The organism is Mesorhizobium sp. B2-3-13 (genome assembly GCF_006442195.1).
GTDB lineage: Bacteria > Pseudomonadota > Alphaproteobacteria > Rhizobiales > Rhizobiaceae > Mesorhizobium > Mesorhizobium salmacidum.
This window is the reverse complement of sequence record NZ_VFVQ01000005.1, coordinates 57,672-173,014: the sequence shown is the minus strand read 5'-3', so window position 1 is coordinate 173,014 and position 115,343 is coordinate 57,672. Positions and strand designations below refer to the sequence as shown.

At 61.9% G+C, this 115,343-nt stretch carries 97 protein-coding genes and 4 pseudogenes (2 of these 101 cut by a window edge); 54 read left to right on the top strand and 47 right to left on the bottom strand.

Annotated elements, in window-relative coordinates; translation table 11 throughout:
* Positions 1-616, top strand: partial view of an FAD-binding oxidoreductase gene (locus FJ941_RS08240; RefSeq protein WP_140504777.1) — the final stretch only. 731 nt of this gene lie to the left of the window's left edge; the window shows 616 of its 1,347 coding nt (coding positions 732-1,347); the start codon falls outside the window, past its left edge; it ends in the stop codon at positions 614-616.
* 32 nt (positions 617-648) lie between these two features.
* Here FJ941_RS08240 and nanR read toward each other — a convergent pair whose 3' ends face one another.
* Positions 649-1,332, bottom strand: a complete 684-nt coding sequence (gene nanR / locus FJ941_RS08235; protein ID WP_140504624.1) for a transcriptional regulator NanR — start codon at positions 1,330-1,332, stop codon at positions 649-651.
* Positions 1,333-1,569: 237 nt separating this feature from the next.
* Here nanR and FJ941_RS08230 point away from each other — a divergent pair, with 237 nt between their 5' ends.
* The 5 genes from FJ941_RS08230 (at position 1,570) to FJ941_RS08210 (ending at position 8,101) form a co-directional block, all read left to right on the top strand.
* The gene (locus FJ941_RS08230) at positions 1,570-3,171 is read left to right on the top strand and encodes an ABC transporter substrate-binding protein (RefSeq protein WP_140504622.1); all 1,602 of its coding nucleotides are present in this window, start codon (positions 1,570-1,572) and stop codon (positions 3,169-3,171) included.
* A 78-nt stretch (positions 3,172-3,249) separates the two neighbouring features.
* Positions 3,250-4,206, top strand: coding sequence for an ABC transporter permease (locus FJ941_RS08225; RefSeq protein WP_140504620.1), 957 nt, complete (start codon positions 3,250-3,252; stop codon positions 4,204-4,206).
* Entirely contained in the window at positions 4,199-5,107 is a 909-nt protein-coding gene (gene opp4C, locus FJ941_RS08220) for an oligopeptide ABC transporter permease (protein ID WP_140504619.1), read from the top strand. Before FJ941_RS08225 ends, opp4C begins: the two co-directional genes overlap by 8 nt.
* Complete coding sequence (locus FJ941_RS08215) at positions 5,104-7,179, top strand: dipeptide ABC transporter ATP-binding protein (protein WP_181169745.1); 2,076 nt, start codon at positions 5,104-5,106, stop codon at positions 7,177-7,179. The genes opp4C and FJ941_RS08215 overlap by 4 nt, the downstream gene beginning before the upstream one ends.
* A 25-nt stretch (positions 7,180-7,204) precedes the next feature.
* Positions 7,205-8,101 carry a dihydrodipicolinate synthase family protein gene (locus FJ941_RS08210; protein WP_181169744.1) on the top strand — a complete coding sequence of 299 codons (897 nt, stop codon included), beginning with the start codon at positions 7,205-7,207 and terminating at the stop codon, positions 8,099-8,101.
* 106 nt (positions 8,102-8,207) lie between these two features.
* Here FJ941_RS08210 and FJ941_RS08205 read toward each other — a convergent pair whose 3' ends face one another.
* Genes FJ941_RS08205 through FJ941_RS08190 form a run of 5 tightly spaced genes read right to left on the bottom strand, consistent with a single transcriptional unit; the run spans position 8,208 to position 11,893 of the window.
* Complete coding sequence (locus FJ941_RS08205; RefSeq protein WP_140504615.1) at positions 8,208-8,993, bottom strand: N-formylglutamate amidohydrolase; 786 nt, start codon at positions 8,991-8,993, stop codon at positions 8,208-8,210.
* Positions 8,993-9,970 (bottom strand): glutamine synthetase family protein, encoded by a 978-nt coding sequence (locus tag FJ941_RS08200; RefSeq protein ID WP_246673744.1) that lies wholly within the window; start codon positions 9,968-9,970, stop codon positions 8,993-8,995. Before FJ941_RS08200 ends, FJ941_RS08205 begins: the two co-directional genes overlap by 1 nt.
* On the bottom strand, positions 9,967-10,314 hold the full coding sequence (locus tag FJ941_RS29390) for a hypothetical protein (protein ID WP_246673742.1): 348 nt from the start codon (positions 10,312-10,314) through the stop codon (positions 9,967-9,969). Before FJ941_RS29390 ends, FJ941_RS08200 begins: the two co-directional genes overlap by 4 nt.
* On the bottom strand, positions 10,311-10,958 hold the full coding sequence (locus tag FJ941_RS08195) for an isochorismatase family cysteine hydrolase (RefSeq protein WP_140504614.1): 648 nt from the start codon (positions 10,956-10,958) through the stop codon (positions 10,311-10,313). Before FJ941_RS08195 ends, FJ941_RS29390 begins: the two co-directional genes overlap by 4 nt.
* Positions 10,955-11,893, bottom strand: a complete 939-nt coding sequence (locus FJ941_RS08190) for a MurR/RpiR family transcriptional regulator (protein ID WP_140504612.1) — start codon at positions 11,891-11,893, stop codon at positions 10,955-10,957. The genes FJ941_RS08195 and FJ941_RS08190 overlap by 4 nt, the downstream gene beginning before the upstream one ends.
* Positions 11,894-12,270: 377 nt before the next feature.
* Here FJ941_RS08190 and FJ941_RS08185 point away from each other — a divergent pair, with 377 nt between their 5' ends.
* From FJ941_RS08185 to FJ941_RS08170, 4 genes are all read left to right on the top strand, one after another.
* Entirely contained in the window at positions 12,271-13,311 is a 1,041-nt protein-coding gene (locus FJ941_RS08185; RefSeq protein WP_140504610.1) for an ornithine cyclodeaminase, read from the top strand.
* Between the two features lie 255 nt (positions 13,312-13,566).
* Positions 13,567-14,586 carry an isopenicillin N synthase family oxygenase gene (locus FJ941_RS08180; RefSeq protein ID WP_140504608.1) on the top strand — a complete coding sequence of 340 codons (1,020 nt, stop codon included), beginning with the start codon at positions 13,567-13,569 and terminating at the stop codon, positions 14,584-14,586.
* 284 nt (positions 14,587-14,870) lie between these two features.
* Entirely contained in the window at positions 14,871-15,560 is a 690-nt protein-coding gene (locus FJ941_RS08175; protein WP_140504607.1) for an SDR family NAD(P)-dependent oxidoreductase, read from the top strand.
* 400 nt (positions 15,561-15,960) lie between these two features.
* Complete coding sequence (locus FJ941_RS08170) at positions 15,961-16,212, top strand: DUF768 domain-containing protein (RefSeq protein WP_027146174.1); 252 nt, start codon at positions 15,961-15,963, stop codon at positions 16,210-16,212.
* Positions 16,213-16,278: 66 nt separating this feature from the next.
* On the opposite strand, the gene FJ941_RS08165 is transcribed toward FJ941_RS08170, so the two are convergent.
* The 3 genes from FJ941_RS08165 to FJ941_RS08155 all read right to left on the bottom strand — a co-directional run bounded on the left by FJ941_RS08165 (position 16,279) and on the right by FJ941_RS08155 (position 20,061).
* On the bottom strand, positions 16,279-17,397 hold the full coding sequence (locus FJ941_RS08165) for a P1 family peptidase (protein WP_140504605.1): 1,119 nt from the start codon (positions 17,395-17,397) through the stop codon (positions 16,279-16,281).
* A gap of 4 nt (positions 17,398-17,401) precedes the next feature.
* Entirely contained in the window at positions 17,402-19,033 is a 1,632-nt protein-coding gene (gene xseA / locus FJ941_RS08160) for an exodeoxyribonuclease VII large subunit (protein WP_140504603.1), read from the bottom strand.
* 71 nt (positions 19,034-19,104) lie between these two features.
* Complete coding sequence (locus FJ941_RS08155) at positions 19,105-20,061, bottom strand: LysR substrate-binding domain-containing protein (protein ID WP_140504602.1); 957 nt, start codon at positions 20,059-20,061, stop codon at positions 19,105-19,107.
* Between the two features lie 177 nt (positions 20,062-20,238).
* On the opposite strand from FJ941_RS08155, the gene FJ941_RS08150 reads away from it, so the two are divergent.
* A complete protein-coding gene (locus tag FJ941_RS08150; RefSeq protein ID WP_140504600.1) occupies positions 20,239-20,529 on the top strand; it encodes a DUF1127 domain-containing protein in 291 nt (96 codons plus the stop codon).
* A gap of 161 nt (positions 20,530-20,690) precedes the next feature.
* Here the strand turns inward: FJ941_RS08150 and FJ941_RS08145 are convergent, their stop codons facing one another.
* The 4 genes from FJ941_RS08145 to FJ941_RS08130 all read right to left on the bottom strand — a co-directional run bounded on the left by FJ941_RS08145 (position 20,691) and on the right by FJ941_RS08130 (position 24,753).
* Positions 20,691-21,731 carry a DUF937 domain-containing protein gene (locus tag FJ941_RS08145; RefSeq protein WP_140504598.1) on the bottom strand — a complete coding sequence of 347 codons (1,041 nt, stop codon included), beginning with the start codon at positions 21,729-21,731 and terminating at the stop codon, positions 20,691-20,693.
* 90 nt (positions 21,732-21,821) lie between these two features.
* The gene (locus FJ941_RS08140) at positions 21,822-23,195 is read right to left on the bottom strand and encodes a glutamate--cysteine ligase (RefSeq protein ID WP_140504597.1); all 1,374 of its coding nucleotides are present in this window, start codon (positions 23,193-23,195) and stop codon (positions 21,822-21,824) included.
* A 144-nt stretch (positions 23,196-23,339) separates the two neighbouring features.
* The gene (locus FJ941_RS08135) at positions 23,340-24,074 is read right to left on the bottom strand and encodes a 16S rRNA (uracil(1498)-N(3))-methyltransferase (RefSeq protein WP_140504773.1); all 735 of its coding nucleotides are present in this window, start codon (positions 24,072-24,074) and stop codon (positions 23,340-23,342) included.
* 31 nt (positions 24,075-24,105) lie between these two features.
* Entirely contained in the window at positions 24,106-24,753 is a 648-nt protein-coding gene (locus FJ941_RS08130; protein WP_140504595.1) for a hypothetical protein, read from the bottom strand.
* An 86-nt stretch (positions 24,754-24,839) separates the two neighbouring features.
* Between FJ941_RS08130 and FJ941_RS08125 the strand changes: the two genes are divergently transcribed.
* Together FJ941_RS08125 and FJ941_RS08120 are read left to right on the top strand one after the other, a co-directional pair.
* The gene (locus FJ941_RS08125; protein ID WP_140504593.1) at positions 24,840-25,538 is read left to right on the top strand and encodes a type 1 glutamine amidotransferase; all 699 of its coding nucleotides are present in this window, start codon (positions 24,840-24,842) and stop codon (positions 25,536-25,538) included.
* Between the two features lie 313 nt (positions 25,539-25,851).
* Positions 25,852-25,992, top strand: coding sequence for a hypothetical protein (locus FJ941_RS08120; RefSeq protein WP_023782442.1), 141 nt, complete (start codon positions 25,852-25,854; stop codon positions 25,990-25,992).
* A 37-nt stretch (positions 25,993-26,029) separates the two neighbouring features.
* On the opposite strand, the gene FJ941_RS08115 is transcribed toward FJ941_RS08120, so the two are convergent.
* From FJ941_RS08115 to FJ941_RS08105, 3 genes are read right to left on the bottom strand one after another with little or no spacing between them, the layout of a single operon-like run.
* A complete protein-coding gene (locus tag FJ941_RS08115; protein WP_140504591.1) occupies positions 26,030-26,803 on the bottom strand; it encodes a metallophosphoesterase in 774 nt (257 codons plus the stop codon).
* Positions 26,804-26,835: 32 nt separating this feature from the next.
* Positions 26,836-27,972 carry an alpha-hydroxy acid oxidase gene (locus tag FJ941_RS08110; RefSeq protein WP_140504589.1) on the bottom strand — a complete coding sequence of 379 codons (1,137 nt, stop codon included), beginning with the start codon at positions 27,970-27,972 and terminating at the stop codon, positions 26,836-26,838.
* Positions 27,973-27,997: 25 nt separating this feature from the next.
* A complete protein-coding gene (locus FJ941_RS08105; protein WP_140504588.1) occupies positions 27,998-28,801 on the bottom strand; it encodes an FCD domain-containing protein in 804 nt (267 codons plus the stop codon).
* Between the two features lie 207 nt (positions 28,802-29,008).
* Between FJ941_RS08105 and FJ941_RS08100 the strand changes: the two genes are divergently transcribed.
* From FJ941_RS08100 to glcF, 4 genes are all read left to right on the top strand, one after another.
* Entirely contained in the window at positions 29,009-30,331 is a 1,323-nt protein-coding gene (locus FJ941_RS08100; RefSeq protein ID WP_140504586.1) for a DUF3422 family protein, read from the top strand.
* 155 nt (positions 30,332-30,486) lie between these two features.
* The gene (locus tag FJ941_RS08095; protein ID WP_140504584.1) at positions 30,487-31,983 is read left to right on the top strand and encodes an FAD-linked oxidase C-terminal domain-containing protein; all 1,497 of its coding nucleotides are present in this window, start codon (positions 30,487-30,489) and stop codon (positions 31,981-31,983) included.
* A gap of 66 nt (positions 31,984-32,049) precedes the next feature.
* A complete protein-coding gene (glcE, locus tag FJ941_RS08090) occupies positions 32,050-33,252 on the top strand; it encodes a glycolate oxidase subunit GlcE (RefSeq protein ID WP_140504583.1) in 1,203 nt (400 codons plus the stop codon).
* Between the two features lie 10 nt (positions 33,253-33,262).
* Positions 33,263-34,588, top strand: coding sequence for a glycolate oxidase subunit GlcF (gene glcF, locus FJ941_RS08085; RefSeq protein WP_140504581.1), 1,326 nt, complete (start codon positions 33,263-33,265; stop codon positions 34,586-34,588).
* A gap of 12 nt (positions 34,589-34,600) precedes the next feature.
* On the opposite strand, the gene FJ941_RS08080 is transcribed toward glcF, so the two are convergent.
* Positions 34,601-35,521 carry a bifunctional 5,10-methylenetetrahydrofolate dehydrogenase/5,10-methenyltetrahydrofolate cyclohydrolase gene (locus FJ941_RS08080; RefSeq protein WP_140504580.1) on the bottom strand — a complete coding sequence of 307 codons (921 nt, stop codon included), beginning with the start codon at positions 35,519-35,521 and terminating at the stop codon, positions 34,601-34,603.
* 289 nt (positions 35,522-35,810) lie between these two features.
* Entirely contained in the window at positions 35,811-36,542 is a 732-nt protein-coding gene (locus tag FJ941_RS08075) for a L,D-transpeptidase (protein WP_140504578.1), read from the bottom strand.
* 212 nt (positions 36,543-36,754) lie between these two features.
* On the opposite strand from FJ941_RS08075, the gene FJ941_RS08070 reads away from it, so the two are divergent.
* A complete protein-coding gene (locus FJ941_RS08070; RefSeq protein WP_140504576.1) occupies positions 36,755-37,393 on the top strand; it encodes a DNA-3-methyladenine glycosylase I in 639 nt (212 codons plus the stop codon).
* A gap of 11 nt (positions 37,394-37,404) precedes the next feature.
* On the opposite strand, the gene FJ941_RS08065 is transcribed toward FJ941_RS08070, so the two are convergent.
* Positions 37,405-37,656, bottom strand: a complete 252-nt coding sequence (locus FJ941_RS08065) for a hypothetical protein (RefSeq protein ID WP_140504574.1) — start codon at positions 37,654-37,656, stop codon at positions 37,405-37,407.
* Positions 37,657-37,907: 251 nt separating this feature from the next.
* Between FJ941_RS08065 and hisS the strand changes: the two genes are divergently transcribed.
* The 4 genes from hisS (at position 37,908) to FJ941_RS08045 (ending at position 43,109) form a co-directional block, all read left to right on the top strand.
* Positions 37,908-39,431, top strand: a complete 1,524-nt coding sequence (hisS, locus tag FJ941_RS08060; protein ID WP_140504573.1) for a histidine--tRNA ligase — start codon at positions 37,908-37,910, stop codon at positions 39,429-39,431.
* Positions 39,428-40,549: an ATP phosphoribosyltransferase regulatory subunit gene (locus FJ941_RS08055; protein ID WP_140504571.1), complete on the top strand. Its 1,122-nt coding sequence runs from the start codon at positions 39,428-39,430 to the stop codon at positions 40,547-40,549. Before hisS ends, FJ941_RS08055 begins: the two co-directional genes overlap by 4 nt.
* A complete protein-coding gene (gene hisG, locus FJ941_RS08050) occupies positions 40,546-41,244 on the top strand; it encodes an ATP phosphoribosyltransferase (protein ID WP_140504570.1) in 699 nt (232 codons plus the stop codon). The genes FJ941_RS08055 and hisG overlap by 4 nt, the downstream gene beginning before the upstream one ends.
* A gap of 92 nt (positions 41,245-41,336) precedes the next feature.
* Positions 41,337-43,109 (top strand): AMP-binding protein, encoded by a 1,773-nt coding sequence (locus FJ941_RS08045; protein ID WP_140504568.1) that lies wholly within the window; start codon positions 41,337-41,339, stop codon positions 43,107-43,109.
* A gap of 7 nt (positions 43,110-43,116) precedes the next feature.
* Here the strand turns inward: FJ941_RS08045 and FJ941_RS08040 are convergent, their stop codons facing one another.
* On the bottom strand, positions 43,117-44,616 hold the full coding sequence (locus tag FJ941_RS08040) for an alpha/beta hydrolase (protein ID WP_246673740.1): 1,500 nt from the start codon (positions 44,614-44,616) through the stop codon (positions 43,117-43,119).
* Positions 44,617-44,871: 255 nt separating this feature from the next.
* Here FJ941_RS08040 and FJ941_RS08035 point away from each other — a divergent pair, with 255 nt between their 5' ends.
* Positions 44,872-45,504 carry a class I SAM-dependent methyltransferase gene (locus tag FJ941_RS08035; protein WP_140504565.1) on the top strand — a complete coding sequence of 211 codons (633 nt, stop codon included), beginning with the start codon at positions 44,872-44,874 and terminating at the stop codon, positions 45,502-45,504.
* 92 nt (positions 45,505-45,596) lie between these two features.
* On the opposite strand, the gene FJ941_RS08030 is transcribed toward FJ941_RS08035, so the two are convergent.
* Complete coding sequence (locus FJ941_RS08030; RefSeq protein ID WP_140504564.1) at positions 45,597-46,505, bottom strand: hydrogen peroxide-inducible genes activator; 909 nt, start codon at positions 46,503-46,505, stop codon at positions 45,597-45,599.
* Positions 46,506-46,683: 178 nt separating this feature from the next.
* On the opposite strand from FJ941_RS08030, the gene katG reads away from it, so the two are divergent.
* On the top strand, positions 46,684-48,885 hold the full coding sequence (gene katG, locus FJ941_RS08025; RefSeq protein ID WP_140504562.1) for a catalase/peroxidase HPI: 2,202 nt from the start codon (positions 46,684-46,686) through the stop codon (positions 48,883-48,885).
* 69 nt (positions 48,886-48,954) lie between these two features.
* Here katG and FJ941_RS08020 read toward each other — a convergent pair whose 3' ends face one another.
* Positions 48,955-49,632, bottom strand: a complete 678-nt coding sequence (locus tag FJ941_RS08020; protein ID WP_027146615.1) for an MIP family channel protein — start codon at positions 49,630-49,632, stop codon at positions 48,955-48,957.
* A 317-nt stretch (positions 49,633-49,949) separates the two neighbouring features.
* Between FJ941_RS08020 and FJ941_RS08015 the strand changes: the two genes are divergently transcribed.
* The 3 genes from FJ941_RS08015 to FJ941_RS08005 all read left to right on the top strand — a co-directional run bounded on the left by FJ941_RS08015 (position 49,950) and on the right by FJ941_RS08005 (position 52,621).
* A complete protein-coding gene (locus FJ941_RS08015; RefSeq protein ID WP_140504560.1) occupies positions 49,950-51,239 on the top strand; it encodes an RsmB/NOP family class I SAM-dependent RNA methyltransferase in 1,290 nt (429 codons plus the stop codon).
* 139 nt (positions 51,240-51,378) lie between these two features.
* Positions 51,379-51,837, top strand: coding sequence for a PaaI family thioesterase (locus FJ941_RS08010; protein WP_140504558.1), 459 nt, complete (start codon positions 51,379-51,381; stop codon positions 51,835-51,837).
* A 145-nt stretch (positions 51,838-51,982) separates the two neighbouring features.
* Positions 51,983-52,621, top strand: coding sequence for a 5'-methylthioadenosine/S-adenosylhomocysteine nucleosidase (locus tag FJ941_RS08005; protein WP_140504556.1), 639 nt, complete (start codon positions 51,983-51,985; stop codon positions 52,619-52,621).
* A 12-nt stretch (positions 52,622-52,633) separates the two neighbouring features.
* Here FJ941_RS08005 and FJ941_RS08000 read toward each other — a convergent pair whose 3' ends face one another.
* Positions 52,634-52,951, bottom strand: coding sequence for a hypothetical protein (locus FJ941_RS08000; protein ID WP_140504554.1), 318 nt, complete (start codon positions 52,949-52,951; stop codon positions 52,634-52,636).
* An 86-nt stretch (positions 52,952-53,037) separates the two neighbouring features.
* Here FJ941_RS08000 and FJ941_RS07995 point away from each other — a divergent pair, with 86 nt between their 5' ends.
* The 4 genes and pseudogenes from FJ941_RS07995 to FJ941_RS07980 all read left to right on the top strand — a co-directional run bounded on the left by FJ941_RS07995 (position 53,038) and on the right by FJ941_RS07980 (position 56,890).
* A complete protein-coding gene (locus tag FJ941_RS07995) occupies positions 53,038-53,520 on the top strand; it encodes a MarR family winged helix-turn-helix transcriptional regulator (protein WP_140504552.1) in 483 nt (160 codons plus the stop codon).
* A 56-nt stretch (positions 53,521-53,576) separates the two neighbouring features.
* Positions 53,577-55,139, top strand: a complete 1,563-nt coding sequence (guaA, locus tag FJ941_RS07990) for a glutamine-hydrolyzing GMP synthase (protein ID WP_140504550.1) — start codon at positions 53,577-53,579, stop codon at positions 55,137-55,139.
* Between the two features lie 294 nt (positions 55,140-55,433).
* A pseudogene (locus tag FJ941_RS07985) lies at positions 55,434-55,656 on the top strand (Arm DNA-binding domain-containing protein); the annotation flags it as partial.
* An 85-nt stretch (positions 55,657-55,741) separates the two neighbouring features.
* Positions 55,742-56,890 carry an IS30 family transposase gene (locus FJ941_RS07980; protein WP_140504548.1) on the top strand — a complete coding sequence of 383 codons (1,149 nt, stop codon included), beginning with the start codon at positions 55,742-55,744 and terminating at the stop codon, positions 56,888-56,890.
* 112 nt (positions 56,891-57,002) lie between these two features.
* Here FJ941_RS07980 and FJ941_RS07975 read toward each other — a convergent pair whose 3' ends face one another.
* Positions 57,003-58,037: a LacI family DNA-binding transcriptional regulator gene (locus FJ941_RS07975; protein ID WP_140504546.1), complete on the bottom strand. Its 1,035-nt coding sequence runs from the start codon at positions 58,035-58,037 to the stop codon at positions 57,003-57,005.
* 193 nt (positions 58,038-58,230) lie between these two features.
* Here FJ941_RS07975 and FJ941_RS07970 point away from each other — a divergent pair, with 193 nt between their 5' ends.
* From FJ941_RS07970 to FJ941_RS07910, 12 genes are all read left to right on the top strand, one after another.
* Entirely contained in the window at positions 58,231-59,277 is a 1,047-nt protein-coding gene (locus FJ941_RS07970; RefSeq protein WP_140504544.1) for a sterol desaturase family protein, read from the top strand.
* 95 nt (positions 59,278-59,372) lie between these two features.
* A complete protein-coding gene (locus tag FJ941_RS07965) occupies positions 59,373-60,338 on the top strand; it encodes a sugar ABC transporter substrate-binding protein (RefSeq protein WP_140504542.1) in 966 nt (321 codons plus the stop codon).
* A 211-nt stretch (positions 60,339-60,549) separates the two neighbouring features.
* Positions 60,550-61,488: an ABC transporter permease gene (locus FJ941_RS07960; RefSeq protein ID WP_246673751.1), complete on the top strand. Its 939-nt coding sequence runs from the start codon at positions 60,550-60,552 to the stop codon at positions 61,486-61,488.
* Positions 61,489-61,493: 5 nt separating this feature from the next.
* A complete protein-coding gene (locus tag FJ941_RS07955) occupies positions 61,494-62,513 on the top strand; it encodes an ABC transporter permease (RefSeq protein WP_140504771.1) in 1,020 nt (339 codons plus the stop codon).
* Between the two features lie 78 nt (positions 62,514-62,591).
* Positions 62,592-63,437, top strand: coding sequence for an ATP-binding cassette domain-containing protein (locus tag FJ941_RS07950; RefSeq protein ID WP_140504538.1), 846 nt, complete (start codon positions 62,592-62,594; stop codon positions 63,435-63,437).
* Between the two features lie 62 nt (positions 63,438-63,499).
* Positions 63,500-64,504 carry a Gfo/Idh/MocA family oxidoreductase gene (locus FJ941_RS07945; protein ID WP_140504536.1) on the top strand — a complete coding sequence of 335 codons (1,005 nt, stop codon included), beginning with the start codon at positions 63,500-63,502 and terminating at the stop codon, positions 64,502-64,504.
* The gene (locus FJ941_RS07940; RefSeq protein WP_140504534.1) at positions 64,501-65,460 is read left to right on the top strand and encodes a sugar phosphate isomerase/epimerase; all 960 of its coding nucleotides are present in this window, start codon (positions 64,501-64,503) and stop codon (positions 65,458-65,460) included. The genes FJ941_RS07945 and FJ941_RS07940 overlap by 4 nt, the downstream gene beginning before the upstream one ends.
* A gap of 11 nt (positions 65,461-65,471) precedes the next feature.
* Positions 65,472-65,780, top strand: coding sequence for a MocE family 2Fe-2S type ferredoxin (locus tag FJ941_RS07935; RefSeq protein WP_140504532.1), 309 nt, complete (start codon positions 65,472-65,474; stop codon positions 65,778-65,780).
* A 3-nt stretch (positions 65,781-65,783) separates the two neighbouring features.
* The gene (locus tag FJ941_RS07930) at positions 65,784-66,569 is read left to right on the top strand and encodes a TIM barrel protein (protein WP_140504530.1); all 786 of its coding nucleotides are present in this window, start codon (positions 65,784-65,786) and stop codon (positions 66,567-66,569) included.
* 4 nt (positions 66,570-66,573) lie between these two features.
* Positions 66,574-67,398 (top strand): 3-methyl-2-oxobutanoate hydroxymethyltransferase, encoded by an 825-nt coding sequence (locus tag FJ941_RS07925; RefSeq protein WP_140504528.1) that lies wholly within the window; start codon positions 66,574-66,576, stop codon positions 67,396-67,398.
* Positions 67,399-68,056: 658 nt separating this feature from the next.
* Positions 68,057-68,941, top strand: a complete 885-nt coding sequence (gene purU, locus FJ941_RS07915) for a formyltetrahydrofolate deformylase (protein ID WP_140504526.1) — start codon at positions 68,057-68,059, stop codon at positions 68,939-68,941.
* Positions 68,942-69,023: 82 nt separating this feature from the next.
* The gene (locus FJ941_RS07910) at positions 69,024-69,350 is read left to right on the top strand and encodes a MurR/RpiR family transcriptional regulator (RefSeq protein ID WP_140504524.1); all 327 of its coding nucleotides are present in this window, start codon (positions 69,024-69,026) and stop codon (positions 69,348-69,350) included.
* A gap of 566 nt (positions 69,351-69,916) precedes the next feature.
* Here FJ941_RS07910 and FJ941_RS29385 read toward each other — a convergent pair.
* Positions 69,917-70,024: pseudogene (locus tag FJ941_RS29385) on the bottom strand (transposase); the annotation flags it as partial.
* Between the two features lie 126 nt (positions 70,025-70,150).
* Between FJ941_RS29385 and FJ941_RS07895 the strand changes: the two are divergent.
* Positions 70,151-70,804: a phage integrase N-terminal SAM-like domain-containing protein gene (locus FJ941_RS07895; protein ID WP_246673738.1), complete on the top strand. Its 654-nt coding sequence runs from the start codon at positions 70,151-70,153 to the stop codon at positions 70,802-70,804.
* Positions 70,805-70,900: 96 nt separating this feature from the next.
* Here the strand turns inward: FJ941_RS07895 and FJ941_RS07890 are convergent, their stop codons facing one another.
* From FJ941_RS07890 to FJ941_RS07875, 4 genes are all read right to left on the bottom strand, one after another.
* A complete protein-coding gene (locus tag FJ941_RS07890; protein WP_140504520.1) occupies positions 70,901-71,869 on the bottom strand; it encodes a quinone oxidoreductase in 969 nt (322 codons plus the stop codon).
* A complete protein-coding gene (locus FJ941_RS07885) occupies positions 71,866-72,657 on the bottom strand; it encodes an alpha/beta hydrolase (protein WP_140504518.1) in 792 nt (263 codons plus the stop codon). The genes FJ941_RS07890 and FJ941_RS07885 overlap by 4 nt, the downstream gene beginning before the upstream one ends.
* Before the next feature lie 220 nt (positions 72,658-72,877).
* Positions 72,878-73,939, bottom strand: a complete 1,062-nt coding sequence (locus FJ941_RS07880; protein WP_140504516.1) for an alpha/beta hydrolase — start codon at positions 73,937-73,939, stop codon at positions 72,878-72,880.
* Positions 73,940-74,009: 70 nt separating this feature from the next.
* Positions 74,010-74,426: an organic hydroperoxide resistance protein gene (locus tag FJ941_RS07875; protein ID WP_140504514.1), complete on the bottom strand. Its 417-nt coding sequence runs from the start codon at positions 74,424-74,426 to the stop codon at positions 74,010-74,012.
* 402 nt (positions 74,427-74,828) lie between these two features.
* Between FJ941_RS07875 and FJ941_RS07870 the strand changes: the two genes are divergently transcribed.
* Entirely contained in the window at positions 74,829-77,690 is a 2,862-nt protein-coding gene (locus tag FJ941_RS07870) for a winged helix-turn-helix domain-containing protein (protein ID WP_140504769.1), read from the top strand.
* A gap of 142 nt (positions 77,691-77,832) precedes the next feature.
* On the opposite strand, the gene FJ941_RS07865 is transcribed toward FJ941_RS07870, so the two are convergent.
* Positions 77,833-78,912, bottom strand: coding sequence for a RelA/SpoT domain-containing protein (locus FJ941_RS07865; RefSeq protein WP_246673736.1), 1,080 nt, complete (start codon positions 78,910-78,912; stop codon positions 77,833-77,835).
* 625 nt (positions 78,913-79,537) lie between these two features.
* On the opposite strand from FJ941_RS07865, the gene FJ941_RS07860 reads away from it, so the two are divergent.
* A complete protein-coding gene (locus FJ941_RS07860; RefSeq protein WP_140504512.1) occupies positions 79,538-80,605 on the top strand; it encodes a cyclic nucleotide-gated potassium channel in 1,068 nt (355 codons plus the stop codon).
* A gap of 173 nt (positions 80,606-80,778) precedes the next feature.
* Here FJ941_RS07860 and FJ941_RS07855 read toward each other — a convergent pair whose 3' ends face one another.
* Both FJ941_RS07855 and FJ941_RS07850 read right to left on the bottom strand, forming a co-directional pair.
* Positions 80,779-81,408, bottom strand: a complete 630-nt coding sequence (locus FJ941_RS07855; protein WP_181169743.1) for an antitoxin Xre/MbcA/ParS toxin-binding domain-containing protein — start codon at positions 81,406-81,408, stop codon at positions 80,779-80,781.
* A 329-nt stretch (positions 81,409-81,737) separates the two neighbouring features.
* Positions 81,738-82,376: pseudogene (locus FJ941_RS07850) on the bottom strand (site-specific integrase); the annotation flags it as partial.
* 534 nt (positions 82,377-82,910) lie between these two features.
* Here FJ941_RS07850 and FJ941_RS07845 point away from each other — a divergent pair.
* Positions 82,911-84,077, top strand: a complete 1,167-nt coding sequence (locus tag FJ941_RS07845) for a porin (RefSeq protein ID WP_140504500.1) — start codon at positions 82,911-82,913, stop codon at positions 84,075-84,077.
* Between the two features lie 333 nt (positions 84,078-84,410).
* Here FJ941_RS07845 and FJ941_RS07840 read toward each other — a convergent pair whose 3' ends face one another.
* Together FJ941_RS07840 and FJ941_RS07835 are read right to left on the bottom strand one after the other, a co-directional pair.
* Positions 84,411-86,087 carry a sulfotransferase gene (locus FJ941_RS07840; RefSeq protein WP_140504498.1) on the bottom strand — a complete coding sequence of 559 codons (1,677 nt, stop codon included), beginning with the start codon at positions 86,085-86,087 and terminating at the stop codon, positions 84,411-84,413.
* Between the two features lie 95 nt (positions 86,088-86,182).
* The gene (locus FJ941_RS07835) at positions 86,183-88,480 is read right to left on the bottom strand and encodes a mechanosensitive ion channel family protein (protein WP_246673735.1); all 2,298 of its coding nucleotides are present in this window, start codon (positions 88,478-88,480) and stop codon (positions 86,183-86,185) included.
* A gap of 164 nt (positions 88,481-88,644) precedes the next feature.
* Here FJ941_RS07835 and FJ941_RS29380 point away from each other — a divergent pair.
* Positions 88,645-88,863, top strand: a pseudogene (locus FJ941_RS29380) (hypothetical protein); the annotation flags it as partial.
* On the opposite strand, the gene FJ941_RS07825 reads toward FJ941_RS29380, so the two are convergent.
* The 3 genes from FJ941_RS07825 to FJ941_RS29180 all read right to left on the bottom strand — a co-directional run bounded on the left by FJ941_RS07825 (position 88,842) and on the right by FJ941_RS29180 (position 93,728).
* Entirely contained in the window at positions 88,842-90,251 is a 1,410-nt protein-coding gene (locus tag FJ941_RS07825; RefSeq protein ID WP_140504496.1) for an adenylate/guanylate cyclase domain-containing protein, read from the bottom strand. The pseudogene FJ941_RS29380 and the gene FJ941_RS07825 overlap by 22 nt on opposite strands.
* Positions 90,252-90,628: 377 nt before the next feature.
* Complete coding sequence (locus FJ941_RS07820; RefSeq protein ID WP_246673733.1) at positions 90,629-93,526, bottom strand: glycosyltransferase; 2,898 nt, start codon at positions 93,524-93,526, stop codon at positions 90,629-90,631.
* 4 nt (positions 93,527-93,530) lie between these two features.
* Positions 93,531-93,728, bottom strand: a complete 198-nt coding sequence (locus FJ941_RS29180; protein WP_140883295.1) for a hypothetical protein — start codon at positions 93,726-93,728, stop codon at positions 93,531-93,533.
* A gap of 517 nt (positions 93,729-94,245) precedes the next feature.
* Between FJ941_RS29180 and FJ941_RS07815 the strand changes: the two genes are divergently transcribed.
* From FJ941_RS07815 to FJ941_RS07800, 4 genes are read left to right on the top strand one after another with little or no spacing between them, the layout of a single operon-like run.
* Positions 94,246-94,911: a hypothetical protein gene (locus FJ941_RS07815; protein WP_031240461.1), complete on the top strand. Its 666-nt coding sequence runs from the start codon at positions 94,246-94,248 to the stop codon at positions 94,909-94,911.
* A gap of 6 nt (positions 94,912-94,917) precedes the next feature.
* Entirely contained in the window at positions 94,918-97,983 is a 3,066-nt protein-coding gene (locus FJ941_RS07810) for an OmpA family protein (RefSeq protein WP_140504492.1), read from the top strand.
* A gap of 11 nt (positions 97,984-97,994) precedes the next feature.
* Positions 97,995-98,489 (top strand): Rab family GTPase, encoded by a 495-nt coding sequence (locus FJ941_RS07805; protein WP_140504490.1) that lies wholly within the window; start codon positions 97,995-97,997, stop codon positions 98,487-98,489.
* A gap of 3 nt (positions 98,490-98,492) precedes the next feature.
* On the top strand, positions 98,493-99,563 hold the full coding sequence (locus FJ941_RS07800; RefSeq protein WP_140504488.1) for an adenylate/guanylate cyclase domain-containing protein: 1,071 nt from the start codon (positions 98,493-98,495) through the stop codon (positions 99,561-99,563).
* 114 nt (positions 99,564-99,677) lie between these two features.
* On the opposite strand, the gene FJ941_RS07795 is transcribed toward FJ941_RS07800, so the two are convergent.
* Entirely contained in the window at positions 99,678-100,358 is a 681-nt protein-coding gene (locus FJ941_RS07795) for a redoxin domain-containing protein (RefSeq protein WP_140504486.1), read from the bottom strand.
* A 19-nt stretch (positions 100,359-100,377) separates the two neighbouring features.
* The gene (locus tag FJ941_RS07790; protein ID WP_181169742.1) at positions 100,378-103,677 is read right to left on the bottom strand and encodes an adenylate/guanylate cyclase domain-containing protein; all 3,300 of its coding nucleotides are present in this window, start codon (positions 103,675-103,677) and stop codon (positions 100,378-100,380) included.
* Between the two features lie 238 nt (positions 103,678-103,915).
* Between FJ941_RS07790 and FJ941_RS07785 the strand changes: the two genes are divergently transcribed.
* The gene (locus tag FJ941_RS07785) at positions 103,916-105,679 is read left to right on the top strand and encodes an adenylate/guanylate cyclase domain-containing protein (protein WP_140504484.1); all 1,764 of its coding nucleotides are present in this window, start codon (positions 103,916-103,918) and stop codon (positions 105,677-105,679) included.
* Positions 105,680-105,701: 22 nt separating this feature from the next.
* On the opposite strand, the gene FJ941_RS07780 is transcribed toward FJ941_RS07785, so the two are convergent.
* From FJ941_RS07780 to FJ941_RS07770, 3 genes are all read right to left on the bottom strand, one after another.
* The gene (locus FJ941_RS07780; protein ID WP_246673731.1) at positions 105,702-106,895 is read right to left on the bottom strand and encodes a hypothetical protein; all 1,194 of its coding nucleotides are present in this window, start codon (positions 106,893-106,895) and stop codon (positions 105,702-105,704) included.
* 384 nt (positions 106,896-107,279) lie between these two features.
* Positions 107,280-107,801, bottom strand: a complete 522-nt coding sequence (locus FJ941_RS07775; protein ID WP_140504480.1) for a GNAT family N-acetyltransferase — start codon at positions 107,799-107,801, stop codon at positions 107,280-107,282.
* 70 nt (positions 107,802-107,871) lie between these two features.
* Positions 107,872-108,867, bottom strand: coding sequence for a hypothetical protein (locus tag FJ941_RS07770; RefSeq protein WP_246673729.1), 996 nt, complete (start codon positions 108,865-108,867; stop codon positions 107,872-107,874).
* Between the two features lie 34 nt (positions 108,868-108,901).
* Between FJ941_RS07770 and FJ941_RS07765 the strand changes: the two genes are divergently transcribed.
* Complete coding sequence (locus tag FJ941_RS07765) at positions 108,902-110,317, top strand: adenylate/guanylate cyclase domain-containing protein (RefSeq protein ID WP_140504478.1); 1,416 nt, start codon at positions 108,902-108,904, stop codon at positions 110,315-110,317.
* A 125-nt stretch (positions 110,318-110,442) separates the two neighbouring features.
* On the opposite strand, the gene FJ941_RS07760 is transcribed toward FJ941_RS07765, so the two are convergent.
* From FJ941_RS07760 to FJ941_RS07740, 5 genes are all read right to left on the bottom strand, one after another.
* Positions 110,443-110,922 (bottom strand): class I SAM-dependent methyltransferase, encoded by a 480-nt coding sequence (locus FJ941_RS07760; RefSeq protein WP_140504476.1) that lies wholly within the window; start codon positions 110,920-110,922, stop codon positions 110,443-110,445.
* Between the two features lie 208 nt (positions 110,923-111,130).
* Positions 111,131-112,312 (bottom strand): ABC transporter permease, encoded by a 1,182-nt coding sequence (locus FJ941_RS07755; protein ID WP_140504474.1) that lies wholly within the window; start codon positions 112,310-112,312, stop codon positions 111,131-111,133.
* Positions 112,309-113,307: an ABC transporter permease gene (locus FJ941_RS07750; RefSeq protein ID WP_140504472.1), complete on the bottom strand. Its 999-nt coding sequence runs from the start codon at positions 113,305-113,307 to the stop codon at positions 112,309-112,311. The genes FJ941_RS07755 and FJ941_RS07750 overlap by 4 nt, the downstream gene beginning before the upstream one ends.
* Positions 113,308-113,309: 2 nt before the next feature.
* Positions 113,310-115,208, bottom strand: coding sequence for an ABC transporter substrate-binding protein (locus FJ941_RS07745; RefSeq protein WP_140504470.1), 1,899 nt, complete (start codon positions 115,206-115,208; stop codon positions 113,310-113,312).
* On the bottom strand, positions 115,205-115,343 hold the 3' end of the coding sequence (locus tag FJ941_RS07740; RefSeq protein ID WP_140504468.1) for an ABC transporter ATP-binding protein. It continues 1,757 nt past the right edge of the window; the window shows 139 of its 1,896 coding nt (coding positions 1,758-1,896); its start codon lies beyond the right edge, outside the window — the gene reads right to left on this strand; the stop codon is at positions 115,205-115,207. Before FJ941_RS07740 ends, FJ941_RS07745 begins: the two co-directional genes overlap by 4 nt.

Sequence of the window (115,343 nt, the reverse complement as noted above, 5' to 3'; positions counted from 1 at the left end):
GACCGCGCCGATGCCGGAAATCCATGCTGGCGCCGCAGCGGACGAACACATCGCCTTCCGGCGTAGAAAGGACGGCGGATACACGCTGGCGGCGGGAGGCAGCCACCTGCTCTATGTCGGGCCGGATGCATTGCGTCACGCACCGAAATACCTGCCCGCCCTGAAAGCAAATCCTTTCGGCACGCGCTACCTGCTGGCGGCGCCTCGTGCATATCCGGACAGCTGGTCTACCCCACGCAAATGGGAGGCGGACAAGGAAAGCCCGTTCGAACGGATGCGCGTTCTCAATCCTGCCCCGGAGCCCAAGGCGCTTCGCGCCATCGATCGAGGGTTCAGGGGGCTTTTCCCACAATTCGAGGCGGTACCGCTCAGGGCAAGCTGGGCCGGCATGATCGATGCGATGCCGGATGTCGTGCCTGTCGTGGATCGTACTGCTGCGGTTCCGGGTCTCGTCATCGCGACAGGGATGAGCGGCCACGGCTTTGGCATTGGCCCTGGCATGGGCCGCGTCCTGTCCGACTTGATCCAGGGCAACGAGACTGGACATAACCTTCATAGGTTTCGCCAATCCCGATTCAGCGACGGCAGCCCGACCCAGATGGGACCATCGCTTTAGATCTCGTCCGGTGTACAGGTTCGACGAGAGGGCTATTCTGGCTTTGCCTGGCGAGGATTGAACTTGCGCCGGGCGTTTTCCAGATGCTCGCGCATCGCCTGGCCGGCGGCTTCCGGATCGTGCCGTTCGATGGCTTCGAAGACCGCCTTGTGGCCGGCGAAACTGATGCGGTTTTCGAGCTCGGTGTTGGCCATGTGGATGCGCTGGCTGATCAGCCACTCCACCAGCGCTTCGTGCGCGGCGAGAAAAATCGGATTGCCGGGGATCGCGGTCAGCACGCGGTGAAACGCGACGTCGGTGACCGCGAAAGCGCGGGCGCGTGAAATGGCGCGTTCGTTTTCGGCGAGTGCCGCCGTCAGCGCGTCGATCTGGGGGCGTGTCGCCACCTCCGCGGCATGGCGGGCGATCGAGACTTCGAGGAACAGCCGCAACTGTTCGAAATGGCCGATGCCGTCCGGCTGGTCCATCAAAAGATGCGCGGTGCCCGTCAACTGCTCCAGCATGTTCTTCGGTGTCGGCCGCGTCACCTTCGGCCGCTCGCCGCTGTTGATGCGCACCAGCCCCATCTTTTCCAGCGCAAACAGCGCCTCGCGCACGGAGGGGCGCCCGACATCGAACATCGACATCAGTTCGCGCTCGGACGGCAGCGAAGCGCCGGCCGGATAGACGTCGTCGCGGATCATCGCCTCCAGGCGGAGACGGACTTCGTCGGACAATTTTTTTCGGATCGGCATATTGTGCATGGTCTACCTTTTAAGCTATTAGACCAGTCGCCGCAAGCGAGCACAGACAAGGAGCTGTGGATCGTTAGGGCTTGGTGCGACCGAGGGTAGGAGGAGGTCGCTATTTGCCAATGAGCGACCGGACGCAAGACCGCGATCACGCGATCGCCAGAAGGCGCGCCCCGAGGTCAGCCGCGACCGGCCGACACAATCGAAGGGAGGAGAAATTCCATGAGACGATTTCTGATCAGCCTTTTGCCGGCCCTGGCGCTCGTGCTTGCAGCGAGCGCGGCGAAGGCCGATGGAGGCGGCACGTTCCGCTCGGCCATGCGCACCGGTTGCATCGAGATGGGCACGCTGCACACCACCTGCGGCCACAGGCTGGACGAAACGGTGCTGCAGGGCCTCGTCCACATCAAGTGGACGGGCGACGGCGTGCAGCCGATGCTGGCCGAAAGCTGGAAGACGCCCGACGGCGGCAAGACCTATGTCTTCAGCCTGCGACATGGCGTCAAATGGCATGACGGCATGCCTTTCACCGCCAAGGACGTGGTGTTCAGCCTCAACCTCTACGCCAACCCGAAGGTCGGTTCGCCCTGGTCGCAGAAGCTCTCCGCCGTGACCGGATACAAGGCCTTCCAGGATGGCTCGGCCACCTCGCTTGCCGGGGTGAAGGCGGTGGACGATACGACCGTGCAGATCGAACTGGACAGCGCCAAGCCGCTCTGGATCGAGCTGCAACTCATCGCCATCAGCATCTTTCCCGAGCACATTCTGGGCAAGGTCGCGCCCGCCGACATCAAGGGCAATGCCTTCTGGGTCAACCGGGTCGGCACCGGCCCGTTCATTTGGAAGAAGTATGAGAGTGACCAGTACGTCGAGGTCGATCGCAACCCCGACTATTTCCTTGGCGCGCCCAAGCTCGACCGCATCATCTACCAGATCTACAAGGATGTGCCGCCGATCATCGCCGCGCTGGAGACGCAGGAGATCGACGCCATGTCCTATGAGGGCGGCGGCGTGCCGATCTCCGAACTGCCCCGCCTGCAGAAGCTCGACTATCTGACCGTGCTGCCGAAATTCTCCGCCGGCCTGCCGACCTATCTGCAATTTAACCTGGAGAACAAGCGCTTCGCCGATGTGCGCGTGCGCCAGGCGATGCTCTATGCCATCGACCGCAAGGCGATCATCGAGACGGTCAAGCAGGGCGCCGGCGAACTCCTGAACACGCTGTTCCCGCAGGACTGGGCGCGCGCCAAGGACCTCGAACCCTACGACTACAATCCCGACAAGGCCAAGCAACTGCTCACCGACGCAGGCTGGGATGCGAGCCAGCCGGTCGACTTCATCTACTATTATTCCGATCAGATGAACGTCGACACCGTCACCGCCTTCCAGAGTTATCTGGCCGCCGTCGGCGTCAACATCCAGCCGCGCCTGCTCGATCCGGCGGCGATCAACCAGATCTATGCCGACGGCAGCTTCCAGATGGGCTTCTTCGCGCAAGGCATGGGGCTCGATCCCTCGCTTGGCTCGCCGCTCGTGGTCTGCGGCGCCAAGCCGCTCGCCATGGGCTACTGCAACCCCAAGGTAGACGAGCTCTTCAACAGGGGGCTGGAGTCCAACGACCGCGCCACGCGTGGCGCGAGCTATCAGGAAGCTTCGCGCATCCTCAATCAGGATCTGCCCAAGGCCTGGCTTTGGAACGAGGTGCGGCCGCTCGCCTTCAACAACCGCATCGTCGGCCTGGCGCGACACTTCAAGGAACAGCCGCTCGTCATCTTCAATCACCCCGTCTACAACGAAGTCGAGAAGTGGGAGGTGGCGAAATAGCCGCGGATATCCCTGCCGGTCGTGAGCGAGCCTCACGATCGATTGTCTCAGAACCGTCTTCAGCCCTAGGAGAGGCCGGTGCTCAGCTATCTCGTGCGAAAATTTTTGCTCAGCATCCCGGTGCTGTTCGGCGTTACCGTGATCGTCTTTGCCATCGCGCATGCCATGCCTGGCGACGCGGTGCTGGCGATGATCACGGCGGAGGCGCCGTCGAGCGAGGAGCTGATCGCCATGCGGCGCGGCGAACTCGGCCTCGACCAGCCGGTCTATGTCCAGTACCTCAACTGGATCGGCCAGATCCTGCACGGCAATCTCGGCCGCTCCTTCGTCAATGGCCGCGGTGTCGGCGACATCATCGTCGAGCGGTTGCCGATGACGCTGGAGCTGATGGGTGTCGCACTGCTCGTCGCTTTCGTCATCGGCACCACGCTGGGCGTGCTCTCGGCACTCAGGCAATACAAGCTCACCGACTATTCGCTGACGCTTGCCGGCTTTGTCGGCGTCTCGATCCCGGACTTCTTCATGGGACTTTTGCTCGTTTACGTCTTTGCGCTGGAGCTGCGCTGGCTGCCGTCGTCGGGCATTTCCACGGCTGGTGAAAACTTCTCGCTCCTCGACAATCTCAGGCACCTGATCTTGCCGGCGGCAGCACTTGCCTTGTTCCGCGCCGCGATCTTCATGCGCTATGCCCGCGCCGGCATGCTCGAAGTGCTGAACCAGAGCTATATGCGCACCGCCAAGGCCAAGGGGCTCAAGCCCCGCACCATCACGCTGCGCCACGGCCTGCGCAACGCGCTGATCCCGCTGGTCACTGTCTTCGGCCTCGCGCTGCCGACACTGTTCGGTGGCTCGGTGGTGATCGAGACAATCTTCCAGTGGCCCGGCATCGGCCTGATGTTCATCGATTCCGTGGTGAACAGGGATAGCCCCGTGATCATGGGCTATGTGCTGATCACCGCCACCATCGTCATGCTGGCCAATCTCGCCACCGACATCGTCTACAGCGTGCTCGACCCCAGGGTAAGCTATGACTGACGCCACCGCCGCCGATATGACGATCGCCGCCGGCGCCTCGCGCGGCCTGTGGGGCGAGGCGGCGCGCCGCTTCCTCAACCACCGTCTGGCCACGCTCGGCTTGATCATGCTTGCCATCATCGTGCTCGCCTGCGTGCTGGCGCCGCTGATCGCCCATTACGGACCCAACGACATCGACCTCAGGGGGCGCAACCAGCCGCCCGGCGGCATCCACTGGCTGGGCACGGACGGCACCGGCCGCGACATCTTCGCCCGCATCCTCTATGGCGGCCGCATCTCACTGACGGTCGGCTTCGTCGCCGTCGCGATCTCGGCCGCGATCGGCATCTTCATCGGCTGCGTCGCCGGCTATTTTGGCGGCAAGGTCGACCTCTTGCTGATGGGCCTGGTCGACATGGTGCTGACCTTTCCGCGACTGGTCATCATCATCGCTTTCGTCGCGGTCGTCGGGCCCAGCATCTTCAACACCATGGTCGTGATCGGACTGCTGAGCTGGCCGTCCATAGCCCGCCTGACACGCGGCGAGATCCTGGCCTTGCGCAACCAGGAGTTCATCCTGGCCGCGCGCTCGCTCGGCACCTCGCCCTCGATCATCATCCTGGAACACATCCTGCCCAATGTGCTGAGCCCGATCCTGGTGGCGATCACCCTCGACGTCGCGACCGTCATCCTGCTCGAAGCTTCGCTCTCCTTCCTCGGTCTTGGCGCGCAGGCGCCGGCCGCCAGTTGGGGCAACATGCTGCGCGACGCGCGCACGCTGTCGATCCTGGAGAGCCAGCCCTGGATGTGGATCCCGCCCGGTGCGATGATCGCCATGGCCGTGCTCAGCATCAACTTCGTCGGCGATGGCCTGCGCGATGCGCTCGACCCGCAGCACATCATGGGCGGGGGCGGCAAGTGACCGGCCTGGAAACGCTCGCCCGCGGCAAGGCTGCGCCGGCGCCGGGGCAACAGCCCGTGCTTTCCGTGCAGGGGGTGAGCGTCGAGTTCGGCCCGCGCGGCAATTCCGTCTATGCCGTCAACGACGTCTCCTTCGAGCTTGCCGAGGGCGAGTCTTTGGCGATCGTTGGCGAGAGCGGCTCCGGCAAGTCGGTCACCGTGCAGACGTTGATGGGCCTGATTCGCAAGCCGCCCGGCCGCGTCACCGCTGGCCGCGCGCTGTTTCGTGGCCGCGATCTGCTGGCCATGCCCGACAGCGAGCTGCGCCGGATACGCGGCCGCGATATCGCCATGATCTTCCAGGATCCGATGTCGTCGCTGAACCCGGTGCTGCCCATCGGCCTGCAACTGACCGAGGCGCTTCGCGAGCACCAGGGCCTGAACGAGGCCGAGGCCGAACGCCAGGCGCTCGACATGCTGGCGCTGGTCGGCATCGCCAACGCGCCGCAGCGCATGCGCGCCTTTCCGCATCAGTTCTCGGGCGGCCAGCTGCAGCGCATCGGCATCGCCATGGCGCTGGTGTGCAAGCCGTCGATCCTGATCGCCGACGAGCCGACGACGGCGCTCGACGTCACCATCCAGGCGCAGATCGTGGAACTGGTCGTGGGCCTGCAGAAGCAGCTCGGCATGGCGATCATCTGGATCAGCCACGACCTCAGCCTGGTCGCCGGCTTCGTCGATCGTGTCGCGGTGATGTATGCCGGCTCGATCGTCGAAAGCGCCCCGGTCGACGATTTGTTTTCGGCAACCAAGCATCCCTATACGATCGGCCTGCTCAACTCGATCCCGTCGCTGGCGGCGGCAAACACCAGGCTGGTGCCGATCAAGGGCGCGCCGCCCAATGTCACACTGGCGCCGACCTTCTGCGCCTTCGCGCCGCGATGCGACTATGCCGAAGCGCGCTGTCGCGAGCAGAAGCCGCCGCTGGAAGTTGTGGGCGCCGGCCATACCACCGCGTGCTGGCGCTGGCGGGAGGTGGAGCGAGTGCCGCGCATGAGCGCAGCCGCTGCGGGCAAGCCCGCCGTGACGGCACCGAAGCAGGAACCGCTGCTCACCGTGACGGACCTCAAAGTGCATTTCCCGATCCGGCGCGGAGTCCTGCGACGGCAGGTCGGCGCGGTGCATGCCGTCGACGGCGTCAGCTTCGAGGTGATGCGCGGCGAGACGCTGGCGCTGGTCGGCGAAAGCGGCTGCGGCAAGTCGACGACCGGCCGCGCCGTGCTCGGCCTGGAGCGCCCTAGCGCCGGCAGCATCGTGTTCGAGGGCAAGGACTATGCGGGCGCGACGGGCGAAGAGCTGAAGCAGCGCCGCCGCGACATGCAGATAGTGTTCCAGAACCCGTTCGGCTCGCTCAACCCGCGCATGACCGTCGGCCGCATCATCGGCGAAGGGCTGCGTGCGCAGAAGATCGGCACCCGCGCCTCGCGTGACGTGCGCGTCAGCGAATTGTTGGCGCTGGTGGGTCTCCGGGAAGCGCTGCGAAACCGCTATCCGTTCGAGCTCTCCGGCGGCCAGCGCCAGCGCGTCGGCATTGCCCGCGCGCTTGCCGCCAATCCGAAATTCATCATTGCCGACGAACCGATCTCGGCGCTCGATGTCTCGATCCAGGCGCAGATCGTCAATCTGCTCGACGACCTCAAGGCGCGCCTCGGCCTGACCTATCTGTTCGTCGGTCACGATCTGTCGATGGTCCGCTATCTCAGCGACCGCCTCGCGGTGATGTATCTCGGCCGCATCGTCGAGATCGGCACCACGCCAGCGGTGTTCGGCGCACCATTGCATCCCTATACGCGCGCACTGTTGTCGGCGATTCCCGTGCCTGATCCCAAGGCGGGCGGAACGCGCCGGCGCATCGTGCTTGGCGGTGGCGTACCCGATCCGTCGAAGCCGCCGCCCGGCTGCCATTTCCATCCGCGCTGCCCCCTGGCGACCGAGATCTGCGCCAAGGTCGATCCGACACAGCGCGATTTCGGCTCCGCCGTCACCGGCCAGCATCTCGTCGCCTGCCACCACGCTGGCGAAGCCGCATCATGAGAAATCTGGAAAACCGAGGATCCCAATGACCAAGCAATTGGCGGGCATGTATGCCGCCCTGATGACCGGACTGAGCGATGCCGGCGAGTTCGATCCGCAACGCCAGCGCAACATTAACGACTATGTGCTGCGCCAGGGCCTGGCCGGTCTCTATGTCGGTGGCAGCAGCGGCGAATCCGGCTTGCTGACGGTGGACGAATTGTTGGCGCAGCAAGAGGTGGCCTTCGCCAGCGCGACCTCAAGGGCCGTCAAGCTGATCGCCCATGTCGGCATGCCGAACGTGCGCGATTCCATCCGTCTGGCGCGGCAGGCGCAGAAGCTTGGCTATGACGCTCTGTCGGCGCTGCCGCCGCATTCCTACCCGTTCTCCGACGAGGAAGTCTTCGGCTATTACCAGGCACTGGCGGCGGCGACGGACCTGCCGCTTATTGTCTACGAGATACCCTTGCGCACCGGCCGGCCGCTGCCGCTTCCCCTGCTGGTTCGGCTGCTCGACCTTAAAAATGTCGTCGGCATCAAGTTCACTTCCACCGACTTGTTCAAATATTCCCTGCTGCGCAAGCGGCAGCCGCAAAAGCTCTTCTACTACGGCTTCGATGAGATCTATGCCGCCGCCGGCATGCTCGGCACCGAAGGCGGCATCGGCACAACCTACAATCTGCTTGGCAGGCTCTACGTAGCGATCGACCAGGCGGTCCGCGCTGGCGATCTTTCACGGGCGAAGGCGCTGCAGATGGTGTCGCAGGATTTCGTCGAGGCACTGCTGGCGACCGGCGTGCTGCCGGGCATGAAAGCGGCCTTCCGCGTTATCGGCGTCGATTGCGGCCCGACCCGCGCGCCGATGGCGCCGGCGGTCACCGATGCCGAGGACCGCATGCGCGCGGTGCTCGCCCGCCCGGCGATCAAGGAGTGGCTGGTGTGAGCCGAGGCTTCCTCCCCGATGAAGCGAGCGTCGGGCCGAATGGCGAGAAGCGCAGCTTGCCGGCCTGCGCGATGGTCGCGGCGTCACGTCCGCGCGGGCTGATTGCTCACGAAGCTGTCTCCGTTTCATGTGCAGGCAGTGCCGCCGCCAGCCGGTCCGCCCATTCCTCGATGCCGGACCGTGTCGACAACAGGTCTTGCCGGATTTCGACAAGGACAGCAGGGATGCCGCGATCATCGCCATGGATGGGCACGGCGTAATCGGCGTCACGGCTGATCACGTAAGGTACGTTGGCCGCGACATTGAGTGCCGCGTCGGTGCGCAGGCCAAAAAGGATCGCTGCGGCGAGATCGGCTGCATGCGCATGCAGCACGCCCGCATGCCATGGTCTCGCGATGCCAAGGAACACCGGCGTGAAGGAATGCATCGTCACGATCCGCGTCGGCCTGCCTTCAGCCATCCGGCGATCGAGAAGTGCTGCCACCCGCTCATGGAACGGCGAAAACATGATTTCCGCGCGTCGAGTTCGTTCCGCCTCATCAATGCCGACATTGCCGGGAATGTTGGTGTCTTCCGACAGCACCGGAATGCTGCCCGGGCTGCCGAGTGGCCGGTTGAGATCGATCAACAGTCGGGAATAGCCGCTGAGAAAGGCCGGTGCATCGAGCCGTGCCGACAACAGGCGCGTCACCTCCGCGGCACCGATGTCCCAGGCGATGTGGCGTTGCAGATGGCTGGCATCGAGCCCGAGCTGGCCGTACTCCGACGGCATGTGGTTGGACGCATGCTCGCACAGCAGGACGATGTCGCAACGGCCGTGCTCGTTGAGAACCTCGACGGCTTCCGGCCAATCTCCTTGAGGGGGCGAGTCTTTTTCGGCCTGCGAAGTCATCAATAAAGCGTCCGGTAGAGATCGCAGATAGCAGCTGGATCGAGGCCGGCCAGGCGCTCGGCTTCATGCCGCTTCAGCCCGACAAAGGTCTCGATGAAGATCGGGGCGAACCATCCCGTAACGGTCTTGTCGGCCAGAAGCGCATCCAGCGCCGCCGGCAAGGTCTCGGGCAGTCGCACCAAACCGAGTTCCGCCCGTTCCGCCTCGCTCATCAGCGTCGGGTCGCCGATGACCAGCGGCGGCGATGGCAGGTTCGCCTTCAGCCCTTCAAGCCCGGCGCGGATGATCGCCGCCAGCGACAGATAGGGATTGCCGGTGGCGTCGGCTGCCCGGTATTCGATATTGTACTGCCGTGCCGGATCGCGTCCGCCGATCGTCACCGTTGGGCAGATGCGGAGCGACGCTTCGCGGTCACGATCGGCGAGCCAGGTGTAGGACGAACTCCAGCTGTGCGGCTTGAGGCGATAGAAGGACGACACGCTCGACGCCGTCATGGCGGTCATCCCAGGCAGATGGCGCAGCACGCCGGCGCAGAAAGCGCCAGCCTTGGCGGAGAGGCCGCCGGGACACGCCGGATCGTAAGTTGACGGTTTGCCGGCTTCGTCGACGAAGCTGAAATGGATGTGCACGCCATTACCGACCGCATCGGGCGCGATCTTGGGGGCGAAGCTCGCGCGCCAGCCGGCATTGCGCGCCACTTCGCGCGTGATTTCGCGAATGGCGACGGCACGGTCGGCCGCCGTCAACGCATCGGCCGGCTCGTGCGTCACCTCGAATTGTTCATTGCCGAATTCGGCGATGACCACTTCAGGGCTAACGCCTGCCTCTTCGAGTGCCGCCATCAGATTGGGGGCGAACGGATCGGTGCGGCGCAGCGCGGCAAAGGACATCGAATGCGCCGGCGCGAAGCTGCCGTCGGCAATGTGGAATTCGTGCTCGAAGGCGGCAATGACGGAAAGGCCGGTGGCCGCCTTCAATTCTGCCAGCGCATCCGGAGCATGGTCCGCGTGCAGCCGAGCCACGGACTGCCGTCGAGCTCGACAATGTCGCTGGCCACCATGTCGAACGACGTCGCCGATCCCGTCCGTTCGGTGCGGAAGCGCGCGGTGAGATCCGGGATCAGCCGAAGGTCGCCGGACGAGCCCCAGGGGTTGGGATCGACGATCGAATTGAACGGCGTCATCGACAGATTGGCCTGCAGCCAGCCGACACCGGTTGTTGCGGTCTTCTGCAATCTGCTTTCGACCACGAAACGACCCCGTGTGATGGCGGAGAGATCTGTCGTGACGACAGCGACGAGGGGCTCGACGGTCGATGTCATGCAGTTCTTCCCAAAGCGGTGAAGCGGTCGACTACTGTGTCGGTATCCGTGACCCAGCAATAGCCGCCGAAGGCCTTCAGCGCGATGTCGTGGCGCTCCTGGGTGATGGTGGCGCAGGCATCCGACACGCAGGTGACGAGATAGCCACGGTCGGCGCCGTCGCGCACCGTCATGTCCACGCACTGGTCGGTCAGCACGCCGACCACGACGAGGTAGCGGATGCCGAGGTTTTTCAGAAGGTAGTCGACATTGGTCGAGTTGAAGATGCCCGACGAGGTTTTCGGCAGCATGATCTCGTCGCCGACCGGCGTCAGCGATGCAACCGGCAGGCCTTGGGGGAGGCTGGGCGCGACATGGATCGGCGTCAGCTTGTGGTCAAGCGAGCGGTCGCGGCCGTCTTCGGTCAGGCTCTGGATGATGGTGTGCAGCACCTCGACGCCATTGGCACGCGCCGCCGCCAGCAGGCGCTCCTGGTTCGGGATCGTCTGCGCGGATGTTTGCCGGTAGAAATAATGGTCGGGGCCGCGCTCCGGATGCGAGGGGTCTGCGCCCGGCTCCAGCCAGATGCGCTGCATGTCGACGAGCAGCAGCGCCGTCTCGCCGGCACGGAAGGCTTCGTCTCGCTTGGGTAGGGCCTGGGTCATGCCTTGTCGTCCTGCTTTGCTGCTTTGGGTCCGGGTGTCTTGCGTGGTCCAACTGTTTGACGCGCGCCTTTCTCTTCCGCATCGCTGTCGAGCGTCACCGCGTTGGCGTGCCGCACTTTCTCGATCCTTTCGATGCGAGCCCGGGCGTCATCGCCCAGCGTGGAGACGATCTGGGCGGTCAACGCCTCCATCTGTGCGATCGCCGGCGCCAGCGTGTCGTAGGGTGAGGCGACTTCGAGCGGGCTGACGATCGTGACTTCAGCAAGATCGGATATCGGCGACAGCCACTGGTCGGTGAACAGAAGAATGCGTACATCGAGCGCCGCCGCCTGCCTTGCATACGCCATCACATCGAGCTGGTAGCGGCGATAGTCGAAGACGACGAGCACGTCGCGGCGGCCAAGGTCGGCCAGCGTGTCGAATGCCTGCGGAGAGAGCATACCGAGATCGCTGACCCCAGTGCGGAACTGCACGAGATATCCAGCGAGCATGCCGGCGATGTGGCGGCTGAACCGGCCGCCGACCAGCACGATCTCGCCCTTGGCCTCCATCAAAAGGCGGGCGGCCCGCTCGTAGGTCTGGACCGGTGTCGCGGCGGTAGTCTTCTGCAGAGCCGCGGTGACGGAATCGAGATAGGCCAGCACCGCGCTGTCGCTGGAACCGCTTTGCCGCTTGGTCTCCATCATCAACAGCGGCGAATGCAGCCTGGCTTCGACCTCGGCAAGCAGCTTTGCCTGGAAATCCGGAAACCCCTCATAGCCGAGCTTGACCACCAGCCGGACAACGGTGGGATCGCTGATGCCGGCGCGCCGCGCGAGCGACGAGGCGGTGCCAAGGCCGGAGCTCGGATAGTCCGTCAACAGCAGCCGGACGATCTTCTCCTCTGATGGCGTCAGCGCCAGATCCCCGCGCATCAGAACATCGCGTATCGCCATTGGCCTCCCCGAAAATGCGTCTTGGGCTCCCAGCCTCGTTGTGTCGAGTTTATTACAGAGATTTTAATTAAGGTCAATAATGAAGAGATGTTGACATAATTGGAAGAGTAGCCTTAGCTTGGCGGAAAGCAGCAAGGGGACCGCTGGCGCATGCGGGAAATCGGTACCGGCATGAAGCGGCGCAAACCTCACATCCACGGATTAGCCCCACCGATCGAATGTCTCGAAGCCAAGTTCAAGATGAGGCAGGATGAGCGCCTGTACGACCGGCCGGCGCGACCAACGCGCTGGAGCAAGACGATCCGGTGCTCGCAGCGATGATGAACGCGTACAACGCGCATCGCCAGGACTGACCGGCGCACCGGCAAGGAAACAGGATGATTCCCAATCTCAACATCGTGCCGTTCGTCAGTGTCGACCATATGATGAAGCTGGTGCTGAGGATCGGCGTCGAGCGGTTTCTGATCGAACTCGCCGGCTATATCGAGGATGACTTCCGCCGCTGGGAGCTGTTCGACAAGACGCCGCGCGTCGCTTCGCACAGCGCCGAGGGCGTCATCGAACTGATGCCGACCAGCGACGGCGAGGTCTATGGCTTCAAATATGTCAATGGCCATCCCAAGAACATGCGCGAGGGCCGCCAGACCGTGACCGCCTTTGGCATGCTGGCCGACATGCACAACGGCTATCCTGTATTGCTGTCCGAGATGACCATCCTGACCGCGCTGCGCACGGCTGCCATGTCGGCCCTTGCCGCGAAGCATTTGGCGCCGGCCGGTTCCCGCTGCATGGCACTGATCGGCAACGGCGCGCAAGCCGAGTTCCAGGCGCTGGCCTTCAAGGCACTGCTCGGCGTCGACAGGCTGAGGCTTTACGATATCGACCGTTCGGCGACCGAAAAATGTATCCGCAACCTCGCCGGCCTCGGCTTCGACATGGTCGCTTGCACTACCGCGCAGGAGGTGGTCGAGGGCGCCGAAATCATCACCACCGTCACCGCCGACAAGCAATATGCCACCATACTGACCGACAACATGGTCGGAGCGGGCGTGCACATCAACGCCGTTGGCGGCGACTGTCCGGGCAAGACGGAACTGCACCGCGACATCCTGCTGCGCTCCGACATCTTCGTCGAATACCCGCCGCAGACGCGCATCGAAGGCGAGATCCAGCAGCTTGCGCCGGATCATCAGGTGACCGAGTTGTGGCAGGTGATCACGGGCGCCGTTAAGGGCCGGCGCGATGCCGGCCAGGTTACGCTGTTCGATTCGGTCGGCTTCGCCATCGAGGACTTTTCGGCGCTGCGCTATGTCAGGGATCAACTGATCTCGACCGGCCTCCGCCAGGAGCTCGACATGCTGGCCGATCCCGACGAGCCACGCGACCTCTTCGGCATGCTGCTCAGGGCAGCCCAATAGGGCAGAGGCCGCGCGCAGTTGCGGCGATCCGCATCCTGCTGAATGATCGCGGCCGTTGTCAGCTTTGCCGGCGCGCGGGGAAAAATTGTTCGTCGCGGCGGCTTCGAAGGGCCGATCGTTTCTTTCTTGGCAATCTGGAGTCGATGAGACTTGCAGGCATTGCTGGCGTTGTGACCGCCGAGAGTGCACGCAAGTCCAACAGTCCTGGTTTGCGGATGGGCAAACATCCGCAGAAAACCAGGAAAGGAGCCTGATATGCCCAGAATAGTACCCGTGCTTGATCTGAGCCACTTTGAACAAGACGCATCGGAACGCCGGACGTTTCTGGCGGATCTGCGTTCCGCCTCGCGCGACATCGGCTTTTTCTATCTGGCTGGGCATGGCATCTCGTGGGCGGAGATCAGCGAGGTGCTCACCGCATCGCGCCGCTTCTTTGCCTTGGGCGAGGCCGACAAGCTCGCGATCGAGATGGTCAAGTCCTCGCAGTTCCGCGGCTATACGCGCGCCGGCGGCGAGCTGACCAAGGGCAAGGCCGATTGGCGCGAACAGCTCGACATCGGCGTCGAGCGCCAACCCATAGCGCAAGGGCCGGGAATTCCCGCCTGGACGCGGCTGCAGGGGCCGAACCAATGGCCGGCTGCGTTGCCGGAGCTTAAACCGGTCTTGCTTGCCTGGCAGGCCAAGGCAACAGCGGTGGCGATCCGGCTGCTGAAAGCTTTTGCGCTGTCGCTCGAGCAACCCGAGGATGCCTTCGACCCGATCTATCGAGACTCACCAAACCATCGCATGAAGATCGTGCGCTACCCCGGCCGCGAGGCGACCGGCGGCGACCAAGGTGTCGGCGCGCACAAGGATGGCGGTTTCCTGACTCTGCTGCTCCAGGATGACAACAAGGGACTCCAGGTCGACTATGATGGCAGCTGGGTGGATGTGGACCCCATTCCCGGCACGCTCGTCGTCAACATCGGTGAATTGCTCGAACTGGCCTCGAACGGCTATTTGCGCGCGACCGTGCATCGCGTCGTGACGCCGCCAGCCGGCATCGAGCGCATTTCGGTGCCGTTCTTCTTCAGCGCCAAGCTCGATGCGACGATACCGCTGCTCAAGTTGCCGGAGGAATTGGCGGCGCAGGCGCGCGGGCCGGCCAGCGATCCGGACAATCCGCTGTTTCGCGATGTCGGCACCAATGTGCTGAAAAGCCGGTTGCGCTCGCACCCTGACGTCGCGCGCCGCCATTACGCGGACCTGCTTCAGCCGGGAACCGGAGCGGGTTGAGCCAGTTGATACAGAACGAACCGGATTTTTCGTAATTCGGACCGATTTTAGAAAATCATTTGTCGTGCCCGTGCAAGGACCGGTTCAGAATGACAAATCCGTTCGGTGTTTTCCTCCCATTTCGCTGAACGGTGTTCCCCTCTGAAGGTTATGACCTTCTTTTGGCCGGGCCGTTTTCGCGCCCGGCCATTTTTCTTTCCGCGTGCGCGTTGCCGGTGCGGCGCTGATCCGGCAGAGTTCAACATCTGCCAGCCATTGCAATCAGTGGAAGAAGGAGAGGTCTCATGACATCCAATGTCGCCGTCATTGCCGGGGCGGGCTCCGGCTTGAGCGCCTCGATCGCGCGTCTTCTCGCCAGGGAAGGGTTCCAAATTGTCCTGGCCGCCCGAGATATCGAGAAGCTCGATGCATTGCAGGCGCAAACCGGCGCGCAAGCCGTGGCAACGGATGTCTCCGACGCCACGTCGGTGGAGCGTCTGTTCGATGTCGCCGACAAAGCTGGCCCGCTTTCCCTGGTGGTTTTCAACGCCGGCGGCCGCGCCCGCGGTCCGCTGGCCGAACTCGATCCCGAGGCGGTTCGTCAGGCGCTGCTTGTCGGGGCCTATGGTGGGTTCCTGGTCGGCCAGCAGGCGGCCCGCCGGCTTATCGCTCAAGGGGCGGGCTCGATATTCTTCACCGGAGCGACGGCAAGCGTGAAGGGGTTTGCCGGCTCCGCCGGCTTTGCGATGCCCAAATTCGGATTGCGCGGGCTGGCGCAGTCCATGGCCCGTGAACTGGCGCCCAAGAACGTTCACGTCGCGCATTTCATCATCGACGGCGCCATTGCCTCGGCCACGTCCGGACAGGAGTCCGAACCGCAGGATCGGCGGCTATCGCCGGATGCGATCGCCGAGGCCTATCTCGCCATCCACCGCCAGCACCGCAGCGCCTGGACCTGGGAAATGGAACTCAGGCCGTGGGTCGAAAACTTCTGACCGGATCAGCGATCCATGCGACTTTTGCATGGCTCCTGTGCACGGGCCTTGAGGAGAGTCGACATAGTGTACGGATATCACTATATAGCGGCGGCTTCGATGGCTCGCGCCTTGAAGCGCAACGTCATAAGGCGGCTGTAGCGACAGCCATTGAGATGCGAAACGGACTGGAAGCCGTAAAAGGTAGAAGCAATTGCTTGGAGCGGGCAGATCCCGCCAACGGTACAGTCCTTCAGAAACAGAAAATGTTCTTCACCCCTCGAATTCCTTCGGCTCTGTGGACCCTGGACGGCTTCGGCTTGCCGTCCGGCCGCGACTCGGCTCGAATGGGAACATGCATCCTTTACGGGATGCAGACGTTTAGGATTACCAACCGGCTTTGCCGCAAGGGAATAGCAGTATGAGTGAACACGCGATCGAATTCTTGCGGGGATGGATCGGCGAAAAGGTCCATTGCCAGTCCCCGGCCAGGATCGAGAAGCAGGCCGAGACACTGGCCAGGGAATGCGCCGCCAAGGCGGCCGAGGTCGGCATACCGCTGGAGGATATCCAGGAGGAAGTCGGCGACATCCAGGAACTCATCGCTTCCCGGCTAGAGGAAGCGGCCGAGGCCGATGAAAGCCAGCAGGCTTCCAGCAAGGCCGCGGAATAGATTTTCAGGGGCAACCCTGTCTGAATGCGCGGGCTTCGGCCCGCGTTTTCGTCTTTGGTACCCTTCTCAGCCAAATTTTTCTTTGAGCCACGCTTTCGGCAGGGCAGGCACGAAATTGCCATCGCGACCGGTCATGTCGTGATTGGCGACAAGAGCGTTGAGGATCGATTCCTCCACAGTCTGGATCACGGCATCGAAGAACGGGTCGATGTCCACATCGGGAATAAAATCGGCGCTGGCGATGCGGCCAGTCAGCCCCCGCGCAGCGGCAGGATTGGCGGTCGAGAAGGCGAGAAAAATGTCGCCCGAACTGTGGTAGCCGAAGCCGCCGGTCATGGCGACGCCGAGCGGCACGCGGCGGGCCAGCCGCTTCATCTGGTGCGGCAGGAAAGGCGCGTCGGTCGCGACGACGGCGATGATTGAGCCCTTTTCCGCGCGCGACGTGGTTTCGCGGATCGCCGGTTCGGTGAGTTCGGAACCGGCGCGCAGGCCACGAATGGTGAAATTGTGCCGCTTGCCGAAATTCGACTGCACGAAGCCGCCGACTGTGTAGGTGCGCCCTTGCCATGCGACGATGCGCGAGGCCGTGCCGGAACCGGCCTTGAAGCCGAAAGTGATCATACCGGTGCCGCCGCCGACACTGCCTTCCTCGACCGGTCCACTGGCGGCGGCGTCAAGGGCTTCGGCGACATGCTCCGATGTCAGATGGTGACCGTTGATGTCGTTGAGAAACCCGTCATAGGTCTCCGCTGCCACGGGCAAGCCCCAGGCGCTGTCGACGGCCGCCGGCAGCACTTGGTTCATCCAACGCAGCGTGCCGTCACGCGAAACCCCGCAGGAATGCGTGTTGGTGATGGTGATCGGGAAGTTGAAGGCGCCGGTTTCCTCGATGATGTGCGAGCCGGTCAGCTCGCCATTGCCGTTCTGGCTGAAGATGCGGGCGAAGACCGGCGTTGCCAGCTCGGCGCGCAACCTGGGCAGGATCGCGGTGACACCGGTGCGCACCGGTCCCTTGCCGACGACAAGCGGACCATCGCCCGATATCAGCGTCGCATGGCCGACAGCGACGCCGGGCACGTCGGTGATCGCGTTGAACGGCCCGGGCGTTCCGTCGAAGCCGATGGTGAAGCTTCGCGCGCGCGGCTTGCCGGACGGCGTTGCCAGATGGTGCGGATTGTCGATCATGCTCTTAGAACAAGGATCCCTGATTGCCGGGTTCTTTTGCCTTTGCCGCCGGTCTGGCCACGGGCTTTGGCCGCGCCGCGCCGCTGGTTGCCACCGCATCCGCGGTGCCATCGGCGAACTCCAGCGACAGCGCCATCCCCGACGCCACGTCGGCGGCCTGCTTGATGACCGTGCCGTCGGCATCCTTAACCAGCGCGAAGCCGCGCGCCAGGACGGCCTTGTGCGAAAGCGTCGCCATCAGCCGGTCGGCCTGGATGATGCGGCCGCGCAACCGCTCCAGCCTGAGCAGCATCGCCTGACCGCCGCGTCTCGTCAAAGCCGTCAGAAGATCCCTCTGCACACGTTGCCGCCGGGCTGTCGGCTCGATCGTGATGCGGCCCTGCAGCAAAGCCAATTGCTGCCTGTGCCGCTGCAGCGATGCCTTGGCGCATTTTGGCAATTGATCCGCGGCACGATTGAGCTCCGCGCGCCGGCTTCTCGCCAGGGTGCGCAGCGCCCCTTGCGCCCGCGAAAGGTTACGGTCGTTGGTGCGCCGCGCCTCGGCAATCCGCTGCGACAGCATTGCCGGCGTCAGTTTTACAGCGAAGAATCGCGCCCGCTTGCGCTCGGTGGAAACCATCAGGCCACGACCGAGCCTCGATGTCGCCTCGTCCAGGCGCCGGCGCGGCAGCGCCAGCAATTGGTCGGGCGAGGGCAGCGCACGCGCCGCCGCACGGGCTGCCTGCCGCTTGCGGTCGAAATTGCGCAAGACGGCGGCCTTGAGCCGCGCGCCGAGGCTGGTCAGCGTCGCTTCGAGGTCGGCCTTCACCGGCACGGCGATTTCGGCCGCGCCCGTCGGCGTCGGCGCCCGCACATCCGCGACAAGGTCGATCAGCGTCCAGTCGGTTTCGTGGCCGACAGCCGAAATCACCGGAATGTCGGAGGCGGCGACTGCGCGGGCGAGCACCTCGTCGTTGAAGCCCCACAGATCTTCCAGGCTGCCGCCGCCGCGCGCGATGATCAGTAGATTGGGGCGCTGGATGGGGCTGTCCCACGCCAGTGCGTTGAAACCGGTGACGGCATTGGTCACTTCCGCACTCGCTGTGTCGCCCTGCACGCGTACCGGCCAGACCAGCACATGCAGCGGAAAGCGGTCCTTGATGCGGTGGATGATGTCGCGGATAACCGAGCCGGTCGGCGATGTGACGACGCCGATGGTGCACGGCATGAACGGCAGCCGGCGCTTGCGGCCGGCGTCGAAAAGCCCTTCAGCCTGTAGCCGGCGCTTGCGCTCCTCCAGCAGCGCCATCAGCGCCCCGGCGCCTGCCGGCTCCAGATTGTCGATGACGATCTGGTAGTTGGACTTACCGGGATAGGTGGTGAGCTTGCCGGTGGCGATCACCTCCATCCCTTCCTCGGGGCGGAATTTCAGCCGGCTCATCGTGCCTTTCCACACCACGGCGTCGAGCCGGGCGCGGTCGTCCTTCAGCGCGAAATAGGCATGGCCGGAGGAATGCGGCCCACGATAGCCCGAGATTTCGCCGCGCACCCGCACATTGCCGAAGACGTCCTCGACCGTGCGCTTCAGCGCGCCTGATATCTCGCTCACCGTGTATTCGGTGGCGTTGGTGCGTGATTCGGATGCTGCTTCGCTCATCGGTCGATTGGGGGCCGGTTGGACGCCGACGTCAAGGCGGCCGTGTCAGGCCCGATATTCATGACCCGGTTTTACCAGCCCGGCAGGATCTGGTTCGGCTTGCTCCGCTTCATCTTGGAAAAGGCGAGGGCCGCGAAATCGAACGTCCCCGTCTCCTCGCCGAGCGGCACGGAGATGTTGTCCAGGCTTTCGGAGATGTGGCGGGCAAGCGCATCGACGATCTCCGGCCGCGAGGTCTGGCCACGCATGATGCCGATGCGGCAGTCGGGCAGGGCGCCGAAGCCGTCGGCCTCGCCCAGCACCCTCATGCCGGGCCTGAGCGCGCATTCCGGCAGCACCGAAATCGCCAGGCCGGATAGCACGGCCGCGGTTATCACGGTCGCCGAGAAGCTGGTGAACAGGATGCGGTAGTCGCGGTTCTGCTGGTCCAGCACGTCGACGGCGGCGCGCCTCCAGATGCAGTTCGGCCGGCCGAAGGCCATCGGCAGCGTCTCCTGTTCATGCGTCGCATGGTTGGCCGAGGAGACCCACAGCAGCGGTTCACGCCGCACCACCTCCGATTGGCCGCGCACATCATTGTGCGTCACCAGCGCCAAGTCGAGATTACCGCGCTTGATGTGCTCGACCAGCCCCGGCGTCGGCTCGCAGATGACGGTCAGTTCGACGCGCGGATTGGAGCGGGTGAAGCGCGCCATGATCTCCGGCAGGAAACGGTCGGCGTAGTCGTCCGGCGTGCCGATGCGGATCGTGCCTTCGAGCCGCTGGTCGTCGAAGGCGGCGAGCGTCTCGCGGTTGAGATAAAGCAGCCGCCTTGCGTAGGAGAGCAGCTTGTCGCCTTCCTCCGTCAGCCTGTTGCTGCGCCCCTCCTTCTCGAACAGCGGCTTGCCGATCCGTTCCTCCAGCCGGCGCATCTGCATCGACACCGCCGACTGGGTGCGGTGCACTTCTTCCGCTGCGCGGGTGAAGCTGCCGGTGTCGGCGATCGAGATGAAGGTCTGCAATTGATCCAGATCGAGCGGCGCTTTCATCGATGTGATCCATCACTGGTGTTGATGCCAAAGATTAAAAACATTCGTTGGATTAATCAATCGGTCGATGGCAAATTGGCATTGTCCACATGAAGGCATGTGAATCGAAGCCGGAACGGCCGCTGTCATCAGCGCCGATCGTCGGGTTTCGTCCGTTCGAGTCTGAAGGAGACCGACATGACCACGATCGATTTCGCCACCGAGACCTCACGCATCACCTCGCGTCCGGCCGTTGCGACGCGCGTGGCCAACACCGTCTCCAACGTCTACCGCGCCTGGAAAAATCGCCGCGCCTTTTACCGCCTTGGCGAGATGTCGGACGCCGAGCTCGCCGACATCGGCCTGACGCGCGCCGACCTGCATGTCGCAATCGACGTGCCGTTTGGCCGCGACCCGACGGCAATCCTGCGTGAAATCGCCAGCGATCGCGTGGAAACGATCGAGGACATCGCCCGCAAGGTGGCCTGATTGCCGAGTTTCGGTCCCGTTGAACCTTTTTGCGGTTCAGCGCGACCAAGGTTCATGCAGGCTCCCCACTCCCTGCCGGTTCCCCGCCGGCCTGCCTGCACGCTGCCCGGTCCTCCCAAGGACCGGGCTTTTCCTTTAAGGTTTGCTGAAGGCCCGGGCGACTACCGCCGGTCCATGTCGCGCTTGAACTGGTCGAAGATCGTTTCCACGCCCTTCTGGTACTCGTCGCGCTGCTGGGCGCCGGTTTCGAACATCCTGCCGAAAATGTCGTCGAACGGGTTCCTTGGCCGGCCGCTCGGATTGGCCTGCGGCTGTGGTGCCTGACGCTGCTGCGGTTGCGGTGCCTGAGGTTGCGGCGCCGGCTGCCCGCCCGGCATGCCACCGAAGCCGTCGCCGCCGCTTTGCCGCAGCATCTCCTCGAAGATTTTCCCCAGCGGGTTGTCGCCGTAGGGGCTCTGTGTCTGCTGTGGCTGGGATGGACCTTGTGGTTGTTGCGGCGCGCCGCCACCGAACATATCCTGCAGCACCTTGCCGAGCGGATTATCGCCATAGGGATCGGGTGCCGGCTGCGGCTGGCTTTGTGGTTGCGCTGAGCCGCCGCCGAACATGTCCTGCAAGACCTTGCCGAGCGGGTTGTCCATCTGAGGCGGCGGTGCCTGGCGCTGTTGCGGCGCCGGTGCCTGCATGCCGCCATGCCGCATCATCTGCTCGATGATTTCGCCCAGTGGGTTGTTGCCGCCGCCGAAGCCTCCCGCAGCCTGCATCTGGCCGCCTGTCAACTGGTTTGTCGTCTGCTTGAACAGTCCGCCCATTACCATCGAGGCGATCGCGGGCAGCATCTGCTGCAGGACCTGCTGGCTGACGCCGCTCGCCTGCGCCGCCTGGCTGGCCACGGCGCGCGACAGGTCCTTCGAACCGAACAGATGTCCCAGAATGCCGTTGCCTTCATCGACGCCTTGCGGGGAGAAGGCGCGTGTTGCGTCCTCGAAATACTTAGCGTGCTGGCCGCTTGCCATCGCCGTCATGAAGGCGCCGAGCCCATAGGGATCGGCGGTGTTGCGTTGCAACCCTTGTGAAAAGGCCGGCAACAGTGCGGCGACCGCCGCCTGTGTCTGCTGTAGCGAAAGCCCGTATTGCTGGGCAAGCGCCTGCATGCCATTGCCGCTCTGGGCCTGCGTCAGCATGTCGAACAAGGTGGGCATCGGCTTCTCCTCCGGGAAATCCTCGAAAGAGAGCCTAATTCGTTTCAATGCCCGATTGAAGCCGCTTTTGCCGCTCGTCAATGCCAGGGGTTAATAGGCATATTCCATGAATACCGGCTCGATCGAGCCGCCCCAGCGCGTGTGATAGGCCGACAGCATCTCCTCGGCGCTGGTGGTGCCGCGCGCCACAACCTCGTCGAGCGTGTTGAGGAACGAGGTTTCGTCGTAGCCGTCGCGATTCTTCTTGCCGCGGTTCTTCAGCCCGGTGCGCGAAATGGCCATGACGTCGCGCGCGATTTCGCGCAGCGTGGTGTTGCGGAAGGGTGCGGAAATACCGAGCTCCGGCACGGCGTTGCGCATGGCCAGCACTTCCTTGTAGGTCCAGCTCGACGTCAACGCCTCGGCTGCGTCGAGTGCCGCCTCGTCATAAAGCAGCCCGACCCAGAAGGCCGGCAGCGCGCAGATACGCCGCCAGGGACCGCCATCGGCGCCGCGCATTTCCAGGAAACGCTTCAGCCGAACGTCGGGGAACAAAGTCGACAGATGGTTCGCCCAGTCGCCCATCGTCGGCAGGCCGTCCGGCACTTCGTTACGCGCGGCCCCGGCCATGAACTGGCGGAAGGTGATGTGCGTCATGTCGTGATAGTGGCCGTCACGAATGACGAAATACATCGGCACGTCGAGCGCCCATTCGACATAGTCGGCAAAGCCGAAATCCGGCGAGAAGCAGAATTCGAGCAGGCCGGAGCGCTGGTTGTCGGTGTCGCGCCAGATGTCGCCGCGCCAGCTCTGCAGCCCGTTCGGCCGGCTGTCGGTGAAGGGCGAGTTGGCGAACAGTGCCGTCGACAGCGGCTGCAATTTCAGCGACACCTGCATCTTGCGCCGCATGTCGGTCTCGCTCTCGAAGTCGAGGTTCACCTGGATCGTGCAGGTGCGGTACATCATGTCGAGGCCCTTGGTGCCGACCTTTGGCATGTAGCGCGTCATGATCTCATAGCGCGACTTCGGCATTTTCGGCGTCTCGGCCAGCGACCATTTCGGGCTGCCGCCGAGGCCAAGGAAGCGGATGCCCATCGGCTCGGCGATCTCGCGCACCTGCGCCAGGTGGGCGTTGCCTTCCCGGCAGGTCTGGTGGATGGACTCCAGCGGCGCACCGGAGAGCTCGAATTGTCCGCCGGGCTCAAGCGAAATCGCGCCCTGGCCGGTCGGCTCGACCAGACCGATGATGCGGCCGGCATCCATGATCGGATCCCAGCCCAGCTTGTTCTGCATGCCTTCTAGGATGGCGCGGATGCCGCGCTCGCCGCCGTAAGGCACCGGTGCGTTGCCATCGACATAGAACGGGAATTTTTCGTGCTCGGTACCGATGCGCCATTTTTCACGCGGCTTGTTGCCTTCGGCCAGGTGCTCGACAAGCTCGTCTACGCCTTCGATGGGCCGGAAATCGGTTGTGTCGCGCGCCATTGTCAAGCCCTCAAAGGCGGTTGGACCACCGCCGGCGCTAAATGGACGAAATGTCAGTAGCCGATCAAGCGAAAAATCCTGAGCCACAGGTCAAGAGGAATTGAAGGCTACTGCCCGCAAGCACCTCTTGCGAGAGACAACGTCCTACCAGTCGCCGATTGTTGCCTGCATCGCCGCAAGCGCCGCCACGGCCGCCGTGTCGGCGCGCAGGATACGCGGCCCGAGCGGAATGGCGGTCACGAAGGGGAGCGCCCGCAACATTTTACGCTCCTCGTCGGAAAAGCCGCCCTCAGGCCCGACCAGCAGGGCAAGCTTTTTCTCCTTTACCGCCTGCAAGGCAGGCAACGGGTTGTTGGTCGAGGCGTCCTCGTCGCAGAAGATCAGCCGCCTTTCCTTGTCCCACCCGGTCAGCAGGCGCTCGAATTTTTCCGCCTCGCGAACCTCCGGCACCGCCAGGATGCCGCATTGTTCGGCGGCCTCGACGACATTGGCGCGCAGGCGATCGATCGACGGTTTTGCCACCTGCGTGTGCTGGGTGATGACCGGCTGCAAGATGCCGGCGCCCATCTCGACCGCCTTCTGCACGAGATAATCGAGCCGGCCTTGCTTCAGCGGTGCGAAACAATAGATGAGATCCGGCAAAGGCGGCTGCGGTCTTTGCGGTGCCAGTACCTTCAGCCGCACCGACCGCTTTGATTTCGCTGATATCGCCGCCGACCACTCGCCGTCGCGGCCATTGAAGACAAGGATCTCGGTGCCTTCGGCGAGCCGTAGCACATGCAGGAGATAATGGCTCTGCTGCTGGCCGGGTTCGAACTCGATGTCTGGTCCGAGGTCATCGGGCACGAACAGACGTTGCATCTTGTAGTTGGCGCGCATGGCCGAGGAATGGGCGAGGCGGCCGCCGGCGTCAAGCCTTGGCGGAAGGATGCCACACGGGTTGAAAGCCATGGCGCAGGACGGCAAGCGTCGTTTCCGGGGTCAGCAGCACAAGCGTCTTGTCCTCGAACCGATCAAGGCTGGTCGGCGGGCCATATCCGGCAAAAGCCCATGGCAATGCCTTGCCATGGCGCAGGGCATAGGCGTTGCCGCCAGCTGCGATCATCGCGCCATCGGGCAGGCGGGCAAGCGCGTCCATTGTGACTACAGGCCGTTTGCCGCTCGAGGCCAGCCGCTCCGTGTGCAGTCGCTTGTCGACCCGCGGCGCGCGTGGCTCGGCAATCCCGAAGGCTTGGCCGAAACGCCCGACAAAATCCTTGGCCCGTGCGCGCTGGCAAAAGAAGCAGGGGCGATGCCCGGCGGCGAGCGCCGTCACCTCGTCGAGAAAGAACAATTCGGTCCAGCCGGCCTTGCCACCGGCCCGGTTGCGGCCCATCGGCTCGCGCCGCACATTGCGGAATTGGCACACGCAGATGATCCAGGCCTGAAGCGCCCAGCGCTTTTTCAGGAGAGTCTTTGTCGCGGGGGCATGGATGATGCCGCGATTGCCGGTGAACAGGCCGCGCTCCGGCACGGCGTGGATGGCGCCGAACGGATCGACCCGGTTCTGCAGTGGCATAGTTTTCTCCGCGCGCCCGTATCTTGGCTGAAATGCCGGCGTCATGATATCGCTCGCGGCACCTTTTTCATGTCAGCAGGTTTTCGATGCGTGTGCTGGTTGTCCAGAACTACGACAATACCGGGCTCGGCCAGGTCGGCGCGGCACTGGCGGAAGCGGGTGCCGATCTCGATGTGCGCCTCCCCTACAAGGGCGATCCGCTGCCACAGGACGCAACCGGCCATGATGCCATGGTGGTGCTCGGCGGCGGCCAGAATGCGCTGGCCGACGAAGAATATCCCTATTTTCCGGCGCTGCTCGAACTGACCCGCGATTTTGCCGGCAAGGACCGCGCCGTGCTCGGCATCTGCCTCGGCGGCCAACTCGTCGCCCGTGCCTTTGGCGGCGAGAACCGCATCGGCGGCGCCAATGAATTCGGCTGGCGCGGCGTGTCGCTGACGCCGGACGCCAGGGCCGATCCGGTGCTGGCTGAGCTGCCGGAGAAGTTCCCGATCTTCCAATGGCACGACGACACGTTCGTGCTGCCCGAAAACGCCGTGCGGCTCGCCGGCAACGATGTCGCCGAAAACCAGGCGTTTCGCCTCGGCCGCGCCATCTACGGCTTCCAGTTCCACTTCGAAGCTGACCGGCCGATGGTGAAGGACTGGAGCTCCTCCTTCGCGCCGATCATTGCCGCGCGCCATCCCGACTGGGCCGGCAGGCTCGATGGCGAAATGGCCCGCAATGGCCCTGACGCCGATGCTGCTGGTCTCGCCATTGCCCGTGCCTGGGTGGCGACGATCTGAGAGGCTGTCAGAGCGAATTTCGAAACAGCCTGAGCGTCCATCCCTCGCGTTCTGCGTGACATAATTGGCACGCGGCCATGAATCCGTCCGGGAAAACCCCTTTCATCCTTGGCTTGTGTCCGGCCGTCATCCTAGAAGGCGCGCGCTCTATGTCGGCTGTGCAACCGGGATGAACCTTTTGTGTGACCCGCGCGACACACCATCGATACGGAACACGCCTAGAAGCGCGAAATCGTGGAAACTTTGAAGCGATTTGTCCTTTTCAACGCATTGGTAACCGCCTCGTGCACAGATGCAGAAGGCTCAACAAGAGATGACCTCCGTGAAAGCAGCGCTTCTGTCCTTTGCCATGTTGTCCGCCATCGTGCTTTGCGGTCTTGGTATCTATGCCGCCGATGCGGCCAACAACCACAACGCCGTCGACGGCTACGGCGTCACCGCCTCCCTGCGCTAAGCCAGGGCATCCGTCACACCCTCGGGCGCCGAGGCCCTCAAGGCTCTTTTATCGACATTTCCAGGATGCGTTTGTCCACGCCGTCCACAACGAGCGCGGTAAGCATGCCTGATTGCCAGGCAAGCGTGTCGACATTGACGCGGTTGGCCATCACTTCCGCCTCCGGGACCGGTGTGTGACCGTGCACCACGACCTTGGCGAAGAGGCCGGTGTGGTCGTGGAAAACATCGCGGATCCAGATCAGGTCCTGCGGGTTCTGATTGTCCAGGGGAATGCCTGGCCTAATGCCGGCATGGCAGAAGAAGAAGTCGCCTGACGTCACCGAGAACGGCAACGATCGCAGGAAGTCGACATGGCTTTGCGGCACGGCTTCGAGCAGGGCTTGGTGGCCCTTGCGCATGGCTGATTCCGCCTTGCCGAACCAAACGCCGCTGCCGTTGCTGATCGTCACCCCATAGGATTGCGCGGTCTGGATACCGCCAAAGCGGATGAAGAGCCCTTCGGGATCGGGTGTCTTGAGAAAGTCGAGAAAGCCGATGTCGTGGTTGCCAACCAGCATCATGTTTCGCGGATCGCGTTCGCGCGCTTCGATCAGAAAGTTGATGACGCCCTTGGAGTCCGGTCCGCGATCGACATAGTCGCCAAGATGGATGATGCGCCAGTCCGCAACCAGGTCCTTCGCGATCTCGGCCTTGATCTGGCCGTGCATGGCGGCCAGCAGGTCGAGCCGGCCATGCACGTCGCCGATCGCGTAGAGACGCACGCCGGCCGGCCCGCGTGCGTCGAGGAAATGGATGCCGGGTTCCGCCAAGGTCTTGATCTCCGTGGTCAGATGTCACGGACTTAGCGCCGGAGCTGGTCCTTGCCCATGTCGGTGACCAGACGCTTTCCGCACAGAGCCAGCGTAATGTCCATCTCCTTGCGGATGATTTCCAGCGCTTTGGTAACCCCTTCCTTGCCGAGCGCGCCCAGGCCGTAAAGAAATGGTCGGCCGATATAGGTGCCCTTGGCGCCGAGGCAGAGCGCTTTCAACACGTCCTGGCCGGAGCGGATGCCGCCGTCCATATGCACTTCTATTCTGTCGCCAACCGCATCGGCGATCTCCTCCAGCACCATGATCGACGATGACGCGCCATCGAGCTGCCGCCCGCCATGGTTCGAAACGATGATCGCATCGGCGCCGGTCTTGGCCGCCATCAGTGCGTCTTCCTTGTCGAGAATGCCCTTGAGGATCAGCTTGCCGCCCCAGCGCTCCTTGATCCAGGCGACGTCCTTCCACGACAGTTGCGGATCGAACTGCTCCGTCGTCCATGACGACAGCGAAGCCACGTCGCCGACGCCCTTGGCATGGCCGACGATATTGCGGAAGGTACGGCGCTTCGTGCCAGCCATGCCCATCCACCAGCTAGGCCGCACCGCGATGTTGGCTATGTTGGCCAGCGTCATCTTGGGTGGCGCTGAAAGCCCGTTGCGAACATCCTTGTGGCGCTGGCCGAGGACCTGCAGGTCGAGCGTCAGCACCAGGGCCGAGCACTTCGCCGCCTTCGCCCTGTCGATCAGATTGAGCACGAAGTCCTTGTCGCGCAGTACATAGAGCTGGAACCAGAACGGTTTCTTTGTCACCGAAGCGACATCCTCGATCGAGCAGATGCTCATCGTCGAGAGCGTGAACGGCACGCCGAATTCCTCTGCCGCCTGCGCTGCCAGCATCTCGCCGTCGGCATGCTGCATGCCGGTCAGGCCGGTCGGCGCCAGCGCTACCGGCATCGACACTTTCTGGTCGATCATGGTCGTTTCCAGTGAGCGGTTGCTCATGTCGACCAGCACGCGCTGGCGGAACTTGATCTTCTGGAAGTCTTCCTCGTTCGCGCGGTAGGTGCTCTCGGTCCAGGCGCCTGAGTCGGCATAGTCGAAGAACATCTTGGGCACGCGCCGGCGCGCGAGATCCTTGAGGTCTGCGATGGTGAGAATGTCGCTCATGATGATCCCCGCTTGGTCGAATTGACTAGGAGCGCCTGCGCGCTGGTTCGCTGTCGCCGGCTTCCGAACGCTGCCTCAGCCTCAGCCGCGACACGCGTTGCCAGTCGCCGCTGCGCTCGGCTTCCGCCATCGAACGCTCGACATAGGTCATGTGGTCCATTGCCGCCTGGCGGGCGCCGGCCGGATCGCCGGCCTTGACCGCGGTGTGGATCGCCCGGTGCTGCGCCAGCAGCGCCTCGCGCGCGCCGGGCACTGTGAACACCAGCAGCCGGTTCTGGAACACGCCTTCCGACAAAAGCCGATAGCAGGAACGCAGCGTGTGCAAGAGCAGGATGTTGTGCGCGCATTCGCAGATCGCATGATGGAATTCGACGTCGATCTCGGCCTCGTCGTCGAAGTCGCCGGTGCGATGCGCCTCGTCCATGCGTGCCATGATGCGGTCGAGTAGGGCAAGGTCCTCGGGTGTGGCGCGCCGCGCCGCATATTCGGCGGCTATGCCTTCGATCTCGCGGCGGTATTCCAGATAGTCGGCCACCGCCTTGCGATGCGTCGAGATCAGGTCCGCCACCGGCTTGGTGAACAACTGGCCGATAATGTCGGCGACGTGGGTACCGCCGCCCGGACGTGTCGACAGCAGGCCGCGCCCTTCGAGCGCCTTCAGCGCATCGCGCAGAATGGGCCGCGACACATCGAACCGGCGTGCCAGCTCGCGCTCGCCGGGCAGCCGGTCGCCGGTGCGCAGCACGCCTTCGAGAATTAGGCTTTCGATCTGCTGCACCACCTCGTCGGCGGTGCGCGAATGCTCGATCCTGGAGAAAATGTCGCCCAAAGGAAGCGCCTGGAGAACGGAATGATGTCGCGCAGATTAATGCCTCCGTCGCCAACTGGTCAAATTATTTATCCAATTCGTCTCATCGGGTCGATTTCCGCGTCGCGCCGGCATATCGCCTCGGGCTAAACTTTGCTGTTTACGTCCCTCGCCGATTGCCGCAAGAGGACGCCATTGCACGAAGGGTCGAAACCAGGGGGACCAGACGTGTCGGACGAGACGTCCAATCTTGAATTCCAGCCGCGCAGCCAAGGCAGTGTCCTGGGCTTTCCGGCGCATGAAGGCCGGCCCGGCGCGCTCGGCGAGGTTCATGCCCGCCCGCATCCGCTGGTCGAGAAGCCGCGCGTGCTCGTCCAACTCTCCTTCATGACCGAAGGCGGCTCCGCGGTCGACCATGCCGTGCTTTCGGAACTGTCACGCCGCCTCGGCATCGCCGCGCCCGAGCGTCATGCCCGCCACCACGCCATGAAATGGGGCAAGGGCACGCTGCGCTGGGAGCGGCACACGGAATTCTCGACCTATCTCTGGGAAGGGCCGTTGGCCGAGAACGGGCGGGGGCAAGAGGATTCGCCATTCGGCAACGGTTTTTCGCCGCCGGGAACCGTCATCTCGGGTATCCGGCTCGAGATCCGCAAATGGACGCAGGCGAACGAGAGGCTGATCGCCGGCTTCGATCCGACCAGCCTCTGTCACTCGCTGGTCGAACGCGGCAGCGCGGCGATCGTCACCGACTTCCGCCAGGACGGCGACGGCATGACCCGCATGCTGGTGCTCGACCGTGGTCTCACTCCGGCCAGCACCGGCGCGCTGTCGCAGCGGCTGATCGACATCGAAACCTACCGCACGCTTGCCATGCTCGGCCTGCCGCTGGCGCTCACCTTGTCCGGCCGCGCTCGCCGCATCGAGGACCGCTTGGCGCAGACGACGCTGGAAATGAAGGTCGCCGAGACGCGCGACAACCAGACGCTGCTCGCCGGCCTGACGGAGCTTGCCGCCGAACTGGAGGCTGATGCCGCTTCCAGCCTCTACCGCTTCGGCGCCAGCCGCGCCTATGACGGCATCGTCACGGAAAGGCTGGAGGCGTTGGATGAGGAGCCTGTCCAGGGCTACGACACCTGGGCGGGCTTTCTGCTGCGGCGCATGGCGCCAGCCATGCGCACCTGCCGCTCGGTCGAGGAGCGCCAGGCCAATCTGTCGCGGAAGCTGACCCGTGCCACTACGCTGCTGCGGACCTGGGTCGATGTGGAGGTCGAGAAGCAGAACCGCGACCTGCTCGCCTCGATGAACAACCGCGCCCGCCTGCAACTGCGCCTGCAGCAGACCGTCGAAGGCCTCTCGGTCGCCGCCGTCTCCTATTACGTGGTCGGCCTCATCGGCTATGTCGCCAAGGGCGCATCGGTTTTTGGCCACACCTTCGCGCCGGAGGTCGTCACCGCCTCCTCGGTGCCGTTCGCCGTCCTGCTGGTCTGGTGGGGCGTGCGCAGGGTGCGACGGATGCATTCCGAGCCGGCGAAACATCCGGGCGAATAGTCCGCGCATGCTTCGAACGCAATAGAAATGCAGCGGCAGATTGCCGCTGCGGAAGCTTTGCCCGCGTTCGCCGCCCGGATGCCACCAAAGCAGGGTTTGCAACAAATGCCGCTAGCTGGTAAATCATTTTTACCAGTCGAGTGGAGGAAGCGCCGATGTCCGGCCTTGCCATGCCCAAGCCAGACGCCGGGACGCTGCGCCGGCGCAACGAAATCGTCGCCGACATGCGCATCATCGTGCCGGGCGAGGGCGTGGTCGACGCCGCCAACGAAATGCGAGCCTTCGAAAGCGATGGCCTGACCGCCTACCGGCAAGTGCCACTGGTCGTGGTCCTGCCCGAGACGGTGGCGCAGGTCTCGCGCGTGCTGAAATACTGCAACGACCGCAACATTCGCGTCGTGCCGCGCGGATCCGGAACCTCGCTGTCGGGCGGCGCGCTGCCGTTGGAGGACGCGGTGCTGCTCGTCATGAGCAGGTTCAACCGCATCCTCGAGATCGATTTTCCCAACCGTATCGTCGTCGCCCAGCCCGGCGTCACCAATCTCGGCATCACCATCGCCGTCGAGCAGGACGGGTTTTACTATGCCCCCGATCCATCCTCCCAGATCGCCTGCTCGATCGGCGGCAACGTGGCGGAGAATTCCGGCGGCGTGCACTGCCTGAAATATGGCCTCACCGCCAACAATGTGCTCGGCATCGAGATGGTGCTGATGAATGGCGAGGTGGTGCGGCTCGGCGGCGGCCACCTTGACGCCGAGGGCTATGATCTGCTCGGCGTCATGACCGGTTCGGAAGGTCTGCTCGGCGTCGTCACCGAGGTCACCGTGCGCATCCTGAGGAAGCCGGAGACGGCGCGCGCCCTGCTGATCGGCTTTCCGACCAGCGAGCAGGGCGGCCAGTGCGTCGCCGACATCATCGGCGCCGGCATCATTCCAGGCGGCATGGAAATGATGGACCGGCCGGCGATCCATGCGGCGGAAGATTTTGTCCATGCCGGCTATCCCCTCGATGTCGAGGCGCTGCTGATCGTCGAGCTCGACGGTCCGAGCGTGGAGGTCGATCATCTCATCACCGCGGTCGAGGCGATCGCCATCCGCAACGGCTCGACTACGTGCCGCATCTCGCAGTCCGAGCAGGAGCGGCTGAGTTTTTGGGCCGGCCGCAAGGCGGCCTTCCCCGCCGTTGGCCGCATCTCGCCCGACTATTACTGCATGGACGGCACGATCCCACGCAAGGAGTTGCCGCGCGTGCTGGCCGGCATGCGCGAGCTGTCGGAAAAATACGGTCTCGGCGTCGCCAATGTCTTTCACGCCGGCGACGGCAATCTGCATCCGCTGATCCTTTACGATGCCAATGTGCCGGGCGAACTCGACAAGGCGGAAAGCTTCGGCGCCGACATTTTGCGGCTTTGCGTCAAGGTCGGTGGCGTGCTCACCGGGGAACATGGCGTCGGGGTCGAGAAGCGCGACCTGATGCCGGAAATGTTCAACCAGGTCGACCTCGATCAGCAAATGCGCGTCAAATGCGCTTTCGACCCCAACCATTTGCTCAATCCCGGAAAGGTGTTCCCGCAACTGCGTCGCTGTGCTGAACTCGGCCGCATGCACGTGCACCGCGGCCAGATGGCATTTCCCGACATTCCGAGGTTTTGAGATGATGGGGCCGCAGAACTCGGGTTCCTCGCCCCCGCAAAGCGGGGGGAGGAATCAGGTGCGAATATGACCTTCACCCCCACCACCTCAGATGAAGTCCTCTCCACCGTTGCCTGGGCGGCGGCAGAGGAAATATCGCTCGAAATCCTTGGCCGCGGCTCCAAGCGCGGCATCGGTCGTCCGTTGCAGACCGAGCACACGCTCGACCTGTCGAAACTCTCGGGCGTGATCCTCTATGAGCCCGCCGAACTGGTGCTGTCGGCCAAATCAGGCACGCCGCTGGCCGAGATCGAAAAGCTGCTGGCTGAAAAGGGCCAGCAGCTTGCCTTCGAGCCGATGGACTACGGCCTGTTGCTCGGTGGCGAGCCGGGCAAAGGCACCATTGGCGGCGTGCTCGGCGCCAACCTGTCCGGTCCCCGCCGGCTGAAGGCGGGCGCCGCGCGCGACCATATCCTGGGCATCAATGTCGTTTCCGGCCGGGGCGAAGCCTTCAAGTCGGGCGGCCGCGTGGTCAAGAACGTCACCGGCTACGATCTGTCGAAGCTGATGGCCAACAGCTGGGGTACGCTGGCCGTCTTCACCGACGTCACCTTCAAGGTGCTGCCAGCGGCCGAGACCGAAGTCACGCTCGCCGTTCGTGGCCTGCTCGATGATGCCGCCTGCACCGCCATGGCCTTGGCGCTTGGTTCCAGCGCCGAAGTGTCGAGTGCCGCCCACCTGCCGGAGCGCATCGCCGCGCGTGTTGCCGGCGGCACGCTCGGCAGTGATGCCGCCACGCTGCTGCGCGTCGAGGGCTTTGGTCCTTCCGTCGCCTATCGTATCGCCGCGCTGAGGACACTGCTCGGCAAGGCCGGGCCGCTGGAGGAGATTGCCAGTGAGACCTCCAAGGCAATCTGGCGCGATATGAGGGATTGCCGGCCCTTCGTCGATGGCAGCGAGAAGCCGGTCTGGCGGGTCTCGATGATGCCCGCCCAGGGGCATCAGATGGTTCTGACGCTGCGCATGCAGGCCGCCGTCAGCGCCTTCTACGACTGGCAGGGCGGGCTGGTGTGGCTGCGCATGGAGGAGGGCGATCCCGAAGCCGCTCTGCTGCGCGGGCTTCTGAGGAAACATGGCGGCGGCCATGCGACGCTGGTGCGCGCTACCCCTTCCCATCGGGCGGCTCTGCCGGTGTTCGAGCCGCAGGCGCCGGCATTGGCGGCGCTCAGCCAGCGGCTGAAGCAGGAATTCGACCCGAAGAACATCCTCAATCCCGGCCGCATGGCCTAGGACATCAGAGATGCAGACCAATTTTTCGCCCGCCCAGCTTGCCGATCCGCATGTCGCGGAGTCCGAAAAGGTCCTGCGCAAATGCGTGCATTGTGGCTTCTGCACCGCCACCTGCCCGACCTATGTGACGCTTGGCAACGAACTCGATTCGCCGCGCGGGCGCATCTATCTGATCAAGGACATGCTGGAGAACGGCCGTCCCGCCGACAAGGAGATCGTCACCCATATCGACCGCTGCCTGTCCTGCCTCGCCTGCATGACCACCTGCCCGTCGGGCGTCAACTACATGCACCTGGTCGACCATGCCCGCGCTCATATCCAGGAAACTTACACGCGGCCGCTGCTCGACCGGCTGACCCGCGCCATGCTGGCCTTCGTGCTGCCTTATCCCCAACGCTTCCGCGCCGCGCTCAAGCTGGCCAGGCTGGGCAAGCCTTTCATCGATCTGTTCGAAAAAATTCCGGCGCTGAAGCCTCTCGGCGCGATGCTCAAGCTCGCACCGGCGTCGATCCCGGCGGCCTCGCCGATGGCCTTGCCGGGCGTCCATGCTGGGCAGGGGACGAAAAAGGGCCGGGTCGCCATCCTTACCGGATGCGCGCAGTCGGTGCTTGATCCCGGCATCAACGACACCACCATCTCGTTGCTGACCCGGCTCGGCGTCGAGGTCGTGGTGCCGCCGGGCGAGGGCTGCTGCGGCGCACTGGTTCATCACATGGGGCGGGAAGAAGCCGCCCTTGCTTCGGCCAGGCAGAATGTCGATGCCTGGACGCGCGCCATCGAGCAAGGCGGGCTCGACGCCATCATCATCACCGCGTCGGGCTGCGGCACGACGATCAAGGATTACGGCTTCATGCTGCGGCTCGATCCGGCCTATGCCGACAAGGCCGCGCGCGTGTCGGGGCTGGCCAAGGATATCACCGAGTATCTGTCCGCCATCGATCTGCCTGAACCGGTGCGCAAGCCGGGCACGGTCGTTGCCTATCACTCAGCCTGCTCCATGCAGCACGGCCAGAAGATCATCCGCCAGCCGAAGGAACTGCTCGCCAAGACCGGCTTCGTCGTGCGCGAGCCGCGCGAGGGGCACCTCTGTTGCGGCTCGGCCGGCACCTACAACATCCTGCAATCCGAGATTTCGGCCAGGCTGCGCGATCGCAAAGTGAAAAATATCGAGGCGACGGGCGCCTCGATCGTCGCCACCGGCAATATCGGCTGCATCACGCAGATCGCATCCACCGCCAGGATGCCTGTGGTGCATACGATCAAGCTGCTCGACTGGGCTTATGGCGGGCCGAAGCCGGAAGGCGTTCTGGAAGAAAGCTTGGTGGCGGCGGAGTAGGTAGGCCCACCGCTACTCGGCCGCGAGCCTGCCCGCCGTGCCGTAGGTAGCTTCATAAAGCGCGCGCTGGCGGCTGAGCGCCACCATCGTGTTGCGCAGCAGGATCGCCACCGTGATCGGGCCGACGCCGCCTGGCACAGGTGTGATCCAGGAGGCAACCTCGCGTACGCTTTCGGTGTCGACGTCGCCGACAATGCGGCTCGTGCCATCAGGCCCAATTTCGGAATTGATGCCGATATCGATGACGGCCGCCCCTGGTTTCACCATGTCGGCCTTGATCAGCCTGGGCTTGCCAACGGCGACGAACAGCGCGTCGGCGCGCCGCGCATGGGCGGCAACCGAGCGCGTCATGTGATGGCAGACCGTCACGGTCGCGCCTTCGCTCATTAGAAGGAAAGCGATCGGCTTGCCGACGATTTCCGAATGGCCGACGATGACCACTTCAAGCCCCTTGAGATCAAGGCCGGTTTCCTTGAGCAGTTCGACCGAGGCCGCCGCGGTGCAGGGCGCGAGGTCGAGCTGGTTGTAGACGATGTTGCCGATCGAGGCCGGGTGCATGCCCTCGACGTCCTTCAGCGGATGCACGGCCGCCTGCAGCGTCTTGATCGGGATATGCGCGGGAACCGGCCGCTGGATGATGATGCCGGTGACGCGCGGATCGGCATTCAGGCCGTGGATGGCTGCTTCGAGTTCACCTGCGGTGATGGTGGCGGGAAAACGCCGCTCCTCGAAATCGATGCCGGCGAGCTGTGCCTTCGCACGCTGGTTGCGCACATAGACATCGACCGCGTCGGTATCGCCGACGGTGATCGAGATCAGCTTGGGCGGGAAACCCTCAGCCTTGGCAATGGCCGCGTCCTCGCGCACGGCGGCGATGATGCGCTGGGCAACCGGCCCGCCCTTGAGATAGCGGCTGTCGTCGGACGGGGACATAGTTCGAACCTTTGGTGGGGAAATTGTGCACTGCAATAGCAGAGCATGGTCCGGAAATCAGCCCCGAAAACGAAACACCGTGCTTTCGGGGCGACCTGTCGCACCGTGAAACGAAAAGGGCAGCCCGGTTACCCGTGCTGCCCTCTCGCGACTGGCCGTATCCCCACACGGCCCGTCCCCCGTTAACTCGCTGCCAGTCTAAGCACGTCTTCCAAAAGTGCGCTATGACTTGAGGGCAACAGTGCGTCAAAAACTACTCAACACTGCTTAACCGGCTGATTCGCTATCATTATATCACTTCGACCGTCGTTCCGACATTGACCCGTTCATAGAGGTCGACGACATCCTCGTTGCGCATGCGGATGCAGCCCGACGACACCGCGCCGCCGATCGTCCAGGGCTGGTTGGTGCCGTGGATGCGGTACTCGGTGGTGCCGAGATAAAGCGCGCGCGCGCCGAGCGGGTTTTCCATGCCGCCGGCCAGATAGGTCGGCAGGTAGCGGCCCTTGGCCGCCTCGCGCTTGATCATCTCCGCCGGCGGACGCCAGTCCGGCCAGACGCGTTTGTTGGTGATCTTGTGCGTGCCCGACCATTCGAAGCCGGGCTTGCCGGTGCCGACGCCGTAACGCCGCGCCTTGCCGTTCTTCTCGACCAGATAGAGGAAATTCTGCGTGGTATCGATGACGATGGTGCCCGGCTTCTGGGCGCCTTCATAGGCGACTTCCTGCGGCAGGTAGACCGGATTGATCTGCGGGCGCATGACCATGCGTTTGGCCGGGGCCTGCACGGCGGCCGTCTGCACGCGGTCGGGCTGCGCGGTGCGCTGGCGCGGCTGCGCGGCCTGTCGGTTCTGCCGAGCGATACCCGGCGCATGGCCGAGTTGCAGCACCCAGGGCGCGGAAAGGTCGGGGCTCACCATCACCGGCGGTCTGTCGGCATAGCGGTCGCCGGCGGTTGAGGGTGTGACGCCGGCGGCAAACACAGCCACGGCGCCGAGCAAGGGAAACAGAACTCTCTTCATCGGGAACGCACCTTGATCGTCTAATACACCGGGCGAGAACGCTCCCGGCTTGCGCGATCATTGGCGGCGAGCAGCAACCGAAACATGAATCGGAATGCGTAAAATGCGGTTCTGTCAGTAAACCCTTTGGTGTGGTTACCGTCGGGTTCAGGAATCTGGTAAAGCCACGGTAAAGACAGCGCGGAAGCGTGTTAACGGATGGAATTTTCAGGATGAGCAATGAAAAAACCGGCCTGCTTGCCGGTCCTGACGGTGTCGCGCGCTGCTTCTGGCATGGCAATCTGCCCGACTATCTGCATTACCATGACCATGAATGGGGCCGGCCGGTGGCCGACGACCGCAGGCTGTTCGAGAAGATCTGCCTGGAAGGGTTCCAGTCGGGCCTGTCGTGGCTGACCATTCTGCGCAAGCGGGAGAATTTTCGCGAGGCCTTCGCTGGCTTCGACTTCGACAAGGTCGCCACCTTCACCGAACGGGACGTCGAGCGCCTGCTCGGCAATGCCGGCATCATCCGCCATCGCGGCAAGATCGTCTCGACCATCAACAATGCCAAACGCGCCCGCGAAATGGTCGACGAGTTCGGCTCCCTGGCCGCCTGGTTTTGGAAGTTCGAACCCGGCAGGGAGGAACGGCCGCAAACCGTCGACCTCGCCCATCTGCGCGCCAACCCGACCACCGCGGTCTCCGTGCGGATATCGAAGGACCTGAAGAAGCGCGGCTGGACCTTCGTGGGCCCGACCACGGTCTACGCCTTCATGCAGGCCATGGGCATGGTCAACGATCATCTCGAGGGGTGTGTGTGCCGCAAGGAGGTCGAGAAGGAACGGAAGGCTTTCAAACGGCCGAAATAGCTACGGGCAGTTCAGGTGCCGTTGGCACCGGCCAGGAACAGCCCGGCGACGATCGCCGCCACGGCAGCCACTGTCGGATAGATCACCAGCAGGCCGGTCAGCAAGGCGTCGCGCAGGGAAGGATCCTTGCCGGTGTCGGCCGGTACATCGAACGGTCCGGCCGCCTGGCCAATCATTTTCGGTGCATGGATGCCCGCCGGGCGCAGACGTGCCGGCAATTCACCGGCTTCGCCGTTGGCATGGAATGTCGTTGCGCTGGTCATGTCCCGAACCCCTTCGTGTCGGTATGCTATGTCGGCCGCGATTGTGTCGGCACGATGCCGGGCTGATGGCGGGATTGTTTCCATTTCGGTGCGTGCTTGTTTCGGCGAACGCCCGCGCGTGCCCCTCGCACGCCTGGATACCGTGCCCGCCGCCGGCCTTGCCGCATAGGGCCTCTTCGGTTAGGACACGCCCGTTGCGAAAATCGCAACGCTGTTAAGCTTTCAGCAACACGAAATACCGGGCGAATCCCATGGCCGACAAATCGGAAAAGACGAAAGCGCGGCTGCCACGCGGTTTTGCCGACCGCAGCGCCGAAGACATTCGCGCCGTCGAGAAGATGATGGCGACGATCCGCTCGGTCTATGAGCTTTATGGCTTCGAGCCGGCCGACCAGCCGCTGATCGAATACACCGATGCGCTGGGAAAATTCCTGCCCGACCAGGATCGGCCGAACGAAGGTGTTTTCTCGTTCCAGGACGATGACGACCAGTGGCTGTCGCTGCGCTACGACCTGACCGCGCCGACGGCGCGCTTCGTCGCCGAGAACTTCGAACGCCTGCCGAAACCCTATCGCAGCTACCGTTCCGGCTGGGTGTTTCGCAACGAAAAGCCCGGTCCCGGCCGCTTCCGCCAGTTCATGCAGTTCGACGCCGATACGATCGGCACGCCGGGCGTGGCGGCGGACGCGGAGATGGCGATGATGATGGCCGACGTCATGGAAGCGCTCGGTATCAAGCGCGGCGACTACGTCATTCGCGTCAACAACCGCAAGGTGCTGGACGGCGTGCTGGAGGCGATCGGACTTGGCGGTGACGAGAATGTCGGGCGCAGGCTGACGGTGCTGCGTGCCATCGACAAGCTGGACAAGCTCGGTCCGGAAGGGGTCCGGCTTCTGCTTGGGCCGGGGCGCTGGGACGGTGGCAAGGAAGGCGAGGGCGACTTCGCCAAGGGCGCCGGGCTGAATGACACGCAAGCCGAGGCCGTTCTTCTGGCGACCACGCGCAATACGCAGGCTGGCCAGGATGCCAGCGTCAGCGGGAACGCGGTCTACCAGGAGGGCGTTGGCGAACTCGCGACGATCGAAGCCCTGGTCAGGGCCGCCGGATATGCCGAGGACCGCATTGCCATGGATCGTTCTGTCGTCCGCGGCCTGGAATATTACACCGGCCCGGTCTTCGAGGCCGAGCTTCTAGCCGAAATCCCCAATGAGGACGGACAGATCGTGCGCTTCGGTTCGGTCGGCGGCGGCGGCCGCTATGACGGCCTGGTCTCGCGCTTCCGTGGCGAGCCGGTGCCGGCGACCGGTTTTTCGATCGGGGTCTCCCGGCTGATGACGGCGCTGAAAAATCTCGGCAAGCTCGACAGCACCGATGTGATTGCGCCGGTTGTCGTGCTGGTCATGGACAAGGACACGGAAAGTCTCGGCCGCTACCAGAAGATGGTCTCGCAATTGCGCGCCGCCGGCATCCGCTCCGAAATGTATCTCGGCGGCGCCGGCATGAAGGCGCAGCTCAAATATGCCGACCGGCGCGGTTGTCCCATCGCCGTCATCCAGGGCGGCGACGAGCGCGCCAAAGGCGAATTGCAGATCAAGGACCTGATCGAAGGCGCCCGCATGTCGGCGGAGATCACGGATAACGCCGAATGGCGCGCCGCGCGCCCGGCGCAGGTGACGGTGGCGGAAGGCGAACTGGTCGCCGAGGTGAAGAAAATTTTGGCGGCGCAGGCTGCCGATCGTGTGAAGGGTGGCGCGTCGCGCCCATCCTGTCCATGACCTCCCGCTACCCCGCCATATCAGCCGACATCACCACACTCTTCGCTGCGCGCAACACACATGCCGTCGAAGTCGCGGTGCTGCAGCCGGCCGATCCGTTCCTCGACATGGCCGGCGAGGATCTGCGCCGGCGCATTTTCCTCACCGAAAGCGAGACCGGGCAGACGCTCTGCCTGCGGCCCGAATTCACCATTCCCGTCTGCCTCGACCACATAGCCAGCCAGGCCGGCACGCCGCGCCGCTATTCCTATCTCGGCGAAGTGTTTCGCCAGCGCCGCGAGGGCGGCAATGAGTTCTTCCAGGCCGGCATCGAGGATCTCGGCGACCGCGACACGGCCGAAGCCGATGCCCGCTCGGTGGCCGACGCGCATGCGTTGCTGTCGCTGGTGCTGCCCGGCCAGTCGCTGGCGATCACGCTCGGTGACCAGGGCATGTTCGAGGCGGTGCTGGCGGCCCTTGGCCTGCCGCGCGGCTGGCGCATGCGGCTGGCCCGCGCCTTCGGCTCGGCGCCGATGCTGGAGGCCGCACTCGCCGATCTCGCCAACCCGCCGCGCAACGGCCAGCTCTCCGGTCCAGTCGCGGCGCTTGTTCTCGACGGCGATCTGGACGGTCTTTCCCAGCACATTGCCGGCGGCATGGAAGAGGCTGGCCTGTCGGCATCCGCCGGGCGCGCGCCGTCGGATATCGCGCGGCGGCTGATCGAGAAAGCCGAGTTGCGCAGCGTGCGGCTGTCGAACGAGGCCTTCGCTGCCCTGAAGAATTTTCTGGCGATCGACGTGCCGCTCGATGGCGCAGCCCAGGCATTGGAAACCTTCGCCGCCGGCGCCGGACTTTCGCTGGGCGCCGCGCTGGAAAAATTCTCGGCCCGTGCCAAGGCGATCGAGGCGCATGGCTTGCCCTCGGGAAAAATCCGCTACGACGCCGCTTTCGGCCGTCCGCTCGATTATTACACGGGTGTGGTCTTCGAAATCGCAGTCGCCAATGGCGAGCGTCCCCTCGCCGGTGGCGGGCGCTATGACAGGTTGCTGACGCTGCTCGGCGCCAAGACCGCGATCCCTGGTGTCGGCTTCTCGGTGTGGCTCGACCGCATCGAGGCGTTGCGGGGGGCGGCATCATGATCACACTGGCGATCCCGTCGAAGGGCAGGCTCAAGGAGCAGGCCCTGGAGGTGCTGGCCAAGGCTGGCCTCGCCGTCAGCCTGCCTGGCGACGAGCGCAAATATTACGCCCGCGTCGAGGGCCTGGACAATGTCGAAGTGGTTTTCCTGTCGGCCTCCGAAATATCGGGCGAAATAGGCCAGGGCGCGGTCGATCTCGGTATTACCGGTGAGGACCTTGTGCGGGAAAATCTCGCCGACTGGGAAGCGCGGGCAGAGATCGTCGCCCGCCTCGGCTTCGGCCATGCCGATGTCGTGGTCGCGGTGCCTGAGATCTGGCTCGATGTCGATACCATGGCCGATCTCGACGACGTTGCAGCCGATTTCCGCCAGCGTCATGGCCGGCGGCTCAGGATCGCCACCAAATACTGGCGGCTGACGCAGCAGTTCTTTTCGCTCAAACACGGTATCCAGGTCTATCGCATCGTCGAGAGCCTCGGCGCCACCGAGGGCGCGCCGGCGGCCGGCCTTGCCGACGTCATCGTCGACATCACCAGCACGGGCTCGACGCTGCGCGCCAACCATCTCAAGGTGCTGGGCGATGGCGTCGTGCTGAAGTCGCAGGCCTGCCTTGTGGCCTCGAGGAAGACACGTGCCGCGGTCGACGAAGCCGTCTTGCGCGACATCGTCGCGAAAATGGCGGCAGCGATCGCATAGCGATCCTTCAGGAAGGGGGCTCCAGTACCATCGACGGGATTTCCAGCATCCCGGCAGGCTGATAGGTTCGGCCAGTCTTGGAGGAGACAGCGATGCCGGTCAATCTCGACGAGCTGAAGAACGCCACCAATCTGCGCGGCCGAGGCGCGCGTGCTGGCGGCGTCTTTATCGCGCCCGTGGATGGCAGGGCGCATGTCTCGGGCGATCGCGGCGTGCCGCTGCTCGACAAGACCATTCCAGCACTTTTCTCCGACACCGTCAGCAAACACGGCACGCTCGATGCCGCCGTCTTTGTCGGCCAGGACAAGCGCTTCACCTGGAGCGAACTGTCGGACACGGTGGATGCGCTGGCCGCCGGCTTCCTGGCACTTGGTCTCCAGAAGGGCGACCGGGTCGGCATCTGGTCACCCAACCGGTGGGAATGGCTGGTGACGCAGTTCGCCACCGCCCGCATCGGCCTGATCCTGGTCAACATCAATCCCGCCTACCGGCTGACCGAACTGGAATATGCGCTCAACAAGGTCGGCTGCAAGGCGTTGGTGACGGCGGCCAACTTCAAGACGTCGGACTATCTCGGCATGATCGAGACGCTGGCGCCGGAGATCGCCACGGCAACACCGGGCAAACTGAAGGCCAGCAAGTTGCCGGCGCTCAGGATCGTCATCCGCATGGGCGAGGAGAACTCGCCAGGCATGTTCAATTTCGGCGATGTGCTGGCCATGGCTGGGCGCGACGAGCATGACAGTCTTGACCGCATTTCCGAGGGATTGAAGCCGGGCGATGCGATCAACATCCAGTTCACCTCGGGCACGACAGGGGCACCCAAGGGCGCGACGCTCACCCATCTGAACATCGTCAACAACGGCAATTTCGTCACCTCGGCCATCAAGCTCACCGTCGAAGACCGGCTCTGCATCCCTGTGCCGCTCTATCATTGCTTCGGCATGTCGATGGGCACGATGGGTTGCGTGTCGAAGGGCGCGACCATGGTTTTCCCGTGCGAAGGCTTCGATCCCGGACTGACGTTGAAAGCCGTGTCGCAGGAACGCTGCACCGGCCTCTATGGCGTGCCGACCATGTTCGTCGGCATGCTCGACCATCCGGACTTTTCATCCTTCGATCTGTCCAGCCTGCGCACCGGCATCATGGCCGGTTCGCCATGCCCGATCGAGGTGATGAAGAAGGTGGTGTCGCTGATGCATATGGCGCAAGTGACCATCGCCTACGGCATGACCGAGACCAGTCCGGTCTCGTTCCAGAGCAGCGTTGACGATCCCCTGGAAAAGCGCGTCTCGACGGTCGGGCGCATCCATCCGCATGTCGAGGTCAAGGCCATCGACGCCGATGGCGCCACGATTGCGGTCGGCGCGCCGGGCGAGCTTTGCACGCGCGGCTATTCAGTGATGAAGGGATATTGGGACGACGACGAAAAGACCCGCGAGGCGATCGATAGCGATGGCTGGATGCACACCGGCGACCTCGCCACCATCGACGCCGAGGGCTATTGCAACATTGTCGGCCGCGTCAAGGACATGGTCATCCGTGGCGGCGAGAACGTCTATCCCAGAGAGGTCGAGGAATTCCTCTACCGCCATCCCAAAGTGCGGGAAGTCCAGGTCTTCGGCATTCCCGACGCCAAATATGGCGAGGAGTTGTGCGCCTGGATCGTGCTCAAGCCCGGCCAGGTCGCCACCGAACAGGAGATCAAGGCATTCTGCGCCGGCCAGATCGCCCACTACAAGGTGCCGCGCCACATCCGCTTCCGCACCGAATTGCCGATGACGGTGACCGGCAAGCCGCAGAAATTCCTGATGCGTCAGGCGATGGTGGAAGAGCTGGGACTGGTGACGCAAAAGACGGCGTGAGGCCGGATCAGCCGCGTCGCACCAGCGCGCTGACGCTGTCGAGCAGCATCTGCTGGTCGCCGACCCAGAACCAGTGGTCGTCGCCGTCGACCTCGATGAACCGCGCGCCGGGAATCCTGGCCGCGAGGAACCGCCCGGCCTCGATGCGCACGGCGCGGTCGCCGGAACGGTGGAGGACCATCGTCGGGGCGGAGACTTTTGCCAGGAGGTGACGGACATCGGCGTCCCGTAATGCCTCGAGCAGGCCCGCGACCGCGCCCGGGCTGGAGGCCGCCCTGAGCAATCCGGCCCACCAAGTCCTTGCCTGACGGTCGCCAGCGAGGCTTGGGGCGAAGGTTTCGATTTCCGCCGGGCCACCCCAGCCCGCGAGCAGGCGTTGCTTCCAAAGATCATACTGCGCGACGGTCAAGGCGTAGGGATAGTCAGGCGCGCGGCTGCCTTTCGCAAGCGAGCCCCACAGGACAAGGCCTGTCAGCCGATCGGGATGCTCGACCGCAAAACGGATACAGCCCGGCCCACCCTCCGACGCGCCGACGAGCAAAGCCCGGCGGCTGCCGGCCGCATTCATGACCGCCAGAATATCCTGCGCCGTCGCCTCAACTGTGGGACGGGCACCCACGCGGTCGGAAAGCCCCATGCCGCGCCGGTCGAAGAGGATCAGGCGACCCAGGCGCGAAATCGCGGTCAGCCAGGCGCGGCAGCCCGGGTCTTCCCAGATACGCTCGACATGCGAAATAAAGCCGGGAACGAGCACGATGTCCGTCGGGCCGCTACCGACGATCTGGTACGCGATGTGGATGCCGTCGACCGCGACATAGCGCGTTCTGGGCACGTCCAAGGTGGTGTCCTGAGTTGGCTCGCGCAGCATGGCCAGCGTGGCGGGGTTCGGCGCTACGCCGAGTTCGTCCCGCAACAGCCGGATGCACGTCTCGATCTGACGCTCCGCCGCCGCCCTGTCGCCTGCCGCCAGGTAGGCACGGATCAAGTGGCGGTGCGCGCTTTCGCTCAGGGGGTCGAGTGCCGCCAGCCGCGTCGCATGAACGATCGCGCCGCGCGGCTCGCCGCCGGCGATCTTGGCTTCGACGAGCCGCTCCAGCGTTTGCACCAAGCGGCCGCGCAAGGTCTCCCGCCGGAAGAAGACCCATTCTTCGAATTCCGGACAGTCCGGCAGCGAGAAGCCGGCGAGATAGTCGACTTTGTAGATATCGGCTGCGGCGTCGAGAGAGCCGGAATTGCAGGCATGCTCGAAAACCCTGGTGTCGATCTCGGCGGACAATGCTGGGTGCAGGCTGAGGGAGCCGCCTGTGGCGGCGATGATCTCACTGCCGAACGCGATGCGGATTTTATAGAGTGTCCGCCGAAGGCGGGCGCGTGCGGCCTGATCGTCGGTCTCGGGCCACAAAAGCGTGGCGGCGACCTCGCGCGCCACCGGCCCGCTGGCCTCGGCGATATAGATGAGGAGGGCTGCCGCCTTGCGCAGGGCGAGTTCCACCCGCCGGCCCTTCAAGCGGAACTCCGGAAAACCCAGAAATCGGAATTCCAATCGCTCCATCGATCCGACCACCGCCATCCAGGGACGTTGAGGGGACGCCGGCCTTCTATCCATCCCCACGACGTCGGGCCGGTCGGGCCTGATCATGAGACTCCCTTGGGGCGAGAAATGTCACTGGTCAATACTCCCATCCACCATTGCACATCAGGGCCCGTTGCCGGCGGAGGCATCCCTTCCGGTGCCGCCAGCACCCGGCTAGGAGGCTGAAGCATGTGCCAATCCTGTCTCTCCTGGTACGCGCGTTGCATTGCTCCCTACCTCGTCCACGCCGGCTGTTCGGCCAGCGCCTTCGCGCATATGCGAAGGCGCTTGATCCCGCGGGCGGGGGGCGTTGTGGTCGAGGTCGGTTTCGGGTCCGGCCTGAACCTTCCCTATTACGACGCCGGCAGGGTGAAACGGGTGGTCGGCGTCGATCCCGACGGCACGATGCTGGGCCTGGCCGAACCGAAGACCCGTTCCTTGCCATTCGATGTCGACTGCATCAGGGCCAGCGGTGAAAGACTGCCCTTGACCGACAGCTTCGCCGACACGGTTGTCGTCACCTATGCCTTCTGCACCATTCCGGACCCTGAGGTGGCGCTGACCGAGATCCGGCGCATCCTGAGGCCCACGGGCCGGTTGATCTTCATCGAGCACGGCCAGGCCGAAGGGCCGCGTTGCCGCCGGTGGCAGGAGCATCTGAACCGGCTGTGGGGCCGGCTCGCCGGCGGCTGCCATCTCAACCGCGACCCATTGCAGCTGATCCGGGCGGCGGGCTTCCATATCGTCGAAGCGGAGCGTGATCGGTTTCGGCTACCCTTCTGGCAGTTGGGAAGTCACCATGCCGGCATCGCGATACCCTGACAGGTTGACGTCGTCGGTTCCGCATCTCCGATGGCCTGCGCCGAGCCCGGCTCTCGCACGCGCGAACGGTCCGGCGCGGGGTTGTTCGCTTCTCACGCCACCAGCATCACCGCACCGAGGCCCCGGATGATCTTCGCCAGTTCGACGCATTCGCCGTGCCGCGCATTGTTGCGCCGCCAGGCTAGGCAGATCATGCGCTGCGGCATCGGTTCCTGGAACGGCACGATCTTGAGATCGGGGATAGTGCCGGCAGGGCCCGCCGCCATTTCGGGGATGAGAGTGACGCCGAGCCCGTGCGCCACCATCTGCAAAAGCGTGGTCAGGCTGGTCGCGCCATAGCTTGCCATTGCCACCGGCCGCACATTGCCGCAGACGGCCAGCGCCTGTTCGCGCAGGCAATGGCCTTCTTCCAGCAGCATCAGTCTTTCCAGCGCCGGGCTCTCAGGCGGAACCGGCGGCGAGGCAAAGGCCGGATCGCCTGATGGCACGGCCAGGAAGAACCGGTCGGGAAACAGCGCTTCGGTGATCAGCCCGGGATGGTCGAGCGGAAGCGCGGCGATGAAGGCATCGAGTTTTCGCGATGCGGTGTCCTCGACCAGGGAGGTGGTGACCGCCTCGCGCAGTTCGAGCAGCAGAGCCGGGAAATGCTTCTTCAGTTCGGGCAAGGCGCGCGGCAGAAGATAGGGCGCTACGGTCGGGATGATGCCCAACCGGAAGCGTCCCTCCATGGCGGTGCGGCCGCGCCGGGCCGTCGTTTCCACGTCACGTATGTCAGCCAGGATGCGCTCGATGCGAGGCAACAGGGCGACCGCTTCGTCCGTCATGCGCACCGACTTGCCGCCGCGTTCGAACAGCCGGCAGTTCAGCCGTTGCTCCATTTCCGCGATCTGGGAGGACAGCGCCGGCTGGCTGACACCTGCAAGTTTCGCCGCACGCCCGAAATGCAGCGTCTGCGCCAGCGCATCGAAATAATGCATCTGGCGAACTGTCAATCCGATCATGCAGTCCAGCCTATCATAAGAAAATCCTATCGAAATAAACAGGAAAGGCAATTTGTTTTTATCGTCAGTGTGGCCTAGTCTGGGTGGTTCCAGATTGGCGCGGGCCGCTGGCTGCCCCCAAAATCTCGGCAAAAATCAACCTCGGCAAAATCAAACCTCGGCAAAATTGGAGTGAGAGATGGACGCGAAAACCGACGACAACAGCGCGGGCAAATGCCCTGTTGCGCATGGATCCGCCAGCCGGACCAACCGTGACTGGTGGCCGAACCAGCTTGACCTCGGCGTTCTCCACCAGCAGTCGAACCTGTCGGACCCGATGGGCGAGGACTTCGATTATGCCAAGGAATTCGCGAGTCTCGACCTCGATGCGGTGGTCAAGGACCTGCATAAGGTCATGACGGATTCGCAGGACTGGTGGCCGGCCGACTTCGGCCATTATGGGCCGCTCTTCATCCGCATGGCCTGGCACAGCGCCGGCACCTATCGCATCGGCGACGGTCGCGGCGGGGCCGGAGCGGGCCAGCAGCGTTTTGCGCCGCTGAACAGCTGGCCTGACAACGCCAATCTTGACAAGGCGCGCCGGCTGCTGTGGCCGGTCAAGCAGAAATACGGCCGCAAGATTTCCTGGGCCGACCTGTTGATCCTCACCGGCAACGTCGCGCTGGAATCGATGGGCTTCAAGACCTTCGGCTTCGCCGGTGGCCGCGCCGACGTTTGGGAGCCGGAGCAGGACGTCGACTGGGGCTCCGAGACCAAATGGCTTGGCGACGAGCGCTATTCGGGCGACCGTGAGCTTCGTGGCCATCTCGGCGCCGTGCAGATGGGCTTGATCTACGTCAACCCGGAAGGCCCGAACGGCAAGCCGGACCCGATCGCCGCCGCGCGCGACATCCGCGAAACCTTCGCTCGCATGGCAATGAACGACGAGGAAACCGTGGCGCTGATCGCCGGCGGCCACACCTTTGGCAAGACCCATGGCGCCGGTGATGCCTCGCTGGTAGGGGCCGAGCCGGAAGGCGCCGGCATAGAGGCGCAGGGCCTCGGCTGGTCGAGCAAGTATGCGTCGGGCATTGCCGGCGATGCCATCACCTCGGGCCTCGAAGTCACCTGGACAACGACGCCTACCAAGTGGAGCAACAACTTCTTCGACAACCTGTTCAACTACGAATGGGAAGTGACGAAGAGCCCGGCAGGCGCCCATCAGTGGACGCCGAAGGGTGGCGCCGGTGCCGGCACGGTGCCCGATGCGCACGACCCTTCAAAGCGTCGCGCGCCGGCCATGCTGACCACCGACCTCGCGCTGCGGGCCGACCCGGCCTACGAGAAGATCTCACGGCGTTTCCACGAACATCCGGATCAGTTCGCCGATGCCTTTGCCCGCGCCTGGTTCAAGCTGACCCACCGCGACATGGGCCCGGTCGTTCGCTATCTCGGCCCGTTGGTGCCGAAGGAAGAGCTGATCTGGCAGGATCCGATCCCGGCGGTCGACCATGAACTGGTCAGCGACCAGGACATCGCATCGCTGAAGGCCAAGATCCTGGCCTCCGGCCTGTCGGTTTCCGAACTGGTCTCGACGGCCTGGGCCTCGGCTTCGACCTTCCGCAACTCCGACAAGCGCGGCGGCGCCAACGGCGCCCGCATCCGGCTGGCACCGCAGAAGGACTGGGACGTCAACCAGCCGGCCGAGCTAGTGAAGGTGCTTGCCAAGCTCGAAGGCATTCAGAAGGAGTTCAACGCTGGCGGCAAGAAGGTCTCGCTTGCCGATCTGATCGTGCTCGGTGGTGTCGCGGCCGTCGAGAAGGCTGCGAAGGATGGCGGCAACGACGTGAAGGTGCCGTTCACGCCCGGCCGCATGGATGCCTCGCAGGAGCAGACGGATGTCCACTCTTTTGCCGCTCTCGAGCCGAAAGTCGACGGCTTCCGCAACTATGTCAGAGGCAAGCAGCCCATATCGGTCGAAGCCATGCTGGTCGACCGGGCGCAGTTGCTGGGCCTGTCGGCGCCGGAGCTGACGGTGCTTGTTGGCGGCCTGCGGGTGCTCGGCGCTAACACCGGCCAGTCAAAGCATGGCGTGTTCACCGACAGGCCGGGTAAGCTGACCAACGACTTCTTCGTCAACCTGCTCAGCATGAGCACGGTGTGGGATCCGGCTGCCGGCTCCGAGCCGGGCGCGGAAGAGATCTACGAGGCGCGCGACCGCAGGACCAAGGCCGTCAAGTGGACCGGCACCCGCGCCGATCTGATCTTCGGCTCGCATGCGCAGCTGCGTGCCTTGGCCGAAGTCTACGGATCGGCGGACGCCGGGCAGAAATTCGCCCGGGATTTCGTCGCGGCATGGACCAAGGTGATGAACGCCGACCGGTTTGATATCGCTGCCTGATCCGAACTCAAAGTCGTACAAAAAAGGCGCGGGCCGTAGCCCGCGCCTTTTGCATTCAAGCTCCGGCAATCAATCCTTCTCGAAAATACGCGCCTTGGCGACGACTCCGGCAATGGCGCCGCCGATCAACGGCGCGACGATGAACAGCCAGAGCTGGCTGAGTGCGGCACCGCCGGTGAACAGCGCCGGACCGATGGAGCGCGCCGGATTGACCGAGGTGCCGGTGACCGGGATCATGGCGAAGTGAATGCCGGCCAGCGTCAAGCCGATGACCAGACCGGCAAAAGCCGTCGAGTGCTTTTCAGCGGTAACGCCGAGGATTACCGTGACGAAGGTGAAGGTGCCGATCAGCTCCCACAGGAACGCCGAGCTCATGCCCCATTTCGTCTCGTCCCAGCCATTCGCGCCGAAGCCGCCTGTGTGGCCGCCGGTCTGGCCGGAAACGATGATCCACAGTGCCAGCGAGGCAATGATGGCGCCGATGATCTGCGCGATCCAATAGGGGATGACGTCCTTTGCCGGCAGCCGGCCGGCAAGGAAGACGCCGAGTGTCACCGCCGGATTGAGATGCGCGCCCGAAATCGGGCCGATCGCATAGGCCGCCGCGATGAGGCCGATGCCGAATGCTAGGCCGATGCCTTCCTGGCCAAGCGGCAGCGCGCCGCCGAAGCCGCCCGTCACCACGGACGCCGTACCGATGAATACCAACAGAAATGTGCCTAGAACTTCCGCCAGATAAGTCTTCATTGCCCTCTCCTCGTGACGATCCGCCGGTCCACGGTTTCCGCGCCGCGAATCATGGCGGCAAGAGTATTCCCAACCGAAAAACTTGGAAAGCAGAGCTGTAGCACCATACGCCGTCCTTGCGGGCGCCAGTTAAGAACATTAGAAATCTTGCATCTATTGGTTTGCCTACTGCTAACCGCCGTAAAGATTTACTGATCGGACAGGTTTGCCGACCATGGCCAGCTTGCACTCGCGGCGAGACCGAGCGGGGTTCAATCCGGACGTGAAAGGCTCTAAGAGCAGACCGAGATAATGTGCTCGATTTAATGGAATGACGAATGCGACTGGGCGGACGGCTGGCTGCGGCTATCGAAGTGCTGGAGGACATTGGCCGGCGTCACCGGCCGGTGGCCGACGCGCTGAAGGATTGGGGCCTGTCACATCGCTTCGCCGGCGGTGGTGATCGCGCCGCGATCGGCAACATCGTCTACGACGCGCTGCGCCACAAGCGCTCTGCCGGCTGGTTGCTGGGCGAAGACACGCCGCGCGCCATCGGCTTCGGGGCGCTGTTGCTCGAATGGAACCAGACGGGGCAGTCGCTCAACGCCGCGCTCGAAGGCGACAAGTTCGCGCCGCCGCTGCTCAGCGCCACGGAACTCCAGGCAATCGCGGAACGCCGGCTTGCCGACGCGCCGCCCGCGGTTCGCGCCGACATACCCGATTGGTGCGAACCGCTTTTCGAACGGGCCTTTGGCCGGACATGGATCGAGGAGGGCGCCGCGCTGGCCACGCGTCCGCCGCTCGACATCCGGGTCAACACGCTTCAAGCCGATCGCGTCAAGGTCTTGGCCGAACTGGAGCAGACCGGTGCCAGTGTCGCACGGATCGCACCCTACGGTATCCGCATCCCGCCGATCGACGGTGATGGCCGACACCCGAACGTGCAGGCCGAGCCGGCCTTCCAGAAAGGCTGGTTCGAAGTCCAGGACGAGGGGTCGCAAATTGCGGCAGCGCTTGCCGGCGCGACGGCCGGCATGCAGGTGCTTGACTTCTGCGCCGGCGCCGGCGGCAAGACGCTGGCGCTGTCGGCGGCGATGGACAATCACGGCCAGATCTTTGCCCATGATGCCGAAAAGGCGCGGCTGGCGCCAATCTTCGACCGCATCCGCCGCTCGGAAAATCGCAATGTGCAGGTCGCCACCAAGCCGGCCGAGCTTGCCCCGCTGGTTGGTCACATGGACATCGTGCTGGTCGACGCGCCCTGCACCGGCAGCGGTACCTGGCGGCGGCGTCCCGATGCCAAATGGCGGCTGACACAGAGACAGCTCGACGCCCGCAAGGGCGAGCAGGCGACGATCCTCGATGCCGCCAGGATGTATGTCAAACCCGGCGGCCTGCTGGTCTATATCACCTGCTCGGTATTCGACGAGGAGAATGGCGAGCAGGTCATGGCGTTTCGTGAGCGCAGCAGCGGCTTTGCCCCGGTCGATCACCGCGCTCTCTGGGACGGTCGTTTTCCGGGCCACCAAGCAGCGGCGCGGATCGGCGCTGGCGGCGATATTTCCCTGTCGCCGGCGCTGAGCGGCACTGATGGGTTCTATTTCTGCGCGCTGCGCCGGACCAACTGAGCCCTGCCGCATCCGCCGCAGTTCGCGGCCACTCGGCCGGTGACGGCCTACGAGACCAATTGTTGCAGTGCAGCAATTGAGATTGCCTGCCGCCGATCCCTCTGCAATAAGCTTTGCCAGACAAACGAAGGCAACGGCGATGGCAGCGAAGATCGTACCGGCTCCAGACTATGAAGATCGCGTCAGGGCGTCCTTTGCACGCCAGCAGGCGATGGCGACGATCGGCGCCGAATTGACTTTGGTGACACCCGGCATAATCGAGATCGAGATGCCCTATTCGGCGGCGCTGACCCAGCAGCATGGCTTCCTGCATGCAGGCGTCATTTCGACGGCGCTGGACTCGGCTTGCGGCTATGCGGCATTCTCGCTCATGCCTGAGAATTCCGGCGTGCTGACCATCGAATTCAAGGTCAACCTTCTGGCGCCGGGCCGGGGCGAACGCTTTCTGTTCCGCGGTTCGGTGACCAAACCCGGCCGCACCATCATCGTTGCCGACGGCCAGGCCTATGCCTTCGCCACCGACGGCGAGGCCAAGCTGATCGCCACCATGACCGGCACGATGATGACGATGGTTGGTCGCGACGGTATCGCGGGGTGAGGAGAGGTCTGCGCAGCGGGCGAAACCCCCCTGAATGGGCTTTTCGTCCGACGAACGCACGGAGCCATAGCGAAGGGCCGGCAGGCAGCGAGGGCGTTGCCTCCTTTCCCTTCCGTGGTCGCAACAAATGGGGGTCAGGGTCGTCATGACCGTTGAAGTGGCACGTCTGTCGGGCAAATCCGTTCTCTTCGTCATGGCGGTCGAGGCTGAATACGGCCCGCACCTGAAAAACCTGTTCACGCCGCTGATGACCGGAGTCGGTCCGGTCGAGGCCGGCGTCAGGCTGGGCGCCGAGCTCGCGGCGTTGAAGGCCGAAGGAGCGCTTCCGGACTTGGTCGTTTCGCTGGGCTCGGCCGGCAGCCGCAAGCTGGAACAGGCTGAAATCTACCAGGCAGCCTCGGTGAGCTATCGCGACATGGACGCTTCGCCGCTCGGCTTCGAGAAGGGCGCGACGCCTTTCCTCGACCTGCCGGTGACGGTGCGACTGCCTCTCGTTATTCCAGGTATCAGAAGCGCCACGCTCTCGACCGGCGGCGCGATCGTCACCGGTGCCGCTTATGACGTGATCGACGCCGATATGGTCGACATGGAGACCTTCGCTTGCCTGCGCGCCTGCCACTTGTTCGGCGTGCCGCTGATCGGCCTGCGCGGCATTTCCGACGGCGCGGCCGATCTGCGCCATGTCAACGACTGGACGGAATATCTGCACGTCATCGACGAGAAGCTGGCTGTGGCGATCAAGTCGCTCGAACGGGCGATCGGTGGCGGCCTGCTCGAGGGCTGACTGTTCTTCGGATCAAGCGGCCAGGCGCTGCGGATCGCCGAAATCGATGCGTGAGACGCGTCCGCGCACGGCGCCTGTCGCGTCGATATAATCGATCGCTCCCGGTGTATGATCGAGTTTCCAGGCGCCGGCGGGGCCGTCTTTCCATTCGACCTTGTAGCCGTCGTCCAGCAGCGCCCAAAGTCCGTGGAAGCGTGTGCCGTCCGGTAGGAGCATGTGCGCCCGATCTTCAGTTTCATAGTGGACGAAGGCGTGCTTGCCGCCCATGTCGATGACATGCGTGGTTCCGACCATGATAATGGCCAGCGTGTCCCTGTTCAGTATCGTCATTATACCTGTCCATGGGTTCGCGTTTCGAAAGAGCCTCGACGGGATGAATATCGTCAAGTATCTTGACTATATGGAGTCTGGAATAAATGGTCAAGCACCTTGACGAAAAAACCGAAGCGTCGCCGGATCATGTTGGCTGGCGGCTATGGCAGGCGAGCCGTGCCTGGCAGGTGGAATTTGCTGCCGCCATGCGGTCCGCCGGCCACGCCTGGTTCAGCGAAGCGCGCGCCGGGCTGCTCGGGCACATCCCCCGCAACGGCACGCACCAGTCGGCATTGATCGAGCGCGCGGCCACCTCCAAGCAAGCGGTTCAGCAATTGCTCGACGGTCTGGAGGCGGAAGGCGTGCTGGAGCGGTTGCCCGATCCACGGGACGGGCGCGGCAAGCTTGTGCGCTATACCCGCAAGGGTCTGGATGCCTTGCGCGACGGCGACCGCATCAAGCTTCAGATCGAGCGCGGCTATATCGACCGCATCGGCGAGCAGCGATTCGCAGCGCTTATGGACGCCTTGCGCACACTTGACGCGGGGCGGGGCGACGCATCGGCAGGAGCATCGGGGCCGAAGTGAGCGGCGCGACCGCGCAACCCATTGCGCCGACTCGTTTCTTTCTCTAAAGGCTCGCCATGACGACAGCCAATCACACCGACACCGTCCTGATTGTCGATTTCGGCAGCCAGTTTACCCAACTCATCGCCCGCCGCATCCGCGAGGCCGGCGTGTTTTCCGAGATCGTGCCGTTCCAGTCGGCCGAAGCCGCGTTCAAGCGCATCAATCCGAAAGCTGTGATCCTGTCCGGCGGCCCCGCCTCGACATCGGACATCGGCAGCCCGCGCGCGCCGCAGATCGTCTTCGACGCCGGTGTACCGGTGCTTGGCATCTGCTACGGCCAGATGGCCATGTGCGTGCAGATGGGCGGCGTCGCCGAAAGCTCCAACCATCGCGAATTCGGCCGCGCCTTCGTCGAGATCGAGAAGGACAGTCCGCTGTTCGAAGGGCTTTGGGCGACCGGCCAGCGCCATCAGGTATGGATGAGCCATGGCGATCGCGTCATCGCCTTGCCGCCGGGCTTCGAGGTATTCGGCAAATCGGAAAGCTCGCCTTTCGCCATCTTCGGCAATGTCGAGCGCAGGATGTACGGCATCATGTTCCACCCGGAGGTGGTGCACACACCCGACGGCGCCCGGCTGCTCAGGAATTTCGTCCACAACATCGCCGGCATCGAAGGCGACTGGACGATGCGCGCCTATCGCGAACACGCGGTCGAGGCGATCCGCAAGCAGGTCGGCAAGGGCAAGGTCATCTGCGCCCTGTCGGGCGGCGTGGATTCCTCGGTCGCCGCCCTTCTGATCCACGAGGCGGTCGGCGACCAGCTGACCTGCATTCTCGTCGATCACGGCCTGATGCGCAAGGAGGAGGCCGCCGGTGTGGTGGCGATGTTCCGCCAGCATTACAATCTGCCGCTGATCCTGGTCGATGCCTCCGACAAATTCATCTCGGCGCTGGAGGGCGAGTCGGACCCGGAAAAGAAGCGCAAGACTATCGGTCGGCTGTTCATCGAGGTGTTCGAGGACGAAGCGAAGAAGCTCGGCGGCGCCGATTTCCTGGCACAAGGCACGCTCTATCCCGACGTCATCGAAAGCGTCTCCTTCACTGGCGGCCCGTCGGTGACGATCAAGTCGCACCACAATGTCGGCGGCCTGCCCGAGCGCATGAACATGCAACTGGTCGAGCCGTTACGCGAGCTGTTCAAGGACGAGGTGAGGGCGCTAGGCAAGGAGCTCGGTCTGCCCGAAAGCTTCATCGGCCGCCATCCGTTCCCAGGGCCCGGTCTTGCCATCCGCTGCCCTGGCGGCATCACCCGGGAGAAGCTGGAGATCCTGCGCGAGGCCGACGCCATCTATCTCGACGAGATACGCAAGGCTGGCCTCTATGACGCGATCTGGCAGGCCTTCGCCGTGTTGTTGCCGGTGCAGACCGTCGGCGTGATGGGCGACGGCCGCACCTACGAATTCGTCTGTGCGCTGCGTGCAGTCACTTCGGTCGACGGCATGACGGCTGATTTCTATCACTACGACATGGCCTTCCTAGGTGCCGCCGCCACCCGCATCATCAACGAAGTGCGCGGCATCAACCGTGTGGTGTACGACGTGACCTCGAAGCCGCCTGGCACAATCGAGTGGGAATGATTCAGGCCGATCCGAACGCCGCCGAAAACAGGCCGCAGCACGACTCAAGCCCTTGTAATAAAAAATAAATACCATTTTAGGACATTCGGCATCTATCGGCACGCAGAGTTTGGCATGGACGGACCGCCTGACGGACCTCGGCCATATTGCTCCGACCAATTTTCAAAGTACCGTCACCGCCAATGAGGCTCTTGACGGTACTTTTTTCCTTTTAACCCATTGAAGGATAATAAGAAAATCCTGCCGCAGGCCTCCGAGATTTCGCTGACGGTACTTTTCAAAGAGGCTGCAGGCATGCTGACGGACACCGCCATTAAGGCATTGAGACCAAAAGACAAAATGTACAAAATTGCTGACCGCGACGGGGATGTACATTCGCGTCATGCCGAGCGGCGCAATCTCATTTCGGCTGGATTACAGGCTCAATGGCCGCCGGGAGACCGTCCATCTGGGCAAGTACGGACGCGACGGCATCTCGCTTGCCCTTGCGCGAGAGAGGTGCCTCGATGCAAGACGAGACACGACGCGAACGGCAGCCTTGCGCCGGTGGGTTCAACTGATCGTGGCAACACCTTTAATCTGAGAGGATGAGGAGGTGTCGCATGGTGACGTCACGGGTCTGGTTTGCGTCAGCGCAGAAGGCCGAGCTTTGGGAACGATGGAAGCAAGGTCAGAGCATTTCGTCGATCTCGCGGTCACTGGACCGCCGGAACAAGGGCGGTGTTCAGCGGATCGTATCCTTGCACGGCGGCATTGCTCCGGCAGCACGGCGTAGAGCGGCTTCGGCGCTTGAGCTGGCTGAGCGCGAAGATATCTCTCGGGGGATTGCGGCAGGTCTTACTATCCGCGCTATTGCACGCAGTCTGGGGCGATCCCCATCAACGATATGTCGCGAGATCGCGCGCAATGGCGGTGCAAAAACGTATCGGGCAACTCGGGCAGACAAACAGGCTTGGGAGCGAGCGCTTCGTCCGAAGCAGTGTCGTCTGGCATGCTCTGGACGGCTAAGGTGGCGAGTGGCGCAAAAGCTGGCGCTGCAGTGGTCGCCGGAGCAGATTGCAGGCTGGCTGAGGCGAGAGTACCCGGGCGATCCCATCATGCGGATATCTCATGAAGCGATCTATCGCAGCCTGTTCATCCAGTCGCGAGGGGTGCTCAAGAAGGAACTGACGGCGCATTTGCGCACCAGACGACAGATGCGCCTCGCCAAGGGCGCGCAGAGCCAAACGGGGCAAGGACAAATCCTCGATATGGTCTCCATCCGCGAGCGCCCCGCCGAGGCGGCGGATCGTGCCATACCAGGCCATTGGGAGGGTGATTTGCTCGCCGGTGCGAACGACACCAACATCGCCACCCTCGTCGAGCGACACAGCCGGTTCACGATGCTTGTGAAGTTGACCAGAAGGGACTCGGCGACCGTCGTGGCGGCTCTCGCCCAAAAGATCGGCACATTGCCCGAAGAGTTACGACGCTCGTTGACTTGGGACCAGGGCAAGGAGATGGCTCGTCACAGGAGCTTTACCGTTGCAACCGACCTTCAGGTCTACTTCTGCGATCCGCGCAGTCCCTGGCAACGCGGCAGCAATGAAAACACCAACGGCCTGCTCAGGCAGTACTTCCCCAGGGCAACCAACTTCTCCCAAGTCTCGCAGGACCAGCTCGACGCCATCGCTCTGCGTCTCAATCAGCGCCCCCGAAAAACCCTGGACTTCGAAACGCCGGCCGATAGGCTACGGAAGGTGTTGCGATGACCGGTTGAACCCACCGCCCAATTTCGGACGTTGAGGTCCCTTTGTACGTCACCCGAAAGCGGACATTCCTCATCGGGTCGAAGGACGCCCGCGCCCGTAGATGACATGTACGTCAAATATTCTCCGGTGTGACAATCTCAAAAGGTATAGATCGCTGGAGGGTCGCAAATGGTACTTGCGGTCCAATGACATCGAGCATCGTTTGAACAAGCAGGGCCGAGGTCGCTTCGAGAGGGTGGCAAAGAGCTGCGGTGATCAGGCCCTCAGAGAGCCCCTTTCGAGTTTCGGGTCCGATGTCACGGCATACCACTTTGACACCCGACCGCCGCTCAGGAGACACTTCCCTCAAGGCATGAAGTACACCGGTTATTCCGCCTCCGACGATCAGAATGCCGACAACATCGTCAGCTGATTTCAGAAGCTCGGTGACCATTCGATAGGCCTCACTGGCTTCCTCGTGGGTGGGGCGGCTTTCCTCTACCGTGAGCCGTGGAGCGTGCTCGCGCAAATAGGAACGGAAACTGGCGTCGGACACGTCTTGGCATTGATACCGATGGTTGCCGATGAAGACAGCAATCCGACCAGGACCTTGGGTCGTTTGCGTAATCAGGAAGGCCGCGGTGCGCCCAAGCTTCCAGTTATCGGTGCCAACATAGGCCGCTCTTTCCGGCGCGGATTGATCCGTGATGTAAGCAACAACCGGTTTGCCCATCTCCTTCAGCGAACGGATGGCCTGGCCAATGATCGGGTGATCCGCCGCGACCACCGCGACAGCGTCGCAGGATTCGCCGAGGGCAATGAGATGGGCCGAGATGGTCTCCGGCGTCAAAATATCTACGAAGTCGACGACGGGCTCGATGACTTCGTCCCGACGCTCGCGACAGGCGGCAACGATCTTCTTTCCGAATAGCTGATAGAGGTCACGGGTCGACTGCTGGAGCAGGAAACCCAATCGGTAATGCGGCGATATTTTACGAGCCCGATCGTCAATCGCCCCGATACCGTAAAAGCCAATTTCTTCCGCAGCACCTTGGACGCGTTGGATAGTTTTCGGCCGCACGGAAACAGTGCCGCCCAAAATTCTGTTCACAGTCGCCACCGATACGCCTGCCGCGGTAGCGAGATCTTGGATTGTCGGCCGCTTCATGAAGCCCGTCCCTTGGCTGTATCATCATGATTGAATCTAAATGATACAAATGCAATTTTGATGTTATTTCTGCCTTCTCCGAATATCAACCCTCCGATATGAATTGCGCCGAACAGGGGCTCGATCGGCTGAGCCCTAGGGGGTCCGAACCCCGCGGACACCAGACCGATCCGGGCGAGGAGGCGCTGTTACGATGGATGACCTTCAGTATGGAACACGCGACAAGCGCGGGAATTGGGCCCCGCACCGGCGCGCCGAGCCGGCGCCGATCTGGCACCGTCCGTTCAATGCAAAGAAGGTGGTTGCATGGATTCCTGAATTTTTCTGGCCATGGAACACGTTCCATCTCGCCACCGCGCTCATTTGGGTAAATCTGCTAATCCCGAGCTGGCAGAGCCTCGCGAGCTTCTCGCTACTCAATTACCTTTGGCTGTACGGCCTCAACGCCGCGGGGATTTTTCTTTTCTACGGCTTCTTCGAGCTGCGCTATTACTTCCAGCGCAAGCAACAAAACCGCTTCAAATACAATTCAAAATTCCCTTCGGACGCGCCGTCGGACGTGTTCTGGTTTCAAAGCCAGAACATCGACAATTTCAGCCGCTCGTTTTTCGTTACGATACCACTGTGGACAGTGGTCGAGATCGTGATGCTGTGGGTCTATGCAAACAGCTGGGCGGTTTGGCTGCCATGGACGACGAATTGGCTTTACCTCTCGTTCGTGGTGCTTATCGCGCCGGCCGTGCATGAGGTCTATTTCTTCTTCCTTCACCGGGCGATCCACTGGCCGCCGCTCTACAAATGGGTGCATTCGGTCCATCATAACTCGATCAATCCGAGTCCCTGGTCTTCACTGTCGATGCACCCGGTCGAAGGCTTCCTCTATCACGCTGAAGCCTGGCTGCACCTGCTGATCCCTTCCAACCCGGTCTGCGCTTACTTCACGCTGCACGGAGCGGGCTTTGGGGCAGTGAACGGCCACCTCGGCTTCGAGACGTTCGAGCTAACCGACAAGATCAGCCTCGATAGCCATTCTTACGTGCACTACCTGCACCACAAGTATTTCGAGGTGAATTACGGCGGCGATGGGCTGGTACCCCTCGATAAGCTGTTCGGCACTTGGCACGACGGCAGCAAAGAAGCCGATGAGGTCATGAAGGTTCGCTTCCGCAAGAAGAAGGAAAAAATGCGGGGCCGGCACGAAAGCCGCAGCGATCCCGCCTCTGGAATGCCGGCGGAATAACCAACCAAAGACTGTTTCGACTGCGCCTGTGAGGAGCGGGCTCGGGACTGCAAGACTTTTGTTGAAACCCCACGGGGTAAATTGGGAGGAAGACTATGAAGCTTTTCAAGACACTCGTGTCGACAGCGGTGCTGATTGGATTCAGCGCCGGCGCGACGCTCGCCGCCAATATCTTCGTGGTCGGCGGCAAACCGGACGATCCGTTTTGGTCGATCGTCAAGCGCGGTGCAGAAGACGCCGGTAAGGTGGTCGAAGCCCAAGGCGGCAAGGTCACTTGGCTCGGACCGCAGAACTACGACAATCTCGGTGTCGACGCCGCCGAGTTGATCCGTCAGGCGATCGACCAGAAGGCCGACGCCATTGTCGGCCCAGACTGGGTGCCGGAAGCGATGGACCCTGCGTTCAAGGCAGTGAAAGATGCTGGCATTCCCCTGATCATCTACAATGCCGGCGGGCTGAAAGCGGCCGATCGTCTCGGCGCTATGAACTATGTCGGCTCGGACGACTACAAAGGCGGTGTCGCGGCTGGCGAGTACCTCACCAAGGCCGGGAACAAGAAGGGCGTCTGCATCAACACGCTGCCAGGCGCTGCCAATATCGAGGCCTTCTGCGGCGGCTTCAAGGAGGGGATGAAGAACGGCGGTGGCGAAGCCGATGTCCTGCCATTGCCCGCTACATCCTTCGGCTCGGCGACAGCCGTCGCCCAGGCAGTGAAGGCCTATCTGCTGCAGCACCAGGACGTCAACGCCGTCTTTACCATCGGCAATGTCGACGCCAACTCGGCCATGAACGGCCTTACCCAGGCCGGCAAGGTCGGGAAAGTGCAACTCTGCGGCATGAACTTTGACGAAACCATCCTGAACAACATCAAGGATGGCAAGCAGGCCTGCGCGATCGACCAGCAAGGCTACCTGCAGGGATACCTGGCCGTCGCGATTCTGAATGGCCACGTCAATTATGGCTTGGCGGTGCCCACCCGCGAGATCCTTACGGGACCAGGCATCATCGACAAGACAAACGTCGACGCCACCATCGCTGGCGTGAAAGCAGGGACGCGATAATCCTCCCGCCTGGGCCGCCCTCGCTTTACAGCGGGCGGCCCTTTTTCCCTCTCTGTGCGCGGCGGCCCCATCGCGGCCGGCCGTGTGATCGCGGATTACCCTAATGGCACATCCCGTGACATCCACTTCAACTCCGCTGGCGGATCGCAGGCAGTCCGGATTGGCTTTCGGCAGGCTGGCGCGTCGACCGGAATCGGGCTCGTTCCTTGGCATGGTCGCAGTCCTGCTTTTCTTCGGTCTGTTCGGCGGCAGTGGCTTTATGTCGGCAGCGGGCACGGCCAGCTGGTTGAATATCGCGTCTGAGATCGGGATCATTGCGCTGCCGATAGGGTTGCTTATGATCGCCGGGGAACTGGACATCTCGGTCGGTGCACTGATCCCCGCAGCGTCTCTCACCGCTGCTATCGTGTCAGGCCACTATGGGCTGCCCGACTGGCTTGGCATAACGGCCGCGCTTGGCCTCGGCCTCGCTGTCGGCTTGCTCAATGGTCTGCTCGTGACGAGAACGACCATCCCGTCGCTCATAATCACCATTGGCACCATGTTCCTCACGATGGGTCTGACCCTAGGTCTCACCGTCAAGATCGCCGGCAGCACCGGCGTCTCGCTTGTGCCGGAGCCGCTCACCAAGGCAATCTTCGGCGACTATCTCGGCGGCATGTTCCAGGTCACGATCCTGTGGTGGGTGGTGTTCGTGATTGGCCTGTTCTGGCTGTTGCACATCTCCCCGATGGGCAACTGGATCTATGCACTCGGCGGCGACAAGGAAAGCGCGCGCAACGTTGGCATCCCGACCAAGCGGCTGACCATCGGTCTGTTCATGCTGTCTGGCTTCAGCGCTGCTTTCGTCGGGGTCAGCGAGGTGATGGTCTACCAGAGCGCGCAGGTTCTGGCGGGCCAGTCCTTCATCTTCAATTCCATCATGTGCGTGGTCATTGGCGGCGTCTTGCTCACAGGCGGCTTCGGCTCGATCGTCGGCATCGTGTTCGGCACGCTCACTTTCTCGATCGTGAACCAGGGCATCTATTTTACCAGCCTGGATCCCAATGTCGGGAGCATCATCATCGGCGCGCTTCTGCTGATTGCGGTGTTGACCAACGACACGTTCCGGCAATTGGCGCTCAGCTATTCGTCGAAGAAGGGGGGATAGTCATGATGGACGCAATCAAGCCGTTGTTGCGCCGTCCCGAAGCCGGCTCGATCCTCAGCCTCGTCGGCGTGGTGCTGTTCTTTGTTCTGTTCGGCGGCGCCAATCTGGGCACGCTGATTGGCGCGGCGAGCTGGGTCAATTTCGCGGCTAATCTCGGCATTGTCGCCATTCCCGTCGGGCTGCTGATGATCGCTGGCGAACTCGACATTTCCATCGGCGCTTTGATCCCGGCGGGTTCGATGACCACCGCCATCCTGTCCGGTTACTACGGACTGCCCATAACGGTAGGGATCGCCGGCGCGCTGGCGGTCGGCGTCGCGGTCGGCCTGGTCAACGGCCTGCTGACCATCCGCACCTCGGTGCCCTCGCTGATCATCACCTTGGCGACGCTCGTCGCCATGCAGGGCGTGGTGCTCAGTGCTTCGGTGCTCCTGACCGGCAATGCCAGCGTGGCGCTCACCGCGCCGGACTGGGCAAAATTCCTGTTCGGACAACTACTCGGTGGCAGCCACCAGGTCACCATCGTCTGGTGGATCGCGTTCGCCGCCATCATGGGTTTCGTCCTGCACAAGACGCGTTACGGCAATTGGCTCTTTGCCATGGGCGGCGACAAGGTCAGCGCCCGCAACGCCGGCATTCCGACGAACCGCATGACAATTGCACTGTTCGTGTTGTCAGCAGTTAGTGCCACATTCGTTGGAATCTGCCAGGCGATCCTGTTCAACTCCGCCCAGGTCTCCGGCGGCATGAACTTCATCTTCAACGCCATCGTGTCCGTCGTCGTGGGCGGCGTGCTGCTGACCGGTGGATTCGGCTCGGTCCTGGGCATCTTCGTCGGCACCATCACATTCGCGATTGTGAGCCAGGGCATCTACTTCACCCAGATCGACCGAAACTGGTCGAATCTGATCATCGGCGTGATGCTCCTGCTGGCCGTGTTGATGAACCAGTCATTCCGCGACCTGGCACTGTACTTCAGACCGGGGCGCAAGCGAACCCTGCCACGGGAGCCGGCAAACCCTTGAGAGATGAATTCCTTGACAAGCCCCACTTCGGTGAACGCCACCTTCGCGCAGCCGAATTGCAGATGAAGAGATGAGGCCATGAACGACAAACCTGCCATTCTCGAACTGAGGAACGTCAACAAGTCCTTCGGACCGATCGACGTCCTGCACGATATCTCGCTGAGGGTGCGCGCAGGCGAAGTGCTTTGCTTGCTCGGCGACAACGGAGCCGGCAAGTCGACCCTTATCAAAACCCTCGCCGGGGTCCACAAACCCAGCGGCGGCGAGATACTGATGGATGGTCAGCCTGTGACGTTCGTCGGTCCGAGTGACGCGCAGGGACGCGGAATCGCCACGGTGCACCAGTTCGGCGGCACGTTCCCACTGATGAGCATCGGGCGGTCTTTTTTCGTCGGCGTCGAGCCGACCAAAGGGTGGGGACCGTTCAGGATCTACGACCGCAAGCGCGCCAACGACATCGCGGTGAAAGCGGTACGGGATTTCGGTATCACCCGTATTGATGACGGTGACCGCTTGGTTGGCGGCCTGTCGGGCGGCGAGCGCCAGTCGCTCGCCATTGCCCGCGCCGTGTATTTTGGAGCGCGCGTGCTGATCCTGGATGAGCCGACAGCGGCGCTCGGCGTCAAGCAGGCCTCGCATGTGCTGCGTATCGTCAATGAGGCCAAGAGGCGCGGCCTGGCGGTGGTCTTCATCACCCACCAGGTCATGCACGCCATGGCCGTCGGCGATCATTTCGCAGTGCTGATCCGTGGCGCCATCGCCGCCGATTTCCGCAAGGGCGAAAAGTCCCGCGAGGAGATCACGGATCTGATGGCTGGCGGCGAGACCATGGCTGACCTCGAAGCCCAGGTGGAGGGTTACATGGAGACCCATGAGGGGCATCCGCCGCCCCCGCAGGTGCTCGAGGTCCCAGCCGCTCACTAGACTTTCCTTGGGAGGCTATCACAGCGGCCCCGTAAACTCGAAAAGTAAAAAGCAGGACAGAAATGACAGTTCGCATTGCAGTGATCGGCGCCGGCTTGATGGGTGCGGATCATGCCAAGATAGTTGCCGAGGAACTGCCGGGCGCAACCCTTCAATTGGTTTGCGACATGGATGAGCAACGCGCTCGTCGCGTCGCCGATGCGTGCGGGGCCTTCGACATTGCCGTCGATCCCGAGGGCGCCATCGCGCGGCAAGACGTTGACGCCGTGATCATTGCGAGTCCCGATTTCACGCATGCGCCGCTCTCGATGGCCTGCATTGCCGCCGGCAAGCGGGTTCTGTGCGAAAAGCCGCTTTCACAAGCGTCAACCGACTGCATCGGGGTGATGGAAGCCGAACAGAAGGCGGGGGCGAAATTCATCCAGCTCGGATTCATGCGGCGCTACGATCGTTCCTACCAGGAGATGAAGCGGGCGCTTGATGATGGCCAACTCGGCCGGGCGCTGATGATGCACAATTTCCATCGCAACGTCGAAACGCCGGCGGCTGACTTCACCGGCGCGATGGCGATCACCAATTCAGCCCCACACGAATTCGATGTCGTGCGTTATGTGCTCGGGACGGAATATACCGCTGTTTCCGCATTCCAGCCGAGCCGCTCGGATGCGCGTGTCGCACCCGTCGTCATGGTGCTGGAAACAGTGGATGGCCAGCTCGTCAACATCGAGATCAACAACAACGCCGCCTACGGCTATGACGTCCGTGCCGAATTGATCGGTGAGAGGGGCACCGTTGCGACCAACAATATCGCCTACACCCGGACGGACTTGTCGCTTGCCCAAAGCACGGGTTACGACGCCGACTGGCGGACTCGCTATTACGATGCCTACCGCCGCCAGAACCGCGACTTCCTCCGCTTCGTCTTGACCGGTGAGTTCCCCGCGACCGCCTCGGATTGCTGGGACGGCTATTGCGCTGCCGTCGTTGCCGAGGCCGGCGTGAAGGCGCTTAAGGAAGCCCGCCGCACACCCGTGCAAATGATTGCAAAGCCGGAGTTTTACGCGTGAAGCTGGGTTTCGTTTCAGACAGTCTCGGCGATTTGCCATTCGAGGCGGTGCTCGATCACGCCCAGCTCATGGGCGTATCCGGCATCGAGGTGAATACCTGTGGCTGGTCAACCGCTCCTCATTTCCGGCTTTCATCCATGCTCGGCAACAAGGAAGCCCAGAAGCGCTTCAAAGGTGCGTTCGAAGAACACGGGTTGGAGATCATCAGCCTGAACGCCAACGGCAATCCGTTGCATCCGACCGATCGCACCCAAGGCGAAGGGTTGAAAGATACGATCCGTGTCGCCGGCGAGATGGGCATTCGCACGGTCTGCACCATGAGCGGCCTGCCGGCCGGCAGTCCCAGCGATAGCATGCCGAACTGGGTTGTGTCCTCTTGGCCGCCGGAAACACAGACCATCCTCAAATATCAATGGAAAGAAAAGCTGATCCCCTTCTGGACCGAAATCGCTGCCCTGGCGAAGCAAAACGGCGTCGAGCGCATCGCGCTCGAGCTGCACGGTAATCAGTGTGTCTATAACGTGCCCTCGCTCCTGAAACTTCGAGCAGCGGTCGGACCTGTCATTGGCGCCAATCTGGACCCCTCGCATCTGTTCTGGATGGGCGCTGACCCCCTCGCTGCCGCCGAAGCGCTGGGCGCGGCCGTTTATCATGTTCATGCCAAGGACACGCTGCTCAACCGACCCGTTCAGGCAACGACTTCGTTGCTTGAGAATGGCAGCCTCATGGACATTCCAGCGCGGTCCTGGAGCTACATCACCCTTGGGTTCGGCCATGGCGAGGAGTGGTGGCGACAGTTCTGCTATCGGCTCAAGATGGCTGGCTATGACGGCTGGCTTTCCATCGAGCACGAAGACGTACTTCTCAATTCGCTGGAGGGGCTGGAGAAGTCGGTCGCGCTACTCCAGGGCGTGATGCCGTCGGCCCCCGCAGATTTCAAACCACAAGATATCTGAAGAGGTATTCAATGCCCTGGGTCGACGCTTGCGCCGCAGATGAAATCGAAGCCGAGGAAGCCAAACGCTTCGAGAACGGCGGCCGCACTTTCGCAATCTTCCGCAACGACGCGGACGAGTATTACTGCACGGACGGGCTTTGCACGCATGAGAAGATCCACCTTGCCGACGGTCTCGTCATGGGGAACACGGTGGAGTGCCCCAAGCACGCTTCTGTTTTCGACTTTACGACCGGGGAAGTAGAGACGCCACCGGCCTGCGAGAACATCAAGACCTACAAGACGAAGGTCGAGAATGGCCGCGTCATGGTCGAGGTTTAAGTCATGACAGGTCAACGCTTTCAGCTCGCTGCCTGCGCCGAGATGCTTTGGCGTGACAAGCCTATCGAATGGCGCGCCGCTCGCCTGCACGAGATGGGATTCCAAGTCGGGCTGTGGAACTGGCGAGACCATGATCTGACAAAGCTGGAGAAATCAGGGGCGACCTTCTCCATCATGAACGGTTATCTGCGCGGCCGCCTGACCGATGACGAGGGCGCGACCGAGCTGCTGAAAACCGCGCGCGAGACGGCACAGGTGGGAAAACGCCTTGGTGTCGAGCGGCTGAACCTCCACGGCACGGGCCTCGGCGAAGGTGGTCTGCCGGTCACGCCGGTCGAGGTGGTCTCTGGCGCCATGTGGCTGAAGGCGCGCGATACTCTCAGCAGGATCGCGGACATGGCCGAGATGGAGGGCGTGACCTTTACGCTTGAGAACCTCAATCTGCCGCTGGATCACCCCGGTGTGCCCTTTGGGCGCGCCGAGGATACTCTGGCGTTGGTCTCCTCGATTGACCATCCGCGCCTGCGCCTCAACCTGGACCTCTACCATGCGCAGATCGGCGAGGGAAATCTGATCGAGCTTTGCCGGGCCTGCCTGCCATGGATCGGCGAGGTCCAGGTCGCCGACGTTCCCGGGCGCATGGAACCTGGCACCGGCGAGGTGAACTGGCACGCCATTGCCAAGGCGCTGAAGGCGATGGGGTACTCAGGGCCAGTCGGGATGGAAGCCTTCGCCTCTGGCGATCCTGAAGCAGCGCTCGAAGCATTCCGCAACGCGTTCACGGTGTAAGACAATGGTCCACAGAAACACCCGCCCCACGGTCGCCGACATTCGTGCCATGAAGGCGCGAGGGCAGAAAATCTCAATGCTCTACGTTATCACCATCGAAGAGGCCGCGGCGGCGAACGCGGCAGGCATCGACATGCTCTCCATCGAGGGCCGTTTCTTCTCCGCCGAAATGCGCGAAGCGGCTGGACGTTGCTTCGTGCAGGTGGGGCTACCTTACGGCGGCTGGGGGACTTTTGACGGCCGCCCCTTGGCAACGGCCGAGGACTATCTGCGCGCAGCCTTCCACTTTGCGGCCATGGGCGGCGACTGCTTCTATTGCGCGGCCGCCTACGACATTCAAAAGTCACTCTGTGACAACCATGTGCCGATCGTTGCGCATGTCGGACTTGTCCCTTCATACATCACCTGGACCGGGTTCCGCGCCGTGGGGAAGACTGCCCAGGAAGCTCTCAAGGTCTGGCAGCAGGTGAAGCAGCTTGAAGCGATCGGTTGCTTCGGAGCCGAGCTTGAGGTCGTGCCGGATCGGATCGGTGAGTTCATCTCGAAGAGCACATCGATGATCATGCTTGGCATGGGGGCCGGCCCAGGCGCCGATGCGCAATATCTGTTCGCGGAGGACATACTGGGCCACACCGATGGGCATAAGCCACGGCACGCCAAGACCTATCGCAATTTCGCGGCCGAGTTTGCGCGACTCCAGCAAGAGCGGATTGCGGCATTCCAGGAATTCATCGCCGACGTCGGTTCCGGCGCATACCCGCAGCCACAGCACAATGTTTCGATCGCGGAGCCGGAATACGGTGAGTTCCTGGAGCAGGCAAAAGCTTGAACCAATTCCAGAAGCCTCTTTCAAATCGGGAGGGACGGCCTCGCTCCCATCGATGGGCAGGTGCCTTCAAGGCTTTTCTCGCTGATTTAGAGGATCACCAGGTAGCAAAGTTAGAGGACAACCATGCTCAAAGTCGGCCTTCTCGGTGCCGGACGTATCGCCGGCGTTCGCGCGACGGCTATCTCGTCGCATCCCGACAGCACGCTCATCGCGGTATCGGACATCAACACCGCAGCCGCGGAAAAGCTCGGCGGGCGTGACCGGTGCCAAACCAACCTACTTCTTCCTGGAGCGCTACATGCCCGCGTAGGCGGCCGAATGGGCGGCTTTTGTCAGCGCGATCACGGAAGAAAAAGGCGCCTCCAGTTACCCTGAATGACGGTGTTGCCGCCCTGGGGATGGCCGAGGCCGCGACGCTATCGGCGAAGAGCGGCAACCCTGTCACCCTGGCGAGCGTGCTGGGCTGACGGTGTTGGCGCGTCGTCGGCAACCCGCTCGCAGGATCAAACTGACACCATCGGCCGGGCCCGCCGCACAGGCAACGCGAAGGAATGCAAGCAACTCACGTCGGCCTAATGACCATTGCATGCCTGCTTTCCAACACCTGACAGCGTCTCGCCGACGGCTTCATGCGTAACTTCGCTCAGGAACAGAGCCAATGATGAATTTTGCACTTCGCGTCGAATGCCGCTCGACCAGGGGGATCGTCGCGGCGATCTCGACCTTCCTCGCGGACCAGTCCTGCAACATTACCGACAGTGCGCAGTTCGATGATGCCGACACCGGCAACTTCTTCATGCGGGTGAGTTTCCGCTCCGAAGGCGGATCGGGGCTGGAAGGACTCCGTTCGGGCTTCAAGGCAATCGCCTCGCAGTTCGGCATGGAAGCGGAGTTCTTCGACGAGGGCGTCAAGCGCAGGGTCATCATAATGGTCTCGCGCTTTGGCCATTGCCTCAACGATCTTCTCTATCGCTGGCGGATCGGTGCGCTTCCGATCGATATCGTCGCAGTGATTTCCAATCACATGGACTACCAGAAGGTCGTGGTGAACCACGACATCCAGTTTCACCTCATCAAGGTGACGAAAGAGAATAAGGCCGAGGCCGAAGCGCAGCAAATGCGCGTCGTCGAGGAGACGGGCGCTGAACTGGTCGTGCTGGCGCGATACATGCAGGTGCTGTCGGATGAGATGTGCCGGAAAATGTCGGGCCGCATCATCAACATCCACCATTCCTTCCTGCCGTCATTTAAGGGCGCCAATCCCTACAAGCAGGCGCACGACCGGGGCGTGAAGCTGGTCGGGGCCACGTCGCATTACGTGACGGCCGATCTGGACGAGGGGCCAATCATCGAGCAAGACACGATCCGCGTGACACATGCGCAGTCAAACGAGGACTATGTCAGCCTCGGCCGCGATGTCGAGGCACAGGTGCTTGCCCGAGCAATTCACGCTCATATCCACCGTCGGGTTTTCCTAAACGGGAACAAGACCGTCGTATTTCCTGCGTCGCCGGGGTCGTTTGCCTCAGAACGCTTGGGCTGACGAGGGTCGTGATCGCCAAATGGCACGGACTGAGTTTTGCGGGCATCTGGCCGCCGGTTCTTCGAAGTGTGGGAGCTTTCGAATGAAATCGCTCGGACTTAAGGACAAACCGAAGTCTCTTCACGAAATCAAAACGGCGATCGCGAAGCGCGAGGTTCGATTGAGCCCAGCCCTGGAGAAGGTGGCTCGGCAGGCACTCGAACGACCCGAGATAGTTGCATTTGAAAGCGCAGCCGAGATTGCCAACCGTTGCTCTGTTAGCACAACCGCGCTGACAAGACTTGCCCGTTGTTTTGGCTTCTCTACTTTTCGGGAAATGAAAAAGGTGTTCCAAGACAATCTGCGCTCTGGCAGTGCAAGGTTTGCCACCCAAGCTCCGAAAACTGTCCGCAGCGTTCAACCCGGTTAGCACGCCTGCAATTGACGAAAGTGGGCCGCGCTAGACTGGGCGCAAAGGTCGGCTACTAACCTGGTCATCGCGAAACCGGACGTTCCGTTTGCGTGAAGAGTTTCGGGCGCTGGCAGGCGTACGAAAGTCCCCGAGGAAGGAACCCGCGGGCCGCAGGCGATGGCTATGGGGATTTCGATCTGCGGCTGGTGTCGGCGATGGCGCGACCGCCGCCGGGAGACGCCGCGATTGATACGGGCATGCCGCATTGTTGCGCTTGCGCGCGATGTTGCCGGCTCGGCGCAGGTCCGGACGCGCGCCTTTCGGCGACGGTAGTCACCATGGACTCGCGTGGATACGTCGCCGGCGGCTGAGCGCCTGCAGCTGAAGGCTCGACCATGCCATGCCGGGTCATGGGACGTTCTCCCGGTTGTCGCCGTTGCGTCCGGCGGTCCGCGCGGTTGCCTCCACCGTTCGAACGTCTCGATGACGATCATGCGTCCGCCGCAGCAAGGGCACGGCGGGCGGAAGTTGTCCGGATCGTCGAGGTTATCGTCATCGGGCGGCGCGGCGACGTCCAGGAATTGGCGGGCGAGCGCGAGGCAGTCCTTGCGAGAGCCGCCTGCGAGCAAGCCGTAGTGACGGATGCGATGGAAGCCGCGCGGCAGGACATGGAGCAGGAACCGACGAATGAACTCGTGAGGCACGAACCCGCTTCGCGGGAGGGTGCGAGCGGTGAGGTAAGTGTGATTGTTTAAGGCTCTGGGCAGGTAGAGCGTGCGATCCGACCATGGAGTTCCCTTCAACGAGAGGAACTTGCCATGGCTACCTTGTCGACCGACGCTCCGATCACGCCGCTTCGCCAGCGCATGCAGCAGGACATGCTGATGCGGGGCTTGGGACCGCATACGCAGCAGGATTACGTTCGTCAGGTCCGGCGCTTCGTCGCGTTCCTTGGCCGCGCTCCCGACACCGCCAAGACCGAGGACATCCGGCGCTTCCAGTTGCATCAGCATGAGAGTGGCGTCGGACCGGCGACGATCAACGGCGCGGTCTCGGCGCTGCGCTTCCTGTTCACGGTGACGCTGAAGCGGCGGGATCTGGCCCGCGCGCTGGTGATCACCCGATGTCCCCGCAAGCTGCCCGACGTGCTGAGCGTGGAGGAAGCGGCGCGGCTGCTCGAAGCTGCCCCAGGCATCAAGTACAAAGCCGCGCTCGGTGTCGCCTATGGCGCGGGACTGCGCGTGTCCGAGGTCGCGCACCTCAAGGTCGACGATATCGATAGCACACGCATGCTGATCCGCGTCGAGCAGGGCAGGGACGCAGGGACCGCAACGCGATCCATCGACGCTCGCCGGCTCCGTTTCGAGCCGGCGATGCGCTTCAGCGGGTCGGGCACTCTGGGCGGCGGGCAGATGATCCGCGGTGGGTCTGGCAGGTGCGCCGGGCTCAGTTGCTTGTCCTCGACGAATTGATCGAGGCCACGGAGCCGGGTCTGACCGCCCATGACCGCGCTCCTGCGCGCCCCGGTGCAAACGCGGCAGTCCTTGGGGCTGACTTCGTTCGCGGTTCTAAGGTATGAGCAGCAGCTTTCCAGTGGTCGTTCGGCTTTCCATGTCGGCATGGGCATTCGCCGCATCCGCCAGCCGATATTCGCCGCCGATCCTGATTTTGAGCTTGCCCTCGACGATCCAATGGAAGAGTCGGATCGAACGCGAGCGAAGCAGTTCCGGTGTATGGATATGATCAAAAAAGGTGGCGTAGCCGATCTTGATGCTCTTCGGCAGCGCCATAATGTCGATCGGGCCAGGACCGCCCAGGACGGGTCCGTACCAGCAGAAGGTGCCCGATCGGCGGAGCGCATCCAGCGAGCCTTGGAATGTCTTGGGACCGGAGCCATCATAGACCACATGCACCCCTTCGCCGCCCGACAGGCGAATTGCTTCGTCGGCGAATTGCCCTTCGGCATCTACAATGACGTGATCGGCGCCCGCCTCCTTGGCGATCGCCAGCTTGTCTGCCGAGGACACGCGGCCGATGACATGGCCGCCCCTCAGCTTGATGATTTGGGTAAGCAGCAGACCGACTCCACCAGCCGCGGCATGGACAAGCGCGATGTCGCCGGGCTGCACGGGATAGAAATCCGTCGCGAAATGGCTGGCTGTGAGGCCCTGCATCATCACAGCCGCCGCCGTGCGATCGTCGATCGCATCCGGTATCGGCACCAGCGCATCGGCCCGTATCACGGTCCTCTCGGCATAACTCCCCGGCGAATACACCCAGGCGACACGACGGGTCGGCCAAAGATCGCTGACCCCATCACCGACCGCGATCACGCGGCCAGCGCCCTCTACGCCCAAAATCTTCGGATCCGGCACGTCGGTCCAGGCAAGTCCGCGCCTAACGCCCGTGTCCATGAAGTTCACGCCAGCCGCAGCGACTTCAACCAGGGCTTCTCCCGGACCTGGCGTTGGCTCGAGCATGTCGACAAACTCGATGACGTCCGGCCCGCCCCATCGGTTCATCACGACGGCTTTCATCGCGATGCCTCCGCTGCTGCCTTTTCGATCAGCCGAGCGACAGGTTCAGGGTTCGAAACCATCACCGCATGCGAGGCGCCTTTGACCACCACGGTCTTGCGCGCGTGCGCTCGTTCGGCCATGAAGGCGGAAGCTTGGGGTGGGATGTTCTTGTCCTTGTTGCCGTAGATGAACCAGCTCGGAATCTTCTTCCACGCCGCCGCGGTCTGGGCCTCGTTCAGCGCCGCTTCCGTGATAGGCCGTTGCGTGGCAGCCATCAGCTTTGCCTCGGGGATAGAAACGTCGGTTGCAAACTGGTCGCGGAACTTCTCCTGCCGGATGTAGAGATCCTTGCCGCCGCCTGACAGCGGAACGGGTGGAGCGAGCGTGGGCGCAAGAGTGCTGCCTGGGAACTTGCCCGCAAGCCCGGCGGCCGTCTCGCCGACCTCCGGTGCAAACGCCGCAACATAGACGAGCGCCCTGACATTGGCATGGCCATCGGCGGTTTCGCTAATGACCGAGCCGCCGTAGGAATGTCCGACCAGAATGACAGGCGATGTAATGCCGGATACGATATCGGCAACATATTGAGCGTCAGTGGCGACACCCCGCAGGGGATTGGCAGCGGCCACAACGGGGTAACCATCCTTCTCGAGGATCTTGACGACTCCGTTCCAGCTCGATGAGTCGGCGAACGCGCCGTGAACCAGAACGATGGTGGGCTGAACAGTGGTGGGCTTTTCTGACTGCGCGTAAACGCTGCCTGATACGGACATGGCGATTGCCAATCCTGCGAGCAGTCTTGTCATCTCACATAACCTTTCGATGGTTTTGTTGGTGTAGTGCCATTGCGATGGTCGCAGGGCTAAATATTTGGGTCTTTCAGAGAGTTCTTTAGCTAAGGCTGCGGCGAGCCGACCCGCTGCGGAATATTCATCCGGCATCGCTGCGAAGACGGATTACGCAATGGTCGCAACCACACACCGCAGGCGGTGGACAGGTTTCATCGGGAAGCCGCTTGACAGGTTGTCAAAACTTGCCGACGTCGATGACCGCCTGCGCAAAGGCCTGTGGAGCCTCCTGCGGCAGGTTGTGACCGATGCCGCCTGAGATCAGCCGGTGTTCGTATTTGCCGGAGAACTTCTTGGCGTAATTTGCCGGATCCGGATGCGGCGCGCCGTTTGCGTCGCCCTCCATCGTAATCGTCGGTACACCGATCGCCGGAAACGCCGCGAGCTTTTGTTCCAAGCCATCATATTTTGGCTCACCTGGCGCCAAACCGAGTCGCCAGCGATAGTTATGGATAGAGATCGCGACGTGGTCGGGGTTGTCGAACGCGGGAGCGGAGCGTTCAAAAGTTACATCGTCGAAAGCCCATTTGGGTGAGGCGAGCGCCCAGATGAGGCGCGTGAATTCGCGGGTATATTTCTCGTAACCCGCCCGTCCCCGTTCAGTGGCGAAGTAATATTGATACCACCACTGCAATTCGGCCTTCGGCGGCAGCGGCGCCTGGTTCACCTGCTGACTGCCGATGAGATAGCCGCTGACTGACACCATGGCCTTGCAGCGCTCAGGCCAGAGCGCGGCGATGATGTTGGCTGTGCGCGCGCCCCAGTCATAGCCGGCGATGACCGCTTTCTGGATGTCCAGCACATTCATCAACGCAACGATGTCAGACGCAAGCGCCGCCTGCTGACCGTTCCTAGGTGTTGCGTCCGACAGGAACCGCGTCGTACCGTAACCGCGCAAATATGGCACGATGACCCGGTACCCTGCGTTGGCAAGCAGCGGCGCGACATCGACATAGCTGTAAATGTCGTAGGGCCATCCGTGCAGAAGGATCACCGGCGGGCCGTCCGCAGGACCGTCCTCGGCATATCCGACGCTCAGCAGATCCGCGTCGATCTGCTTCATTGAGGAGAACGAGGTCCGTGCCTTCAGCATGGGGGAGACTGTCCTTTTAGGCCCGTCGCCCTGCGCCTCCGCAACCCCGATCGCGCCAAGTTGTGCCGCGGCGATTGTCGCGGCAGCAACGCCGAAGAGGCGACGCCGATGGTGATTGATTTCTTCCGGGTTTTTGATCGCGTTCATTGGTGCACCGCCCTGTCGTGATGACATTTTGCCGAGAGTGACATGCAAGATCGATCGATGTGATCGGTAGCTAAGCGAGGCTGATTGCGACTTCGATATTGCCGCGCGTGGCCTTCGAGTAGGGGCAGTTCTGATGTGCTGCCTCTACAACAGCCTTGGCAACGTCGCGGTCGAGCCCGGGTACGCTCACATTGAGGCGCGCGCCGAGGAAGAAGGCACCGTCGGCAGTGTTCAGATCCACCTCTGCGTCAATTGCGAGGTCGGCGGGCAGCCTGACGTTCATTTTGCGGGCGGCAATTGCCATTGCGCCCTCGAAGCAGGCCGACCAGCCGGCTGCGAACAGCTGCTCCGGATTGGCGCCGCCGCCCGGTCCGCCGGGCGTGGAAAGCCTGATGTCCAGTCGACCGTCGGAACTGCGGGATGTGCCGTCCCTACCGCCAGTGGTGCGGACCTTGGCGGTATACAGGAGCTTTTCAGATTGGGTCATGATGTCTGGGTCCTTCGCAAAAGGGCACTTTGAATTCGATTTGGAAATTGGCGCGTGGCTTCGCTCTCCACGAGCGTGGAAAACGCACTTAAAGGCTTGCGGCCCAAGCAAGTTTTGCGGCACGAGCGATAGCGACACTGCAAGCATGATCATTCTCCCTGGGCCGGTCAGCAAACGTTCTTGCTGCTTCCACACATAGAGAGAGATCGCCCGGAGCACCCGTTATACACTATGATGCGGTGTTAGCGCTCGCCAGTGCCGCCCGTCCTGGAACTGGGCCTGAGCTGCTTCCTGTCCTGCCCCAATCGTCCCTCGGGGCCACGAAATCGACTTTTTGCTACATAGGTAGTGGACTTGGAACCGCGTCTGACCAGCCAACAAAAAGCAATAAAGAATGATGCCATGATATCGCCAGCCGCGCAGACGAGCGACAGGATATCGTTTGGTCCCTTTACGCTGGCGGCGGGCGAGAGGCTCCTGCTGCGGCAAGGCGCGCCTGTCAATCTGGGCGCGCGCTCTTTCGACATCCTTACAGCCTTGGCTGCGCGCCCCAACGAAATCGTCAGCAAGAAGGACCTGCTGGCCCATGTCTGGCCCGACGTTACCGTCGAAGAAGGCAGTTTGCGGTTTCAAATCGCCAACCTCAGAAAGGCGTTGGGCGATGGCGCGGGCGGCGCGCGCTACATCGCCACTCTGACGGGGCGCGGCTACTGCTTTGTGGCCCCGGTCTCGCGATCGGATGGTCAAGACAATGGCCAAAGGGATGTCGTCGCCAGCTATCCGCAAGCCAATCTGCCAAGCCGCCTGCTCCGGATGGTCGGCCGGACTGACGACACTGTCCGACTTTCAACTCAACTGGCCGAGACGCGTTTCATTACGATCGTCGGCACGGGTGGTGTCGGCAAGACCGCTGTTGTTGTGGCGGTGGGCCACGATCTCGTCGAAGCATTCTCGGGTGCCGTGCATTTCGTCGATCTCGGGGCGGTGAGTGATCCGGGCTTGGTTGCGACGACGGTGGCCTCGACGCTAGGGCTGTCTCTACAGTCCGAAGACGCGACCCCCAGTCTGCTCGCCTACCTTGCAGACAAGCGGATCCTCCTGATTCTTGACACTTGCGAGCATGTCATTGACGCCGCGGCGGACTTGGCGGCCCGCATCTTCGCCGCCGCACCGCAAGCCCACCTGCTGGCAACGAGCCGCGAGCCCCTTCAAGTCGAAGGGGAGCACGTTTACAAGCTGGAGCCGCTCGCATGCGCGCCTGCCGATCTGGAACTCACCGCGTCCACTGCGCGCCGCTTCCCTGCGATCCAACTGTTCCTGGAACGCGCTGCCGCGAGCGGTGCCGGGCTTGATCTCCAAGATGCGGATGCCGCCATCGTGGCCGGTATCTGCCGCAAGCTCGACGGCGTGCCGCTCGCGATTGAGCTGGCGGCTGGACGGGTTGCGACTTATGGCCTGCAGAAAACCGCCGAACTTCTCAACGAACGGCTGACGCTATTGTGGCCGGGACAACGTACCGCGCCGCCGCGGCAAAAGACCCTCCAGGCCACTTTGGACTGGAGCTACGGACTGCTATCGGAGTTCGAGCGTCTTCTGCTTCGCCGCCTCGCGATCTTCGTTGGCCACTTTTCGATCGAGGCCGCCCTGGAAGTTGTGACGAGCGCAACCGTCGATGACGCACTCGTATTTGGCGCTATCGACAGCCTGGTCGCCAAGTCGATGATAGCGGCAAGGCCTGCCGGGGCAACGATGCGTTACCGCCTGCTCGACACGACGCGAGCCTACGCCCTTCAGCTCGACGTCGACGATGCCGAGCACGCGAGCCTGGCCGCGCGTCACGCGACGCATTATCTGCGCTGGCTGGAGGAGACAGGAGCCGAGTGGCCTACTTTGTCGAGCGGCGTACAACGGTCATTTCACCTAGCGGGCCTTGCCAATGTGCGAGCGGCTCTGGACTGGTGCTTCGGACTTGACGGGAACACTGACGTCGGCGTCCGTCTGGCTGCCGCGGCGGCCCCCTTTTTTCTGTCGATGTCCTTGCTCACCGAATGTCATCGCTGGGCGGCGCAAGCGGTTGTTACTCTTGACGATACTACTAGAGGCGGATTGGAGGAGATGCATCTTCAGGCAGCCCTTGGGGTCTCCCTGATGTTCACGCGTGGTGGAAGAGATGCGGCGCGCGTGGCATTGAACAGAAGCCTGGTCATTGCCGACCGACGTGGCGAGGCGCTCGATCAGCTTCGGATTCTAGGCCCGCTGCAAATGTTTCACCTGCGTACGGGAGAGTTCAGGACCGCGTTGCAATATGCGGAGCGCTGTTCCGTCATTGCCGGAACGCTTGAGGATTCGGTCTCCACCACTTTGGCGCATTCCTTGATGGGGATTTCGCTTCACCTCAGCGGAGAGCTCGGCCGTGCCCAGACCGCGCTCGAAGCGGCGTTGCGATACGGGCCGCGCTCCAACCGAACCACGACGAACTATCTCGGCTTTGACGGCAAGATTCTGGCGGGATCGATTTTGGCAAGGACACTGTGGCTGCAAGGCCATCCTGATCGGGCCGCGGAGCGCGCGCTGCTGACGATTGAGGAGGCGGAAGTCCTGAACCATCCCCTGTCTCTCTCCATTGCACTTGTCTGGGCGATTTCCGTGTTCCTCTGGATCGGCAAGCTGGAGCTCGCTGAGAAACACATCAATCGTCTTTTCTCTCGTGCCGAATTTCATTCTCTCGGGCCCTATCTCGCACTGGGAGGCGGCTTCACAGGGGAGATCGCCATTCGTCGCGGCAGCCCAAGCAGCGGTGTCGAAGGCCTTCGACGCTGCCTTGCCGAACTCCACGCCGCGCCTTACGAACTGCTCACCACGCCGCTCAATATCTCGTTTGTTCTGGGCCTGGCTGCGGCGGGCCGATCCGCGGAGGCACTTTCACTGATCGAGGAGACGATCCGTGACGTCGAGGCAAGCGGCGATCTTTGCTATATGCCGGAACTGCTGCGCGTAAAGGGAACCCTTGTTCTCGCGGCCCCGCGCCCTGGCGCCGACGAAGAGGCCGAAATGTGTTTTCGGCGGTCGTTGGAACTCAGTGATCGTCAAGGCGCGCGGGCATGGGAGCTGCGGACCGCTGTCGACCTTGCTTCCCTGCTGGCCGCTCGGGGACAACACAGGGACGCACGGGCTCTTCTCCTGCCGATTTTCGCGCGATTCGGGGAAGGCTTGGAGACAGCAGACCTGCGGTCAGCCGCAGGCGTGCTGGCAACGCTGAAATAGGTGTGAGCTTTCGGGAGATTGTCCGTTCGGACCGGACCCAGGAGACTGTCGAGGAAGGCCAATGGTCCGGCTCCTTCAAACGGAAAGCGACGCTTGGCCAACCATAGTCGGGCGTTCCTTCGGAGCTACCATCCGGTGTGGGCTATTCTGTAGACAGTGACTTTCCCGAGCATATGGATTTCAGACTGCGGGCGAACAATGAAACATTCCCAAAGTAATTCGGGTATAGGTCGACAAGCTTTTCGACCTTATCCACCTCGACCAACGCAACCGTCCAATCAATTCCCCTTAGCGCGATTTTCTTCTCTATTTCTTCCAATTTCCGCGCCCCCATGATGAGAGTTCGGAATGGTTGAATGGTAACGTTCTGATCCGCTCTATATTGTACCAAATGATGCCGAAAATGTCCCGTTGGCTGTACGAGGCTCTCTGAGCGGAGGGTAAGATTCGTGATATCTGCCAGTATACTTGTTGCACCTATACGCCTGTTGATATCCCGCAGTTCCCGCACTCGGTCATCGCGATCCGGAACACCGACGTCAATGGGACACTGCTCAACCTGCGCGAATTCCGCCGACATAAGCTGGAAAAGACGTAGCCAATCCTGCTCGCCGTTTCCGTGCTTCAAATCCTGGCGCTGGAACAGCCCGACGGCCTCAACTGCAGTTGCCCATGAGTGCTGAAGTGTGGTCCGAACTTGCAATTCGATGCGTCGTCCCTCGAAAGCGTGGGTGTGGGCAGCTCTGGGTCGGTACTGGAAAACAATATGGTGACTTCGATAGCCGTCCGCCTTCGGCTCATCGATATAGTTAAATTCCCGACAGTGTATCTCATGGGGGAACTTGTCTCGCATCGATTCGAGAAGCAAGCGGACGCTTTTGATGTCGGGCATGATCGCTCGGCAGCCGCCGATATCGTTCATGGTGTCCAAATTGGTGGTGGACTCTCGAAGCTTCCGACAAATGGATGCCAGACGCTTCGGACGCGATGCCATGTCGCCCTTCAATCGCAGGGCTTTCATGTAGTGACCGACAGAGAACCGAACGCTCCGCATCGGCAGAAAGTGCGAGTCGCGCCAGCTATTGGCGATTGAGAAGATTCGCATCGTGTCCACGTACTGGCCGGCAGTGGTGCCTTGTCCGAGCTGCATAGGTTTTGCCAGCCGGTCGCCTGCCTTGCGAACGGCTTGCATGCTGTATTTGAGGCGCGGGTACTCAGTCATTGGACCACAAAGTCAAGGTAGGCCGCCTCATTCTGAACTGGGCGGGACGACCGCAGGAGAATCGGATCTCATGTATCGTACCGCTTTGTATCCCTCGAGTCCGCTCAGAGCGGCTGGATCGAAGCCACAAGACCTCGATGGTGCCTCCTTGAATTGCCTCTGCGGTGACTCACCGGCCCCGGTAGCTTGGGCGCACGCAACGTCGCAACCATGCAGTTGCCGTCGCGTACTAAATGCGCCTCTCGAGTGTCCTTCCTGCCGCCTGTGATGCCGCACATGTTTTGGGTAGCGGGCGAAGGGCCGGGGGGAACTCACGCTCGTGACACCAGGCGGATTGGAGCGTTCTTCTTGGGTGTCGCCGCCGGCAGCGTCACCATTGCCGCCGAGAGCCGGCCGTCTTCGAGACCGGGCATCTCTACGGCCAAGAACGCGTCGGCCCGGCTCCCTGGAACAGTTGAAACCTGTTGCAAATGCCCGGATGGGCCATTCTCGATTTCGGCCTGTCGGTTCACGTTCAGGCCATCTGAGTTCACCTCGTGATGAACATCCCAGCGAAAGCGCCACCTTTGCGCTTGCCTTGAAGGCATCCTATTCTGGAGGAATAGCATCCGCTCGTGGGCACAGAATGTCGGTACTGCCTTTCTTGAGAATTCACGCGCCGCTAAACGCGGTGCTGGCTGCGCCTGGGCTACTGGCGGTGGCCGCGCTCACCATGCCGGACATGTCCGCACGAAGCAGGCTGGCTCTGACTGCCGTGCTGGCGGTCATTTGGGGCGCTTATCTCCTGCAGATGGCCGAGACTCTGATCAAGCACTGGGCGGGAGACCTTCGGGACAGGACGCCGGCAATCGCCATTGATATGCTCGCGGTTTTGGTTCCACTCGCTGCATTTCTGCTCGAAGGCACGCCCGACCGGAGCCTCTACTGTGCTATCTGGCTGCTCAAACCGCTGCGCGACTCGACCTTCTTCCCGGTACTCGGCAGGGTGCTGGCCAACGAAGCGCGTAACCTGATCGGCGTCACCACGCTTTTCGGCGTCGTTCTGTTCGGTGTCGCGCTCGCGGCCTATGTCATCGAGCGCCACATCCAACCGGAAAAGTTCGGCAGCATCCCTCAGGCAATGTGGTGGGCGGTGGTCACGCTGTCCACCACCGGTTATGGCGACGCCATTCCGCAAAGTTTCGCCGGCCGCGTCCTTGCTGGGGCAGTCATGATGTGTGGCATCGGCGTCTTCGCGCTGTGGGCCGGCATTCTTGCCTCCGGCTTCTATCAAGAAATCCGTCGCGAGGATTTCGTCCGCAATTGGCAATTGGTCGCCGCTGTGCCGTTGTTTCAGAAGCTGGGCCCGGCCGCGCTGGTCGAGATCGTGCGCGCCTTGAGGCCTCGTAGTTTGCCGGCCGGCGCCGTGATCTGCCGAAGGGGCGAGACCGGGGATCGGATGTTCTTTGTTGTGGAGGGGCGGGTGAGCGTCGTGATGTCGAACCCGGTGGAGCTTGGCCCTGGCGCCTTCTTCGGCGAGATGGCGCTGATGAGCGGCGAACCGCGTACGGCGACCGTCAGCGCCGCAACGGCGGTCTCACTCCTGTCGCTGCACGCGGCGGATTTCCAGATGCTATGCAGCAGCAGCCCGGAAATCGCGGAAATAATCCGCAAGACCGCGCGCGAGCGGCACGGCACGGCACCGACGGCTTGACCGTTCCAAGGTGTTCGTCAGGAGGAGGGCGCGATGGCAAGGCTGTCCAACTGCTTGTCGAGAATGGCTGGCTGGAAGGGTCGTCATTGAGACGACGGGCCGCGGGCAGCCGCTTGGGGTCATGTTGCGTTGCGCCAAGTTCTCAACTGAACGACCGCCACCAAATGCCGGGGCTAAACATCAGGTGCCTCCCCCAAGGCCAGGCGCGCGGCAGCAACAACATTGGCTAGCTTACCAGTTAACAGAGTATCTATCGGGGGGTTCCCGCCAAGCTTGTCCGTCGGTGCCATCAACCATTTCCAGGCAAGCCGATGGTCGCCAAACATCGCGATCAATTCGGCTATCCCATCTGCAGGGCGAGCATCGACAAACTGCTTCAATGGAAAAACAAACCTGCTGCTTCCGGATTTAAGTGCGATCACCTCATCGCGTTTCTGCCACCGAAAGAGCGTCGACCTCGGTATCCCAAAATGTCTTTCTATCACTGTTGGCCCAGCTACCGGCCCAGCCCAATCACTCGCCGCACTGAGAGGCGCTTGGGGGACCGCCGGTGGCGGTACCGCTTTGAAACGCTGCAGTCGTGGGTCAAATCGGCCTTGTGCCTCTGCCACCATATGACCGATAAATATCTGAGCGAGGTTTTCAACGTCATCCTCAATGGTTGGGAGGGCTCGCTGAACAGCCTGAGTTTGAACAGTGATTGCTGAAGATATATACCCTGCCAATTTCGCGGCAATTCTAAGGGCCGGCTTGCCGATTGTCGGATCGTGCTCAAGAAGAATTTTCGACACGGCGGCAGCCACCGTATTTTCCAGTCTCGGTCGGCTGGCCTGCTTAACAAGGTTTCCGCCTCGTGAGAATCGCCGCCTAGTGACCATGCAGATTACCTCATTCAAATGCACCCAAGTCGCGTGACCGCTGTTTAGCCGAGGAGACCTAGTACGTCAGTGCGTTCCGGAGGTCATAGAAGGCAAACACAATGCACAATTGGCAACGTTCCGTCCAGTGGAGATGATGACGTTGCTTGGAGTAATGCTTGGCCTACATTGTGTTCGAGCACGACCAAACCTAAACTCCGCGAAAAGACCCCGGTCGCTGGCGCTTTTGCGCGCGGCCCCTGACGAGACCTTCATCATGACCCGGTTTCATTCTTGATCTCCTGCGCTGCCGGTAGCAGCCCTTCGAGCACGGTGACGCAGCCATCGAGATCGTTGACGGCCAGATGCGCGTAGCGCATCGTCATCGACAGCGTCTGATGACCCAGCCACATCTGCACACGCCTGATGTCGATGCCGCCCCGGACGAGGCGCGCAGCACAGGTGTGACGCAGGATGTGCGGCACGACCTAGTGGTCGGCGCCAAGTCCGACCTCGGCTTTCGCCTCGTTCCAGATGGCACCGAACTGTGCCTGGCTCAACTTGGCGAACGGGCCCTTCGGCCGAGAGCGTCCGTTCGGAGGCAGCTTGATCACCTCCTTGACCCGCTCGGTCATCGGGATGGTGCGGCTGCGACCGGATATGATGGTCTGGAAACTGACGCGATGTTCCTTGATGTCGTTCCAGGTCAGCCCGAGCGCTTCGCCGAGACGGCAGCCGCTATCGACCAGGAAGACGGAAAGCCTGTAAGCCTCCTCGCTGCGGCTCTTGATGGCGGCGAACAGCCGCGCCTCTTCATCCCTCTCGAGAAAACGAATCCGTCCCGCCCGCTCTTTCTGGCGGCGGAACTCGTGCAGGCTCTGGAGATCTCCCATGCTGTAAGCCTTGCGGAACAGTGGCCGGGAGTTTCGGATCAACCAAAAGATTGAGCCTCCCCTAGCAGGGCAGCGCCTTCGACCACTCGGCCGCCTCTGCGTTGCGCCGCTGGATAAAGAAAAGCGCCGGCACAATCAACAAGGCCCTTGTCATTATATGGAGAAGGGTGAGCGCGCCGAACATTTCGGCCTTTCGTCGGGTGCGGCGGATCTGCGGCAATTCCCTGGCTGGCGACTCGCGACCTCGCCATGATTCCGTCCTCCGATCGCTGGATTCGGCTGGAAACAAGCGGTTGCGGCGGCCCCGATGGTTAACGAGAGCTTTCCAAGTGAGGCCAAATCGTGACGTTTCTGCAACACAGGTCGGGGATAGCAGCCGAACGGCCCTTTCGCCGGTACGATCGTTGTTGAACGCCGCTGGCTCATGGGTAATGTCGGTTTCGAGGAAGCGGCGCGGTGCGCATCTTTTTCGGTAGTGGGGATGGGGCAGGGAACGCTGTCCTTCAGCAAAGAATACCCAGACCCGTTTTTTAACTTTTGACTGGAGGTCAGAAAATGAACATCAAGAGCCTTCTCCTCGGCTCCGCTGCGGCTCTGCTCGCAGTTTCCGGTGCGCGCGCCGCCGACGCCGTCGTCGTCGCCGAGCCGGAGCCCGCTGAATACGTCAAGATTTGCGACGTCTACGGCGCTGGCTACTTCTACATCCCCGGCACCGAAACCTGCCTGCGCATCGGCGGCTATGTCCGTTATGACATCAGCGGTGGCGACGTCGGTTCGTTCGATGGTGCGAAGTCCCGTGACGTGGAGTCCGGTGACGAACAGGAGACTTGGCGCAAGAAGGCCCGCTTCACGCTGAAGACCTGGACCGGCCAGGAAACCGAACTCGGCACCTTGAAGACCTACACCGAGACCCGCTTCAACTTCAACAATCGCAACGGCTATGCCACCTACAATGGCAATCCTGCCGGTAACTCGGGCGCCTCGCTGAACTTCGCCTGGATCCAGCTCGGCGGCCTGCGCGTCGGTAAGGACGAATCGGCCTTCAACACGTTCATCGGTTATGCCGGCAACGTGATCCAGGATACGCTTGTTCCTTACGGCGACTTCGACACCAACGTCGTGCAGTACTACTTCGACGCCGGCAACGGCTTCTCGGCGGTGGTTTCGCTTGAAGAAGGTTCGGGCGCAGGCTCTCCTGGTGCCTACGGCGTTGGCACGATCGACAGCTACGTTCCGCATGTCGTCGGCGGCGTGAAGTGGACGCAGGGTTGGGGCGCCATCACCGGTGTCGTCGCTTATGACAGCAACTACGAAGAAGTGGCCGGCAAGGTTCGCTTGGACGTGAATGTCTCCAGCGCACTGTCGCTGTGGATCATGGCTGGCTACGGCACCGACGACAATTACAACGATCCTACCTATGCGCTCCCGGCTGGCGGCCGCGGCTTCTACAAGCAGTGGGGCGGCAACTGGGCAGTGTGGGGCGGTGGCACCTACAAGTTCAACGAGAAGACCTCGTTCAACGCCCAGGCTTCGTATGACGACTGGAAGAACCTCGGCATCGCGGCGAACATTGCCTATGACATCGTTCCTGGCTTCACGGTCACGGCCGAAGTCGACTACCTGCACGCAGGTCATTTCGACGATGTGGGCTTCTCGAACTGGACGAATGCCGACAAGAAGAACAGCGTCGGCGGTATGCTCCGCTTCCAGCGCTCCTTCTAACAGGCGCTGCCTGATTGAAATCGAAAAACCCGGCGGGCAACCGCCGGGTTTTTTCATGCCGTTCGTATGGAACTTCGGACAGCCGATGGCATGGCCGCCCGCCTGCTGCCACGCTTGCAGACGTGGAAGAGCAATCCTCGCAGCGAAAGGAAAGAAGGAGCCAAAACTGCTTGGCAAAGCGACGCGCGAAGGTGGGAGGCTCTGTGGCCAGGATACGCAGGCGGGACAGAGCGGGTGTGAAGGAACTCAGCCTGAGGAAACCCTCCCGGCGGAAAGCGTACGCCAGCGGGATAGGATGCAACCTAAGATGCGCGTAGCATCAAGCACTACCTGTCAAACCTCGGCAAGATCGCCCAAGGCTTCGATCAACGGCTGAATCTCGCTTTCGTAATTCTTCCAACGCTTGACGGATGACGTATAGATCGGCTGGCGGACCTGCCAATTGCTGTAGGTATTTACGGAGCCGCCCCTGTCAAAAAAGCGCAGGCAGGCATCGTCCCACGGCAGTCCGAGATAATCTATGAGCCGGCGCGACTGCTGCTCCTGATTTTCGATCAACGTCTCGTAGCGATTTTCGAAAATACGACCCGGGAAAACACTATCCCAATGCCGCATCAAGCGATCATATTCCCTGTAGTAAAGCCCCAGCGTCTCAAGATCGGCACTGTAGCTGTGGGCTCTATTGAACTGCAGGACGAAACAGGAGATGCAATTGTCGATGGCGTCGCGACGACAATGAATAATACGCGCTTTAGGGAAAAGAACGCCAACCAGGCCGATCATCTCGAAATTGTGAGGCATCTTGTCAACAATTCGCAGCGAGTCGGGAGCCCGCTCGCGCAGATAAGCAAGGTGCTCTTCGGCCAAAGTCCTGGTCAGATCGGGAGTAATCATCGCGATCGATTGACCGAGGCTCGCGTTGGAGCCGTCTACGACACCGAGTCCACTGGCTATTCGCCTAAGCTTGCTGAGCTCGCCTGCGCCATGAACATTGGGGTGGCTGGCACAGATCTGCTCCGTCAATGTCGTGCCCGAACGGGGCATGCCGACGACGAATACAGGCGCCTCCGAGGGATTGCCGTACGCGGCTCTTGAAGCGACCAGTTCCGGCGTGAAGGTTTCGATCATGACATCGACCCAGCGACGGTAAGATTGCAGATCGAATGTATGGCCCTCGGCTTGATTCCCCCTCTTGAAGTGATCCATCGCCTCCTTATAGCGATGGAGGTCGTTGAGAACCTTTCCCGCGGCGTGATGAAGCGCTGCCGCTCCCTCCGGTCCATGGCCCGGGTCTTGAAGCTCCGTCAGGATTGCCCCGAGTTCGGGCGGCTCTCCAGCGAATTTGCGCGTGTGTACAAGTGCATTGTGGGCAGCCGGTACCGCGATGCGCCGTTCTATTGCCTCTTTCAGATGAACCCCGGCTTCGTCCATACGGCCGAGGCTTGCGAGCGCGCGGGGCAGCCCCAACCGGGCTGCGGGATGATCTCGGTCGACCCTGAGCGCCTTCTCAAAGAGCGGCAGCGCCATTTCCCCCTTGTCAAACGCATTGTATGCATCGCCCAAGGCGCAAAGCGCTTCCACCAGATCCGGCTTCAAGTCCAGGGCGTACTGAAGGTGCCTGATCGCCGGCGTAAATTCGCTGACCTTCAAATAGGTCTCGCCGAGGCTGAGATGGTAGTAGGGGTTCTGCGGATCCTCTGCCACCGCCCGAGCGAAATATCGCAGTGACTTTTCGTTATCGAAACCGACCCCGAGCGTTCCCAGGATATACAGAGCTAGGGGATGGTTTGACGTGCGAGCCAGGACCCTGAGGCACAGTTCCTCAGCCTCGGACAGACGTTCGGCCTGCTGCAACTCGAGCGCCTGCCGTAAAAGCAAGTCGTCGGCGTGGCTGCGGTGGGGGCCTGACTTAGACTGCGCTTTGAGTGGCGCAGCCTTCGGTGATGCCGCCTTCGGCGAGGGTTGGGTCTTGAGGTGCTTTGCCCATGCGGGCGGCAATCGGTTGCTCATCCTGTCTGGCTAGCAAAAGGGGCTTGGAGAATCCAGCCTAGATAGCCGTTTTGCGCAGAGCGCTGGCGTGGCCCATCGATTGACGGCGCTCTTTGCTATTCCATTGTGCTGGCTTTTTTTCGGCGACGAATGGTGTGCGATTGCGCGGCGGCCATTTTTAACACGGGTGTGATGTCCACCGGCGCATTCTCTGCCCCATGTGGGTTCTGTAGCCCCTGGACCTGGACGGTCGGGAATGGGAGTTCGATGCCCTGCTCCTTGAACACCTGGCGGAGGCGTACATAGAATTTGCGTTTCATACCAAAGGCGCCTCCCGGCCTCGTTGTGGCCTTGACCCTCAATACGATGCCGTACTCGCCAAACTCCTGCACGCCCTGCATTTTGATCGGGTCGAGCACCCAGTGTTTGAACTCGGGATCTTCCGCCAATTCGAGGCCGATCCGCTTGATCAGCTTGCGAGCGAATTCGATATCGGTGTCATATCCGACGGTGATGTTGAATTTGTCGATAACCCAGTCACGGCTCTGGTTCTGGACGGCCCCGAGTTCACCGAAAGGAATCGTAAACAGCGGACCCCGATGGTGGCGCAGCTTCACCGAACGCAGCGAAAAGCTTTCTACAGTGCCCTTGTAATTGCCGGAGGAAATATATTCGCCGACACGAAACGCATCGTCGAGCAGAAAAAACACGCCCGAAATGATGTCCTTGACGATGGTTTGTGCCCCAAAGCCCACCGCCACGCCGACAACGCCAGCGCCTGCGATCAGCGGGCCGATCTGAATACCGAGCGAGGCGAGTATCATAAGCACCGCCATCACGATGATCGATGCGAGCAGAATGTTCTGGAGGATCGGCAACAGCGTGTGCAGCCGCGCCTGCTGCGGATCGAGCATCGGGGCCTCTTCGTCGCTGATGACAGGGTGTGGTGTTTCAATCCCCAGCTTTCGTTCGATCAAGGCCTTGATGATCGACCAGCCGAAATCGGCCGCGAGGGCAATGACCACAACATTAATCAGGCCGCGCAATATGAAGGTCGTCGTATCGCTGTCGCGCATGGATTGCATGTCCAGACCCCAGACACGCGCGAGAAAGTAAGCCGCCGCCAGGATAAAAATCATACGGATCCCGCGATCGATGACAGCGATCGCCACCGCCGGGATCGTAGGTCGGCCGAGATCTTCCGAACCTGGCCGCAGGACGAAATTAACTCCGCGCTGCGTCATCACGATCGCCAACGGCAGGAAGAATGCGGCGAAGGTGAACCAGAACATTACATAAAGCCCGGCGATGCGCTGCAGGAACAGGACGACCAAATAAGCCGTCAATAGCCATGTCGCTTCCGTGTGAACGCTGTGGCGCGCACCGTCTCGCTGCGTTCTTGGCCGACGCCAGATGGCCAGCAGCAAAAGCAACAGCAGCACGAAATCGGCGCCAAGCGACAGGACCATCATTCCGTCCTGATCGATGCCGAGACCTGGCAAGAGGATGAACGCGGCGGCGAAGAAGGCGAAGACGCCAACGATTCGAGGTAGCCAATAGGACCAATGGTCAGCCGCTTCGTCGGTGATCGGCAAAGCACGAACTTCTACAGCGTTCTCGACGTTCATGAAGGAAGGGACGAGTATGGCCATGACGTACATGCGCACACCCCATGTAATGACTGCCGCCATCAGAAATGTCAGTACAATCTCGCGGATAAGCATTGGCCAGTCGAACAGCATGAACGCGCCGGCGCTGCCCAGTGCGAACGACACGATCAGCATGCTGGAATAAAGCATGCGACCGCCGATCTTCTTGGCCCGCCCAACGGGCGTACCCTTCGGTTGCGCGATAATCCAGAGACGAAATGGACGGGTCAACTTGTATGTTGCCCAAGTGAACGCCAGGCCGGCAGCGATGAACATCGCAATCAGCAAGAGTACACCGGCAGATCCCTTGCTGGACATATCCTCCATGGTCTCTGCCCGAACGCGCGCGAACTGGCTTGGCAGCAGGGGCAAAGTGTGCACGATTATTCCGATATGATGCCTGATCATATCGAGCGTCGAGGATGCCATCGTATTCATCTGGCCTGGTGCGGTCGCTGCGCCGGACGGTGCGTCGGCCGGAGAAGCTCCTGTCTCCGCAGGCGCTCTCGTTGACCCAGCGTCCTGATTTCGCTGTTCGGCCACCCAGGCCTTCACTGACGCATCGTCGAGCAGCTCGAATAGCTGTTTGACCCTTTCAGGCGGGACGGTTGCCGGCGCCTGAGCCTCTGCCTGACCAGCCAACAAGAGGGCGATCCCAACAATCAGCGCCCTGGCAACCAGGACAAACATCGCGCCCAGATGTCGGAGACGTTGTGTCGGGCGTGCCAGATACTTGGCTCCCAATCGTCGAATCATGAGTGGCATCGTGCTGTTAGCCTTCCGGTCAAATCGGCAAGCAACGACATCTATGCCCGCCATTGCTCCTACGTTGAAGAGCCGATGTTGTGATACAAGACTCCATCGTTCAAGCTAGACCATTGCGTAGGGTCTGGTCGCGCAAATCATGGATCAGCAATTCGAAGACGCTGGGCGTCACGGTGCTTTTGGTAGAGCAGAACGCGTGTGCCCCGCTGGGCATCGCCGACCGAGGCTATGTGATGGAAACTGGGCGCATGACCCTGCAGGGCCGGCCGAGGACTGATTGCAGACGAGCGGATACGCGCGCCTATCTGGGTTCCGACACAGCTGTACACATGAAGGCAGCCAAAAGCATCGCCGTGTGCGTCTATCCTCGCACAATGCGATAGACAGTCGCATCGCCCTCCACACCTCGAAGAGGCGCATCAAACGCGACGATGCCTAGGCCGGCAAGCAGGTCGCTCACGCCTGGCGCGGAATAGAGCGCTTCGGAGATGCAAATCTGCCCGGCTTCCGCCAGTGACTGCACGCGTGCCGCGACATTAACGGTCTGGCCGAAGTAGTCGAGGTTCTCGTTGAGTGTGACGGCGATCGATGGACCGCAGTGGGCACCCATCTTTAGGATGATCCCCGGCCTGACATTGTCGCAGTTGAAGCGATCGATTTCTTCAAAAATGTGAAGGGCGGCCGAAATCGCATCCGGTGGCCGCGAGAATACTGCCATGACCGCATCTCCGATCGTCTTTACGACAGCGCCGGAATGCTGGTGGACCGCAGCATTGAGAAGCGCGAAATGCTCGCGGACTAGAGCATAGGCGTTGAGGTCGCCCAGACGCTCATACATGGCGGTGGAGCCCTTGAGGTCCGTAAACAGGAAGGTGATCTGCCGGATGCCGAGCCCCTCCTTCTCGTCGACACGCTCGGAACGGAAGAGCTGGCGGAAGGTTTGTCGCGCAAGCAGAGCCCCGCCGGAAACATATGGATCGAAATCGAGCGCCGGTTTGGTCTTCAACGCGACAAGCTCGGGCGGCCAGTTGATGAGAAGCAACGAGCCACGACCGGACCCGGTATTTGCAACTTCAATGACAACCGGACCGGGCGGCACGACCGGCAACGCCGGCAAGAAACGCTTGCCGTCATAGTTGATCTTAAGAAGTGTCGGCGCCAACACCGGATCCCCTGTTATAGCTACAGCGAACGCCGCCTGTGTCTGCACGTTGACGCCCGACAGGGATCCGGCATCGAGGTCGGCGCGCAGCATTGTCGTGGTGCCCGGAGGCAGGAACGTCATGCCCCGCACTAAGCCTCGCAAAAGGTCCAGAAAACGCACGTCCTGCCCGGGCAGCCGCCCGTCATTGCCAAAGCGTAGCTTCCAATGAAAATCCTCGACAGAAAGCGTCTCGGGCTCGTGGAACGGAAGGCGCCGCAAATGGGGCGACACAGAGAAGGAGACCTCGATGAAATCGTCGAGGTCTGTATCGCCCGATACGTCGCACAGGCCGCAGACGTAATGGGTCTGCAGTGTGCGCAGGGCGCCGAAACTGTCGAGCACCATCCCGGACTGGGGACAGAGCACGTCCCAGCTCATATCGAACAGGCCGCAGCGAGCCGCGTGAAGGAAGAGGTCGATTGCTTCAGGCTCGGCGATTGCGCGGTCCCGGGCGAAGGCCAGCGGATTGACACGATACAACGCAAGGTCGTCGCCGCTCCTGATAAGCGTTTCGAATTTTGAGATGACGCGCGGGCTCCATGCTCGCGCTTGCTCGATCTCGGTCATCTTGCGTTCGAGAAGACGATCGTTGACCACTGGAACAACAGCTCCACCGTTTGCCCTGCGGCAGCTTACCAAAAACCTGCCCCGATGCGAATGGATGGAAATCCTTCGTCTGTCTCGAGCCTTAGGGCGGCACGTGCCACACTGGTGCAGGTGCTCTGAATGTCGGCATAGGGTTGTCGGCGTTTTTGCCTGCTCGATCAGCCGCACGCGCCTTTCCATCTCCGCGGAAATCAGGCGATCGCCGCAATCTGTTCGCGTGAGCCATCGTCAACAGCCATGTCTCGAGCGCTCCCTAGGACCGCAAGGTCACGCTGCGAAGCGTCTCGTCGACTTTGGGCATTGTGGGCGGAAATAATGACACTGACAAAGTTCACCGTTCAATTGAGCACGGCCTCGACGATGGCAACAAAATCATCGAGCGAGCGATCCCCACGAATCTCGATGCGCGGAAGGTCGATGGGGTCGCTATTGAGGTCCGCCGGCCCGTGTCTGGCGCCGAAGCCGATCCGATAGCCGGACTCCTTCGCCAGCCTGCCGAGCCGTCGATCGGTGACAGAGAAGGGTGCCGCGAACGCCGAGGTTGGCCGGCCGGTCCACCGTTCGATGAACATACGAGACCGCAGGAGCTCGGCGGCCAATTCAGAGCTCGACAGACCATCGATGGGGCGGTGCGTCGCCAGGTGGCTGCCGAAGAAAGCACCTTCGGCGGCGAGACGGCGCACGGTTCCGGCGTCCATAAGCGGCGTCGGCGGACCGCTGAGAGCGTCCCACTTTGCACTTTCACCCACCAGGTCCGTGACCAGGAACACTTCCGCGGCCAGGTCGTGCGCACGCAAGATCGGCCAGGCATGGTCGGCAAAGTTCTGGAAGCCGTCATCGAAGGTGATGAGCACCGGGCGGCCAGCGAAAGGCTGACGGTTGGCGATGGACCATTCCAGTTGCTCGGACATGATCGCGTGAAAGCCATTGGCGCGCAGCCACGCCATCTGGCTTGCGAATGCAGCGGGCGTGAGCCGGAAACGCGCGAGCGCGGCCGGACCTTCATCGGCGACGCTGTGATACATGAGGACAGGGATACGTTGCCGTCGCTCGCTACGCGCGACGTCACGGCGTAAGACCCGCGCCCCGCCCCAGACGATATTTCGCGCGACCCCGATTCCAAGGGGTGCGCGGACCGGCACATGATCAATCACCGGCTCCGTCGCCACGTGATCCGGCGACAGGCGGCAGAAGCGATCTATGCGATAGAGTTCGGTCTGGATCGATTGCGTAAGGACGAGGCCTTCGGTCTCTGCCAGGGTTTGCGAGATCGTTTGTGCACCGAATGTGTTCCAGTCGAAACCCGTCCTTTCAATATTGTCGCGTAGCACGAATGCGTGTGCGCTGATGAAACTCCCGCCAGGCGCCAGTGCCTCAACGAATTTTTTGGCGATGCGCCGCAACCCGGCGAGATCATCGAGGTAGTAGAGCACTTCCGAACAGACGATCAGATCCATCTCATTGGGCAGCGTGTCCGCAAAAAAATCCAGTACGCCGAACTCGACATTCGGTTGGTCGATGCAGCGCGCGCGCGCCCGCTCGATGGCTACGGCGGAAATGTCGGTGGCAGTCAAATGGCCCACTCGGGGCGCCAATTGGCGCGTAAAATGGCCTTCCGCACAGGCCAGTTCAAGCGCCCGTCCGATGGGACCGGCCGGCAGAATTTCGAGCTGCCGCTCATACTTTTCCTGTTCGTAGGGCGAGCTGTAGTTCCAGGGATCCTCTGTCGCGAAATACCGGTTCCAGAACGACGTACGATCCTTGTTGTGGCCATTCGAGGCCGGTGCACGGCGCGGCGCCGGAAGCGGCTGCGTTGCTTCGGCGCTTGACCGAACCAGTTCCCGCGCTTCCGACATCAATTGCGCGAGTTTACCGAAGTGGCTGTCCGGATCAGGCCGGCGTTCCGCTGTGGTCGACAGTGCCTCGGCGGCCAGCGTGCTTGATGTGTCGGCACCGTCGTCCTTTTGTTTTAGGAAATTCCGGATCAGTTCAATCCAATGGCGCCTTGTCACTTTCCCGAGTACGCCGAACTGCACGACAGCCTCGATCTGGCTATCCATCATCAGGTAGGCATAGATTTGATCGATTCCTTCCGGAAGCTCGGTCGAGGCTGGATTTCGAGCGTCGACGCGAATTCCGAGGGTGCGCGCCAGCCTGCGGGGAGCGGCAAGATCGTCGGCATGGAGCAGCATTTGCTCGAGATGATACTGGACCCGACGACCCGCAACCGGGTCGCCCCAGACCTTGCCGAGTTCGATGATCAACTCGGTGATGGCGCCGCCAAACCTGTCCCACAGGGCAGCCATATGGGCTGGCACCGATAAGCTTCCTACCATCAGGCCGTCGAAGGCCACCTTGGCGATCTCGCGCGCCCACTTACGCCTTGCCGGGAGCGCGCGCAGGGATTGCGGGTTGATCAAGCCGCCGTCGCTGCCGCAATCCGACGCAGCGTTCCACAAGGCAAACCACGCCAGTGCTTCGGAAGCGGTGCGGCCGTCCGCCGAGATCGCCCCATTGGCATGCGCCGGCGCGGGGTGCCTGACCCTCGGGTCGGTGGAAAAACCGCGGGCGACAACGATTTCCGCGTCTTCCAGCATTTGCTTCGCATTGCGGGTAAGCGCGTTGGGGCTGGTCCGATAAAAGGCGAGCGGCTCGTCCACCATCACCCAATTTTTGCCCAGACGTGCGACGCGCTGCCACAGATCCCATCCCTCGCAGGTGGAAAGCGACACATCAAAACCGCCCAACTCCACAACCGTCGCCCGATCGACCAGCAGCGCGTGAGTGGCGATGGCACATCGGCGGGCGAACGTTTCGAAGGGCTGGCTTGCGACCTCGGGCGCGATGCTCGCCGGGGTGAGTGCTCCATTGGGCATCACGCGCCGCGAACCGCAATAGGCGGCCACTGCATCAGGAGCGGCTTTCAGTGCGGCCAGCATTTTCGTAAGGAAGCTGGCATCCACCCAGTCGTCGGCATCCAGGAACATCAGCCAGTGGCCGCGCGCCGCCGAAATCCCATTGTTACGTGCGCCGGCGGGGCTTTTCGCGCAAGAACTCAAGGTCCGAAATCGGGCATCCTGTTCCACATAAGCGGCGATGATCGCGGGGGTGCGGTCCGTGGAGGCGTCGTCAACGATGATCGCCTCCCAATACGCGGTTTCCTGATCGAGAAGGCAATCGAGTGCGCGCGTCAGCGTTACCTCCGCGTTGTGCGCAGGAACTACGATTGAGACCAATGGACTATACGCCACGTTGTCTCACCCGCGCCCGGTTCGTAACAGGTAGAACAAGTTGCGTTGATCTTTGTCGGCGCACGCCGTCACGATCGATGCCGATCCATTCGAGCCCAACGTCGACCATGACTATACCCAATATCCGGCAGGTCTGCCGGCGAATGCCGGCATGCATTGCGCCGATGTTTTGCTCGACATTGAACATCGGTACCACACCCTTGCGGTAGCATTATTCTGGATCATTGAGCTTTCGTTTTCTTCTGCAAGAGTTGGGAATGTCGAAACCCGATACCGGAATCGGATGGCAGCACTGCCCTGTCAAGATCGGGGCCAATTAGGGTAGCAAAAAAAGACCTGAAGACAGGCGTGAATGGCAGGCGCTCATGCCCGAGCCTTAGTGCTGCGCCGCCCGGCAACAAAAGATGGTCACGGGCGAAGACGCGAGGGCAAGCTGATCCTGATCGAACTAATCGGAACCGCGGCCGAACTGCGAGCGCGCCGCAGTTGCTAATCATGGATCCAGGGCGCCGCCAATCTACGCACATGATAACGCAAGAGGGTCTGTTCACTGGGCAGATTGTCGAGCTCGAGCCGTATGTCAAATTTACGCGTGAACCGGCTTAGGCGGAGAAGATTCCGGCTTGCGAGCCGGGTATTTTGCTGACATCTTTACTAGTTGCTAAATTAGCACGCTGGTAGCTGTTTAAATGAAGGGTATAGGGATGGCCAAGGAATCTTCGAGTACCGCTTCTCCGGCAAATAAAGCGGACGGAAATCTGACAAGTAATGCAGACGCCAACGGGCTCGCCTTCATGGCGGGCCAGGCTCGCGAGAGCGGGACCCCCGGCGACGCTGTAGGTGTCGACAAGATACGTGATCTGCTGTTCGGCAACCAGATGCAGGACTATGACCGCCGCTTTTCCAAGCTTGAAGAACGGGTCTTGCAGCGCTTCAAGGATGTCGAATCCGAGGCCAAGCGCAATCTTGAAATGTACGAGTCAAATGCGAAAAAGCAGATCGACTCGCTTGCGGCGCAGTTGCGGAACGAAAAAGACGCGCGAGCCGACGCCGACAAGGAGATTGACCGAAATCTTCGCGAACAAAATCAGGCGCTTGAAAAGCAGGTGCGCGCATTGTCGGATCAATTGAACGAGCTTGAGCGCGAAATTGCCGACCGGATAAATCGAAACGATCATTTGCTGCGTGAGGAAATCAAGCAAAAGAATGAAGGCATTCAGATGCTGATGGAAAAAATGTTTTCCGATCTCGGCAACGTCAAGACCGATCGAAATCTTTTGGCTGGCCTGTTTGTCGAGGTTGCAAAATGTCTGAATCAGGATCCCGTCGGCAGCAAGAACAACTCGGACCGTAGCTGGAAAGTGAGTTGATCGGATTTGACGTCGACCGTCGACCCAATCAGCCTTCCGCATAGAACAGCCTCGAACGATACAGAGATTGATCGCGAGGCTCTGGCCCGTCTTTTGATCGAAATTGCCCGGAACGTTGATCCGGACTACCGTGCGCGTCTCGACGGAGTTCCATCCGCCGATCCTCGCATGGAAACGCTGCGCCAGTTGCTGGTCAGCCGCGAAATTTCAGAGCTTTCACGAGTTACGCATCTGCTCGACGAACCGGAGCAGCTTGCCGCAGCAGTGGGCGACGTGCTTCCCAGTGCGGCCGCACGAGCCCCTCATGCGCAACTCGGCGAGGCCCTTACGCCGGCTGTCGAAAGGGCTGTGCAACGGTCGATCCAGAAGAGCCCGCGCACGCTGACAGATATATTATACCCTGTGTTTCTTCCAGCAATTCGCAAGTCAATCGGGGAAAGGATTGACCAGACCTTTCAGTCGCTGAACGAAACCTTAAGGCATATATTTACCTGGCATGGGCTAAAATGGAGAATTGAGTCTTGGAGAACCGGAGCCAGCTTCTCGGAAGTTGTACTTAAACATTCTCTTCTTTATCGTGTTGAGCATGTCTTTCTCATTAACCGCACTTCTGGGCTTTTGATAGCGCATGTAGCTGCCGACAATGCGACGAGCGAAGATCCTCAACTGATCTCTTCTATGCTGAGTGCAATCCAAGACTTTGTGAAGGACTCATTCAACGAGAAGGAGCAGAGCGGCCTGGACACTATTCGTTTTGGCGACCTTCGTCTCTGGTCAGAAGTAGGACAGTTCGCGACCCTGGTTTCGGTGATCCGAGGAAACCCCCCAGAAGGACTGCATGACATAGTTCGCGACGTGTTGCTCCGTGTCCATGAGGACTACTCGCAGGCTTTAATGGAGTTTGACGGCGACGGGTCGCAGTTGGCCGGCATAGAGGCGCAGCTGCAGACTTGCGTCGAGCTGAAGCAGGAGGAATCAAACCAGGGATTTCCGTGGCTGGTGGTGGGCCTGGGCCTGCTGCTGTTGGTTCTGGCAGGCGGTTGGTTCTTTCTTTCATGGCAATCCGGGCAGCGCTGGCAGGCTTATGTGTCGCGACTGGAGAGCCAGCCGGGCATCATCGTTGCCGAACAAAAGATACGCGATGGCCAATTCTATATTGCCGGCCTGCGAGACCCGCTTGCCGCTGACCCGCAAGTCCTGCTGTCGGGAACGCAGGTCGATCCGGGCAGGGTCCATTCGCAGTGGCAATTTTATCAGAGCCTCGAACCGGAGTTCGTGTTGAAGCGGCTGACGGCATCGCTGGCTCCGCCGGCGTCAGTACGGCTTGCCATCGTCGCTGGGCGCATCGTTGCCCAGGGTGAGGCTCCCGACACCTGGATAGATCGGGCGCGCGCAGCGGCCCGACAGCTTTCGGCAGGCGGCCCGGTGTTCGATATCTCAAGGGTCCGCGATGTAAGCCCCGAAGCACGCGCGGCAGAGCACTGGCAGGCCTATGTGTCGCGACTGGAGACCCAGCCGGGCATCATCGTTGCCGAACAAAAGATACGCGATGGCCAATTTTATATTGCCGGCCTGAGAGACCCGCTTGCCGTCGACCCGCAAGCCCTGCTTTCGGGAACGCAGGTCGATCCTGCCCGGGTCCATTCGCAGTGGCAATCCTATCAAAGCGTTGAGCCGGAGTTCGTGTTGAAGCGGCTGACGGCGTCGCTGGCTCCGCCGGAGTCAGTACGGCTTGCCATCGTCGATAGGCGCATCGTTGCAGAGGGTGAGGCTACCGACACCTGGATAGATCGGGCGCGCGCAGCCGCCCGACAGCTTTCGGCAGGCGGCCCGGTATTCGATGTCTCAAGGGTCCGCGATGTAAGCCCCGAAGCACGCGCGGCAGAGCACTGGCAGGCCTATGTGTCGCGCCTGGAGACCCAGCCGGGCATCATCGTTGCCGAACAAAAGATACGCGATGGCCAATTCTATATTGCCGGCCTGCGGGACCCGCTTGCCGCCGACCCGCAAGCCCTGCTGTCGGGAACGCAGGTCGATCCCGGCAAGGTCCATTCGCAATGGCAATCCTATCAGAGCCTTGAACCGGAGTTCGTGTTGAAGCGGCTGACGGCGTCGCTGTATCCGCTGAAATCGGTTCGGCTTTCGATCGTCGACAATCGCATTGTGGCCGAGGGTGAGGCTCCCGACACTTGGATAGATCGGGCGCGCGCCGCGGCCCGACAGCTTTCGGTAGGCGGACCGGAATTCGACATCTCCAAGGTTCGTGATGTGAGCCCCGAAGCACGCGAGGCGGAGCACTGGCAGTATTATGTGTCGCGACTTGAGGCCCAACCGGGGATCATCGTCGCCCAGCAGACGGTTAGGGGCGGCCAATTCTACATTTCCGGCCTGAGAGACCCGCTTGCCGCCGACCCGCAAGCCCTGCTGTCCGGAACGCAGGTTGATCCCGCCCGCGTTCATTCACAGTGGCAATTCTTTCAGAGCCTTGATCCAAAGTTCGTGGTGAAGCGGCTGACGGCGTCGCTGTCCCCGCCGAAATCGGTTCAGCTTTCGATCATCCAAGGTCGCATCCTAGTCGTGGGGGAGGCTCCTGCCGGCTGGATCAACCGGGCGCAGGCCGCCGCCGAACAGCTTTCGGCGGACGGAGTGGTTCTGGATGTCTCGCAGCTGCACGAGCTGAACCTTGCGGACCTTAATTATTTGAGAGAGGCCATCCAGACGACCGATATTTTCTTCTCTTCCGGCAAAGTTGTGCCGGGACCTGAGCAGTTGCCGGTTCTCGACAGGTTGGCGAATCAAATAAAGGAATTCGCCCAAGATGCCCGCAAGTCAGGCGTAACAGCACGGTTCATGTTGACCGGGCATTCGGACGCCACTGGCCGTGAGACGGCCAACGCGTCGATCAGTGCAGCCCGCGCCGAGACCGTTCGTGCGCTTCTCAACAAACGCGGCGTCGCTCCGGAACTGCTGCTGGTTCGGGGCGCGGGCACTTTTGAGCCGCTGGTGCCTGAAAACAGTCAAGCCGGGAGCTCCACCAATCGCCGGGTTTCGATTACGGTAAACCTGGACTAGGGGGGCCCAAGATGGTGCAAAAAAAGATCTGCATGCTGGGCGGGTTCGCTGTCGGAAAGACGAGCCTGGTTCGCAGGTTTGTGCAAAGCATCTTTTCAGAAACCTACCTGACCACGGTGGGAGTGAAAATCGACAAGAAGAATGTCGCACTCCCGGATAAAACCGTCGATCTGATTTTGTGGGACTTGGCCGGCGAAGACGACATCGGCTCATTCCGCGTCAGCTATGTTCGAGGTGCAACCGGGCTTGTGCTAGTCGTCGATGGAACCCGCGCTGCGACGCTTGCCGTGGCGCTCACGCTGCGCGAACGGGCCGAGGCCGAATTTGGCCCAATGCCGTTCGTAGTGCTGATCAACAAATCCGACCTGGCCGATCGGTGGGCAATATCGGATAGTGATATCAACGAACTCAGGCAGCGTGGATGGCAAATCTATCTCACGAGTGCGCTGTCGGGTGAGAATGTCGATGATGCGTTTCGTCAACTTGCCTTGATGGTAACCAAGTAGACCATGCACGGATTGCCCAAAGAAGTTAGCAGTTGGATTTTCAATTTCTTCTACAATGGGAACTCCGTCGCGTATCTGAAAATCGACACTCAGCTTTGCGTGGCTGCGAAGGGCGGTAATGTTGAGCATTACGGGCTCTCATCGCTTCGCATTGGCGAGCCTGTTGCCGAGCAGCTTGAATTCATGGAAGGTTTGCTGCCTTGCCCGGAGCTTCCTTTTCACATTGCCATGGTCGAACTGCCCAGCGGGCGTGTCGCTGACCTTCATTTTTTTGCTGACAGTGCCTGCGTGTGGCTGCTCTTTCTTGACGCGACTGCCGAACGCGACAATAGGCAGCGGCTTCAACAAAAGGCTTATGAAATGACCCTCCTGCAAGAGAGGGAGCGTCAACTCAACGAGAAATTACAATCGACGAACGAGGCGTTGAGGAAGAGCCAGGAGGGATTGGCGCGTGAATACCAGCGCGCCGAAACCCTGCTCCTCAACATACTTCCGGCGTCGATCGCGGAGCGGCTAAAGGCGCACAAAAAAATTGCTGACAACCACGCAGAAGTAAGTGTGCTTTTTGCCGACATCGTCGGTTTTACAGAACGAGCGCGGAGCGTCGGAGCCGTGACGACACTCGCAATTTTAAACTACTTCTTCAAGGCGGCGGATCGTCTCTCGGAACGATACGGCTGCGAAAAGATCAAAACAATCGGCGATTGTGTGATGGTGGTCGCTGGCCTGCCCACCGCGCGAGCCGATCATGCGAAGGCACTCGCGCGCTATGCACTTGAGCTGCGTAAGGCGGTCAAGCGCGAACGCTTCGCAGGAGAACCGCTGAGACTCAGAATTGGAATTCACTCAGGGCCAATCGTCGCCGGCGTCATAGGCAAGAGGCGGTTCGCCTATGACCTGTGGGGCGAGACGGTTAATCTTGCCTCGCGTATTCAAACCTCCGCGGAGCCCGATGAAATCCGCATTTCGGATGCAACTCGCCAAATGCTTGGACCAAATTTTGCTTGCGACCCACTCGAGGAAACGGAATTGCGTGGTACAGGTCGTGTGCGAATGTGGCGGCTCCCGGCCTGATTGCCGCGCAGCAGTATCGATCCTGGGCCCATGCATCTCAGGCCCCAAGCTGTAACGCGAAGTTGGCCTTCATTGTCCGCATTGCAAATGGCAGCAATCCAGTCTTCCGACAACTTATTGGGCGACTTGGGACACGGCTGACATCAGCTCTTGTGGGTTTGGCGCCCCAAACATGTATCGCCCACCTTCTGGCACCTCCGTGAAGCTCCAGCGGACGATCCCCTGCCGGTCCAGTAGGAACTGACCGATCAGTTGTCCGTGTCCCGTCGCCATCATCTGCTCGTCGGCTTCGGTCACTTCGTAATTGTCCTTCTTGTCGAGGAATTCGCTGGCCGCAAAAGGATCCATGGGACCGGGCAACTCGCCTGGCATGTCGACCCGCATATCCTTTGCCGCTGCGATCGAGACCTTGTACGGCCAGTTCGTCTCGTTTTGGGTGAATTCGAGATTGGGCAGCCCAAAAGCACGATGTGAAGCGCGTTCAGGATCTGAGGCCGCAAGCAGAGTCGGCATCGGGTGGTAGCGGAAATAAAGACGCGCCCGTTCGATCGGTGTGTTGACCACCGTCAGGCTCTCCACGCCCTTTTCGCGCAGCTCCGGATCAAGCCGCGCCTGAGCGGCGATATGGCGCCGGCAAAACGCACAATGCAGACCTCGAAACAGACCAACCAGCACCGGTTTTTGTCCGCGAAAGTCGTCAAGCGCGATCTTGCCATCCTGGGTAATGGCGTCGAGGACCAAGTTCGGCGCACGGTCGCCCGGTTGAAGCGGTACCAAGTCACTACGCGCGGACATTTCCAACCTCCAACCCCGGCTAATCGAGAAAGGGCAGCACCACAAGCGTTTCCGGGTCGAGCCCGTGCTGGGCGCATATACCCTGCGCCAAGGAAAAGTAGCGTTCGGCCTCGGCAAGATTGTCGAAGTCGAGATTAAGCGTTGCCAGACCATCATAGCACGGAAACAGCAGTTGGGGCTCGCCCGTTTCGCGCGCTACCTCCAGTGCTTCGTGGAACAAGCCAAGGGCCAGTTCCGGACGGCCGTTGCATTGGTGGATTTGCCCAAGCACAATCAACGGCACCGGCAGGTGCTCTCGCTGGTCGAGTGCGCGGTCGATCTCGATGGCTTTCTCGGCAGCAGGCACGCCCTCTGTTGGACAGCGATCCGTGAAAGTACAACAAGCGACCGCCAGATTGGCGAGAAGGCGCGCCTGGAAGCCCAAATCCCCAATATGGCGCGCGACGTCAAGACCGCGTCGACAGACCTCCATCGCCTGTGCGGGATCGATGGTCGTGTAAAGCACGCCTAGATTGGTGTAGCCGCGACAGGCCGCGCCCAGCAGACCGGCGGCTTCGGCCAATTCAATGCTATGCTCGACCTGACGCACGGCTTCACGGTTTCGCCCAAGGCGAGCCAGTGCGACAGCCTTGGTATTGAGTGCCTCGGCGGTCACGAGAGTGGCATCACGCCCCACCTCGGAGACATGCTCCGTAGTCCGGGTGCGTACGCAATCCAACGCCGCGTCTGCCCATTTTGCCGCGAGAGCGTGATCTCCGCTACGGAACGCCTGTCGGCCACGTTCTTGCCAGAGATGCGCCTGCTCGACCGGAGCATCCGCTCCATCGAGGAGCGCTGCCGCTTCAGCGTAGCGGAATTCTGCTTTGTCCCGCTTGCCGACGTCCCAGAGCAGCCGACCGATTTTACGCAAAACGCGCGCAGAGGCTACGCGATCAGCCGACTCACGGTATGCCTGCAAGGCCGCCTCGTAGTGGTGGTGCGCGATCTCGCGGCGGCCCGCCGAGCCGCTCAAATCGGCAATGCGCTCGGCAATTGTCAGTTTGAGCGGTGTTTGCCCGGTCGCCTCCAACGCAGTCAGTGCTCGCTCGTAGAAACGAAGGGCGTCGTCGTTGGCGTATATCATGCGGGCGCGATCGCCGGCCGCCTGCAGGTAACGCGCGCCCTTCTCCCGCTCGGCGCTTTGTGCGAACTGGTGACCGAGCACGGTCAAGTCCTCGAGCCGTTCCGGATTATCGCCGCACAGTTGCTCCAAGGCAGCACCTATCCGCCCGTGGATTTCGGTCCGGCGTTGCCGGAGCAGATTCTGGTAGATCACGTCCTGCAGCAAGGTTTGCGTAAAGCGGTAGCTTTGCGACGAGACGGAGCCTGATCCGGCAACTTCCTCGATGATTTCCGCATCGCAAAGCAGTTCGCAGCCTGCTTCTAGCCGGGCGGGGTCGGCTGTCACGGTCTTCAGAAGGGTGGCATCGAAGCGCGCGCCGATTACCGCGGCTTCCTGGGCCAACCGGCGCACCTCTTGTGGCAGCCGGTCGACGCGAGCAAGCAACATTGCCTGGATAGTGGCGGGAATGTCGGTTGCGACTTCGCCTGCTACGGTCCGCCATCGCTGCCCCTCGCGCACCAGTACACCGCGATCAACAAGGCCGCGAACAATCTCCTCTACAAAAAGAGGGTTGCCACCCGCTCGGTCGAGGATCTGATCGACGAGCCCTGCTGCGGAGCTTACCCAGCTCTCGCCGAAAAGCGCCGCCAGCAGGCTGCGTCCTTCATCGCTGTTGAGCGGCGAAAGCCTGAGCGCCGTGTGACTGACCCGACTTGAGTCGAGCTGGCCGCTCTCCGGTGCCGAGCGATGCGTGACCAGCACCATTAACCGCGTGCGTTCCAACCTGTCCATCACGAAACGTAGTGCCTCGAGCGAAACGGCGTCGGCCCAGTGCAGGTCTTCGACGACAATTAACAGCGGCGACAACGCAAGCCGCCGTTCGATGATGGTGCGGACCGCGTAGAAAATTTGCCGCCGTAGCTGCTCGGGTTCGACATGCTGCAAGGTGGCATCCGGGTCGCCAAGCCCAACCACATGGTAGAGCAAAGGCATCAGCCGCTTCGCCTCCTCGCCCTGCAGGCCGAGATCGGCAAGCAAGCCTGAGAGCTTCCCCCGCATATCGTCCCCATCGTCGTTTTGCATCATCGCGGCAGCACTGCGCACCACTGCGCCCAAGGCGCCAAATGATTGTTCGCCCAGTGGTGAGCACGTGGTCTGTCGCACGGCGACGTTGCGAAAACGGTCCTCGTCGCCGACACGGGCGACGAACTCCTTCACCAGCCGCGATTTCCCGATACCGGCTTCTCCGACGAGGCGGACAAGTTGGGCCGTGCCGCCGCACGCCTGGTCAAGGCTCGCCAGCATTCTGTTGAGCTCCGCAGCACGCCCTATCATCGGCGCGCTGAGGCCGAGCGCCTCGAGCCCACGCGCTGCACGCGGCACCGCAAGCGGTGCATCCAATCGATGGACGAGCACACTGCCAGCCTTGCCGCGAAGCACGACATCACCCATCGACTCGTAAGAGAAGGCATGCCGGGTCAGCCTGTGAGTGAGTTCGCCTACCAGCACTTCACCCGGTGCGGCCAGCGATTGCAGGCGTTGTGCTGTATTCACCGTGTCGCCGGTCACGGAATAGGATTTGGCGGTGCCGATGCCTAATCGTCCAGTAACGACGGGGCCAGTGTTTATGCCAATATGAAGTAATAGAGGCGAGCCGGAGTGGGGGGTGCTTTCGCCGAGCCGCGCCGTCCGGGCGATCATGTCGAGAGCGGCGCGAAGCGCACGTTCCGGATCGTCCTCATGCGCGACCGGCGCACCGAACAAAGCGAGCAGTGCATCGCCGATGAATTTGTCGACGAACCCACCAAAATTTCGCACCGCCGCCGTCAATTCCTTGAACAGCTCGTTCTGCAGCGTTTGCATGACCTCGGGGTCGAGCTGCTCGCTGAGTGTCGTGAAGCCGCAAAGGTCGGCAAAGAGGACGGTTACCGTCCGGCGATCGGCGTCAGAGATGGGCTGCAGCCCTTCGTCGTTACCAATGTTCGCAAGCAGCGACGGAGTTCGAGAGGGCGGCACAATGGTTCGGCTTGGTGTCGGAGCAAGCCGTTCGACGGCTTTTGCGGGCGCACCGACGCTTGCCCCACATTTCGGACAGAACCCGAAATCAGATGCGCAGGGATAACCGCAACTGGCGCATGGCACGGGCTGGCGCTTGCCACACCTCGGACAGAAAGCGTAACCGCCCTCAACCTCGAAACCGCAGCCTGCGCAGTCCATCGAGCCAGACCTCACTAGGGGCCGTGACGGCGTGTTCTCCCTACGCATTTCCCGGCCGGTGTATTCACAAGCATGAACCCATAGCCGTCGATGGGCAAGCGGCAGCGCAAATGGGCATCGGGCGATCGGGTGGGGCCTGTGACAGCGCGCAGCCAATTCGGTTCTGCGTGGCTGTCGATTGCGAAAGTTCCCTCTTGGTTCGGTCTTCCTGCTATCGTGAAGATAAGGAGACGGACCCTTGAGCGAGAATCGTAAGCTAGCCGCAATTCTAGCTGCGGATGTGGTCGGATATAGCCGGCTCGCGAGCGCGGACGAAGATCGTACATTGGCGAGGTTGCGGGCACTGCGCAGCGACCTGATCGATCCGATCATTGCAGTGCACCACGGCCGGGTGATCAAGCGCACTGGCGATGGGGGGCTGGTTGAGTTCCGCAGTGTGGTGGATGCCGTGCGCTGCGCCATAGAGGTTCAGAATGGTATGGTTGAGCGCAATGCAGGCGTGCCGCAAGACCGCCGTATCGAGTTCAGAATCGGCATCCATCTGGGAGATGTGGTCGAAGAAAGCGACGGCGACCTGATGGGCGACGGCGTCAACATCGCTTCGCGTTTGGAGGGACTCGCGGCGGCCGGCGCCATCTGCCTGTCCGAGGATGCCTATCGCCAGGTCAAGGCCAGGCTCGACCTCTCCGTCAGCGATCTCGGCAGCACACAGCTCAAGAACATCGCCGAGCCGATCCGGGTCTATTCGCTACAAGTTGGCAGCGCCGGGACCGCGATCCCGGAAAGCGCTACTAGCCGGCCGGCTACGGCAGTGCCGCCGAAGCTGTCGATCGCCGTGCTGCCGTTCGCCAACATGAGCGGTGATGCCGAACAGGACTACTTCGCCGACGGCATCTCCGAGGATGTCATCACGGCCCTGTCCAAACTGTCGCAGCTCTTCGTCATCGCACGCAATTCGTCGTTCACCTTCAAGGGCCAGAACGTCCGTGTGCAGGAGGTGGGCACGAAACTCGGCGTGCGGTATGTTCTTGAGGGTAGCGTACGCAAGTCGGGGAACCGGGTGCGCATCACCGCGCAGCTCATCGACGCAACCTCGGGCGGCCATCTTTGGGCGGAGCGGTTCGATCGCGACCTGACCGACATATTCGCCGTGCAGGACGACGTGACGCAACAGATCGTCGGCGCGCTGTCGCTTAATCTGACCGCGGGTGATCGGCAGCGGCTGGCGCCCGAGTACCCGCGCAATACGGAGGCGTATGACTATTTCCTGCGGGGCAGGGAGCTGTGGCACCGGCTGACGAGGGAGACGAACGTCGCGGCTCGCAACCTCTTGCAACGTGCCATCGAACTGGACCCGAAATTTGCCTCTGCCCACGCATTCCTGGCCCTTACCCACGGCATCGATTACCTGAACCGGTGGGGTGCGTCGCCCCCCGAATCGATGGCGCAAGCGGAAGAGGCCGCAACGCGAGCGGTAATGCTGGACGGCAGCGATCCCTGGGCGCACTGGGCGCTTGCTATTGTCATGCTGTACACACGGCGACACGATGGGGCCATCGACGAGGCCGAGCGCGCGCTAGTCCTCAATCCGAACTTCTCCGAAGCGCACGTTGCCCTCGGCGAGGCGTTGTACTATTCGGGCAGATCCGAAGACGCCCTCGAGAGTTTTGCCCGGGGGAAAATCTTGAATCCATATTTCCCGGATGTGCTTCTCCACTTTCAGGCTTTGGCTTTGTTTCAACTTGGAAGGTACGAAGAGGCCGCTGACCTCTTGATGCAGCGGCTGGCTCGCAACGCTGTCACCGACGTCTCGCGGGCGCTTCTGGCCGCCAGCTACGGCCATCTGGGCCGTTTCGCCGAGGCCCAGGCGGCATGGCAGGAGGTGCTTCGCGTCAATCCCGACTATTCGCTGGAATACCGTCGCAAAGTCCTGCCCTACAAGAACCCTGCCGATTTCGAACTCATGGTGGAGGGGCTTCGCAAGGCCGGTATAGAGCAATGACAGGTGAGGCCATGCGGCCGGATCAGACGCTGTAGGCTTGACCGATCTTGCGCCATCGCGCGTTTTCGCGAATCAGTTTCAGGTTGTCGGTGGCCTCGGCAAATGTCCGCGAACGGTATTGCCGGAGCAGGTCCGCGAAGAGCGCCCCTTCCGGTAGGCGGGCAAGCTGCTCGCGGACTGAAATCTTTTCATCGATGACCCGGGTGCCCCAAGCATTTTCCCTTACCTGCAGCTCCGCAACCAGATCACGCTCTTCCGGTGTGGTTTCGTCCAACGCAGCTAGGAGGATCGAGTGGAAAAGCGCTACATAGCCAATCTGTCTCAGGCCGCCGACAACCCGGACCCGCGGCAAGATGGCGAGAACGAGGAACGTCAGGAACAAGTTCGGCAGCAGCACGCCGTCAAGCAGCGCCTGCTTGAGATGTGGCCGCTCGAACGGGATGGACAGACCATGCGGCTTGTCAAGCTCGATCAGGTTCCCGTTTTCAAGAACGAGCTTGCGCACGCGCTCCTCGCGGATGCCCCAGAAATAGTCCGTGGCATTGGGGAGGAACCTGCCGAATGGGCCCGATGCGGCCTCTTGCAAGGCATGTTCGAGACGCCGGCGTCTTGCGGGTTCCATGAGCAGCCTGGAAATAAGACTGCCGTCATATTGTAGATGCCGCGCCATGGCAGCCGCGGCGAGCCGATCATCGATGAAAACCGGTAGGGCCATGCCGGAGCGATCCCAATTGGCGACCAGATCCTCGTTGAGCGCTGTCATGGCATCGGCGGCGGTTCCAAAGACCTTATCCTGGCGGGCAAGCAGTGTACCTAGCCAGCGGCTGGCATCCCTTTCATCGCCCACCGCTTCGAGCGCGCGCTTGTTGAGGGTGACTGGACCGGCCGCGCAGGCGCTTTTGCGGCACAACTTGTGGCGCCCCATGCCAAACAGGTTGACCTTGTCGTCGCCGACATCGAGCCATCCGGGCCCCTCCCGGCCAATTGTCTCCATGGTCATCGTCGTTCCCATGAAGCCGACGAAGGCTGACAGCTCGTTTTCGACCGCGCCGAGCCAGGCGAACAGGAGGGCATCGAAGGTGATCCGGTCCATCAGAAGCAGGCAGTGCAGACCGGACTGGATCACCGGTCTGTACTCGAACTCGTCGAGGGCCTTGCCGATCTCCTCAGGCTGCATAGTCACGCCGAGGCGCTGATGCAGGACCTCGCGCAGCATCGAGCGGGCAGCGATCGCCGGGCCCGACACAGGCTTTGCGACCGGCCGCCACAGATGGCGGGCGTAGTCGGAAACCGAAGCATTCCAGTTCTGCTCGATGTCACGCACGACTTCCGGGCAGAGCAGCGACAGTACAGCCAGAATTTCCGCCGGAGGCGCAGGGGTTGCATCAAAGACGTCGGTCATCGATCCCGTCTAGCCGCTTGCGGGGCCAACGCCAAGTGAGAGCGGATCCGGCACGAATTGTCTACGTCAACGCCATAAACTGGGTTGTGGGGGACGATGCAATGAGCCTCAGATTGCGTGTTGTCGCTGTCCCGGCACTCCGAGGATACCTGCTGTCGACCGCGCTCGTGTCGCCAGCAGCGTTGATAAAAGCAGATCTTAGAACCGCAGCCGGGCCATACTCAGGAGGTCGCGGTACTGGCCGTCGGTAAAACCGGCCTTCACATGCCGGCCTTCGACCTCGAAGCCGTGGCTGGTGTAGAGGTGGATGGCCGGTTCGTTGTCGACATAGACGCTCAATTCGACCCGCTTCAGGGCGCGCCAGTTGTCGGCCACGTCAAGCAGAGCGCCAAGGATGGCAGAGCCGATACCTTTGCCGACAAAGCCATCATCTAGGCCGATATTGATCTCGCCGATATGCGAACGGCGTGGCGAGCTTTGCACGACCAGGCTGCCATGGCCGACGACCTTGCCGTCCAATTCGGCGACGATCCAGGTGGTTTCCTGGCCGGACTTGGCGATGCGCCGCTCCACCTGATCCACCGTCTCGAAGGGCATCCTGAGCGTCCCCCAGCGGAAGCCCGGCATGTTGAAGATAGCGCAAAGCGCCTCCGCATCGCTTGCCCGGACGGCCCGGAGCTGCGGCTGGATTTTCTCGGATGGCGAGGTCGTGCTGGTCATGACTTCCTGGCGAAATGTATCGGCCCCGCACGATGCACCGGACGTCACCTGAAAATCCAGCCGTCTCCGCCTATGCTGTCGAATGCGAACCAAAATACCGGGAGGCGGTGTAGAGTTTGAAGGCGCCGCTGATGCCGATCCAGCCGAAAAGGGCGAGCCAGCCCAATGTAGCGGCCGCCGTCCAGTCGATCCGGTGCACCGCGGCGTCGGTGATAACGAGGCCAAGAATGGAAAGCAGGCCGACCAGAAATTGCGCCTGGCCTAGCACCAGCAATTCTTCGCGCGGCGCACTTTTCCAGACGAGATAGGTGCCGCCAGCGCCGGCGAGGAAGATGGCGCTGTAGACCTGGGCGTGGAAGGGATCGACCGGCCATGGCCAGGTGCTGCTGACCATCAGGGGAAACAGCAACATGCCGAAGCCATAGACCCCAAGGATCGCCGTTTCCGCCAACATGTAGCTGCGCCATGCGGGGCTTAGGGTCACGCCTTTTGCTGACGGACGGGCCCTTGCCCGCCACAGGAACAACCCGGATACCGCGACCGAACCAAGATAGACCAGAAACCAGAGCCAGGTCGCTTTGCGCCCAAAGTTGAAATAGCCGAGATTGATCAACGAAACCGCCGACACGATTACGGTGAAGATGAGAGCCATGACCAGCACGAGCCTGCCCGGCGACCAGCGATTCCAGAATAAGAGCGCCGCCATCACCGCCATTTCGGCGGTGTAGAAGCCGCCGAGAAAGCAGGCACTGAATGGCGTGACGGGCCAGGGCCAGCGCGGCTTGACCAGCGCAGGCGCGAAAAACAGGCCGGCGCCCACGATGAGGACGATAATGACCCCTGCCGAGAAAAGCCGCAACGCCGCGGGAAATGGCGGGTTGTCGGGTGTCGGCACGGGAGAAAGCCCCAAAGATGAATGCGCCATGCACCCATCATAGTGCCGCTTGCGGCCGGTGAAAATCCGCCGCATGCAAATCGAGCTGTCATCAGATCTATCCATTCGAATGGCCGTTTGATTCCTTTCGGCGTAAGATGGGGTGCGCGGACCGAAGCCCGGTCCGGCCAATACGCGTCGGGGCGCATTTTCCGGAGCCTGCACGATGACCGAAGCTCAGGATCTGTTCTCACTTCTGCGGCAATCGACCGATCTCGATCCGCAGGCAATCGATGCGATCCGGCGAACCATCGCCGAGGGCAAGGACCGCGAGCTTTGCCGCATCAATGCGCTAGCCTTCGCCAGCAAGAATGGCATCGACGAGGAACGCACCATCAGCGCCTTTCTGCATGCGGCGCGGGTGGGCATCTTCGACATTTCCTGGAATGTTCTGTGCCCCGGCTGCGGCGGCGTGCTCGACACCAACGCCACGCTGAAAACCATGCAGAAGGACGAATACACCTGCGCGCTATGCTGCGAAGGCTATTCGCCAACCCTCGACGAGATGGTCGAGGTGACATTCACCGTCAGTCCACGCATACGCAAGATTGCCGCCCACACTCCACACGAACTGCCGTTGGTGGAATATTTCCGCCAGATCTACTTGGCGTCCGGCGCCGATCTGCCGGAAGAGGATTTGGCGGAGAAGATGGAAGCGTTCTCCCTGGAGGATATCGAGCTTGCGCCTGGTGAAAAGGCGGTTCTGCCCATACAGCTTCCGCCTGAATTCGTCATCGTGTTCGAGCCGGTCACGCATTCAGCGCAGTTCATCGATGCTAAGGGCGAACCAACAAAGGAGCGCCGAAGCCTCTCTTTGGTTTTCGACCGCGACCATGTCCAGAACCAGACGTTGGAGATGCAACCAGGCCCTTTGCGCATTTCCCTGGAAAACAGGACCGACACCCGCGTGCTGCCGACGGTCTTCATCGCCGGCCACGCATTGCATGATTTCCTGGGCAAGCGCCGGCCCTTCCTGACTGCCAAGCGCTTGCTCACCAACCAGACGTTTCGCGATCTCTATCGCACGGACACGCTCGATATCAACCAGCGGCTGAAGATCACCAGTCTGACCTTCCTGTTCACCGACCTGCGCGGATCGACCGAGCTTTACGAGCGGGTGGGCGATCTGTCAGCCTTCGATCTGGTGCGCGAGCATTTCCAGGTGCTGCACGAGATCGTCGCGGCCGAGGCGGGCGCGGTGGTGAAGACGATCGGCGATGCGGTGATGGCGACCTTCGCGACACCTGATCGTGCGGTGGCCGCGGCCCTCAGGATGCGCGATGCCATGCGTGGGCTCAATGGAAAAAGCGGCCGCGAGGACCTGCTGCTCAAGATCGGAGTCCATGCCGGCCCTTGCATCGCCGTGTCCATGAACGAGCGGCAGGACTATTTTGGCCAGACGGTCAACATTGCTTCACGGGTCCAGAACCTGGCCAACGCACAGGCGATCTTCGCCACCCGCGCGGTGGTCGACGACAATCTCACCGCCGATCTGTTGCGCAGGAACGCGCTGACGCCCGTGCCTCACGAAGTCTCGCTGCGCGGCATTGAGCGGGAGATCGCGGTATATACAATCCCCTGAGGAATTTCAGAGCAATTCCTGGACAAGCGTGAAATGGGTTCCCGCGAGAATGGCTACGATTTCGCTTGGCGATCGCGTTAAAACAAGGAGCTGGAGCAGCGTTTCCGTGAGGCGCTCTCGGCCGCTCACAAGCGCTTACAGAGGAAATAACGATCGGCAGGCTCCGACGTCGGCGCCGGAAGGCGTTGCAGCAGCGGGTGATCGAGCGGCGTGCCACTGACCGCGAAGCCGCCGACGCGAAGCAGGCTCGCAATCAGATCGGGAAGCCAGGTAGCGGTCACTGCATCGCGATCATCATAGCCGGTGCCGATGTCGGCATGAACAAGGGCGGCTTCGATGCCAATGAACCTGCGGGCCGTCTCGCGTATTTCGCCGAGCACGAGGTTTTCAGCTTCGGGAATTGAGCTGGTGTGTGCGCCGACTTCGCGGTCGAACACCACGATCCGACGCCCGGGCAGGCGCTCGCGCAGATGGTGGAACGTCCGGCCATTGCCGAGGCCGAACTCGAGCACAAGCCCCTCCATCTTCGCCACCTCGGGGCAGACGTGATCGAGAATGTCACGCTGTGCGGTCATCCTGCTGATGAAATTCTCGAGACGACTCATATGCTTTTGTGTGTCCTGAACCAGATCAAGAGATCGGCAATGCCCGCGAAGAATTATTCACGAGTGCATCCCGAAGGCGAGGCGCTAATCTCGATTGCGTGTCGGCACATATACGGGCGGACGATGAACACTGCAATAACCGTACGGGCGGCCGGCAGGGACCATACCGGGTGGAGCCGGCTGCCCGGCGCGCGGCGAAATAGCGATCTCACTTGTAGGGGTCTGCGGCGTCCCGCAAGCCGTCGCCGAGGAAGTTGAACGCCAAGATGACGAGAACGACGGGGAGCATCGGCAAAAGCAGCCATGGATAGAACGCGATCACGCTGACGCTGCGCGCCTCGGTTAGCAGGATGCCCCAGCTGGTTGTCGGTGGCCTCAGGCCCAGCCCAAGGAAGCTCAGCGCCGTCTCGCCCAGGATCATGCCGGGTATGGAGATCGTCGCCGTCGCGATCAGATGCGACATGAAACCGGGAATGAGGTGCCGCCGGATAATGCGGCTGCTGCTGGCGCCCATCAATTGCGCGGCCAGAACGTAATCCTCCTCGCGCAAGGCCAGAAGCTTTGAACGCACGGCCCGCGCCAGTCCGGTCCAGTGGAGCAGCCCGAGGATGACGGTGATGCCGAAATAGATCAGGATTGGACTCCAGGTTATCGGCATGATCGCCGCCAGAGCCAGCCATAGCGGAATGCTGGGGATCGATTGCAGAACTTCGATTATGCGTTGAACGATCAGGTCGAAGATACCGCCGTGATAGCCAGCCAGTCCGCCTATGACAATGCCGAGCAGGAAGCTGAAACTGATGCCGACAAGGCCGATTGTCAGTGAAATGCGTGCGCCATAGATGATACGCGAGAGCACATCGCGCCCCAGCCTGTCGGTGCCGGCCAGAAAGAGCTGGCCGTTTTCGGCAGGACAGACAAAATGCCAGTCACCTTCGACCAGGCCCCAGAACCGGTAACTGTCGCCCTTGCAGAAGAAACGAATCCGCTGAACATCATCCTGTTTGTCGATGTAGTTCCGCTTGAGTGTGTCCATATCCAGCGTCATCTGGCGACCATAGACGAACGGCCCGACAAGCTGGCCGTTATGGAACAGGTGTACCCGCTGCGGCGGCGAATAGATGTAGTCCATGTTGCGCGTGTGCAGATTGTAGGGCGCCAGGAACTCGCAGATCAGTATCCCGAAATAGAGCGTTGCCAGAAATATGCCGGATACAAGGGCAAGCCGGTGCCGCCGGAATTTCCACCACATCAGCCGCAACTGCGACGCCTGAAAGACCTTCGACTGCTCCGCCGTCATCGCCTCGACTGATTGCAGGTCAAAGGGTGCGATGGAAACGAAGTGTTGCAGTGGGGCACCCGGAGCGGGCAGGGGCGATTCCTTGTTCATTTGGTGCTGCCGCCCTGCAAACGAATTCGTGGATCAAGCAGCGCCAGCGCCAGGTCGGAAATCAGGACGCCGATGACCGTCAGGAAGGCGAGGAACATCAGGAACGAGCCCGCCAGATACATGTCCTGGCTTTGCAGCGCCTTGATCAGCATCGGCCCGGTCGTTTCCAAAGACAGCACGATCGCCGTGATTTCGGCACCGGAGATGATGGCCGGCAGGATGGAGCCGATGTCGGAAATGAAGAAATTGAGCGCCATGCGCAGCGGATATTTGACGAGCGCCCTGAAGGGATGAAGGCCTTTGGCGCGCGCGGTCACGACATATTGCTTGTGAAGCTCATCGAGCAGATTGGCGCGCAGCCGCCGGATCATGCTTGCCGTGCCGCCGGTGCCGATGATCAAGACCGGGATCCAGAGATGGGCGAGGATCGACTTCGCCTTGGCCCAGCTCATCGGCTCACTGAGATATTGCGGGTCCATGAGATGGCCGATGGAGGTGCCGAACCAGATATTGGCGAAATACATCAGGATCAGTGCCAGCATGAAATTCGGAATGGCAAGGCCGAGAAGGCCGAAGAGCGTAAGGCCATAGTCGCCCCAACTGTATTGATGCGTGGCGGAGTACATGCCGATGGGAAAGGCGATGAGCCAGGTGAAGATGATCGTGACGAAGGAAACCAGCACGGTCAGCCACATTCGGTCCCCGACGACGTCGCGAACCGGCAGCTCATACTCGAAGGAATAGCCGAAATCGCCGTGCAGCATCCCGCCGACCCAGTAGAAGTAGCGAATGACCGGCGGCTGGTCGAAACCATATTCCTTCCGCATCATTTGGATGCGATCGGAATCCACCGCTTCGCCCTGAGCCCGAAGCTCGGAAACATAGCTGTCGAAATAATCGCCTGGGGGAAGTTCGATGATCGTGAACACCAGCGCCGATATGATCAGCAGCGTTGGAACCATCACAGCGATGCGCCAGACAATATATCGAAACACGCTCAGGACTCTCCAAGCCAGAATGTATCCGGCATGTAGACTCCGAAATAGGCGGTCGGGTCATAGCCGTAGAGCGCCTTGTCAGGCAGATTGCGCAGCCGTGAGGACACCAGAACCGGCTGATGCGTTCCGTTCACCGTGCCGATCGAAAACACCTGATCGGTGTAGATCGACAGCATCGAATTCCAGATCTCGGCGCGCTCCGCGGCCTCGGTCGATGCATTCCAGCGCTTGAGCAAAGCCATCAACTCGACCACAGGGGGAAGATCGGGCGCCTCACCCATCGTGCCATGGGACAGATAGTAAGTGCCCCAGAGCGGCCATTGCAACTGGTCGTCGATGGTGGGGGCCAACTGGTACGGATTCATGTCGGAGGTCGGCACGCCATTGTCGATGCCCGACCACATCGACATCATGATCTGGCCGCCAAGCGCGCGGCTGCGGAAGATGTCGCGCTGCGAAGTCCGGACGAACAGGGCGATGCCGATCTGGCGCCAGTGATCGGTGATGAGTTCGAGCGCGTCGGTTTCCAGCGTGCTTTCGCCGGCCGTTTCCACTATGATCTGCGCCGGGCGTCCATCGGGAAGTACCCGCAGGCCATCATCGTCGCGCGCTTGAAGCCCGACCTCGTCGAGCAGGGCGTTGGCCTGGTCGGGATCATGGGCGATCCATGCCTTCGCGAATTCCGGCCGGTAGAGCGGGCTCTCCGGCAGGACCGTATCGGCGCTTTCCTGCGCCAATCCGTAGAATACAGCCAAATTGATCTCGCGCCTGTCCACAGCGAGGGAAAGTGCGCGGCGCACGCGCACGTCACGAAAAAGGCTACGCCACACCTGGTCGCCACAATTCAGATTGGGCAACAGCGCCAGCCGCGAACCCTGTGTGCGTTTCCAGAGATGCATCTTCACGGGGTAACGCTTCTCCGCATCCTTCAGAAAAGAGTAATCGGCGAAGTCAATTCCCATGCTTTGCAGATCGCTCTCACCCGCACCGGTCTTGGCGGAAATGATCGCCGACGAGCTGACATTCATGACAATCCGGTCGACATAGGGCAGTTGCCGGCCATTCTCGTCTATTCTATGAAAGAACGGGTTTCGCTCGAAGATGAACTGCTCAGCCGGCGGCTTGGTCCGGTTCTGCCAGGGATCGAGCGTGGGCAGTTCCGGGTTCTCCGGGCGATACTGCCGCGACATGCGGATATGCAGGAGCGTCCATTTCTGGACCCGGTTCTCCTTCATCAGGCCGGCGAGCCGGAATGGATCCTGGTATTTCTTGTGGAACTGCTTGAGATAGGCGGCCGGCAAAACAAGCGGTGTCGGCGAAGCAGCGGCAAGCTTGGGCAGGAAGTCGGGATTGGGCGCCTCCCAACTATAGCGGACAGTCAACGGATCGACGATCTCGAAACGTGGCGGCTTGCCGTCCGCCAGCAGGGCAGGGGCGAGCCCGCCTTGCGAAAGCTCATCATTCAGCCAGACATCTTCCCAGCAATAGCGAAAATCCTCCGGCGTCAGCAGGCTGCCATCGGACCATTTATGCCCTTCCCGAATCTTGAACGTGAAGACGCGATCATGCGCCACCTCGAAACTTTCGAGGATGTCGGGTTGCATTTTAAGCTTTTCGTCATAGCCGACCAGGCGGGCATATCCGTAGATCGTCATCATCCGGATATCTTTCTGGCTGCCGATGATGGTACGCAGCGTGCCGCCATACTGGCCGGGTTGCCGGCCCATCGCAGCGAGGTTCAACGCGCGCGGGCTCTTGGGCAGGCGCTCTGCGAGTGCCGGCAGAGCCCTGGCTTTCAGCTGCGGCTGAAGGAAATCCGGCTCCAGATCGCCAGCGCGCGACGTGCCCGGCAGAAGTGCCGAAGCCATGAGTCCAAGGAGGGTGCGACGGCTGATCAATGGCGCAACTCACTGACATCGGCCGAACGTCGGGCCAGCACGAGGTGGCCGCCGCCAAGATCGATCGGCGACAGCACATCCTCTTCGCCCTCGTCGTGGAATTGAGGTCCCCATGCGCTGGCGTCGGAAGCGCCG

Bases quoted from the DNA above. Each gene is read 5' to 3' on its own strand.
- FJ941_RS08230 (WP_140504622.1), top strand. From the start codon at position 1,570: ATGAGACGATTTCTGATCAGCCTTTTGCCGGCCCTGGCGCTCGTGCTT.
- opp4C (WP_140504619.1), top strand. From the start codon at position 4,199: ATGACTGACGCCACCGCCGCCGATATGACGATCGCCGCCGGCGCCTCG.
- FJ941_RS08210 (WP_181169744.1), top strand. From the start codon at position 7,205: ATGACCAAGCAATTGGCGGGCATGTATGCCGCCCTGATGACCGGACTG.
- FJ941_RS08205 (WP_140504615.1), bottom strand. From the start codon at position 8,993: ATGACTTCGCAGGCCGAAAAAGACTCGCCCCCTCAAGGAGATTGGCCG.
- FJ941_RS29390 (WP_246673742.1), bottom strand. From the start codon at position 10,314: ATGACATCGACCGTCGAGCCCCTCGTCGCTGTCGTCACGACAGATCTC.
- FJ941_RS08195 (WP_140504614.1), bottom strand. From the start codon at position 10,958: ATGACCCAGGCCCTACCCAAGCGAGACGAAGCCTTCCGTGCCGGCGAG.
- FJ941_RS08190 (WP_140504612.1), bottom strand. From the start codon at position 11,893: ATGGCGATACGCGATGTTCTGATGCGCGGGGATCTGGCGCTGACGCCA.
- FJ941_RS08185 (WP_140504610.1), top strand. From the start codon at position 12,271: ATGATTCCCAATCTCAACATCGTGCCGTTCGTCAGTGTCGACCATATG.
- FJ941_RS08180 (WP_140504608.1), top strand. From the start codon at position 13,567: ATGCCCAGAATAGTACCCGTGCTTGATCTGAGCCACTTTGAACAAGAC.
- FJ941_RS08175 (WP_140504607.1), top strand. From the start codon at position 14,871: ATGACATCCAATGTCGCCGTCATTGCCGGGGCGGGCTCCGGCTTGAGC.
- FJ941_RS08170 (WP_027146174.1), top strand. From the start codon at position 15,961: ATGAGTGAACACGCGATCGAATTCTTGCGGGGATGGATCGGCGAAAAG.
- FJ941_RS08165 (WP_140504605.1), bottom strand. From the start codon at position 17,397: ATGATCGACAATCCGCACCATCTGGCAACGCCGTCCGGCAAGCCGCGC.
- xseA (WP_140504603.1), bottom strand. From the start codon at position 19,033: ATGAGCGAAGCAGCATCCGAATCACGCACCAACGCCACCGAATACACG.
- FJ941_RS08155 (WP_140504602.1), bottom strand. From the start codon at position 20,061: ATGAAAGCGCCGCTCGATCTGGATCAATTGCAGACCTTCATCTCGATC.
- FJ941_RS08150 (WP_140504600.1), top strand. From the start codon at position 20,239: ATGACCACGATCGATTTCGCCACCGAGACCTCACGCATCACCTCGCGT.
- FJ941_RS08145 (WP_140504598.1), bottom strand. From the start codon at position 21,731: ATGCCCACCTTGTTCGACATGCTGACGCAGGCCCAGAGCGGCAATGGC.
- FJ941_RS08140 (WP_140504597.1), bottom strand. From the start codon at position 23,195: ATGGCGCGCGACACAACCGATTTCCGGCCCATCGAAGGCGTAGACGAG.
- FJ941_RS08135 (WP_140504773.1), bottom strand. From the start codon at position 24,074: ATGCGCGCCAACTACAAGATGCAACGTCTGTTCGTGCCCGATGACCTC.
- FJ941_RS08130 (WP_140504595.1), bottom strand. From the start codon at position 24,753: ATGCCACTGCAGAACCGGGTCGATCCGTTCGGCGCCATCCACGCCGTG.
- FJ941_RS08125 (WP_140504593.1), top strand. From the start codon at position 24,840: ATGCGTGTGCTGGTTGTCCAGAACTACGACAATACCGGGCTCGGCCAG.
- FJ941_RS08120 (WP_023782442.1), top strand. From the start codon at position 25,852: ATGACCTCCGTGAAAGCAGCGCTTCTGTCCTTTGCCATGTTGTCCGCC.
- FJ941_RS08110 (WP_140504589.1), bottom strand. From the start codon at position 27,972: ATGAGCGACATTCTCACCATCGCAGACCTCAAGGATCTCGCGCGCCGG.
- FJ941_RS08095 (WP_140504584.1), top strand. From the start codon at position 30,487: ATGTCCGGCCTTGCCATGCCCAAGCCAGACGCCGGGACGCTGCGCCGG.
- glcE (WP_140504583.1), top strand. From the start codon at position 32,050: ATGACCTTCACCCCCACCACCTCAGATGAAGTCCTCTCCACCGTTGCC.
- glcF (WP_140504581.1), top strand. From the start codon at position 33,263: ATGCAGACCAATTTTTCGCCCGCCCAGCTTGCCGATCCGCATGTCGCG.
- FJ941_RS08080 (WP_140504580.1), bottom strand. From the start codon at position 35,521: ATGTCCCCGTCCGACGACAGCCGCTATCTCAAGGGCGGGCCGGTTGCC.
- FJ941_RS08075 (WP_140504578.1), bottom strand. From the start codon at position 36,542: ATGAAGAGAGTTCTGTTTCCCTTGCTCGGCGCCGTGGCTGTGTTTGCC.
- FJ941_RS08070 (WP_140504576.1), top strand. From the start codon at position 36,755: ATGAGCAATGAAAAAACCGGCCTGCTTGCCGGTCCTGACGGTGTCGCG.
- FJ941_RS08065 (WP_140504574.1), bottom strand. From the start codon at position 37,656: ATGACCAGCGCAACGACATTCCATGCCAACGGCGAAGCCGGTGAATTG.
- hisS (WP_140504573.1), top strand. From the start codon at position 37,908: ATGGCCGACAAATCGGAAAAGACGAAAGCGCGGCTGCCACGCGGTTTT.
- FJ941_RS08055 (WP_140504571.1), top strand. From the start codon at position 39,428: ATGACCTCCCGCTACCCCGCCATATCAGCCGACATCACCACACTCTTC.
- hisG (WP_140504570.1), top strand. From the start codon at position 40,546: ATGATCACACTGGCGATCCCGTCGAAGGGCAGGCTCAAGGAGCAGGCC.
- FJ941_RS08045 (WP_140504568.1), top strand. From the start codon at position 41,337: ATGCCGGTCAATCTCGACGAGCTGAAGAACGCCACCAATCTGCGCGGC.
- FJ941_RS08035 (WP_140504565.1), top strand. From the start codon at position 44,872: ATGTGCCAATCCTGTCTCTCCTGGTACGCGCGTTGCATTGCTCCCTAC.
- FJ941_RS08030 (WP_140504564.1), bottom strand. From the start codon at position 46,505: ATGATCGGATTGACAGTTCGCCAGATGCATTATTTCGATGCGCTGGCG.
- katG (WP_140504562.1), top strand. From the start codon at position 46,684: ATGGACGCGAAAACCGACGACAACAGCGCGGGCAAATGCCCTGTTGCG.
- FJ941_RS08020 (WP_027146615.1), bottom strand. From the start codon at position 49,632: ATGAAGACTTATCTGGCGGAAGTTCTAGGCACATTTCTGTTGGTATTC.
- FJ941_RS08015 (WP_140504560.1), top strand. From the start codon at position 49,950: ATGCGACTGGGCGGACGGCTGGCTGCGGCTATCGAAGTGCTGGAGGAC.
- FJ941_RS08010 (WP_140504558.1), top strand. From the start codon at position 51,379: ATGGCAGCGAAGATCGTACCGGCTCCAGACTATGAAGATCGCGTCAGG.
- FJ941_RS08005 (WP_140504556.1), top strand. From the start codon at position 51,983: ATGACCGTTGAAGTGGCACGTCTGTCGGGCAAATCCGTTCTCTTCGTC.
- FJ941_RS08000 (WP_140504554.1), bottom strand. From the start codon at position 52,951: ATGACGATACTGAACAGGGACACGCTGGCCATTATCATGGTCGGAACC.
- FJ941_RS07995 (WP_140504552.1), top strand. From the start codon at position 53,038: ATGGTCAAGCACCTTGACGAAAAAACCGAAGCGTCGCCGGATCATGTT.
- guaA (WP_140504550.1), top strand. From the start codon at position 53,577: ATGACGACAGCCAATCACACCGACACCGTCCTGATTGTCGATTTCGGC.
- FJ941_RS07980 (WP_140504548.1), top strand. From the start codon at position 55,742: ATGGTGACGTCACGGGTCTGGTTTGCGTCAGCGCAGAAGGCCGAGCTT.
- FJ941_RS07975 (WP_140504546.1), bottom strand. From the start codon at position 58,037: ATGAAGCGGCCGACAATCCAAGATCTCGCTACCGCGGCAGGCGTATCG.
- FJ941_RS07970 (WP_140504544.1), top strand. From the start codon at position 58,231: ATGGATGACCTTCAGTATGGAACACGCGACAAGCGCGGGAATTGGGCC.
- FJ941_RS07965 (WP_140504542.1), top strand. From the start codon at position 59,373: ATGAAGCTTTTCAAGACACTCGTGTCGACAGCGGTGCTGATTGGATTC.
- FJ941_RS07960 (WP_246673751.1), top strand. From the start codon at position 60,550: ATGGTCGCAGTCCTGCTTTTCTTCGGTCTGTTCGGCGGCAGTGGCTTT.
- FJ941_RS07955 (WP_140504771.1), top strand. From the start codon at position 61,494: ATGGACGCAATCAAGCCGTTGTTGCGCCGTCCCGAAGCCGGCTCGATC.
- FJ941_RS07950 (WP_140504538.1), top strand. From the start codon at position 62,592: ATGAACGACAAACCTGCCATTCTCGAACTGAGGAACGTCAACAAGTCC.
- FJ941_RS07945 (WP_140504536.1), top strand. From the start codon at position 63,500: ATGACAGTTCGCATTGCAGTGATCGGCGCCGGCTTGATGGGTGCGGAT.
- FJ941_RS07935 (WP_140504532.1), top strand. From the start codon at position 65,472: ATGCCCTGGGTCGACGCTTGCGCCGCAGATGAAATCGAAGCCGAGGAA.
- FJ941_RS07930 (WP_140504530.1), top strand. From the start codon at position 65,784: ATGACAGGTCAACGCTTTCAGCTCGCTGCCTGCGCCGAGATGCTTTGG.
- FJ941_RS07925 (WP_140504528.1), top strand. From the start codon at position 66,574: ATGGTCCACAGAAACACCCGCCCCACGGTCGCCGACATTCGTGCCATG.
- purU (WP_140504526.1), top strand. From the start codon at position 68,057: ATGATGAATTTTGCACTTCGCGTCGAATGCCGCTCGACCAGGGGGATC.
- FJ941_RS07910 (WP_140504524.1), top strand. From the start codon at position 69,024: ATGAAATCGCTCGGACTTAAGGACAAACCGAAGTCTCTTCACGAAATC.
- FJ941_RS07895 (WP_246673738.1), top strand. From the start codon at position 70,151: ATGGCTACCTTGTCGACCGACGCTCCGATCACGCCGCTTCGCCAGCGC.
- FJ941_RS07890 (WP_140504520.1), bottom strand. From the start codon at position 71,869: ATGAAAGCCGTCGTGATGAACCGATGGGGCGGGCCGGACGTCATCGAG.
- FJ941_RS07885 (WP_140504518.1), bottom strand. From the start codon at position 72,657: ATGACAAGACTGCTCGCAGGATTGGCAATCGCCATGTCCGTATCAGGC.
- FJ941_RS07880 (WP_140504516.1), bottom strand. From the start codon at position 73,939: ATGAACGCGATCAAAAACCCGGAAGAAATCAATCACCATCGGCGTCGC.
- FJ941_RS07875 (WP_140504514.1), bottom strand. From the start codon at position 74,426: ATGACCCAATCTGAAAAGCTCCTGTATACCGCCAAGGTCCGCACCACT.
- FJ941_RS07870 (WP_140504769.1), top strand. From the start codon at position 74,829: ATGATATCGCCAGCCGCGCAGACGAGCGACAGGATATCGTTTGGTCCC.
- FJ941_RS07865 (WP_246673736.1), bottom strand. From the start codon at position 78,912: ATGACTGAGTACCCGCGCCTCAAATACAGCATGCAAGCCGTTCGCAAG.
- FJ941_RS07860 (WP_140504512.1), top strand. From the start codon at position 79,538: ATGTCGGTACTGCCTTTCTTGAGAATTCACGCGCCGCTAAACGCGGTG.
- FJ941_RS07845 (WP_140504500.1), top strand. From the start codon at position 82,911: ATGAACATCAAGAGCCTTCTCCTCGGCTCCGCTGCGGCTCTGCTCGCA.
- FJ941_RS07840 (WP_140504498.1), bottom strand. From the start codon at position 86,087: ATGAGCAACCGATTGCCGCCCGCATGGGCAAAGCACCTCAAGACCCAA.
- FJ941_RS07835 (WP_246673735.1), bottom strand. From the start codon at position 88,480: ATGCCACTCATGATTCGACGATTGGGAGCCAAGTATCTGGCACGCCCG.
- FJ941_RS07825 (WP_140504496.1), bottom strand. From the start codon at position 90,251: ATGACCGAGATCGAGCAAGCGCGAGCATGGAGCCCGCGCGTCATCTCA.
- FJ941_RS29180 (WP_140883295.1), bottom strand. From the start codon at position 93,728: ATGTTCAATGTCGAGCAAAACATCGGCGCAATGCATGCCGGCATTCGC.
- FJ941_RS07815 (WP_031240461.1), top strand. From the start codon at position 94,246: ATGGCCAAGGAATCTTCGAGTACCGCTTCTCCGGCAAATAAAGCGGAC.
- FJ941_RS07805 (WP_140504490.1), top strand. From the start codon at position 97,995: ATGGTGCAAAAAAAGATCTGCATGCTGGGCGGGTTCGCTGTCGGAAAG.
- FJ941_RS07800 (WP_140504488.1), top strand. From the start codon at position 98,493: ATGCACGGATTGCCCAAAGAAGTTAGCAGTTGGATTTTCAATTTCTTC.
- FJ941_RS07795 (WP_140504486.1), bottom strand. From the start codon at position 100,358: ATGTCCGCGCGTAGTGACTTGGTACCGCTTCAACCGGGCGACCGTGCG.
- FJ941_RS07790 (WP_181169742.1), bottom strand. From the start codon at position 103,677: ATGGACTGCGCAGGCTGCGGTTTCGAGGTTGAGGGCGGTTACGCTTTC.
- FJ941_RS07780 (WP_246673731.1), bottom strand. From the start codon at position 106,895: ATGCTGCGCGAGGTCCTGCATCAGCGCCTCGGCGTGACTATGCAGCCT.
- FJ941_RS07775 (WP_140504480.1), bottom strand. From the start codon at position 107,801: ATGACCAGCACGACCTCGCCATCCGAGAAAATCCAGCCGCAGCTCCGG.
- FJ941_RS07765 (WP_140504478.1), top strand. From the start codon at position 108,902: ATGACCGAAGCTCAGGATCTGTTCTCACTTCTGCGGCAATCGACCGAT.
- FJ941_RS07760 (WP_140504476.1), bottom strand. From the start codon at position 110,922: ATGAGTCGTCTCGAGAATTTCATCAGCAGGATGACCGCACAGCGTGAC.
- FJ941_RS07755 (WP_140504474.1), bottom strand. From the start codon at position 112,312: ATGAACAAGGAATCGCCCCTGCCCGCTCCGGGTGCCCCACTGCAACAC.